Raw genomic sequence first — 115,343 nt, forward strand, 5'->3', positions numbered from 1 at the left:
ATCTGCGAGATGAAGAATCACCCGGTTCGCCAGACGCGACCAGAGACAGGCCCGATAACCCGCTTCCAACGTGCCATTTGCCCAGACTCCGGCGGGAGCGTTCTGAACGGGCTCCATACCAAATGTCTGAAGCTCGTCTTCCAGCAGGTATTCCAGCCCCTTTGGACAGGTTACAAAAAAATTAAGTTCTGGCACGAGAATCTCCTGAAGGCATCGGCAACGCTAAAGTCATGGTATGGCGCATTTTCCATTAAGAGACCGGTGTTTTTATACCTTATGGTGATAAAAACACGAAATATAGACGAAATAATTAGTGTACAAGGCCGTCAAGTCCGAACTACCTTGTAAAAGACGCGTCGTTCCGGTGAGCCAATTGTTCACCGTTAACAGGATCCTGACTGCTCTGGTCGATAGTGACAATAGCGGGTTACCCCGGAAGGGTGATTCCAGTCTCTGGCCACGGCAGGTGTGCACACACATGTTCTGTTAATCTATTAATGAGGAACGGCATGAAAAGACAGAAAAGAGATATGTACGCTCGTGCATTCAAACGGGGCTACCTGGCCGGAGTATCCGGTAAAGCCAAAGACAGTTGCCCGTTGGATCAAGCTGAACACCGCCAGGAATGGCTCAACGGGTGGCGAGAGGGCCGCACAGACCAATGGGATGGCATGACCGGCGTATCCGGTATCCATAAGTTAGCCAACGTGACGGCCTGACTTATCCCCGAATCTTAACTCTGATCTTTTAACACGAACCACTAACATTGGCGCAACAAATCAAGCAACCGAAACGGGTCCTCCCGACCCGTAAAATGCGATAACACGCCACGGGGTGCATTCCCCGCCCGGGCCCGCCTTGCGGGCCCGTTTTTTTTGCCCGCCTTCCTCTAATCGTTACCCAGTGCCCGGATAGCCTCTACCGACTCGCCTATCAGAGCCGGGCCCCGGTAGATAAACCCGGTATACAACTGCACCAGTTTTGCTCCGGCACGAATCTTCTCAGCCGCACTGTTACCGTCGGTGACACCACCCACACCGATAATTGGAAGCCTGTCTCCTAGTTCGGCATACAGCGCTTTAATCACTCGGGTGGACGGTTCGCGCACCGGCAAACCGCTAAGACCGCCGGCCTCGTCGGCGTGGCGGTGGCCAGCAACAGCATCACGGCCAATGGTGGTATTCGTCGCGATCACCCCGTCCAGGCCGCTCTCCATAAGCGCAGAAGCCACGAAGCGGATGCCATCGTCGTCCATATCCGGCGCAATTTTTACGGCAAGCGGCACGTACCGTCCGGTCTGGGCCTGACAACGGGCCTGTTCATCTTTTATCGCGTACATCAGGCCTTTCAGGGAATCACCGAACTGCAGGTCCCGAAGCCCGGGGGTGTTAGGCGAAGAGACGTTAACGGTGATGTAGTCCGCGTGGGGGTATACAGCGGCGATGCCCTTTCGGTAGTCAGATTCGGACTGGTCATTCGGCGTTGCCTTGTTCTTGCCGACATTAATGCCCAGAACCCCTGAATAGCGACGATGACTGACCCGATCCAGAACATGGTCGAGCCCGTAGTTATTAAAGCCCATGCGGTTGATCAGCGCCTGGTGCTCTGTCAGCCGGAACATACGGGGCTTCGGGTTGCCGGGTTGAGCAAGAGGGGTGACTGTGCCTACCTCGATAAATCCAAACCCCAGATCACCGAGGGCATCCAGATGATCAGCGTTCTTGTCGAGACCGGCCGCAAGACCCACAGGGTTTGGAAATTCCAGGCCCATCACCGATACCGGAAGGTCTGCCGGAGTGGACACCAGCCTTCTGAGCAGACCGAGCTTGTGGGCCAGATCCAGACCTGCCAGGGACAGATCATGGGCCGACTCCGGAGGTAAACGGAACAACAGGTTTCGCATTAACGGATACATAGACAATCTCGCTGACTTGAACGGGGCGAGTATACCGAATCTTTTCCACAGCATCCGCATACTCCAGAAGTGTGACGGTTAAATGTCTGTCGCGTTAAGGTGTTGTGATCTTTTCCACGGAATCTGTGGATAACCCTGTTGAAAATTGCCGGGCATCGCTGTCCAACCCTTGATAACCGCGCCAGCCTACAGATTGTCTATTTTTTAACCAGTTATTTAAAGCAATTAAATCAATGGCTTATAAAGCTTTCTCAGAATTTTTAGCCAAAATCTAAACAAACCGTTAGTTTGTAACTGGTTCGCGACCATGTGCATAAATCGCACAGTATTTGTGCGTTGATCCTTTTGGTAACACCCCTGGGAATACCCGCTATACTGATTCCAAAATCCGGTGAGAGTTTTACATGACCGACCCCCTGCCCCCACCCTCGGACCGACAGAAAACGTTCAGTATGGAGCGCACAGAAGCCACAAGAATCACTCTGATCGGAATGGTTCTCGATGCAGTTCTGGGCATTACAAAAGTCATTACCGGATTACTGTTCCATTCCCAGGCGTTAATCGTAGACGGCATCCACTCCTTCACCGATGTTGCCTCTGACCTGGTTGTCGTCGCCGTGATGCGAGTCTCCCGCCAGGAGCCCGATCAGGAGCACCCTTACGGCCACCAGCGCATTGAAACCCTCGGCACCATGGTTCTGGGTAGTTTGCTTATCGCCGTGGGTGCTGCCCTCGCCTGGGACAATACCCTGCGCTTACTGAACCCTGATGTTGCCAGAATTCCAGAATGGCCAATTCTTGTTGCAGCACTAGTCTCAGTGCTCAGTAAAGAATGGATCTATCGATACACGCGCCGGGTGGGGCTGGCGATAAGATCTGACCTGATCGTTGCCAACGCCTGGCATAGCCGGACGGACGCTTTCTCTTCGGTCGTAGTCCTGGTATCCACCGTAGGTGCCATGATGGGCTATCTGTGGCTGGACATACTCGCCGCCATTGCCATCTCGCTACTGATTATCCACATTGGCTGGAAATTTACCTGGGACAGCGTGAAAGAACTGGTTGATACCGGCCTGTCACCGGAAGACACGGAACGACTCCGGAATACTGCGATGGGCATTGAAGGTGTCCGCGATGTGCACGAACTGCGAAGCCGCCGAATGGGCCAGGATATCCTGCTGGATATTCACCTTGTGGTCCGCCCCGAAATCAGCGTTTCCGAAGGCCATCAGATCGGCATGCAGGTGGCCACGGCCATGCGGGCAACCATGGACAACATTCTGGACATTAACTTTCATGTGGATGCCGAAAACGACGATGACCAGTCGCCAACCTCCGAAAAGCTGCCAGACCGCGGCCAGATAAGACAGGCTCTGCAGGAAGTAATGCCCGGGGAACTGCCCCCGAACAGTCGATTACGACTGCACTACCTGAAAAACCGGGTACATATGGAGCTGTTTCTGGAACCTGCCCCCCACCAGGAGCAGCAGGATACCCGGGAACTGGCTCGCCAGATGGAGAGCCACGCCTGGTTCGGCAGCCTGAGGATATGGTACTCGCACCCATAGGCATGCCGGCCCCGGCGCCGTAGAACTCAGCGGCGCCGGTTAGCCTCCATCCGCGACAGAAATTCCTGCATGATCAGGGTGTAAAGTTCACCGCCCAGGAACCCGTCTTCAACGTCCGAATCAATGCTGGGATTGTCGTTAACCTCGATCACCGCCACGCGGTTGCCCGACTGTTTGATGTCCACCCCGTAAAGGCCGTTACCGATCAGCCGCGTGGCGTTCAGAGCCGCCTGTATAACATTCTTGGGTACTTCATAAGTGGGCATGGTTTCAAAACCGCCGCTGTCCACTTCCGCGCCGCCGTGCTGATAGATCTGCCAGTGACCTTCCACCATAAAGTACTTGCAGGCGTATATGGCCCGGCCACCCAATACGCCAATTCGCCAGTCGTAATCGGTGTAGAGGTATTCCTGGGCCAGGACCAGGGCTGACTGTTTGAAAAGCTCTTTCAGCCCTTCTTTCAGCGATTTTTCATCTTCGGCCTTGGTAACGCCACGGGAAAAAGCGCCGTCGGGAATCTTGATCACCGCCGGGAAGCCGATCTCACGAATTACCTGCTCGGCGCTGTCTTTCTGGTCTTTGGACAGAATCAGTGTTTTCGGCGTCGGCACCTTGTTGTTTTTCAGCAAATCCGCCAGGAACACCTTGTTGGTGCAGCGCAGGATCGACACCGGGTCATCAATCACCACCATGCCTTCGGCCTCCGCCTTGCGGGCAAAGCGATAGGTGTGGTGGTCAATGGCGGTAGTCTCGCGGATGAACAGGCCGTCGTATTCCGGCAGGCGCATGTAATCCCGGCGGGAAATCTGCTCTACGTTTATACCAAGCTTGCGCCCGGCTTTCTCGAAGCGGTCCAGCGCCACCTTGTCGCTGGGCGGCATTTCCTCGTCCGGGTTAACCAGCATGGCCAGATCAAAACGATACCTGCGGCGGGCCCTGGGCTTGCGCCAGACCATGCTGCTGAAGCGGTCAAAGGCCGCAGCGAAATGATCCTGTTCTTCCCCTTTCAGGTCGGCCGGACAGCCGGGCTTCATGGATACAATCTGCCAGGTCTTGCGACGGCGGAAGACCACTTCCAGAACCGGGCATGGGAAACGATCAAAAAGCGCTCTCGCCACCGGTTTGAGCTCCGGATTTTCTGCCTGGCCGAAATAAGTTTTGATTTTGACTTCGTGGGTAGCCTGTTTGTCGTCCTTGTCCGGGCTGATTTCCGCGCCAGATGCCTCAAGCCAGCTCAGAACGCTGTCGTCCAGCTCATCCAGTTGCAGCGAAAACAGCCCCTTGCGGCTCAGATCATTCAGCGTCATCACCGACGGCACCACGTTATGGCCCCGGGCTTCCGCCAGTAACGAGCAGTAATAGCCCCGGCTCAGATAGCGGGCGCTCTGGCACAGGTTGATCACTCGGGTGCGGCTGTTCGCTGAGATTGAAGACTGAAGGTACTGATCAAACGTCAGCACATCTTCACTCGGATAATAAGGCGCCCAGTCTTTCTCGCGATCAACCACAATCAGTAAACGGGACATCGGCGACTCTTCTCCCTGAAGACGTTCCATAACATTATAGACACGGCCCGAAGAGGATTCTGGCAGGCCGCTGCAATCTCGCAACAATACGCGGGAAAACCCCGGCCCACAACGAGTTACCGGTGCGTGTTTCTACGCATTCTGGCCCGTCTTGCGGAAATACAGGATTGCCCCATACTACCCCGGCAACTGCTATTCTCACGCAGTGCTTATGGGGTTTGCTATTTCATGGATCAGGTTCAGTTTCGACAGGCCAGCGCGCAGGATCTTGACGCTCTGGTAGCGCTGGAAAATCGCTGTTTTACTGAAGACCGGTTATCCCGCCGGAGCTTCCGGCGTTTCCTGGATATGCCGCGGGACCGCCTGGTTGTGGCCGAGTCGGCTGAAGGCCTGGTGGGTTATTGCCTGGTGCTGATGAGTGCCGCCACCCGCCTGGCCCGAATCTACTCCATCGCCGTGCAGCCGTCCGAGCGAGGCCGCGGTGTGGGTGAGCGTTTAATCAGCGAAGCTGAAAAAGTCGCGGTTGCCGCCGGGCGGATCATCATGCGCCTGGAAGTGCGGGAAGATAATCCCGGGGCCATCAACCTCTATCGCCGCCTGGGTTACCGTCAGTTCGGCACCTACCGCGACTATTATGAAGACCACGCCAACGCCCTGCGGTTTGAACGGCGAATCCTGTTTTATGAACCGTCACGGGACTTTCCGGCAGTGCCCTACTACCCCCAGACCACCGAGTTTTCCTGCGGTCCGGCGGCACTGATCATGGCGATGGCGGCCATGGACGAACACGCCACCATGACCACCATTGAAGAGCTGAGAATCTGGCGGGAAGCCACCACCATTTTCATGCTGGCCGGCCACGGCGGCTGCGGCCCCCACGGCCTGGCCCTTGCCGCCTGGCACCGGGGTTTCCACGCCAGCGCCTACATCAGCAAGGAAGGTGCCCTGTTTAAGGATACCGTTCGCAACGATGATAAAAAGCGGGTGCTGGAACTGGTTCACGAAGGCTTTATCCACGACATGGCCCAGACCGGAATCGAGCTTCACCATGACCCGCTGTCGCTGGAGGGTATGAAATCAGCGCTGGAGGACGGCCGCGTACCAATTATTCTGATCAGCACCTGGCAACTGAACCGCAGCCGCGTGCCCCACTGGGTAACCGTCTGTGCGATTGATGACCAGTTTGTGTATCTGCACGACCCGGAGATCGACACGGATATCGGCGAGACGGTGGCAGACAAACAGTACCTGCCCATTGACCGGCGGGTGTTTGACCGCATGTCCCGGTATGGCCGGAACCAGCCGCTACAGGCGGCGGTGATTGTCGGGCCCAGGCGCGCGGTCTAGCCAATGCGCAGGGCCGCTTCCTTGAGTTCGGCAATTTCGTCCCGCAGCCGGGCGGCTTTCTCGAAATCAAGATCCGAGGCTGCTTTGTACATATCGTCTTCCAGCTTCCCGAGATCCTTAAGAACCTGTTCCGGCGACCGGTCGCCGGTCTTCGTACGATAACGTTCGGCCTCCTCTGCGGCCTTTTCGCCGGGCCGTTCGGCCTTGCGGCGTCCACGCCCGCCGCCACCGGCGCCTTCCATAATATCCGCGATCTTCTTGTTCAGACCCGTGGGTGTAATACCGTGGGCTTCATTGTGTTCAGCCTGTTTGGTCCGGCGACGCTCGGTTTCATCAATGGCGCGTCGCATGGAACCGGTAATGTTGTCGCCATAGAGAATCGCCTTGCCGTTCACGTTACGAGCAGCTCGTCCCATGGTCTGGATCAGCGAGCGGTCTGAACGCAGGAAGCCTTCCTTGTCTGCGTCCAGAATCGCCACCAGGGACACCTCGGGCATGTCCAGGCCTTCCCTCAGCAGGTTGATGCCGATCAGCACATCGAACTCTCCACGGCGCAGATCACGGATAATTTCTACACGCTCTACCGTGTCGATGTCCGAGTGCAGATACCGAACCTTGATGTCGTGCTCCATCATGAAATCGGTGAGATCTTCCGCCATGCGCTTGGTGAGCGTGGTCACCAGCACCCGCTCTTTTACCGCCGTACGCAACCGGATTTCGGACAGCAGGTCGTCCACCTGGGTCGACGCAGGCCGCACTTCGATCACCGGATCCAGCAGACCGGTGGGCCTGACCACCTGCTCCACCACCTGCCCTGCGTACTCAGCTTCGTATTTACCGGGAGTGGCGGAGACGAACACCATCTGGGGCGCAATCCGCTCCCACTCATCAAACCGCATTGGGCGGTTGTCCAGTGCCGAGGGCAGGCGGAAACCGTATTCCACAAGGGTTTCCTTACGGGACCGGTCGCCCTTGTACATGGCCCCGATCTGGGGAATGGTGACGTGGGATTCGTCCACCACCAGCAGCGCATCCGGCGGCAAGTAATCAAACAGCGTGGGCGGCGCTTCGCCGGGCTGACGACCGGACAGGTAGCGGGAATAGTTTTCTATGCCGTTGCAATAGCCAAGCTCCAGCATCATCTCGATGTCGTAGCGGGTGCGCTCTTCCAGGCGCTGAGCTTCGACCAGGCGATTGTTGTCCCGAAGCTGGGTCAGCCGCTCTTCCAGCTCCACCTTGATGTTCTCGACTGCATCCAGCACTTTCTGACGCGGCGTCACGTAGTGGGACTTGGGATAAATGGTCACCCGAGGCACACGGCGCAGGATTTCACCGGTGAGCGGATCGAAGTAGCTGAGATTTTCCACCTCGTCATCGAACAGCTCAATGCGGATAGCCTCTTTTTCAGATTCCGCCGGGAACACATCAATCACGTCACCGCGCACACGATAATTGGCCCGGTGGAACTCTATATCGTTGCGGGTGTACTGCAGCTCGGCCAGGCGCCGCAGGATATCCCTCTGGTCAATCTCGTCGCCCCGGTCCAGATGCAGCATCATTTTCAGGTAGGATTCCGGATCGCCCAGACCGTAAATCGAAGAGACAGTGGCAACGATGATCGCGTCCGGGCGTTCGAGCAGCGCCTTGGTGGCGGACAGGCGCATCTGTTCAATGTGCTCGTTGATAGAGGCGTCTTTCTCGATAAAGGTGTCCGAGGACGGTACGTAAGCTTCGGGCTGGTAGTAGTCGTAGTAAGAGACGAAGTATTCCACCGCATTATCCGGAAAGAATTCCCGGAACTCGCCGTATAGTTGGGCGGCCAACGTCTTGTTGTGGGCCATGATGATGGTCGGACGCTGAATCTGCTGGATAACGTTCGCAATGGTAAAGGTCTTGCCTGACCCGGTAACGCCGAGAAGAGTCTGGTGCGCCAGCCCCGAGTGAATGCCGTCCACCAGCCCTTCAATCGCCTTGGGCTGATCGCCAGCAGGTTCAAAAGGTGAAGCGACGGTAAATTTACCGTCTTTTCTGTGCGCGCCTTTTACTGAAGTCGCCATGGTATTGCGGCATCCTTTGATCTGTCGGTGTGGGGTCTGGCCGGGTGAAAACTGCTGAGAAACTTATCGTCGTAAACCCATCATGGTAACATCTGTCATATTCTTCGCCGCAGCTTTAAGGAGCTCAAAGTTTGGACCTTCAACTATCCAGTCGAGTACAGGCAATCAAGCCCTCCCCAACCCTCGCCGTTACCAACAAGGCTGCAGAACTGCGCGCAGCCGGTCAGGACATCATCGGCCTTGGCGCTGGCGAACCTGATTTCGATACCCCCGACCACATCAAGGAAGCGGCGATTGAGGCCATCAAGGCCGGGCAAACCAAGTACACCGCCGTTGATGGTACGCCGGCACTGAAGAAGGCGATCATCGCCAAGTACAAGCGCGACAACGACCTGGAATACGAGGCCAACCAGATTCTCGTAAGTAGTGGTGGCAAACAGAGCTTTTTCAACCTTGCCCTGGCCACCCTGAACAAGGGCGACGAGGCCATTATTCCCGCACCCTACTGGGTGTCATACCCGGATATGGTGCTGGTGGCAGAGGGCAAGCCGGTGATCATAGAGACCGGTCCTGAAACCCGCTTCAAGATCACCCCGGAACAGCTGGAAAGCGCGATCACTGATCGCACCCGCCTGTTCGTGATCAACAGCCCGTCCAACCCCAGCGGCATGGCCTATACCCTGGAAGAACTCAAGGCCATTGGCGAGGTTCTGAAAAAGCACCCGCAGGTCATGATCGCCACGGATGACATGTACGAGCCCATCCTCTGGACCGGCGCGGCCTTCTGCAACATCCTGAACGCGACACCGGAGCTGTATGACCGGACTTTCGTGCTGAACGGAGTTTCCAAAGCCTACTCCATGACCGGCTGGCGCATCGGCTATGCCGCAGGCCCGGCGAAAATCATTGGCGCCATGAAGAAAATTCAGTCCCAGAGTACGTCTAACCCGTCCTCGATCAGCCAGGCAGCCGCCACCGCCGCCCTGGACGGTCCCCAGGATTGTGTCAAAGAGATGGTCACCGCCTTCAAGGAGCGTCACGATTACCTGGTGAAAGCACTGAATGAACTTCCTGGCGTGGAATGCCTGGTTGGCGACGGTACCTTCTATGTGTTCCCCAGCTTCCAGGGCGCCATCGATGCGGATTCGGCGGTCGGTAATGACGTGGAGTTCGCCGAGAAGCTTCTGAAGGATGCCGGCGTGGCACTGGTGCCAGGTTCCGCATTTGGCTCCCCGGGCCACATGCGGCTGAGCTTTGCAACCAGCATGAAAAACCTGAAAGAAGCGATTTCACGCCTGCAAAAAGCCCTTGGCTAAAATTTGGTGGCAGGGGTTGACGGGGCCGTGGGGTAATCTTAATATACGCGCCTCGTCTGAAGACGACGTTCCCCGATAGCTCAGTTGGTAGAGCAACGGACTGTTAATCCGTTTGTCGCTGGTTCGAGCCCAGCTCGGGGAGCCACTATTCCGAAAAGCCGCTAGTCCACTGGATTGGCGGCTTTTTTTGTTTTGTGTATCTACCTTTAAGCTCCGGCCCCAGCCTGTTAGTCACGGTGTCACGGCGAGGTAGGACCCCCTTCCCAAAAAACGCTCCTTACGGCACATCCATGTGGCGCTTGGGCTCCGCCATCCATGGCTCCGCACATTTTTGGGAAGGGGGTCCTACCCCGCCGGGTTGGTCCATGGAGTTATTGCAGGCGAGATGATTTCGAGGGTATGGGTTGAATACCGTAGAACCGTAGGTCGGATTAGGCGAAGCCGCAATCCGACAAAGCGTTTAACACTCAATGATTGGGCGCAACAGATTCTGTCGGATTACGCTTCGCTAATCCGACCTACACACTACCCTGGAGTACAAGCGATACCCGAGAGGTTCAAACAGGTGTGGTGGGGCCTACCTCACAAAAATGTGCGGAGCCATGGATGGCGGAGCCCAAGCGCACATGGATGTGCTTGTAGCGTTTTTTGTGAGGTAGGCCCCACCACACCAGGGCACCAAAATCACCAGGCTAGGGCCAGACTAAAAGGCCACGCAAAAGTCAGACCGAAACCACCTCACCATGAATAGCCTCCAACGCACCCAACGGGTCAGCAGCCTGCGTAATTGGCCGGCCAATAACCAGGTAGTCAGAACCGGCACGGATCGCATCTGTGGGGGTCATGATGCGTTGCTGGTCGCCTTTGTCGGCGGACAATGGGCGGATACCCGGAGTGATCAGTTTGAAGTCGGCGCCCTGCTCTGCTTTCAGGGTCGGAGCTTCCTGAGCCGAGCAGACGACGCCATCGAGACCGCAGTTGCGGGTCAGGGTTGCCAGGCGGGAGACCTGTGCTTCCGGAGAGCCCTGGATGCCGATGCCGGAAAGGTCCTCTGGGCCCATGCTGGTCAGGACGGTGACAGCAATCAGCAACGGGCGATCCTGTCCGAGAGATTCAAGGCGCTCCCGGCACGCCACCATCATTTTCTCACCGCCGGAAGCGTGCACGTTAACCATCCAGACGCCCAGATCTGCCGCTGCCGCGACGGCCGCGGCGGTGGTATTGGGAATGTCGTGAAATTTCAGGTCCAGAAACACTTCAAAACCGCGGGCATTCAGCGCCCGAACCAGATCGGGGCCGGAGCGGGTGAAGAGTTCCTTGCCGACTTTCAGGCGGCATTTAGTGGGATCAAGCTGATCAACCAGCGCCAGTGCCAATTTATCAGAGGGAAAATCCAGGGCCACGATAATGCGCGGGTTATCAGTCTTCGACACGGGGGTATCCTGCAATCGGTTGCTGTTCAATTAATAAGGCTGGGCGTTATTCGGCTTCCACACCCTGAATCGGGCGCACGGTTTCCCACTGTTTGCAGCTGGGGCACAGCCAGTGCAGCTGCTGACCGGAGAAACCGCAGTTCACGCAGCGATAAACCGGGCGGTTGGCCAGCATCATGTTACCTATCCGGCTGACCAGGCGCTCTTCGTCTGTGGTCATGCCTTTTTCATAACCGGCAAGGGCGACAAGCCGCAACAGGCCTCGCACACTCGGGCGCTGTTCCAGTTCACGGCGCAGCAACTCAATGGCCGCCATCCGGCCCGAACTGCGTTCTACGGCCTCTACCAGTGCCAGCAGCAGACTGGTGCTGGGCCAGGTATCGTAAAGTTTGCCCAGTTTCTTACCCAGCCTGCTTACATCGCCGTGCTCTCTTTCGAGCTTCAACAGGCGATCAACGGCTTCCGGCCCAAAATCAGGGTTCTGGTCAAATACCTTGAGGCTCTGTGTTGCCGCTTCCTTATAGCTGCCCTGCCTGATCAGCAGGCGCATCAGGATGAAAGTCGCCCTTACGCAGGAGCGATCGAAATCCAGCGCTTCTTTTGCAAGTTTCTGGGCCTGCCACCGGTCATCCTGTTTTAGGGCATCTTCTGAAAGCTCACAGGTAATATAGGCGAGCATCTTGAACATGGCCGGATCATGTTCGCCAGTGGTCAGGGTGCGGGCAACCTGAGCCGCTTTGCTCCATTCCTTTTCCTGCTGGTAGAGCTCAATCAACTGGATGGAGGATTTCTTGCCATATTCACGATCCCCCATCAACTGATGCAGCAGCGCCTCAGCGCGATCCAGCAGCCCAGCGTTCAGGTAGTCTACCGCCAGTTCATAGGTCACCTGGTGGGAGTATTTCGGCGGTAGTTCAGGACGTGCAAGCAGGTTCTGGTGAATCAGAATCGCGCGGTCTGTTTCCCCTTTGTGGCGGAAGTGTGCACCGATCGACAGGTGCAGGCCCACCGTGTCCCGGTTCACGGCAAGAGACTGCACAAAGTTCTCTACAGCCTGATCGGAATAGTTGGTGAACAGGAACTGTAACCTGTCTCTGACTGAATCTTCATCCGAGATGGGCACTTTAGAGCGGTCTTTACTGCCACCCATGCGGCCGGCAAACCAACCCGCTGCGACCGCTATAGTGAGCAGCAGCCACTGAAGTACGATATCCATTAAAGCGTCCGGTCGTTCTGGGCTCTTGATTTCTGCAGTGCCTGTTCGGTGCGAGCAAGCTGTTTTTCAAGGTGCCGGCGGGAAACCGATGTGCGTACGGTTGCAAGAAACGTAATCAGCACACCAATCAATGCACCAATCACGAATGCCATGATGATCCACATGGCCACGCCATGAGGCTGGGTCTCAAAGACCAGAAAATTGAGGGAGACCGCCATCTGGTTGTTCAGGGAAAAGACAAGCGCGACCAGGACCAAAAAAAGTACCAGAAGAATAAGAAGGACTTTCTGCAAACCGGCCATAGTCGTGAAGCTCCAATCGGGCCTGAAGGGAGTTCAGGCCCAGGTTAAATACTATCCCTGAAACATCTGTTGTATCAGTAGCCTTTTTTGAGGCTGTCGTTGACCTGTTCCCGCAGCTCCTTGCCCGGCTTGAAATGGGGTACAAACTTGGCAGGAAGCTGAACCGCTTCACCCGTCTTCGGGTTCCGCCCCGTTCTGGCTGCCCTGTGGTGCAAGGAAAAACTGCCAAAGCCGCGAATTTCAATTCTCTGGCCGTCAGCAAGGGACTGGGACATGTGCTCAATGACGGTTTTCACGGCCAATTCCACATCCTTCACTGAAAGCTGCGTCTGCTTCGACGCAATCAGCTCAACCAGTTCAGACTTAGTCATGGGCTATTCTCTCTTCACATTATTGTTGGACAGCCTGTTTTCAGCGCCATGACTACAGTTTAGCCAAACCCAAAAAAAACACAAAAAAAACGGGCTCTTAGAGCCCGTTTTTTTCTAACCAACCGGAAATATTATTCCTTATTGGCATTTTTCTGCTGCATCTGTTCCTTGATCAGGTCACCGATGGTGGTGGCACCTGAACCGGTTTCTGCAGCCTTCGCACGAACGCCTTCAATCGCCTGCTTGTCGTCTTCAACATCTTTCGACTTGACGGACAGGTTGATCACGCGGTTCTTGCGGTCAATACTGATGATCTTCGCTTCAACTTCGTCGCCTTCGTTCAGGGCGTTACGCGCGTCTTCTACACGGTCACGGCTGATTTCGGACGCCTTCAGTACGGCCTCAACTTCGTCATTCAGGGTAATGGTTGCTGCTTTCGCGTCGATTGCAGAAACAGTGCCCTTGACGATGGAGCCCTTGTCGTTCAGCTGAACAAACTCGGCGAACGGATCGCTTTCCAGCTGCTTGATACCCAGGGAGATACGCTCACGCTCGGGATCAACAGACAGGATGACGGTTTCGACTTCATCGCCCTTCTTGTATTCGCGAACGGCTTCTTCGCCAGTTTCGTTCCAGCTGATGTCTGACAGATGAACCAGACCATCAATACCGCCGTCGAGGCCGATGAAGATACCAAAGTCAGTGATCGACTTGATCTTGCCGGAAATGCGGTCGCCCTTGTTGAAACGGCCGGAGAAGTCTTCCCATGGGTTGGATACACACTGCTTGATACCCAGGGAAATACGACGACGCTCTTCGTCGATATCCAGAATCATCACGCCCACTTCGTCGCCAACCTGAACGACTTTGGACGGATGGATGTTCTTGTTGGTCCAGTCCATTTCGGAAACGTGAACCAGGCCTTCAACACCCTCTTCCAGCTCGGCAAAACAGCCGTAGTCTGTCAGGTTGGTTACGCGTGCAGTAACCTTGGTGCCTTCCGGGTAACGACCCTTGATGTCGACCCATGGATCTTCGCCCAGCTGCTTCAGACCCAGTGATACGCGGTTACGCTCACGATCAAACTTCAGAACTTTAACGCTGATCTCGTCGCCCACATTGACAATTTCGCTTGGATGCTTGATGCGCTTCCAGGCCATATCGGTAATGTGCAGCAGGCCGTCAACACCGCCCAGATCTACGAACGCGCCGTAGTCGGTCAGGTTCTTGACGATACCCTTGATTTCCATACCCTCGGTCAGGGTTTCCAGCAGAGCTTCGCGCTCAGCGCTGTTTTCAGCTTCCAGAACGGCGCGGCGGGAAACAACCACGTTGTTACGCTTCTGGTCCAGCTTGATAACCTTGAATTCGAGTTCCTTGTTCTCCAGGTGCGCGGTGTCGCGAACCGGACGAACATCTACCAGAGAGCCGGGCAGGAAGGCACGGATACCAGCCAGGTCGACAGTGAAACCGCCTTTGACCTTGCCATTGATAACACCCTTAACCACTTCCTCTGCTTCGAAGGACTTCTCAAGAACCTTCCAGGCCTCGGCGCGCTTGGCTTTTTCGCGAGACAGACGGGTCTCACCGAAGCCATCTTCAACAGCGTCGAGAGCTACATCGACGGTGTCGCCGATTTTGATTTCCAACTCGCCTTTTTCATTGAGAAACTGGGAGGCGGGGATAACGCCTTCGGACTTCAGTCCGGCGTTAACGGTGACCCAGTCGTTATCAACATCTACAACGGTTCCCTGGACGATGGAACCCGGCTGCATGTCAATTTCTTTTAGGCTTTCTTCAAAAAGATCCGCAAAGCTCTCGCTCATTATATGTCCTATGTGATCAACGCAAGTTTCTCCGCATTACCAGCGATACGGTCTGTGAGTTTTGATCCGGATTCAGCCAGTGGCTGGCCGATAACGCCAAATCCGGAATTTCAACAACAAAAAGGTGTAGTCAGGCCTGGCCTGCTGCGGCCATACACCTGTCCAACACCTCTTCTATGCTTAAACCTGTGGAGTCAATGACTTGCGCATCGTCAGCAGGCTTAAGCGGGGCGGCTGAACGGTTCATATCCCGTTCGTCACGCACCCGTATCTCCTTCAAAAGGGCGTCAATGTTAACATCGACCCCCGCGTCCTTCAACTGGCTATAACGCCGCTGAGCGCGTTCTTCAGCGCTGGCCGTCAGAAATATTTTCACGGGCGCATCCGGGAACACTACCGTGCCCATATCGCGGCCGTCTGCCACCAGGCCCGGCGCAACCCTGAAATCCCGCTGGCGCTGCAAAAGCGCATCACGAACCGACTGAATCACCGCCACTTTCGAAGCGTTATCGCCACAGGATTCCGTGCGGATCTCGCCAGTCACATCGTCCCCACCCAGGAGCACTTTTACCGGCTCGCCGGGGGGTGTCGGCTCAAACGCCACGTCCAGGCTGGCGGCAACCCGGATCAACTCCGCTTCATCGTCGAGCGCTACGCCCTGACGGGTGGCGGCTAGTGCCGTGAGTCGGTAGAGCGCTCCGCTGTCCAAAAGGTGCCAGCCCAGTTTTTTCGCCAGCATCTGGGTAACGGTGCCCTTGCCGGAACCGCCGGGGCCATCAACGGTGATGACCGGAACACCCGACTCTCCCATTACTCCTCTCCTTCTGCGTCGATTCTGATGCCAGTCCTGCGCGCCAGTTCGACAAAATCCGGGAATGAGGTGGCCACATTGGCGCAGTCGTTGACTTCAATAACGTCAGTCGCTCGCAATGAAGCAACTGAGAACGCCATGGCAATACGGTGGTCGCCATGACTGTTCACTACGCCACCCTGCATCTGCTGGCCGCCGTCAATCACGATACCGTCCGGCGTCACCGTGGTTTCGACGCCCACTGCTTTGAGACCGTCTGCCATCACCTGGATGCGGTCGCTTTCTTTGACCCGTAGCTCTTCTGCACCGCGCAACACGGTCCGGCCTCTGGCGCAGACGGCGGCGATGAAAAGCACCGGAAATTCATCAATGGCCAGCGGCACCTGATCTTCCGGGATATCGATTCCGGAAAGCTCCGCCGAACGAACCCGCAGATCAGCCACTGGCTCCCCACCAATCACGCGCTCATCCAGAACTTCAATATTTGCGCCCATCGACCTCAGGATGTTGATAACGCCTATGCGGGTCGGGTTCATTCCCACGTGCCTGATCGTCAGATCAGACTCCGGCGCAATACTCGCGGCTACCAGGAAAAATGCCGCTGACGATATATCCGCCGGAACATCGATGGCAGCAGCGGTCAACTGGCCGCCACCAGCAACGCTGGATGTCGCTGCGTCCCGGTGAACATGATAGCCGAAGCCTTCCAGCATTCTTTCGGTGTGATCACGGGTTGGCGCCGGCTCGGTCACGGACGTCAGACCTTTGGCATACAGCCCCGCCAGCAACAGGCAGGATTTGACCTGGGCACTGGCCACCGGCATGTCGTAATGAATTCCCGTCAGAGTCTGGCCGCCACGAATTTTAAGCGGCGGCCTGCCACCCTCCCCGGTTTCAATCACCGCGCCCATGGCGCGCAGCGGATCCGCAACACGCCCCATTGGTCGCTTGGTCAGGCTGTCGTCGCCGGTCAGCTCGGAATCAAAATTCTGAGCTGCCAGCAAACCTGAAAACAGTCGCATGGCAGTGCCGGAGTTGCCCAGATAAAGCGGGCCGCGTGGTGCCTGAAGCCCATGAATGCCGACGCCGTGAATTTTCACGTAGCCGGCATCCGGCCCCTCAATCGTCACGCCCATATCCCGGAAAGCCTGGAGTGTGGCAAGGCTGTCCTCTCCTTCGAGGAATCCTTTGACCTCAGTCACGCCATTGGCAAGCGCGCCCAGCATAATGGATCGGTGGGATATGGATTTATCACCCGGCACACGGATGTCACCGTTAACACAACCACCGGGCTGAAGCCGGAAAGTTACCTGTTTCTGAGGATTTTTTGTCACGTAGGCCTGCCCTGAAAGCATTTTTGAAAAGTGTTCCCGTGCCGCTTTTGCACGGCTGAAAACCTGAAGTAGAGTTGCACTGTCCTGATCGGCGATGGCGGTTCGCAGCCGGTCAAGGTCATGGCTGAAATGGTCGATGACCCGCAGTACCGCCTCCCGGTTGGACAGAAATATGTCGTGCCACATCACCGGGTCACTGGCGGCGATTCGGGTGAAATCCCGGAAGCCACCGGCGGCGTAGCGGAAAATATCAAGATTCTCGTCTTCCCCCGCCAGCGTATCCACCAGTGAGAAAGCAATCAGATGTGGAAGATGACTGGTAGCGGCCAGCACTTCATCGTGATAGGCCACTGACATGGTCAGCACGGTGGCACCGCAGCCTTCCCAGAGAGATTTAAGGCGAGCAACATCGCTGTTATCGACAGCGTCTGCGGGGGTCAGGATGACTTTATGATTCCTGAACAGCTCCCGGTTGGCGGCCCGAATACCGCTCTTTTCGGAGCCGGCAATGGGGTGACCGGGAATCACGTTGGCGGGCAGGCTACCGAAAACCGCTTTTACATCTTCGACAAAACTGGTTTTCGTACTGCCCACGTCAGTCAGTATGGCGTTTTCACCAAACCAGGGCCGGAGTTCTTCCAGAACGGCCCGGGTTGCCTTGACCGGTACCGCCAGCACAACCAGATCCGCGCCTTGGACCGCGTCCTGAACCGAAGCGGCAACTTCATCAATAATGCCCAGTTGCTTTCCAAGATCGGCCTCTTCCCGGCGTTTATCTGCACCCACCACTGTCTGCGCCAGACCGTTGCTGCGAATCGCAGCGGCGAGAGAGCCGCCAATCAGCCCGAGGCCGATAATGGCAACACGTTTGAATAGGGGCCGGGCGTCAGACATTCAGACTTCTGCCTTATTCGCGGCTTCCGCGGTGGCTGCAAGAATGGCTGTTCCCAGGGCGGCAATAAAACGCTCATTCTCTTCCGGCAGGCCGATGGACACCCGCAGGTGTCGTGGCAGTCCGTAACCGCCAATCGGCCGCACAATCACGCCCTGCTCAAGAAGCGACTGATTGATCTGCGATGCATACTCTCCGACTTCCACACTGATAAAGTTGCCGGAGGAAGGAATATAGGCCAGCTTCATGTCGTCAAAGGCCGCTACCAATTGGGCCATGCCTTTAGCATTCACGTCACAGGAGCGGCGGAGATAATCTTCGTCGCCCAGAACGGCCGTTGCCGCTGCCATTGCGATAGAATCCACATTAAAAGGTTGACGTACCCTGTTAAGAATATTCGCGATTTCCGGCGAACTCACGCTGTACCCGACCCGCAATGCGGCAAGCCCCCAGGCCTTGGAAAAGGTACGGGTAACAATAAGGTTCGGGTAACGCCCCAGTAACGACAGGCCATCTACGTCATCACCGCCCTGCAGGTATTCGCAGTAGGCTTCGTCCAGTACTACCAGCACCCGCTCCGGAATCCGCTCAAGAAATGACTCAATAGCAGCGGCTCCGTGGACGGTTCCGGTGGGATTGTTCGGGTTAGCGACAAACACCAGCTTCGCGCCTTCCGTGACGGCATCTGCCATGGCCTGCAAGTCGTGGCCGTATTCTCTGGCGGGAACCGACACGCCCTTAGCACCAATAGCCTGTGTCACCAGGGGATAGACGGCGAAAGCATACTGGGAATAGACGACCTCATCACCGGGAGCTGCAAAACAGCGGGTAATCACTTCCAGCACATCGTTGGAGCCGTTGCCCAGGGTGATCTGCTCCGGGCGTATACCATAACGATCAGACAGCGCCTGCTTGAGATCAAAACCGTTGCCGTCGGGGTAGCGGCAAAGATCCGCCAGGGCTTTCTCAATGGCAGACAGTGCCTTCGGGCTGGGGCCAAGAGGGTTTTCGTTGCTGGCCAGTTTGACAATGGATGCTGGGTCGAGGCCGAATTCCCGGGCCAGTTCGTCGATGGGTTTGCCTGGCTGGTAAGGCGACAGCGCCTGAACACCCTTTACCGCAAGGCTTTCAAATTCTGTCTGCATTGGTCGACCTCTTTCAGCTTTTACAAAACCCCGATTGGATAGGACCCAAGGCGCTTCAGTTCCACCGCCTCTTCATCAATTTCTGCCAGAACCTGCTTCACCTGCTCGTCTTCGTAGTGCCCTTCAAAATCGATGTAGAACACGTAAGCCCAGGTGCCACTGGGCGAGGGCCGGGTTTCGATACGGGTCAGGCTCAGGCCATGTTTGTGGAAGGGTTCAAGCAGTTGGTAAAGCGCCCCGGGCTTGTTACGCATGGATACCAGGATGGAAGATTTGTCGTGGCCGCTGGCCGGCACTTCTTCCCGCCCGATAATCAGAAAGCGCGTGGTGTTGTCCGGACGATCCTCAATGCTGGATGCAAGCATGTCGAGGCCGTAGAGCTCCGCCGCCATATCGCCTGCGATGGCCGCCGAGCCCGGTTCCTGGGCAGCCCTCCGCGCCGCTTCCGCATTACTGCTGACGGTGATCCGCTCGATGCCGTGGCGATGGGTATCCAGCCACTGCCGACACTGGGCAAAAGACTGCTGGTGCGAGTAGATACGCTCAATTTCCTGGCTCTGGTGCTTCGGCGACACCAGAAGATGGTGATGAATACGTAACTGCACTTCGCCACAGATTTTCAGATGTGAGGACATGAACATATCGAGGGTATGATTGATCATGCCCTCAGTGGAATTTTCGACCGGCACCACACCATAGTGGGCAGCACCGGATTCGACCTCACGGAAAACCGCATCAATGGCGGGCAATGGCACACTGACCACCGAATGGCCAAAATGCTTCAGCGCGGCAGCCTGGGTAAAGGTGCCAAGCGGCCCCAGAAACGCAATATGCATGGGTTTTTCAAGCGCCAGACACGCCGACATGATCTCACGAAACAGCCGGGCCATTTCTTCACCGGACAGGGGCCCCGGGTTGTTGTCCTTGATCTTGCGCAGCACCTGAGCTTCACGTTCAGGGCGATAGAAAAACACATCCTTTCCGTGATTGGCTTCCATCTTGACCCGGGCCACTTCCTGGGCGCACTCAGCTCGCTGACTGATGCGTTCCAGAATTTCCTGATCCAGCCGGTCGATTTTTTCTCTCAACTGGCCCAGACGGGCCTGCTCATCACTCATGATCAGCCACGCTCCCGGGCAAATTCCGCCATATAGTCGATGAGGGCATCGACACCGGCTTCCGGCATGGCGTTATAGAGGCTGGCACGCATACCGCCAACCGACCGATGACCTTTCAGATTCAGCAGACCGCGGGCATTGGCCCCGGCCAGAAAATCATTATTCAGGGAATCCTCTGCCAGGGTGAAAGGCACGTTCATCCAGGAACGGAAGCGTGGCGCAATCGGGTTGGCGTAGAAATCACTGTCATCAATAAAATTATAGAGTTTGCTGGCCTTGCGCTGGTTCAACTGCCCAATGGCCTCAACGCCGCCCTGGGCTTTCAGCCATTTGAACACCAGCCCTGCCAGATACCAGGAATAGGTCGCCGGGGTGTTGTACATGGAGCCGTTATCCGCGATTACCTGATAGTTCATCATGGTAGGCGTCTCCCGGCGGGCATGACCCAACAGGTCTTTGCGGATAATCACCGTCACCAGCCCGGAAGGCCCGATATTTTTCTGCGCGCCGGCGTAGATCAGTCCGAATTTCGAGACATCAACCGGCCGGGACAGCATGGTGGACGACATATCTGCCACCAGTGGAACCGGGCCGCTATCCGGCACGAAATCAAACTCAAGGCCGCCAATGGTTTCATTCGGGGTGTAGTGCAGGTAGGACGCCTCTACTGAACAGTCCCACTGGGACTGGTCCGGCACTGTGGTAAAGCCACCCTCTTCGCTGCTGGCAACCACGTTGACCTTGCCATATCGACTGGCTTCGGCAATGGCTTTTTTGGACCAGATGCCGGTGTTGACGTAGTCCGCCGACCCATCGGCAGCCATCAGGTTCAGGGGAATGGTGGCGAACTGGCTGGACGCGCCGCCCTGCATGAACAACACGGCATAGTCATCCGACACGCCTGCCAGCTCTCGCAGATCCCGCTCGGCGGTTTCTGCAATACTCACAAACTCGTCGCTGCGATGGCTCATTTCCATCACCGACATGCCGCTGCCCTGCCAGTCCAGCATTTCATCCCGCGCCTGCCGGAGCACTTCTTCCGGCAGGGTGGCGGGGCCAGCACAGAAGTTATACGCCCTGGTCATTGTCTTCACCATTTAAATCATCAGCGTCGCCCGCGACGCCTGCTTCACCCTCAACAATGTCCAGGTCGACCTCTTCGGCATCGGTCTCGGCGATACGTTCAACGCCAACCAAGCGCTCGTCTTCCTGGCTCAGTTTGATCAGGCGGACACCCTGGGTGTTCCGGCTCAGAACCGATACCTCGTCGGTGCGGGTACGTACCAATGTGCCCTTGTCCGAGATCAGCATCATTTCGTCGCCTTCGAACAGCTGCAACGCCGTGACCAGGTTGCCGTTACGCTCGGAACACTGCATGGCGATAACGCCCTGGCTGCCGCGACTGTAGGACGGGAATTCGTCGAAGGTGGTGCGCTTGCCGTAGCCGTTTTCACTGGCGGTCAGCAGCACGGCGCCTTCCTGCGGAATGATCAGCGATACCACGTGATGATCGCCCTGCATCTTGATGCCGCGCACACCCCGTGCCGTCCGGCTCATCGGGCGCACCGCTTCCTCATTGAAGCGTACAGCCTTACCGGCGCTGGAGAACAGCATGACTTCCGCATCGCCCTTGGTGATGGCCGCACCGATCAGGGTGTCGCCTTCATCCAGGTTCAGGGCAATCAGGCCGCTGCTGCGCGGGCGCGAGAAGTTCGGCAGCGGGGTTTTCTTGACCACACCGGCTGATGTCGCCATCAGCACAAACTGGTCTTCCGGATAATCACGAACCGGCAGGAAGGTGGTGATACGCTCACCCTCTTCCAACGGCAGGATATTCACCATCGGGCGGCCGCGTGAGGCGCGGCTGGCACGGGGAATCTCGAACACACGCAGCCAGTAGACCTTGCCACGGTTGGAGAAACACAGAATGGTGTCGTGGGAGTTGGCGACCAGCAACTTCTCGACAAAATCCTCATCTTTCATGGACGTTGCCGCCTTACCGCGACCACCACGGCGCTGGGCCTGATAATCTTCTACAGCCTGGGTCTTGGCGTAGCCACCGTGGGAGATGGTGACCACCAGGTCTTCTTCATCAATCAGGTCGGCAATCGTCAGGTCACGCTTGGAACTGGTGATTTCAGTGCGGCGTTCGTCGCCGAATTCAGTCACAACGGCTTCCAGCTCTTCGCGAATCACCTGCATCAGACGGTCCGGGTTGCCGAGGATATCCAGAAGATCGGCGATCTTTTCCAGAATTTCCTTGTATTCGTTCTGCAGCTTCTCGGTTTCAAGACCGGTCAGGCGGTGCAGACGCAGGTCCAGAATAGCCTGAGCCTGTTCCGGCGACAGATGGTAAAGACCGTTACGCAGACCAAAGATTTCCGGCAGATCGTCCGGGCGGCAGGCGTCTTCGCCGGCACGTTCCAGCATCGCCATGACATCACCCGGCTCCCAGCCCTGGGCCATCAATTTTTCTTTGGCTTCGGCCGCGGCCGGTGAGGATTTGATCAGGGCAATGATTTCGTCGATGTTGGCCAGGGCAACCGTCAGACCTTCCAGAATGTGGCCACGCTCGCGGGCTTTACGCAGTTCGTAAATGGTGCGGCGGGTAACCACTTCCCGACGGTGCCGGACAAAGGCATCCAGCATTTCTTTAAGATTCAGAATCTTGGGCTCGCCGTTGATCAGGGCGACCATGTTGATGCCGAATACGTTCTGCAGCTGAGTCTGGGCAAACAGGTTGTTAATCACAACGTCCGGGTTCTCACCGCGACGCAGCTCGATCACTACCCGGATACCTTCCTTGTTGGACTCGTCCCGCAGTTCGGAAATGCCTTCAAGGCGCTTCTCCTTGACCAGCTCGGCAATCTTCTCGATCAGGCGGGCCTTGTTGAGCTGATACGGCAGCTCGGTAATGATGATGGCGTCGCGATTGGTCTTGTCGTCGTGCTCAATCTCGTGGCGGGCACGAATGTAAATGCGCCCTCGCCCGGTGCGGTATGCCTCAACAATACCGGCACGGCCGTTGATGATGCCCTCGGTCGGGAAATCCGGGCCCGGGATGTGCTCCATCAGGTCGTCGATGGTCATGTCCGGGTTATCAATCAGCGCCAGGCAGCCGTTGACGATTTCAGTCAGGTTATGGGGCGGGATGTTGGTGGCCATGCCCACCGCAATGCCTGAGGAACCGTTAACCAGCAGATTGGGAATCCGCGTTGGCAGCACATCGGGAATCTGCTCAGTGCCGTCGTAGTTGGGTACGTAATCAACGGTTTCCTTGTCCAGATCCGCCAGCAGCGAGTGGGCAATCTTCTCCATGCGGATTTCGGTGTAACGCATGGCGGCGGCATTATCGCCGTCGATGGAACCAAAGTTGCCCTGACCGTCAACCAGTGGGTATCTCAGGGAGAACGGCTGGGCCATGCGAACGATGGTGTCGTAAACCGCAGAGTCACCGTGGGGGTGATATTTACCGATAACGTCACCCACCACACGGGCGGACTTCTTGTAGGCCTTGTTCCAGTCATTATTGAGTTCGGACATGGCAAACAGTACGCGGCGGTGAACCGGTTTGAGGCCGTCCCGTACATCCGGAAGTGCCCGGCCGACGATGACGCTCATGGCGTAATCGAGGTAGGACTGCTTCAGCTCATCTTCAATATTTACCGGCAGGATCTCTTTGGCTAACTCACCCATCGAGAAAGGTTCCTTTGCATTTGCTGGAAGTCGTTTCAGGGCCGTTCAGCAGGCCCCATAGTTATTCTTTAACAAACCGCCAATACTACCACATTCAATCCCTTAGCGGGCCATGTGGGCAGCCTGGTCAGTCAAAAGTCAGTCGAAAACGACTGTCTTGTTTTCATAGGTGATCACACGGTCTTCAATGTGAGCCCTCAGCCCGCGGGACAGCACGCTTTTCTCCACATCCTTACCCAGACGAACCATATCCTCGATGGAATCGCTGTGACTGATTCGGATCACGTCCTGCTCGATAATGGGGCCCTCGTCCAGGTCCTGGGTCACGTAGTGACAGGTAGCACCGATCAGTTTCACGCCACGGCTATAGGCCTGATGATAGGGTCGGGCGCCGGCGAAGGACGGCAGGAAGCTGTGATGAATATTGATAATCTTGCCGGAGTATTTGTCGCAGACGCTGGCGGGCAGAATTTGCATGTACCGGGCCAGAACCACCACGTCTGTCTCATAATGTTCGATCAACTGGTCAATCTCGCCGAAGGCTTCTTCGCGGTTGTCTTTGCTCACCGGCAGGTAGTGGTAAGGAATGTCGTGCCACTCCACCATACGGCGAAGGTCTTCATGGTTGGAGATCACGGCCACGATTTCGGCATTGATCTCCCCGCTGTGCCAGCGATGGAGCAGGTCCGCCACGCAATGGGATTCCTTGCTGCACATGAGCACGACTTTTTTGGGCTTTGCTGAATCTGCAACGTGCCAGTCCATGCTGAATTCCCGGGCGATCGGCTCAAACGCTGCGCGAAACTGGTCCAGACCAAACGGAATCGAACTGGCCTTGATCTCGTGCCGCATGAAAAACTGACCGCTATGGGTGTCAGCGTGATGACTCGCCTCAGTAATCCAGCCATTATAGGTCGACAGAAAATTACTGACCTTGGCCACGATTCCAACCCGGTCCGGGCATGAAATCACAAGACGATAGGTGTGCTCCATGGAAAGCCTTTCCTTACTCTGTATCTTGGGGAGCGGGCACCTGAACAGGCACCCTTAAAATCGACCGGCTATCATAGCCTATCTGAGCACCAGAAACGAGGCAGAATGAGGCACAACCACATGGACAGACGCCACCCAAGGGTCACACCGAGAAAAGCGCTGACAGGCCGCTCAAAGGCGGCGAAATTCATTGCCGGCACCGTTCTGCTAATCAGTTCTGCGCTTGCGGGGGCGCAGGCGATCCTCGAGGGCGAACGCTTCCACCCGGTCACCAGCAATCAGGGCATGGTGGTGACCAGTCACACCCTGGCCACGGAAGTCGCCCTTGAAGTTCTAAAAGACGGCGGCAATGCCATTGATGCCGCTGTAACTGCCGGATTCGCCCTGGCCGTGACCCAGCCCCGTTCCGGCAATATCGGCGGCGGTGGCTTTATGCTATACGCACCCGGGGACGGCGGCGAAGTGGAAGCCATTGATTACCGGGAAAAAGCCCCGGCTGCTGCCACCGAAACCATGTTCCAGGATGACAGTGGCGAAGTGGTGCAGAATCGCAGCCGGTTCACTCACAAGGCAGCCGGCGTACCGGGTACTGTGGCCGGGCTGGCGATGGCGCTGGAGCGACACGGCACCCTGACGCTTGAACAGGCCCTTGGCCCTGCCATCAAACTGGCCCGTGACGGCTTTGTCGTACCTTCCCGTTTCACCGAAGGGTTGGAGCAGGCCCGTGACCGCCTGACCCGATGGCCTGCCACTCTGGACACCTTCTATAAAGAGGACGGCTCCGCCTGGCAGCCCGGCGAACGCTTTGTTCAGCCGGACCTGGCCAACACCCTGGAACGCATCGCCAATCGGGGTATCCGGGATTTTTACGAGGGTGAAACAGCGGAACTGATCGTTGCCGAGATGCAGCGCAATGACGGACTGATCACCCTGGACGACCTGCGCAACTATCAACCGGCGGTCCGTGAGCCCATCCATGGCACCTATCGTGACCACGACATCTACTCCATGTCGCCGCCCTCCTCCGGCGGCACTCACATTGTCCAGATCCTGAATATTCTTGAAGGCTATGATATGGCGGCGATGGGACACAACTCCGCCGCCGCGATTCATCATATGGCGGAAGCCATGAAGCTGGCTTACGCCGACCGGGCAAATTTCCTGGGTGATACGGATTTTGTGGACGTACCGCTGACAGGCCTGACCAGTAAAGATTACGCAGAAGAGCTACGCGGTGGCATCAATTCAAGACGCGCGCGGCCATCTGCAAAAATTCAGGAAGGCACCCCCGGGGCTTATGAGAGCCCGGAAACCACCCACTTTTCCATTGTGGACCGCTGGGGCAATGCGGTTTCCAATACCTACACCATCAATTTCAGTTACGGCTCCGGCATCACCGTTGCTGGCGCCGGCTTTCTGCTGAACAACGAGATGGACGATTTTTCCGCCAAACCCGGCGAGCCCAATGCCTACGGACTGATCGGCGGCGAAGCCAATAAAATTGCCCCGGAAAAACGCATGCTCAGCTCCATGTCCCCCACCATTGTTCGCCGCAACGGGCAGAACTATCTGGTGACGGGCAGCCCCGGCGGCTCACGGATCATCACCACAACCTTGCAGGTACTGATGAATGTGATTGACCATGGTATGAACATTCAGTCAGCCGTCAGCGTGCCCAGAATTCATCACCAGTGGCTACCGGATGAGATCCGGATTGAACAGGGCATCAGCCCGGACACGGTCCAGAAACTCGAGTCCATGGGCCATAAGGTAATTCCGGGGAGCGCCATGGGGGCCATCCAGAGCATACTGATCAACGACGAAGGCACTCGCCATGGCGGCGCAGACCCCAGGCGCAGCACGTCATCCGCGATGGGTTATTAGTAAACGGGTTATTGATGTTTGGAGGGAGGCACCATGTATCTTTCAGTACAGCTCAGCTGCTATCCACTGGCCGATGATTACAAGCCACCGATTCTTGCGCTGATCGAACGCCTGGAAAAAAGCGGCCTGGAGGTCTACCCCGGCCGCATGAGTACGGAAATGTTCGGCGAATACGATGAAGTCATGAAGGTGCTTTCAGACACCATGAAGTGGTCTTTCGAGACCTACGGCAAAGCGGTGTTCGTGGCCAAGATCATGGAAGGCGATCGTCGGCCACGATAACCGGCTCGGGCCGCTTTTTACTCCGGCGTTATTTTCAGAAGGCGACCATTGTCGCTGTCAGTTAACAGATAAATGGCACCATCCGGGCCGGTGCGAACGTCCCGGATGCGCTCGCCGATTTCCTCGAACAGAACGCCCTGTTCCGTTGCCTGACCGTTCTCGAGGCTGACACGGTGAACCTTCTGCGTCACCAATCCGCCCACCAGCAAGTCGCCTTGCCATTGGGGGAACAGGTCGCCGTTGTACACCGCCATGCCGGAAGGCGCGATGGACGGCGTCCAGTGCAGCAGCGGTGGCTCAATGCCTTCACGCTCGGTAAAAGGCGTGACGCGCGCGCCGGTATAATCCAGCCCGTGGGTAGTAATCGGCCAGCCATAATTGCCACCCGGTTTAATGGCGTTGATTTCGTCGCCACCCCTGGGGCCATGTTCGTGGGCAATCAGCAGTTCCCGCTCGCTGTCGTATACCAGTCCCTGCACATTGCGGTGACCGTAGCTGTAGATCTCGCCCTGGTACTGGTCGCTGCCGGCATAGGGATTGTCTTCCGGCACACTGCCATCCGGATTAAGCCGAACGATACTTCCGATATGGTTTTCCCGCCGTTGGGCCTGTTCCCGGTAATCAAAACCGTCCCCGAGAGTCATGATCAGAGTGCTATCTGGAAGCCACGCCAGGCGGCCGCCGTAATGGGCATTCCCCTCTTTGGCAGGCTCAACCCGGAAAATCTCAGTAACGTTTTCCAGGCCCCGGCCATTATCGCCTAGCTCTCCCCTGGCCAGACAGGCGTGATTAGCCTGGCTGGTGCCGCAGGCGTAGCTCAGATAGACCATTCGGCTCTGCTCGAAATCGCGAGCGGGCAGAACGTCGAACAAGCCGGCCTGGGCAGAGGCAAACACCTCCGGCAAACCCTCCAGCGGGTCCGGCTGCAGTTCACCGTCGGCATTCAGCATCCGCAATCTGCCCGGCCGTTCGGTCACCAGCATTCGACCTTCCGGGAGAAAGGCCAGCGACCAGGGATGCTCCAGACCGTCGGCCAGGGTTTCTATCTGATAGCCGGAATGCTCATCCGCCAAGGCCTCTGGCTGCGGCAAAGCCAGGCCGCCCGCTAGCAGAAGTGCCATGGCAGGCATTGCTGAAAGCCCGCCGCCACGGCGAACCAGTCCGGTCACCAACGCCGCAAACAGCCAGCCAGCGACTGCCGCTGCTATCAGCATAGTGACTAGCCCTCCCGCTTCCCGCGTCGCGGCGATCAGCGTGGGCATGGGCGCCAGTGTGTTCACCAGCTCCAGGGTCACCCAAAGCCCCACGGCAGCAGCAAGCGGATACAGCACTAGTCGGCTGACCAGACCCGTTCGCCTGACCACAAATGCAGCAACGGCCTGGGAAAACAGAAAGCTGGCCCCAAACAGAATGGCGTAAATCGGCGCAAAGTTGGCCAGGTCCTTCATGCTAGTTTCCAGCCGGGTGCCCAGCCCAATGTCCACCCCCAAAGCTTCAAGTGCCTGAAGGTTAAACTGGGTCTGCACCAGGCTGCCGAGTACCGAGCCCGCCACAAGCGCAACGATGAAAGCCAGACTCACCTTCCACCAGGTCACAGGTGCTGCCATGGTTTCCTCACGAGTGTCCGAGTTCGGCGGCCAGTTTGTCCTGGGTTCTGTCTTCAAAATCGCTGGCGTTATGGCGCTCATGCAACTGCTTTTCCGGGGCGCCCCAGGTGCGATTTACCATCAATCCACGTTTCACCGCTTCCCGCTCGCCAATCTCATCCGCCCAACGCATCACGTTCTTGTAGGTATGAGCCTCGAGGAATTCGGCGGCGTCGTACACATGGCCCTTAACCAGGGCGCCATACCAGGGCCAGATCGCCATATCGGCAATGGTGTATTCGTCCCCTGCGATGTAGCGGTTATCTGCTAACTGGCGATTCAGCACGTCCAACTGACGCTTTACTTCCATGGTGTAACGGTTGATGGGGTATTCGTATTTCTCCGGCGCGTAGGCGTAGAAGTGCCCGAAGCCACCGCCCAGGAAAGGCGCGCTGCCCATCTGCCAGAACAGCCAGTTCAGGGTTTCGGTTCTGCCGGCAATGTCCTTGGGCAGGAATTCACCAAATTTCTCCGCCAGATACAACATCATGGAGCCGGACTCGAAAATTCTCAGGGACGGCTTGACGCTCTGGTCCACCATGGCCGGAATCTTGGAGTTGGGGTTGACCTCCACAAAGCCGCTGCCGAACTGGTCACCGTCCGGAATCTTGATCAGCCAGGCGTCGTATTCCGCTTCAGTAATGCCTTTTTCCAGCAGCTCTTCCAGAAGAATGGTCACCTTCACACCATTGGGCGTGGCCAGGGAATAAAGCTGGAACGGATGCTCTCCGACGGGAAGCTCTCTTTCATGGGTAGGTCCGGCAATTGGCCGGTTGATCTTGGCAAACTGTCCGCCGCTTTCGGACTCCCATTTCCAGACCTTTGGTGGCGTGTAGGTGCTGTCGCTCATAATGCTATCTCCGGTTCCGGCATGCGCAGACGCATGGGTAAGTTAAGGTTCATTCCTAGTCTACGATGGATTCTGGCGATTAGTGTTCCTCAGAGGTGCTCTTATAAGCAAAATGCCCCGAGTCTTTCCCGGGGCATTTTGTACTCAGAAAATTATTTGCAATTGCACTCTATGCGTTAAAAGCCTCATCCGTTCGCGCCGCCATGATGAAATCATTTTTGTGAAGCCCATGAATTTCGTGACTCCACCAGTGCACAGTGACCTTCCCGTACTCCAGGACAATGACCGGATGATGGTCCACTTCTTCCGCCAGGTCTCCTACCCTGTTGGTGAATGCTTGGGCTTGGGCAAAATTTTTGAGTTTGAACGTTCGTTTTAGCTGTTCCTCACCGTCGACTTCGACAATCTCCCAGTCAGGAACATTCGCGCCCAGCGACTGCTTTTCCTCTTTCGTCGCTTGCGGTGCACCGGGGCTGCAAGCCTCGCACTTTTGCTTCGACAGGTCGCTCATTTCATTCTCCTTTTCAGTGCATGCGAGTTACACCACAAATGTGGACGCTAGCAGCTTCTTTATCAACCGTCGCCTGAAGCTCCTGATTGTTAGGAATCCTGAGTTTTCAAGGCTATGTGACCGGCAAAGACTACAATTTCGGCCTGATGAACGGCGATATCAGCGTAACCTTGAATGTGCCATGGGAGCAAAACGAAAGAGTCAAACCCTATGATAGAGCTTTAGCAAAAACAAAAACGGCTCCAAAAGGAGCCGTTTTAGAAATCTCATCAAGATCAGGCTTTTCGTTTAGCCATCCCAATCAAGCAAACCAGGCCAAGCCCAAGCAGTGCCAGGCTACCTGGCTCGGGAACAGTTACTGGAGTTCCTCTGCCAAATAGTTTGATGTTAGACAAACCGCCGCCGGTACCAGAATTCACCTGATAACTCCAGGTTCCGCTGGTTGCATTGGATGCCAGCTCCCAAGCCCAGGCATCGGGTGCGCCACCGCCCTGACCGACATGCATGGAAACAACTGCTTCGCTATAGGTATCCCAAAAGCTGTCTGCAATTGCCCATTCACCGTTGACCGGCGAGCTACCAAATGATCCTGAAATTACATCGATGGTGAAAAAACTGTCAGAACCTGCACCAGTTAACTCGCCTGCGTATGTCCACGAGTCGCCGGGGAACAACCCGTCGATATCACCTTCGTTGTTGAAATTTGTACCATCTTCATAAATGCAGGTGGTCGCGTCAGAAAACGTTGCGGTGCGGTCAGGCGCACCACAGGTATCCCCGGTGACTGTTATAGGAGCAGCCAGAGCGTTTGCGGAAAGAGTCGCCAAAAACATACTTACCACGAGAGAACCGATCGCTTTCATTTTCCTTTTCCTTTTCTTCCGAATGCAGTGTCGTCAATGAGATTTGACAACTAGCTTACATGCAGCATTTTTTGAGCCAGTTTCCAGCATTCCTTGCGTGGCAGGAAGTTAATAAGTTCCAAGGATGACTTTCGGTGCTGACGTGTAAATGAATCCGACACCTATCAGCCCAGAGGTATCGAGCCACGTTGATAATATCCGACAACTGTACCGCTAATGAGATTGCCCTGAGGCAACCGCCTTAGAAGGCCTGCAGAATCAGGCTGTCCCGCATGCACCTTAGGTGTCTTTTGACAGGCCAGGTCTTGGCACCAACATAATCGCTGCAATCCAGGATGGACTCTTTATACAGTGTTATATACAGTACTGTTAAGGTGTGCCAACAGCCAAGAAAACATAGCCATATTTAAACAATATTTCAGGAATTCTCCCATGAGCAACATTCTGAACACCCTGATGCAGAGCGACCGCATCTGGCAGGGCCGCAGGCACAGGCAGAGCACTCAGCCGGCAGAACCAACCGGCTACCAGGTGCTGGACAACCAGCTTGGCGGTATTGGCTGGCCCCGGGGAGCGCTGAGCGAATGCCTGCTGGATGCCAGCGGTATCGGTGAGCTGCATCTGCTGCTACCACTGATAAAAAAACTGACGGGCAACGGCAGAACCGTATTCTGGTTGAATCCGCCTCACACACCCTATGCCCCGGCACTGGCACGGGAAGGCGTTGATCTTGACCAGATTGTGGTGATTCACACCCGTGACCAGGGCGATTTCCTGTGGACACTGGAAAACTGCCTGCGTTCACCGGTCACCGGCCTGGTCATGGCCTGGCCGGGCAAGCTGATGTCCCGGGATATAAGGCGCCTGCAGCTAGCCGCAGAAGCAGGCAGCAACGTCTGCGTGCTGTTCCGCGAACGCCGGTTTGCCGACCAGAACTCCCCGGCCGCACTGCGTCTGGACCTGGAACCGGACCAACATCAGAACCTGAACATCAACATCATTAAAAGACGTGGCAGCTGGCCCGGCCAGCACTGCTCGCTGACCATGAAGCACCGGGCGGACCTATCTTTCTGCGAATCACCCCGCGTGGTTCAGGGGCCCTGGCCGGATTCGAGGCGCTGATCTCAATATGCTCTGGCTGTATCTGCACTTCCCTCACCTGTTGCTGGATCACCTTCGCCGCTCCAATGGCTCTCATGAAAGCCAAGATGCCCTGGTAATCGTGGAAGGTGTCGGCCATAAAGTCATTCAGGCATGCCCCACCGCAAAGGAACAGGGTGTACGGACGGGCATGCGCCTGAAAACCGCCCTGAGCCTGAGCCCGCAACTGCACATTGTCCGGGCAGACGAGCAACAGGAAACCCGGATTCTGGAAGATCAGGCCCGCTGGCTTTACCGTTATGCGGCTTATATCGTCCCAATGCCGCCTAACGGCATACTGGCCGAAATTGGTAGCCTGCAGAAACTGTATGGCGGCCTGCCGGCAGCCTGGCAGACCGTTGAGCAGGGTCTGAATGAACGGCAGCTCAACGCCTGGGTTGCTATCGGGCATACCCCCCTGGCGGCACAGCTGATCGCAAGAACCGGCCAGGGCGAATGCACCGCCGATACCGGGCACATCATGCGCGCACTGGGTCGGCTTTCACCCCAGGAAGCAGGCTTCGAAGAAAAAACCTGTATTCGACTTCGGCGTCTGGGCCTGGACACACTGGGAGAAGTTTTCAGCCTGCCCCCCGCAGACCTGGCAAAACGGCTATCCCCGGAAGTGCTGGCCCGGATCCAGAAAATCCAGGGCACGCGACCCGACCCGCAAACACCCTGGCAGCCACCCCATCGGTTTCATCAGCAGACGGATTTTGTACAGGACATCGAACACTCCCAGGGGCTGCTGTTCCCGCTCCAGCGCATGCTTCAGGAACTGGAAGACGACCTGTGCTGGCGGCAGCAGGATACCGACAGCCTGTTGCTGATCCTGCAGCACCGGCACCAGGAGCCCACCCGCCTGCGCATTCGCACATCCGGCCCCGAACATCGGGCAGAGGCTTTTCTGAAACTGGCCCAGATACGGTTTGAACAGCACCCCCTGCGGGCACCGGTTACCGCAGCCATTCTATCGGTAAAGCGCTTTATCGGGCGGGAAGCACCGGATGAACAGGATCTGCTGGGAGACACCCAGGATCTCAACGAAGCCTGGCATACCCTGATCAGCCGCCTGCAGGCTAGGCTCGGCAGCGATTCACTGACCCAGCTATCGCCCCAGGCAGATCATCGACCGGAGCGGGCATGGTCCGCTTCCGAGGTAATCCGGACCAGCCGGCGGGCATCGTCTGATGAACTGGCCCGGCTGCCCCGTCGCCCACTCTGGCTTTTGAAAGGTCCGCAACCACTGACACAGGCCCCGGCTAGCTGGTTCTCGGGCCCGGAACGAATCAGCGGCGGCTGGTGGGACGGTGAACGGGTACACCGGGATTACTACATCGCCCAACTGCACACCGGCCAACTAGCCTGGGTATTTCACGATGCCCGCAGTGGCTGGTTTGTTCACGGATGGTTTGGCTGATGGCTGATGTATCAGAAAGCGGCGCCGCTTATGCTGAGCTTTTCTGCTTCAGCAACTTCACTTTTCTGACCGGCGCCTCCCACCCCCACGAACTGTCAGAACAGGCACTGGCATTGGGCTATCAGGCACTGGCAATTACCGATGCCTGCTCGGTGGCGGGTATTCCCAGGGCCTGGGCTGCCGTTAAAGACCAGCCCATCAAACTGATTACCGGAAGCTGGTTCAGTCTGGAAAACGCACCGCCCGGGGCGGCTATACCCTGCTTTATCCTGCTGGCAAAAACCCGGAAAGGCTATGGCCAGCTTTGCCAGCTGATCACCACCGCCCGCCGCCGGGCCGATAAAGGCCAGTACCGGCTGTTTGCAGCCGATGTGGAAACCCAAAACCTGGGTGACTGCCTGTGCCTGTGGTTGCCCCCCTCACCCAATGAGGCCGATGCCGACCAGGCCCTGGCCTGTGGCCAGTGGCTTCACCGCCTGTTTGACCCGGGGTTCTGGATTGCTGCCTCCCGCTGCTTGGAATCCGGCGAGAAACAGCAACTGGATCGGGTGCGCTGGCTGGCCGACCACCTGCGCTGCCCCATTACCGCTGTGGGTGAAGTACATATGCACAGCCGGGAACGACAGCCACTTCAGGATGTACTGACTGCCCTCAGGAGCCACACCACCCTTGAAAACGCGGGCCACTGCCTGTTCCAGAACGGCGAACGTTACCTGCGCCCACTGCCGGTGCTGGACAGACTTTTTCCCGATGCCTGGCTGAAAGAAACCCTCACCATCGCTAACCAGTGCACCTTTGAACCCGGCAGCCTGCGCTACGAATACCCCCCGGACCTGGTACCGGATGGCGAAACCCCGGCCGCTTATCTGAAACGCCTGACCCGCGAGGGTGAACAACGGCGCTATCCGCAAGGTACCCCCCTGAAAGTTCAGGGGCTGATCCGTAAAGAACTGGCCCTGATTTCAGAAATGGCCTACGAGCACTATTTCCTGACCATCCAGGATATCGTCGCCTTTGCCCGCAGCCAGGACATTCTCTGCCAGGGCCGGGGTTCCGCCGCCAATTCTGCGGTCTGCTACTGCCTTGGTATTACCGAGGTCAATCCCGCCAGGGTTGAGCTGCTGTTCGAGCGCTTCATCTCCAAAGACCGCAACGAGCCACCGGATATCGACGTGGATTTCGAGCACCAGAGGCGCGAAGAAGTCATCCAGTACATTTACCGACGTTACGGTCGAGAACGGGCAGCACTGGCGGCAACGGTGATCCGCTACCGGCCCAAAAGCGCCATTCGTGATGTGGGCAAGGCGCTGGGATTCGACCCGGCGCTGGTGGAACAGCTACTGGACGGCATTGACTGGCGGGATAAAGCCACTGACTGGCGCCAGCAGATTCTTGACAAACACCTGACCCGGAACCCGAAAACCGCCGACCAGTTTTTCATTCTGGTGAACACCCTGCTCGGATTTCCCCGGCACCTGTCCCAGCATGTGGGCGGCTTCGTTATCAGCGCCGGGCCTTTGGCTGACCTGGTGCCGGTGGAAAACGCCGCCATGGCGGATCGCACCGTGATTCAGTGGGATAAAGAGGACCTGGAAAGCCTGGGCCTGATGAAAGTGGACGTACTGGCTCTGGGCATGCTGTCCGCCATTCGCCGGGCACTGGAACTGGTCAGCGAACAGAAAGGCGAGACCTTCACCATCCAGGACGTGCCCCAGGAAGACAGAGCCACCTACCAGATGCTCCAGCAGGGCGACAGCATTGGCGTATTCCAGGTGGAATCAAGGGCCCAGATCAACATGCTGCCGCGGCTGAAGCCCTCCACTTATTACGACCTGGTAGTAGAAGTAGCCATAGTCCGCCCCGGCCCCATCCAGGGCGACATGGTGCATCCCTACCTGCGCCGCAAGCACGGACTGGAACCGGTAGACTACCCCAACGATGCCATCCGAGCCGTTCTGGAACGCACACTTGGCGTGCCTATCTTCCAGGAACAGGTGATCAAACTGGCCATGGTCGCTGCCGGTTTTTCCGCCGGCGAAGCCGACAAACTTCGCCGCGCGATGGCAGCCTGGAAGTCCCACGGCGACCTTACACCTTTCCGGGAAAAACTGATGACCGGCATGCTCGAACGGGGCCACGACGAAGATTTTGCGGAACGCCTCTATCAGCAGATTTGCGGCTTCGGCGGCTACGGCTTCCCGGAATCCCACGCTGCCAGCTTCGCCCTGCTGGTGTACGTCTCCGCCTGGATCAAATGTCACTACCCGGCTGCGTTTTACTGCGCCCTACTGAACAGCCAGCCAATGGGGTTCTACTCCCCTGCCCAGCTGGTACAGGACGCCCGCCGCCATGGCGTGGTGGTACTTCCACCTGACGTGAACCACAGCCAGCCCAACCACACCCTTGAAGGGCCGGAACTGAACCTGCGGCTAGGCCTGCGGCAGATTCAAGGCCTCTCCGGGGAAGGCGCAAAACGGCTATGCCAGAACCGCCCTGCTGACGGCTATCGCAGCACGGATGAGGTTCGACGACTTGCCGGCCTGAACCAGCGCGACATGGAACTGCTGGCAGGCGCCAATGCCATGCCGGATTTCACCGCCAACCGCCACCAGGCCTACTGGCAACTGCTTGACCATGAACAGCCAAGCGCTCTGTTTGCCGCCGACGCAGCACCGGCTTACGCCGCGAACATCTGCCATCAGCTTCCCGAACCCACCGAAGGCCAGAACATCCTGGCCGACTACGCCAGCCAGGGACTCACATTGCAGCGACACCCCCTTGCCCTGCTCCGCGAACAGGGCCACCTCCGTTTCTGTTACACGTCAGAACAGCTTAAAGACATCAGGCCAGGCGTTCCGGTTCAGGTTGCCGGCCTGGTCACCGGCCGCCAGCGACCGGGCACCGCTTCGGGCGTCACCTTTGTGACTCTGGAGGATGAAACCGGCAATGTAAACGTGGTGGTGTGGCTGGCTACGGCCCGTAAGCAACGTAAGCCATTGCTGACTGCGCGTTTGCTGCATGTGAAAGGTGTGCTGGAAAGACAGGGGGATATTGTTCATGTAATGGCGGGGAAGCTTGTGGATCTTAGCCATCTGATTAACAGCTTGCCGGTTCATGCCAGGAATTTTCACTAGACACAAAAAACCCTGCACAGAGGCAGGGTTTTCGACACTCCGAAGTAATGATCAGCCCAAAAGCTTGATCATCACACCGGCAGCTACCGCAGAGCCGATAACGCCGGCCACGTTCGGGCCCATCGCGTGCATCAGCAGGAAGTTCTGCGGGTTGGCTTCCAGGCCAACCTTGTTGGATACCCGCGCTGCCATCGGCACCGCAGACACCCCGGCAGAACCAATCAACGGGTTGATGGGCTCCTTAGTGAACTTGTTCATCAGCTTCGCCATCAGAACACCACAGGCGGTACCAACACCAAAGGCGACAATGCCCAGTCCCAGGATACCGAGGGTCTGGCCATCAAGGAACTTGTCTGCCACAAGTTTGGAACCGACCGACAGACCAAGGAAAATGGTCACGATGTTGATCAGTGCGTTCTGGGCCGTATCGCTAAGGCGCTCAACCACGCCACATTCGCGCATCAGGTTGCCGAAGCAGAACATACCCAGCAGAGGCGCCGCGTCCGGCAGGAACAGCACCACGGCAATCAACACGACCAGTGGAAAAACAATCTTTTCCTTCTTGCTCACCGGACGCAGCTGTTCCATCTTGATCGCGCGTTCCTTCTTGCTGGTCAACGCTTTCATGATCGGTGGCTGAATCATCGGAACCAAGGCCATATATGCGTAGGCAGATACCGCAATTGCGCCGATCAGATGCGGTGCCAGAACACTGGACACATAGATCGACGTAGGGCCGTCTGCACCACCAATGATACCGATAGCCGCCGCTTCCAGAATGGTGAATTCCAGAATGCCCAGCCAGTCCAGCAACGCCGCACCGATGACGGTGCCGAAGATGCCAAACTGGGCCGCCGCACCCAGCAACAACGTCTTCGGATTAGCCAGCAGCGGGCCAAAGTCTGTCATTGCGCCCACACCCATGAAGATCAGCAGCGGCCCGATGGTGCTGCCGATAACCACGGTATAGAAGTTGTACAACATGCCGTTACCGTAGCCGTTGTCTTGGGCAATCGAGTTAGCGGCGCTGACGGCAGAATAGCCTGCATCATTGTAGGCCATCTTGAATGCTTCCTTGACTTCCGGCGTTACCGCCTGGCCTGCCTGATAGGCAACATCAAGAGCGCCCGCCAAGGCCGCAAGGACCTGGGGTTTGGCAAAATGGATAGCATTTTCAGCCGCCGACAGGGCAAGCCCGGCCTCCGGAATATTAGCCAGAATACCGCCGAAACCGATGGGTACCAGAAGCAAAGGCTCAAACCCCTTGCGGATCGCAAGGAACAGTAGAAGAAGGCCGACGGCGATCATCACCACCTGGCCGAGCTCGATATTGAACAGGCCACTACCTGTCCAGAGTGTCATTAATTTTTCCATGGAATGCTGGCCCTTATCCGATTGTCAGCATTTCATCACCAACGGACACGGCATCACCGACCTTGATGAAGACTTCGCCGATGGTACCGGCCTTGGGTGCACGAACTTCGGTTTCCATCTTCATGGCTTCGAGGATGATCATTACATCGCCCTCTTCAACCGCGTCGCCGGGGCTGACCAGTACCTTGAAGATGTTGCCACCCAGGGGTGCCGGAACGGGTTCACCTTCTCCCGCAGCCGGTGCTGGCGCGGCAGAAGAGCCTCCAGCCTGACCACCGGCACTGGAACCGTCGCCGCCCTGAATCTGGGTGATTTCACCGCCTTCACTGACCGCAACCACGTATTCCTTGCCGTTGACTTCCACGGTGTAGGTTTCCGGGCCGCCGGCTTTCGCTGGCGCGGAGGCCGCAGCTGCGCTTTCAGCCGTCGGAACGGGCTCGAAGGCATCCGGGTTGCCGCGATTTTCCAGGAATTTCAGACCAATCTGCGGGAACAGAGCATAGGTCAGAACATCGTCGATCTCGTTTTCGGCGAGTTTGATATCCTTTTCTTTTGCGATCTGCTTCAGTTCGTCAGTCAGCTTGTCCATTTCCGGCTCAATCAGATCCGCCGGGCGACAGGTAATGACTTCTTTGCCATCCAGAACCCGCTCCTGCAATTCCTTGTTCATGGGAGCCGGCGCAGCGCCGTACTCGCCTTTCAGAATGGCAGAGGTCTCTTTGGAGATGGACTTGTAGCGCTCACCGGTCAGCACATTAAGTACCGCCTGGGTACCAACGATCTGTGACGTTGGCGTGACCAGCGGGATGAAGCCCAGGTCTTCGCGTACTTTGGGGATCTCATCCAGTACCTGGTCAAACTTGTCACCAGCATTCTGTTCTTTCAGCTGGTTTTCCATGTTGGTCAGCATGCCGCCCGGAACCTGAGCGATCAGGATGCGGGAATCGGTTCCCCGCAGGCTGCCTTCAAAACGGGCATACTTCTTGCGCACTTCACGGAAATAACTGGCAATTTCTTCAAGCAGGTTCAGGTCGAGACCGGTATCGCGGTCTGTGCCTTCAAGAATCGCAACCACGGCTTCAGTGGGCGAATGGCCGTAGGTCATACTCATTGAGGAAATGGCCGTATCGACGTTGTCGATGCCGGCTTCAGCGGCCTTGATGGCCGTCGCGGTGGACATACCGGTGGTCGCATGGCACTGCATGTGAATTGGTATATCCAGCTCTTTCTTCAGACGACTGACCAGATCGAACGCCACGTAGGGCTTCAGAATACCCGCCATATCCTTGATAGCGATGGAATCAGCGCCCATTTCGGCCACTTCTTTGGCCATATCCACCCACATCTCAATGGTGTGAACCGGGCTGGTGGTATAGGCGATGGTGCCCTGCGCATGCTTGCCGGTTTTCTTCACGGCCTTGATGGCGGTCGCCAGGTTTCTCGGATCATTCATGGCGTCGAAGATACGGAATACATCAACACCACTTTCAGCGGCACGATCACAGAAACGCTCTACCACGTCGTCGCCGTAGTGGCGATAGCCCAGAAGGTTCTGCCCGCGCAACAGCATCTGCTGCTGGGTATTGGGCATGGCCTTCTTCAGTTCGCGAATCCGCTCCCAGGGATCTTCGCCGAGATAGCGAATGCAGGCATCAAATGTGGCACCGCCCCAGGATTCGAGAGACCAGAAGCCAACCTTGTCGAGCTTCTCGGCAATGGGCAGCATGTCATCAAGGCGCATACGGGTCGCCAGCAGGGACTGGTGAGCGTCACGCAGGATAACATCCGTAATCCCTAACGGTTTCTTTGTGTCAGTCATCGTGTCAGCCTTCTGTTTAAAGGTTCTAATCTGTCACCGGGTCACTTCTTGTGGCGCGACCGGTATTGTGCAATGGCTTTTTTAATGGCTTCGGCGGTGTCAGGATCTACCGACGGAGATGCCGAAGATTTTGCACGTGGAGTTCTGGTCGGAGTAGCCGGTTCTTCAGGACTGAACCGGAGGACCAGTTTTGACATGAGCAGGGTTGCGAACACCAGAATAATCAGGAACACGAACACAAACCCCATGCCTGCGACCATCAGATCGACCGCTTGTGACATCAGTTGCTCATTCATACCGAAAAGCTACCTGTTTTGAGTGTTGATTTCCCCGAACCCCGGACTGGCAAAGGCCTGATCCTTTAGGAGAAGCCCGCCCCGAGCAGTTCGAGAGGCAAAATCCCGCGTAATTTACCGTTTTCCGTTGCAGTGAGCAAGCTGATGACATCTTTCAATAAGGGTTTTCCGAGCAGGGATATCCGGATTCATGCATACCGGACACGCATTTTACGCCCCTTGATCCGCCCGGTTTCCAGGCGTTTGAGCGCCGTCGCTGCAGACGCTTTTTCTACCGCAACGAAGCACTGGAAATCGAACAGGTCAATTTTTCCGACGGCACTGCCGGGAAGGCCGGCCTCGCCGGTCAGCGCCCCCAACACATCCCCCGGCCGCACCTTGTCTTTGCGGCCACCGGCGATACATAAGGTCTTCATCGCGGGGGATGTCGGCCTGATTGGCGTGGCCAGTAAATCGGAGGTCTCGCGCCAGTTCACAGGGCTGTTTCGCTGGGCTTCCAGACGGTTGATCTTGTGGGACTGCGCCGGAGTGCAGAAGGTTACTGCAAGGCCCTGCTCCCCTGCCCGTCCGGTTCGACCGATACGGTGAGTGTGCACCTCGCTGTCACGGGCCGGCTCGACATTCACCACCAGTGGCAAAGACTTGATATCCAGACCGCGAGCGGCGACATCGGTTGCGACCAGTACTGAACAGCTTTTATTACCGAATCTGACGAGCACGCTGTCGCGATCCCGCTGCTCCAGATCACCGTGAAGGGCCAGCGCGAAAAATCCAGAGTCGTTCAGGGCAGCGGCTATCTCATCGCATTGCTGCTTGGTATTGCAGAACGCAATGCAGGAATCCGGCTGATGCCGGGACAGGAGCGAACACAGGGCATCAACCTGTTGGCCCGGCGCCAGCTCGTAGAACTCTTCGGTAATATCTGACAGCACGGCTGCCTGTTCGATTCGTACGTCTGCGGGCGCCGTCTGATAACGCTCACTGAGCCCCCGGATCGCTTTCGGCCAGGTTGCCGAAAACATCAGCGTCTGCCGCTTTCCCGGTGTTTCGGCGATGATACTTTCAACGGCCTCTTCAAAGCCCATATCCAGCATTCGGTCCGCTTCATCCAGCACCAGCATCTTAAGGCGGCCAAGACGCAGGGTGCCTTTGCGCAGATGATCCTGAATCCTGCCGGGCGTTCCGACCACAATGTGAGCGCCATGGCTTAACGAGCCGATCTGTGGACCAATGGAAACGCCGCCACAGAGTGCAATAATTTTTACGTTGTCTTTGGCTCTTGCCAGTTCACGGAGTGATTTGGCGACCTGATCCGCGAGTTCCCGGGTCGGACACAGCACCAGCCCCTGAACCGAGAAGCTGGAGGCATCCAGACGCTCAACCATTGGAATACCAAAAGCAGCGGTTTTACCGCTACCGGTCTGTGCCTGAGCAATGACGTCTCCGCCCGCCAGCGCAGGAGGTAAAGCCGCTTCCTGAACCGGCGTAGGGTGATCAAAGCCCAGCTTTTCAAGATTGGCACGCATAGGTGCAGAGAGATCAAGCTGGCTGAACGACGGCATAAACAGAATTCCCGGTGTGATAGACAAAGAGCACTTCAAGGCAGATAGCTTCGACGTGGCGATATGGGTGCGTATAATTGCTTCATTCTACCAGAATTCGACCATTACACGGAGCTGTTATGCCATCCCTCCAGGATCAACTCTTGAAAGCCGGACTCGCCGATGAAAAGAAGGCCAAGGCGGTAAAAAATGAGAAACGAAAGCAGCGTAAGCAGCAGCCCAAGGGTACTGTGGAAGTCAGCGAATCCGAGCTTCGCGCGCGCCAGGCCCGGGAGGAAAAGGCCGAGAAAGACCGGCAGCTGAACCTGGCACGCCAGAAAGAAGCGGACAGAAAGGCTATCCAGGCACAGATCCGCCAATTGATTAATGCCAATCGCCTTGACCGGGCGGGTGGAGAGACGGCTTACCAGTTTGTGCATGACCGGAAGATCAAGAAGCTCTTTGTGACCGACACCATGGCTGATCAGTTGGCGCGGGGGCGGCTGGCCATTGTGCTGCTGAATGATTCTTATGAGGTTGTGGCTGAGGGTGTAGCGCGGAAGATTATGGAGAGGGATGAGTCAGCAGTCATTGCTCTTCATGAGCGCAAAGCAGACGATCAGGGGGATGATGATCCCTATGCGGGTTATGAAATTCCTGATGATTTGATGTGGTAAAACGGGGAGAAAAGGAGGATTTATCTTGAAAAATGGCGCGGCTGGGAGGATTCGAACCTCCGACCGCCTGGTTCGTAGCCAGGTACTCTATCCAGCTGAGCTACAGCCGCGCATCACACTGTCTGATCTATGACATAAGTCCGAAGACTTGCACTAAATGGCGCGGCTGGGAGGATTCGAACCTCCGACCGCCTGGTTCGTAGCCAGGTACTCTATCCAGCTGAGCTACAGCCGCGCGTCAACACTCTCAGATCAATTAATTCCCGGCGCCACATTCAATAATGGCGGAGAGGGAGGGATTCGAACCCTCGATACGCGCAATGCGTATGGCTCCTTAGCAGGGAGCTGGTTTCAGCCACTCACCCACCTCTCCTTGAGAACGGGGCGTATACTACCATAATTTTTCTGTTTTCATAGGGTTGACACAAGTTTTATCAGCTATTGCCGGGTTCCGGTTCCTCGGAGCCTTTCTCGCTCTGAATGCGCTGATAAATCTCTTCCCGGTGAACGGCCACTTCTTTCGGTGCATTCACACCAATGCGAACCTGGTTCCCCTTCACCCCAAGAACGGTCACGGTAATGTCGTCACCGACCATCAGGGTTTCGCCAACACGGCGAGTCAAAATCAACATGCTCTATACTCCCTTTGCGCAGACTTGCCTGCTTTGGCAAATGTATACTTTATATTTATATGGTGGGATCACTTGTCTATCAAAATCCGTATAAGAACCTAGGAATCGAGGCCTGGCAGGATTCTACAAATAATTCCCTTCTGTTATACCCGCGTCACTAACCGGTCAACCGGCTGCGATCAGGCTTCCTCCACCCCGGGCTTGTCCAGCTCAAAGGCACTGTGCAACGCCCGGACGGCAAGCTCAAGGTATTTCTCGTCAATTACGACTGAAATCTTAATCTCTGAGGTCGAGATCATCAGGATGTTGATCCCTTCATCTGACAGCGCGGCAAACATTTTGGTTGCCACCCCGGCGTGGGATCGCATGCCAACGCCAACAATGCTGACTTTGGCAATCTTGCTGTCGCCACTGACCTGACGGGCACCAAGCTCGTCAGCCACATTCTGGAGTATCGTCTGCGCTCGCTTGAAATCGTTCCGATGTACCGTAAAGGTGAAGTCCGTACGGTTATCGGCCCCCACGTTCTGAACAATCATGTCCACTTCTATGTTGGCATCACTAATCGGCTTCAGAATACGCAGCGCACTGCCAGGCGTGTCAGGTACACCGGCGATGGTGACCTTTGCTTCATCACGGTTAAAGGCAATGCCGGAGACAACCGGTTGTTCCATGACGTTTTCATCCTCAAGAGTAATCAGCGTGCCCTCGCCTTCTGCAAAGCTGGAGAGCACCCTTAAAGGCACATTGTATTTACCGGCAAATTCCACCGCACGGATCTGGAGCACCTTGGAACCAAGGCTGGCCATTTCGATCATTTCTTCGAAGGTAATCCGGTCCAGACGGCGGGCGCTGTCTACCACCCGCGGGTCCGTGGTGTAGACGCCATCAACGTCAGTATAGATCTGACATTCATCGGCTTTCAGCGCAGCTGCCAAAGCAACGGCGGTGGTATCAGAGCCACCGCGACCAAGGGTTGTGATACTGCCGCTTTCATCAATCCCCTGAAAGCCTGCAACCACCACCACGCGGCCGGCATTCAGATCCTCCCGCATGCGCTGCTCGTCAATCTGTTTGATGCGGGCCTTGGTGTGGCTACTGTCCGTCAGAATACGGACCTGGGAACCCGTGTAGGAGCGGGCTGCGCAGCCAATCTTCTGCAACGCCATGGACAACAGCGCAATAGTGACCTGCTCGCCGGTTGAGACCAGTACGTCCATTTCACGGGGCGTGGGCTCTTCCATAATCTCGTTGGCCAGCCCGATCAGGCGGTTGGTTTCGCCGCTCATGGCTGAAACCACCACCACCACTTCATGCCCTTCGCTGCGAAAGCGCGCTACCTTTTCGGCAACCGCCTGAATGCGCTCGGTGGTTCCCACCGAGGTACCACCGAATTTCTGAACCAAAAGCGCCATTATCTTTGCGATACCTTTATCAGCATCCGGGCTCACTACCCGGTGTATAAATCACAGGAATGATCTGCGAACTGAACAGGCCGGCGAGTATAAACCCAGACCCGACGTCAAAACAGACAGTTAACCCAGATTATTTTTTACCCACTCAGGAATGCCAGCCAGTGCGCCAGCCAGCTTTGACGGATCATTGCCGCCACCCTGAGCCATATCCGGTCGGCCGCCACCTTTGCCATCGACCTGACCAGAAAGATGCTTCATCAGGTCACCGGCCTTGATCCTGCCGGTCGCTGACTTGGTCACACCGGCAACCAGGGTTACTTTGCCATCCTCAACACTGGCCAGTACAACCACGCCCTCGCCCAACTTGTTCTTAAGCTGGTCAGCGGTTTCCATCAACGCCTTGCGATCCGCGCCTTCCATTTCTGCGGCGACCACTTTCAGGCCACCAACATCCACGGCCGACCCGGCAAGATCGGAACCTGCAGAGCTGGCCAGCTTCGCCTTAAGGGCATCAATCTCTTTTTCCAGCTGACGGTTGCGATCCAGGGTCTGCTGGACTTTTTCGATCAGGGATTCGCGGCTGCCCTTGACCAGTTTCGCTGCCTGGCGAAGGGTCTGCTCGGTTTCATCTACCCACTCAAGAGCGCCAAAGCCGGTGACCGCTTCGATTCGACGAACACCTGAGGAAATACCACTTTCAGAGGTAATCCGGAACAGGCCGATATCTCCGGTACGGCTGACATGGGTACCCCCACACAGCTCAACCGAATAGGCGTCAGTGCCCATGCTCAACACCCGCACCACATCGCCGTACTTTTCGCCGAACAGGGCCATGGCGCCTTTTTCCTGGGCCTTTTCCATGTCCGTAATTTCGGTCTGGACCGGCGTGTTCTCCAGAATCTGTTCATTGACCTGGCGCTCGATCTCCCGGAGTTCCTCGGGAGTCACGGGCTCGAAATGGGAAAAGTCGAACCGCAGCTTATCCGGGTCTACCAGGGAACCTTTCTGGCTGACGTGCTCGCCCAGTACTCTCCTCAGGGCGGCATGCAACAGATGGGTCGCGGAATGGTTTTTCTTCGTCCGCTCACGACGGGCATGATCAATGCGTGCATCCACTTCCAGCCCCGGGAAGAGTTCACCTTCGATCAGCGTTCCGATATGCAGGTGGTTTTCACCCTCTTTGCGGGTATCCGTTACCTTGAAGCGGCCACCGCTCCAGGTTAGCAGCCCGGTATCGCCTACCTGCCCGCCGGATTCCGCGTAAAAAGGTGTACGCTCCAGCACCACCACCGCCTCATCACCGGCTTCGGCTGCTTTTTCCGTGCCGTTAACCACAACCGTGCGAATTTTCTCATGGCCGTCGATGTGTTCGTAACCGGTAAACTCGGTTTTACCCTCGAACTTCATGCCAGCCGCGTTGTAGTCAATACCAAACTTGCTGGCGCCACGGGCCATTTCACGCTGGCGCTCCATGGCTTTTTCGTAGCCTTCATAATCCAGCGTCAGGCCGCGCTCACGGGCGATGTCGTTAGTGAGGTCAACCGGAAATCCGTAGGTGTCATAGAGGGTAAAAATGGTCTCGCCCGGGATCTCCGTGCCTTTGAGCTGGGCAAGGTCCTGTTCCAGCAGGCGCAGACCGTTATCCAGTGTTTTGGCAAACTGCTCTTCTTCCTGCAGCAGGATTTTTTCAATCTGCTTCTGGCTGCTGACCAGCTGTGGATAGGCGTCACCCATCAGTTCCACAAGCGCATTGGTCAGACGATAGAAAAAGGGCTTGGTGGCCCCCAGTTTGTTACCGTGACGGGCCGCGCGGCGAATAATCCGGCGCAGGACGAAACCGCGACCTTCATTGGATGGCATCACCCCATCGGCAATCAGGAAAGCGCAGGAGCGGATGTGATCCGCGACCACGCGCAGGGAGGCTTCGGTGGTCGGTACGCCGCCAAGAATGTCGGAGGCGGCCTTCAGCAGAGCCTGCATCAGATCGATTTCATAGTTGCTGTGAACGCCCTGTAGCACCGCAGTGATGCGCTCAAGGCCCATACCGGTATCTACAGAAGGCTTGGGCAGCGGCAGCATCTCGCCGTCAGCCTGACGGTTGTACTGCATGAAGACCACGTTCCAGATCTCGATGTAGCGGTCGCCGTCTTCTTCCGGGCTTCCCGGCGGGCCACCGGCCACATCGGGGCCGTGGTCATAGAAAATTTCGGTGCAGGGTCCACAGGGGCCGGTGTCGCCCATCTGCCAGAAATTATCGGATGCATAGGGCGCACCCTTATTGTCGCCAATCCGGATGATGCGCTCCGCCGGCACTCCAATTTCCTGGTTCCAGATATCGAAGGCTTCGTCATCAGAGGCGTAAACCGTCACCCAGAGTTTTTCTTCCGGCAGCCCCAGATTTTCCTTGCCGGTCAGGAAGGTCCACGCAAAATTGATCGCCTCGCGCTTGAAGTAATCGCCAAAGCTGAAGTTGCCAAGCATTTCGAAAAAGGTATGGTGCCGGGCCGTGTAGCCCACATTCTCGAGATCGTTGTGCTTACCGCCGGCGCGAACACATTTCTGCGAAGTCGTTGCGCGGGTATAGTCGCGATCTTCCCGGCCCAGAAAAACGTCCTTGAACTGGTTCATGCCGGCATTCGTAAACAACAACGTAGGGTCGTCTGCGGGCACCAATGAACTGCTCGGCACAATGGCATGGCCCTGCTTTTTAAAGAAATCCAGAAACGCCTGTCGCAACTCTGCGGTTTTCATAGCCCTTTGATACCTTTGTATATTACATGCGCTCGCAAATCCGCTACTCTAGCACACGCCGAGATCAGGAAAAACGTGAAACATCCCAGGAGACTCCATGCCCAGACGCTTTCATTCCGATGACGAACTGCTGGCACCCGCAACCTTTATAAAGCGGTTGATGGCGGTGGTTTATGACGGTCTGATCAGCGTTGCGGTTTTGCTGGTCACCACCTGGGCCTACACGATCGTCGCCGGTTATCTGATTGGCTGGGATAGGTACGAACAGATGGCCGAGGAGGGCTCGATTGGCGCCGACCCCGCTCTGACTTTCGTGCTGTTTCTGGTGCTCTATCTGTTCTTCGGTTATTTCTGGACCAGAACCGGCCAGACCCTGGGCATGCAGGCCTGGCGCATACGTGTCCAGAACCTGAACGGACTATCGGTTTCGTGGACCCAGGCATTGCGGCGGTACGTCGCTGCAGCCGCTATTCTTTTCGTTGCCTTGCTGGGCGCCTATTACCTGAATGCCGCTACCCTGTTTGTAACCATTCCTGCCATCGTGGCCCTGTTCTACCCCATTAACGGCCTGTCGCTAACGGATCGCGCTTCTGCCAGCATGGTCGCGGTAGTACCGAAAGCGTAATTCGAGCGCCGGCAAAACAAAGGGCTTAACCGGCCCGCCTCATCAGCGCAACGCCAACCACAGCATTGACTGCAATGGGCAACAGAATGGCAATAATCGGGTTAAACCCGAAAACCACGCTCATGGGCCCAAGCAAGTCCTGCATGTATTTGAACAGCAGCCCCACAATCAGCCCCGTGAACACTCTGAAGCCCATGGTTACCGACCGCAGCGGGCCGAAGATAAACGATATGGCCACCATCACCATCACCGCCGTTCCGAGCGGCATCAAAACCTTTTTCCAGAACGCCAGCCAGTAATTGGCCGCATTCAGCCCCTGTTCGCCAAGGTATCGGGAATAGGTAAACAGGCCGCTGATTGAAAGATCCTCCGGATCAACAATCAGTACACTGAGCACCTCCGGCGACAGGCCCGAGTCCCAGCGCAGCGACCGATGTTTCTCCTGGGAGGTTTCGCTGTCGCTGAGCTTTGTGGTGGTCACATCCTCAAGCCGCCAATGATCACCAAGATAGATTGCCCGCCTGGCAAAACTGGCCGAAATCAGCCAACGGTCGGCATCAAACTCGAACAGCGATACACCGTAGAGAACCCCGTTTGGCTGCACCGCATTCAAATGCATGAAGGTGTCCCCTTCCCGGTGCCAGATACCCGACGCCGAAGCGACATTTTCCCCGGCTCCCTGGGCCACCGCCTTCTGGCTCTGGGCCATGCGCTCGGCGGGCGGCGCAACGTATTCCCCGATAACAATACCCAGCAGCACCACGATCAAGGCCGGCTTCATGGCGGACCAGACAATACGTTTGAGAGAAACGCCAGCGGCGCGGATCACCGTCAATTCTGAAGAACTGGCCATGGATCCCAGACCCACCAGGCAGCCCATAAAGGCGCCCAGGGGGAGATAATCATAGATCCGTCGAGGCAGGGTCAGCAGAACGTACATCAGCGCTTCCAGGGTCTGATAACCGTTCTCTGTGTCTTCAAGTTCGGCAATGAAGGCAAAGATCAGGTCCAGCGACAGTACCACCACCATAACCAGGAACATGGCGCCGCCGACGGTGCTCATGACGTAGCGATCGATCTTATGCATGGCCACTGCCCTCCCGGATCAGCCGGCGCCTGTATAGCCAGGCGGGGCCAAACTGAAGCCAGGCGCCTAGCGCCAGGAACAGGGCATGCACCCACAGCAGCCCGATCCACTCCGGCACCTTGCCGTCCTCCAATGCGTCCCGGGCAACGATCAGCAGGCCAAGGTAGGTAATGTAAACCAGCATCGCGGGCAGCAGGTGGAAAAACCGCCCCTGCCTCGGGTTCACCCGGCTTAGACGCACCGCCAGCAGGGTCACAATGGGAACAATCAACGGCAGGGTGAATCGCCAGTGCAGCATGGCGCGGTGCTCCGGGTCATCGGAAGCCATCAGCGCCCGGGTGCTGAGCCCTTCTTCCAGCTCCTTGCTTCCAGCATCGCCGCTGCGAATTTTCAGACCATAGGCCTCGAAGCCGATCACATCGTAATTCAGGTCACCCGGCGAGCCCTCGAAACGGGCGCCGTCTTCCAGCACCAGAAACCGGCTTCCGGTTTCCTCATCAATCAGTTGGGAACCTTCCCGGGCAGTGATTATGGACACGCCCTCTCCCTCATTGCCGTATTCCGCAATAAACACCCCTTCCAGCCGGCGTTTGTCGTCGCTGAGCGCCTCGGTGTAGGTCACCCTGCCACCGGAGGACAGAGACTGGAATCGGCCGGGAGCGAGCATTTCAAATTCTGTGGCCTGGCGCTGCTCGTTGAAGATCTGTTCCACCTGCTTCATGCCCCAGGGCGACACATACAGACTCATGCCCCCTACCGCCAGCATGACCGGCAGGCTGGCCAGCAGGGTTTTTCCCAGCAGCTGTTTCTCGCTGACGCCACAGGCGAACAGCACCGTCATTTCGCTTTCAAGGTACATGCGGCCGTAGGCCAGAAGGATGCCGATAAAAAATCCGAGGGGGAGGATCAGCTCGAGAAAACCGGGGAAGCGATAGGCCATGATCTGGAACAGCACATCCCCGGCCAGTTCACCAGCGGCTGCTTCCGCCAGATACTTGATGAATCGCCCGCTCATGAAAACCAGCAGCAAAATGCCGGATACTGCCAGCATGCTGATAATCACCTGTCTGGCTAGGTAGCGGAAGACGATGCTCAATGCGGTCTCTCAGTAGCAGATACGACCGGAGTCGCTGGATTTCACGGTTCGCCGTATTCTATGTAACCTTGATGCTGAATGACAGTGCGGGTCGTTAACAAGCTGTCACCGCTTGATAATTCGAGTTCAAGACCCAATGCTATAAGCATTCGTCCAAATTCAAACTGATCAAGCTGATTAACCCGGAGAAGCCATGAATTTCACGCTGAGTAACAAGCCTGTTTCCGAAATCAAAGCTGACTGCCTCGTGGTTGCGCTGCCCGAGAAAGGCACCTGGCCCGCGTCCACCACCCAGGTAGATGAAGAGCTGGGCGGGTTGATTACTGCACTGCATAAAAGCGGCGACGCCACCGGCAAAAATGCCACCACAACGTTTGTGCCCCTGACCGGCCAGCCCTGGGGTCGGCTGCTGGTTGTCGGCACAGGGCCGGACAAGGACCGCACTGCTGCCAACTACCGCAAAGTCCTTCTCGCAGTTGCCGGGCAGGTTAAAGATGGCCCATCCAAGCACGTGGTTCTTGCAGTGGCAGACACGCCCGTTACCGGCACAGAGGCATCCTCTTCAGAAGCCGCGAAACTGAACCTCATCGGCCGCATTCTGGAAGACCAGAGCTACCGCTTCAGCGGCTTCAAGAGCGAAAAACTGCCAACACGCAAGCTCAGCAAGGTCACCGTTGTCAGCTCCGGCACCGGCAGGGCATTGAAAGACGCTTTCAATCTAGGGCTTGCCACCGGCCGCGGCATGAACCTGACCAAAGACCTGGGCAACACACCACCCAACGTCTGCCACCCTACATGGTTGGCCGAGCAGGCTGAAAAGCTGTCCAAGGATCACGACGTCATAAAAACCGAAGTCCTGGATGAGAAACAGATGAAGAAACTGGGCATGCACAGCCTGCTGTCCGTATCCGCCGGCAGCGCACAGCCTGCCAAACTGATCGTCATGGAATACCGTGGCGGCAAGTCCGACGAAAAACCCTATGTACTGGTGGGCAAAGGCATCACCTTCGACACCGGCGGCATCAGCCTGAAGCCCGGTGAAGCAATGGATGAAATGAAGTACGACATGGGCGGCGCCGCCGCAGTATTCGGTGCCATGCAGACCATTGCCGAAACCAAACCGAAAATGAACGTGGTAGCGGTAATCGCGGCCGCTGAAAACATGCCTAGCGGCACCGCCACACGCCCGGGCGACATCGTCACCTCCATGTCCGGCCAGACCATCGAAATCCTGAACACTGACGCCGAAGGCCGCCTGGTACTGTGCGATGCCCTGACCTACGTGAAGAAGTATGACCCGGAAGTGGTAGTGGACATGGCTACGTTGACCGGCGCCTGCATTATTGCCCTGGGCAGCCACGCCACCGGCCTGTTCAGCAACAACGACGCCCTGGCCAATGACCTGCTCGCCGCTGGCGAGCGTGCCGGCGACCGCGCCTGGCGCCTGCCAATCTGGGACGAATACCAGAGCCAGCTGGACAGCAATTTCGCGGATATGCAGAACATCGGTGGCCGCCCCGCCGGATCCATCACCGCCGCCTGCTTCCTGTCCCGGTTCACCAAGGACTACCGCTGGGCCCATCTGGACATCGCCGGCACCGCTTGGAATTCCGGCAAGGCCAAAGGTTCCACCGGCCGCCCGGTTCCCCTGCTGGTCGATTACCTGATGTCCAATGTCGGAAAATAATCCCGACGCAAAGGATGATCGGAACCAGTCCTACTGGTTCCACATCCTGTCCCAGAGCTCACCTGCCGCCCGTAACCTCCATGCCGCAAAGCTGGTCGACAAGGCCTGGCAGCAGGGAGACCGGGTGGGCATCGTCTGCGACACCATGCAACACGCCCAGGAACTGGACGACCTGCTGTGGAACTTCAGTCCTGATGCGTTTATTCCCCACAGCATTGTTCCCGATTCCTCAACCACCTGCACCGATCCCGTGGGTGTTCTGCTATGCCCGCCGGTTGCTGAGGACTGGGATACGGTAATCATTCTGTCAGAGACGCTTCCGGCGGATGCGGACCGGTTCAAACGACTGGCGCTGGTGGCTCATAATGATGAGACAGTGCTTGGGCAGGCGCGGTCGCATTTCAAGCAGTTAAGGGCGCTTGGGATTGAGGCACGGGTGCATGATCAGAGGAAGCGCGGGTAGGTTCGCCGGACTGTAGAGGAGCATGTATAATCGTGCGTCTCAAATTTCCCCTGCGAAACAACCAAACGGCACCAGAAGACACCCATGGAAAAAACCTACCAGCCAGAAAACATTGAGCGCCAGTGGTACGAAAACTGGGAATCCAAAGGCTATTTCCGGCCCTCAGGCCAAGGCCAGTCCTACAGCATTGCGATTCCACCGCCCAACGTCACCGGTAGCCTGCACATGGGCCACGCGTTCCAGCACACCATCATGGACACGCTCACCCGCTTCAAACGCATGCAGGGCCGTAACACCCTCTGGCAGGTAGGCACAGACCACGCTGGCATCGCCACCCAGATGGTTGTGGAACGGAAACTGGCGGCCGAAGAAGACAAAACCCGCCACGATCTGGGCCGTGAGGACTTCATCAAGCGCATCTGGGACTGGAAAGCCGAATCCGGCGGCACCATCACCCGCCAGATTCGCCGCCTGGGTAACTCGGTAGACTGGGACCACGAACGCTTCACTATGGACGATGGCTTCTACAAGGCCGTTCAGGAAGTGTTTGTTCAACTGTATAACGAAGGCCTGGTGTATCGGGGCAAGCGCCTGGTCAACTGGGACCCGAAACTGCACACCGCCATTTCCGATCTGGAAGTGGAGAACAAGGAAGAAAAGGGCTTTTTCTGGCATCTGCGCTACCCGCTAGCTGACGGCGAAACCACCAAAGACGGCAGGGACCACCTGATCGTTGCCACCACCCGCCCGGAAACCATGCTGGGCGATACCGCCGTCGCCGTGCACCCGGATGACGAACGCTACCAACACCTGGTGGGCAAATTCGTGGACCTGCCCCTGGTCGGTCGCCGCATCCCCATTGTCGCCGACACCCACGCCGACCCCGAGAAAGGCAGCGGCTGCGTCAAGATCACCCCCGCCCACGATTTCAACGACTATGCCGTGGGCAAGCGCAACAACCTGGTGATGATCAACGTCATGACCCAGGACGCCTGCATCCGCTCGGAGGCGGAAGTGGTCAACCCGGACGGCAGCGAGAACAACGAGGTCGATGGCAGCCTCCCCCAGGCCTACGCAGGCTTGACCCGGGAAGACGCCAGAAAACAGATTGTGGCAGACATGGAAAGCCTGGGCCTGGTTCAGGAAGTGGAAGACCACGTACTCAGCGTGCCGCGGGGCGACCGCTCCGGGCTAATTATCGAACCCATGCTGACCGATCAATGGTTCGCCGATGCCAAAACCCTGGCCAAGCCAGCCATCGAGGCAGTCGAAGACGGTCGCATCCAGTTCGTGCCCAAGCAGTACGAGAACATGTACTTCTCCTGGATGCGGGACATCCAGGACTGGTGCATTTCCCGGCAGCTCTGGTGGGGCCACCGGATTCCTGCCTGGTACGACGCTGACGGCAACATCTACGTTGGCCGCAGTGAAGAGGAGGTCCGCCAGAAACACAACCTGAGCCCGGATCTCGCCCTGGAACAGGATGAAGACGTTCTGGACACCTGGTTCAGCTCCGCCCTCTGGACCTTCGGCACCCTGGGCTGGCCGGAAATCACCGAGCGGCTGAAAACCTTCCACCCTACCGATGTACTGGTCACCGGGTTTGACATCATCTTCTTCTGGGTTGCCCGGATGATCATGATGACCATGCATTTCATGAAAAACGAGGATGGGACTCCGCAAGTGCCCTTCCACACCGTGTATGTCACCGGCCTGATCCGCGACGAGCACGGCGACAAGATGTCCAAATCCAAGGGCAACGTGATTGACCCGCTGGACATGATTGACGGTATCGGCCTGGACCCGCTGCTGGAAAAGCGCACCGGCAACCTGATGCAGCCCAAGCTGGCTGAGAAAATCGCCAAGCGCACCCGCAAGGAATTCCCGGAAGGCATCACCGCCCACGGCACCGATGCCCTGCGCTTCACCCTGGCGTCCATGGCCACCACCGGTCGGGACATTAACTGGGACATGAAGCGCCTTGAAGGCTATCGCAACTTCTGCAACAAGCTCTGGAACGCGGCTCGCTACGTGCTGATGAATACCGAAGGCGAAGACTGCGGCGTTAACGATGAGCCGGTGACGCTTTCGCTGGCAGACCGCTGGATCATCAGCGAACTGCAGCGCTGTGAGCAGGACGTGATCCGCCATCTGGACCAGTACCGCTTCGACCTGGCCTCCTACGCGCTCTACGAGTTCATCTGGAACGAATACTGCGACTGGTACCTGGAACTGTCCAAGCCGGTGCTCAGCGATGACAGCGCCAGCGCCGAGGCCAAGCGCGGTGCCCGCCGCACTCTGGTTCGCGTGCTGGAAGCGGTGCTGCGCCTGGCGCACCCGATCATGCCGTTTATCACCGAAGAAATCTGGCAGCGCATTGCGCCAATGGCAGGCAAACAGGGCGACAGCATCATGCTGCAGCCCTATCCCCAGCCAGACAGCGGCAAGCAGGATGCGGACGTCACTGCCGACATCGAATGGCTGAAAGGGGTGATTCTGGCGGTGCGTAACACCCGCGGCGAAATGAACATTTCCCCGGCCAAACAGATTCCCGTTCTGCTACGTGGCAAGAAAGCGGAAGACAAGCGCCGCATGGAAGACAACCGCCAGTTCCTGATGTCCCTGGCCAAGCTGGAGACCCTGGACTGGTTCGAGTCAGGCGAAGCACCCATGTCGGCCACGCAACTGGTGGGCGAGATGGAAGTGATGGTGCCCATGGCCGGCCTGATCGACAAGGACGCGGAACTGAAGCGCCTGGACAAGGAACTGGAGCGGTTGCAGAAAGAAGCCGGCCGACTGGAGGGCAAGCTGGGCAACGAGAAGTTTACCGCCAAGGCGCCCGCCGACGTTGTCGAGAAAGAGAAGCAGAAGCTCACCGAAGTGCTCAGCAGCAAAGCGCGCCTGACCGAGCAGCGTTCTGCCATCGAGGCCATGTAAGCTGTGAGCCAGATCGCCATCCTCGGCGCTGGCTCACTGGGGCAACTCTGGGCTGGCTATCTGCCAGCCGGAAGCGCGGTTTTTCTCAGCCGGGCTTCTTTCTCGCCGCGCGGATCAGACGAGCCCTCAACCTTTCAATATCAGCTAAAACGCCCCGACGGCTATGAAATCGGCCGTCGCATTCCGGTGCTAGCGGTATCAGCCATTTGCCCATCCCTGCTGCTGGTGACCACAAAAGCCGGCGATACCCTTAATGCGCTCAGAAAGGTGCTACCGGAGATCCCGGAAGACGTGCCCGTGGTTCTGTTCCAGAACGGAATGGGCTGTCAGCAAACTATCGCCGATCTGTGGCCCGACCGCCCCATCCTTGCCGCTGCCACCACCGAGGGCGCTAACCGCCCGGAAACCGGCATTACGATCCACGCCGGCCGGGGAGAAACCTGGATCGGCGGCCTGACCACCAGGGCCCGGGATTGTGTTAATCCAGTCGTCCAACGGCTCTCGGACAGCGGGCTGATCATTCATGCTGAAACCGACATACGGCAACGGCTGTGGGACAAACTGGTGGTAAATGCAGGCATCAACGCCTTTACCGCCATACTCGACTGCCCCAATGGCGAAATTCTGAACCACCCCTTTTTTCTGGAGCACATCGACCCGCTCAGCGAAGAAATTGGCAGAGTCATGGCCACCGAAGCCAGCCACCCCCTTTCAGCCGCCGATATTAAAGCGCGGATTCAGGCAGTCGCCACCAGCACCGCGAAGAACACCTCCTCCATGCGCGGGGATCGCCAGCGGGGTCGAAAAACAGAAATCGATGTCATTAACGGCTATATTGCAGAACGCGGCCAGGCCAAAGGTATTGCGACGCCGGTGAACCAATTGCTTGTCCGGCAGGTAAAAGAGTTAACCGAATAGAACCCAACACTCCAGGAGCCAAACCATGGGCAACCGCCTTTCCAAGATCTACACACGCACGGGTGACGACGGGTCTACCGGCCTGGCGGACGGCAACCGGATCGCCAAGAATGCCCAGCGGGTTGAAGCCATGGGCACTGCGGACGAGCTGAACTGCCATATCGGCTTATTGATCGAGACCCTGGATGCAGACGACGCACTGATCGAAACCCTGCGCCGGATCCAGCATCACCTGTTCGATCTGGGAGGCGAATTTGCGATTCCGGGTAGCAAGGTGATCGGCGATGACCATATCCAATGGCTGGAAACAACGCTGGACAGCCATAACGAGCCGCTGCCGCCGTTGAAGAACTTTGTGCTGCCCGGTGGCTCCCCAGCTGCGGCGCAGTGTCACATGGCCAGGGCCGTCTGCCGCCGGGCAGAGCGGGTTGTCGTTGCCCTTAGCCATGAGGATTCCATCAACACCGAATCGCGGCATTACCTGAACAGGCTGTCTGACCTTCTGTTCGTGATTGCCAGAAGCCTGGCAAGACGCAACGGCGGCGAAGAGATCCTCTGGGAACAGAAAAAGTCCGGGCTTTAGCGACTCAGACTTTAAAGGCCTCCACCAACCGTTGCAGCGAGGCCGTGAGTTCAGACATCCGCCGTGATGAAGAGAGTGTTTCGTTTGCGTTGTCGGCCGTGGCCTGACCCAGAACGCTGATCTGCTCGACGTTCGTATTAACGTTCTTGGCCACCGCCGATTGTTCCTCTGCTGCCTGGGCGATCTGGTGGCTCATGTCGACGATCAGCGAGATGCCCTTGGCAATTCGGTCCAGGGCTTCGGTGACTTCCGTGGATTTCCTGACCGTGGTTTCGGTAACGTCATGACTGTTGGTCATCGCCGTAACGGCATCCTTGACGCCACTTTGCAGGCGGGAAATCATGCCCTCGATTTCTTCTGTTGACTTGTGAGTCCGCTGCGACAGCGACCGGACCTCATCAGCCACTACGGCAAAGCCCCTGCCCTGTTCACCGGCCCTGGCTGCCTCAATTGCAGCGTTCAGTGCCAGCAGGTTGGTCTGCTCGGCAATGGCCTTGATCTCTACAAGAACCTGGCTGATGTTATCGCTGTCTTTATTGACCCGGTTAATCACATCCACCGCACCGGCAATTTCCCGTGCCAGCGCGTTAATGGTGCCAACCGTATCCGCCACAACCTTCCGGCCTTTTTCCGTATCCTGTTCGGCACTGCCTGCACTTTCCGCAACCCGATGAGCGCTCTCAGTAACTTCGTTCACGGCCTCAACCATCTGGTTCATGGCTTCGTTTATCTGGCCTGACTCTTCCATCTGCCTCGCCACAGCCTGGCTGTTTGCGGTTGCCGTATCGTTTACGCGGATTGCCTGCTGATCCACATCAGATGTGGTGCGGCCAACCGAGCGGATCAGTTCTGCCATTTTGTCGGTCATATCGTTGAACTCTGTGGTCAGCGCACCCAGCTCATCACGGTTCTCGAGATCAATGTGGGTCGTCATATCACCTTCCGCCACAGACCTTGCAGCCCGGCTGAAGCTGCTGATCGCATTGCGCACAGACATGAAGAAACCAACGTAGAGATAGACCACAACCAGCAACACCAGCACCAGCGCGGCGATAATCAGAAATCGCTGGTTTTCCTCCGCAGCCAGCCGGGACGTCAGGTTTTCGCGGATTACGTCAAAAATGGCCTCCGACGCCGCGTCAAAATGTGACAGCTCGTTTTCAATCTGGCCATTGAAATCCGGCCAGGACATTTCAAGTCGCATCGGCGTAATCACATTCACGTCAAGCTGATCACGAACCCGCAAAAGGCTGCCATCAAGCTGCTCAAACGCCTCTCTGGCCAAAACCTGAAGCGCCGGTGACGAGGCCAGGGTGACATCCATCGAGGGCCCCAGAAGAGAGGCCCGGTTGGTCAACTGGTCGTAGATTTCATTCAGCCCATCGCTCAGGTTGTAACCTACCTGACCTTCGAGCAGCGCATAGCCGCCGAAGGCTCTGGCCCGCCCCAGAATGCTGCGAGCATCCGGAAACGCTTCCCTGACCAGCCCGAGCATCAGAAGATTCTCACGGGAGGCATCCTGGCCGAGGCCAGAAATTTCGATGGTGGCAGATAGCAGCGCCCGTACTTTCTGGACAAACTCCTGATAATACTTGAACTGGGGATCGATATTGCTCTGATAGGCGTCTTCAGACACCAGTTTCTGCCAGTCAGCGGCCAGTTGATCAACCTGAGCCGCCCAGTTGCTGGCAGTATCGAACTGCACATCGGCGCTATCGATTTCTTTGAGAAGGGCATTGATGCGATTGGCGCTCTCATCCGACCGGGCCAGCAGTGTATTGTCGTCCTTGATCTTGCCAGGGGCACGGAGGTCGCGGTAGGCCATGGATTCGTGCAGCAGATCGTTGACTGTTTGGAGCTGCTCAAGCCCTTCCACTCCACGAGTCATGGTATCCACAGAGCGGTTCAGTTCACTGATAACAAGCCAGGCCAGCAGCACAATCGGCAACAGAAACAGCACGCTGATCAGGCTGAACTTGTAAAACATGGGCAGGCGATTCATCAGCGACACGGCGGGCTTGATCAACAGCTTCACATTAACCCCCACAGATTTTTAATTCTTAGTATTAAATATGTCGGCTAAAGTACTACAAAGTTGAGATTTTTTTGGCGAAAAAATGTAATTTTTGTTTTACATCAAACACGCTAGACCCGTGTTTGACCGCTTTTCGTCTATCCGGTTCACACCACACCTGCAATAACCAGCAGCGCAAAGCCACAGATCCACACCAGCATGCTACGGTTCAGCAGCCCCCGGATCGCAGCCAGGCTTCTTTCACCAAAATCCGGCCATTCGTCCGGGTGCAGCTTTGAAAAGCGTTCGGGCTCAAGCTCATAGCCCGTCAACGAGCTGTTGGCGGCTGCGATCAGCGTTTTCCTGTTCTCACCGGCAATCGTCAGCACTGCGGACCTCCCCTCACTTAGCCATCCCGCCAGATCCCCGGCAATGCCAAAGGTAAGACCCAGAAGTCGTGCTGGCAGGAAGCTTACGATACCGGCCAGACGACCAAACCGGGGACGGGCCGCCGCGTGTGGCCAGTGGTCACGCAGACCAATCAGACCGCCTGCGGCAAAAGCACCAGCTGGTCCACCAATCACATACCAGAAAGCAATCACGAAATAATGCTCAAAAACCCGCGCGATCAGGGTGTCTGAAAGCGCCCGGTGCATGTGTTCAGGTGACCCCGCGGCGCCCCTCTCCACTGGCGGCAACAGGTCGTGAATCTGCCGCCACGCCCCCTGCATGTCACCCCTGCGCCAGGCGTTGCCGTAATCATCAAGCACACGGCCCAGGCCAGGCGTACCCATCAGACCAAGCAATAACAGAAAAGCCAGGGGGTGAACGGCAAGCGACCAGCCTGCGCTGCGCAACCAGTACTCAGCTGCGAACAGAAGCAGCACCGGGACCGCCACCATCAGCAAACCTTTGCTGAGACTGGCCTCCTTGCCCGGAACAACGCTGTGCGAATAACCAAAAGCTTTACGCCAGAATACCTCCCCGGAAAACAGATTGGCTCCGTCAAGCTTCCGGCGCAGCACATACGCCAACAGAAAAACAACGAATTCCATCAGGTTACTCCTCGGTTGCCCAGCGCCCCAGCAAGAAGAACACGAAAATGCGACCAGTCGAACGCCTGGCCCGGGTCGGTTTTACGGCCCGGTGCAATATCACTGTGGCCGGTTATCCGTGCTGGAGTTATGTCAGGCCAGGCGGCCATGATCAGCACTGACAATTGGGCCAGCTGACGATACTGGACATCGGTATAAGGCGTGTCGTCCGTGCCCTCCAGCTCTATGCCAATGGAAAAATCGTTGCATTCAGTCTGGCCCTGAAAGCTCGATCGCCCCGCATGCCAGGCGCGATGCCGCAGATCCACAAACTGAAGCAGTGACCCGTCCCGCCGAACCAGGAGGTGTGACGACACTTTAAGATCGGCGATGGTCTGAAAATAGGGGTGGGCGCCCGGATCAAGCTGATTACAGAAGAACTGTTCAATGGCGTCACCGCTGAACTGCCCCGGCGGAAGGCTGATGTTATGCACGACCAGCAGCGAGGGAACCTGGCCGTCTGGCCGCTGGTTATAGTTGGGGGATGCACACCAGCGCGCGGCCTCGATTCGGCCGCTGGCCCGCAAGCGTTGGGCCTGTTCATGGAGTGCGTGCTGATCTGATGGTACCGGGTTCTGGTCTGACAAGGGCTTTCCGTCAATCGGGAGCTGGGACATAGCTCCTGATTGAAGCACAAAGTCGCTGATCAGGGAAAGGCAGGGGCAGCCTCAGTCTTTGCGGCTGCTTCGCAGATTATCAATGATTGACTCAAGCGCACGGTCGAAGATCAGGCCATCATCAAGCATGGCAATCTCATTAAGCTCGAGAGCTCTGGCCAGTTCCTCGCGCTGATATTCGGCAACCTTGGCGCCACTGCGGTTCACGAAAATATACTTGCCAGTGGCTTTGATGAAGGCCGCCAGTTTGCAACGCACCTTGTTGTCATCCCGCGTCATCTCGATCCAGGAACCGACGCGCAGGCTATCAGCGCGTTGCAGCCATTCCACGGCAACCGCATCGACAGTTGGCGTAGCCTGGGCTGTATCCTTTGCCTGCACGGGCTCTTGTGCGGCGGCATGTTCTGCCTCACCACTGGTAATATCCGGGCTGTCTGAAGCCCGGTTTTCCGCTTCAGGGCTCTGAGGCTCCAGGCTCACCGTATCGGGAGCCGCCGGCGGCTCGACCGGCGCCTTTGCGCTGGGCTTTGCGGCAGTGACCAGGCGCTGGAACACATCTACATGGGCCAGCTCAAGGTCCCTGATAGCGGCATCCGTTGCAAACGGATCCCAGGAAATTTCTTGCAATGCAGATCTCAGGCTGTCAACGATACCTGGGATTGCTTTAAGCAGCTCGCTTCGGGTGTCGTCTGTTACCGGCCTGGGGTCCACGCTCCAGACCAGATTTTCGGTCAGCCGCCTGGCCTGATGCCACTGATCACTGTCTTCGCCTGCCCGCAGAACCACCCACTGGAGATATTTGCTGAGCGCTTCGTCCAGCAGCCGGACAACCGATTGCGGCAGTTCGCGGCCGTCCTGCACTTCGTCAACTAATGAGCGGGCTGCTTCGGACGCCCGCTCCTGCCGTGCGCGCCCTTCTTCGGCGTCTTTCAGGCGCTGCTCGACCAGCTCCCTGCGACGGCGATCCAGGTCCATGAAGTGGCCAAAATCGTTCAGCAGTTCGGTAAACAGGTCGACATTATCGTTGTACTCGTTAAGCACGCGCTCGACGACCGATTCAATCCGGTCCCGCAGCGGGTCTCTCTGCCCGGGCTTTTTCTCTGTCCACCCCATGGCGGCCAGTGCCAGCTCGTTCAATAATTTACGGACCGGATGGCCACCCCGGTTAAAGAAGTTCTTGTCACTGAGTGCCACTTTGAGAACCGGAATCTGTAGCCGGCTGATGATGGCTTTCATGGTGGAATGAAGCTGACGATCTTCCAGAATGAAATCAAACAGCATGGACACCAGGTTAATGACATCGCTATCAACCTGGCCGGCTGTCACACGTTCGCCACGTTCATTCACAAACAGTGGCTGGAGCTGGCTCGAGAGCGACACTATGTCGTCGGTACCCCACCCTGTTGCCTCGGCCTGAATGTTGTTCAGACGAGCCATAAGAGTGTCTGTATCAAGCACACCGGTGCCTGCCGGATTGCCGGAAGCGGAACCACCTTGTTGCCCCCCGTGCAAAAGCGCGGTGAGCTCTGAGAAGGTCGCCTGTACCTCGGTTCCGGAGTGACTTGCGGATGAACCGGGCGTACCCTGCCCGGAACGGTCACTGGCCGGTGCCTGGGCAGCCTGCTCCTGCCCCGAACCAGTCCCACCGCCTGATGCGGCCGGGGCAGAACTTTTCGGCGCTTTGCCTGGTGCCGGCGGGCGCTTCATGTCAGGCAGCACGCCTTCGGCAATCAGGGTTTTGTTCGCGTTCTTGTAGAAATCGCCGAGAATGCCACCCAGCAGGCGGTCAAAAAGCTTCAGCACCACCAGCTTGGCACGAATGTCGATATCCAGGTCAGCGCAGGCCTCGGCGAGCCCGCCGCAGATGACTTCCGGACTCAGCGGCATCTGGCTGTTGTCCAGCCTCATTGATGGCAGCAGGTGAGCCACCCGCACGTTAAGCAGGTGGATGGCCTCACTGTTCTGGGAGCGAAGCTTGTTGATCAGGTTATCGATGGCGACCTGCTGCTCAAGCTGGGAATGATCCAGCAGGCTCAAAGATTCTTCATCAACATCGTCCAGCGTGCCGGAACGACCTTTGGGACTAAACTTGCCGATTTCATTGAAGGCACTGCTGACATACTGAAGCACTGACACCGTCATGCTTTTGCGACGAAGCCGAAGCTCGCGCATGGCGTCAAAGTAGGCGGTCTGATCCTGATTGGTGCCGGCCTTGTCGGCGAGTTCGAACAGCGCGTCATCCGCCTGATCAAAAAACTCCGACATGACCGCCTTGAGCGACTGACCTGATACGTCACGCAATCGCACCAGCGCCGCCGGCAGGCTGAACCTTTGGGGGATGCCGTGATTTTTCAGGTTGACGACTTTGCGGTCCTGCGCCATTCGGCTGCTCCAGACGTGAACGATACAATCTCTTACGACGATCTTATGCTCTTGGTACGTCAGCTTGTGTCAGAAATTGTCACCTTTTGTGTTTAAGTGATGCGCGTCACATTTTAGCATCTCGCACTGCGCCCATTTGGAGAAACGAACCGGACCCGATAGAATCCGGTTGCGTTATTTCAAACCCCACAGACCACTACCTTGAAGCCCCGGGCAACTCAATGAACTACGACGATCTGCTTGAAGAATCCCGCGTCGAAGCGGTTACCCGCAGCCTCAGGGAAGATATCGGCGATGGCGACATCACGGCGCGCCTGATTCCCGCTAACCGGATGGCCAGCGGCAGGGTTATTACCCGCGAAACGGCAGTGATCGCCGGGCGCGCCTGGGTCGAAGAGGTGTTCCTGCAGGTTGACCCGACCGTAGAGCTCGACTGGCATGTAAACGACGGCGATGCAGCGTCCGCGGGGCAGACCCTGTTTACCCTGTCGGGTAATGCCCGAAGCCTTCTGACCGCTGAACGGTCTGCGCTGAACTGGCTGCAGGCACTGTCTGGCACTGCCACTATCTGCGCTAGCTATGCCGCCCGGGTTGCCCACACCGGGGTGCGCCTGCTGGATACCCGCAAAACCGTTCCCGGCCTGCGCCTGGCCCAGAAATACGCAGTGACCTGCGGCGGCTGCCACAACCACCGAATCGGTCTTTACGATGCGTTTCTGATCAAGGAAAACCACATTGCCGCCTGTGGCTCGATTGCAAATGCCGTGCGCGAAGCCCGGCGTATTGCACCCGGCAAGCCTGTAGAAGTGGAAACTGAAAATCATGATGAGCTGGAGCAGGCCCTTGCCGCCGGCGCTGACATCATCATGCTGGACGAGTTTTCTCTGGAGGGTATGCGTGAGGCAGTCAGGCTGACCGCCTCGGCAGCAAAGCTGGAGGCATCCGGCGGCATCAATGAAAAGACGCTGGTGCCCATTGCGGAAACCGGCGTTGACTATATTTCCATCGGTGCGCTGACCAAGGACATCCGGGCTATCGATCTGTCGATGCGGCTGGATGCCTGAAGCCGGTCAACTCTTTCCTGACAGCAAACGATCCATCTCTGCCAGTTCCCTGATCAGGCGCTGCCCCGATTCTTCCCTGGCACGGAAATGCTCCTCAGCCATGGGTGCCATACCCGACACCGCTGGCAACGGGCGCTCCGCCTCGATCAGAACCTTCATACGACTGATGAACACGAACTGAAGCCACTGGGTAAACTCCAACTGATCAATACCGAATGGCTGGCTGCTCTGCAGGGCTTCAGCCGGCGGCGGCTTTTTCTCCCAGACGCCCAACTGGCGCAGCTCAATCTCGATCTGGATCAGGCTGTCAGCGACCCGGGAGATGTGGTCGGATGAACCGGCCATTCGACGTTCCTCCTGCTATCAGTCCGCCAGCGGTTCCAGTTCCACAGTTTCACCATGCAACACGGCGAACAGGTCTTCGTACTGGCGGGTCAATGGATGTTTCGGGGCCATGTGAATCAGCGGCTTGCGGGCCTGGTGGGATTCCTTCATTTTGACTGAGCTGGACAACCTGACTGGCAGAACTGGCAGCCCTTCATCCATTAGTTCACGTACCAGCTGTTTCGGCAGGCTGGCCCGCGGTTGAAACTGGTTGGCAACAATGCCCTCGACCACCAGATCCTCGTTGTGATCTTCCTGCAACTCCTGAATTTCGTGCAGAATGCTGTAAAGCGCCTGACGCGAAAAGTCATCACAGTCAAAGGGAATCAGGCAGCGCTGCGCGGCAATGAGCGCAGATCGAGTGTAGAAATTAAGCGCCGGGGCCGTGTCGATGTAGATGGCATCAAAGGATTCGCTGAGCTTTTTAAGCGCTTCCCGAAGCTTGTAGATTTTGTGTTTGGCCTCCAGCTTGCGCTCGAGAAAATCCAGCTCCGGGCTTGAGGGCATCACAAACAGGTTGTCAAAAGGCGTGGCGTGCACAAACTCGTCCGGCCGGCGGTTGAATACGGTAAAAGCCACCGTCTGCTCAAGGTAGTCCGCTACCGTATCTTTCAGGTCGGCCGAAGATTTCCCTAGCAGATACTGGGTGGAATTGCCCTGTGGATCCAGATCCACCACCAGGGTCCGCTTGCCTCGGGCCGCGCTGATCGCCGCCAGGTTGCAGGTGATACTGGATTTACCGACACCACCTTTCTGATTGAATACCACGCGCCTCATTGTTTTTCTCCCAGTGAATCCTGTTTGTTATCTGCGGTTTCCGCTACCCGTTCTCTACCAGCCCATCACCGACTTCACAAAGGGAATGGTCAGCTTTCTCTGCGCCTTGAGGGAATTGTCATCCAGTCTGTCCAACACCGCCAGCAATTCCGCCAGGCTTCGCGGCGCACGCCGGAGAATAAACCCGGCAACTTCTTCAACCAGGACCAGGCCCCGTTGCTCGGCCCGGGCCATCAGAATACGCAGGCGGTCATCGTCCCTGTTCATACCCAGTTGAACCAGCAAACCATGGCGCAACCGGGACAGAAGATCGGGAAGCTCAAACGGCAGCTCTGCGGGCATATCCGAAAGGGTGATTACCAGTTGCCCGCCCTGGTCAACAACCCGATTATACAGATGAAAAACCGCCTCTTCCCACTCTGGAAGACCGGCGATGCAGTCCAGATCATCCAGGCAGACCTGTTCATTCAACTCCAGCCCGTCCAGTGCCTGGGGACCGAAAGGCAAGAATTCCTCGACACTGACACAGACGGCCGAGCGCTGGCTCTGTTCCGCCAGGTGGCACACGGCCTGAAGCAGATGGCTTTTGCCGGTGTCACGGTCACCACAGACAATGACCGCTGGCGTGGCGCTTCCGGGCATAGTGGCATCACGCAGCCGGCTTGCGGCCGCAGCGTTGCGCTCACCGTGGAAGTTGTCAAACCGGGCGTCGTCTCTCAGTTTCACACCCAGCGCCAGTTGCCCCCTGTTCACGTCCGCACGGCCCTCCAGGCCCTCATGCCCCACACCCACAAATAATGCGCCCCACTCGCCAGCGTAGACACCGCAACCAGCCAGATACCCACATCAATAACCCACAACTGCATTGGCAGGCCGGCAAGTAGCACAATGATCGCCAGCGCAACCAACACCTGGACCAGCGTGTTGCACTTACCGGCCAGGCTTGGCTGCATGTCAAACCGCCCAATCCCGTAGTGGTAGGCCAGGCCTCCGCCGACAATTATAAGGTCTCGCCCCAGTACCAGCCAGAATAGCCAATGGGGCAGAACTCCAGTCAGGGTGAGCATCAGATAGGCTGAAATCAACAGGGCCTTATCGGCCAGCGGGTCCGCAATGGCCCCCACACGGGTGCGCCAGTCAAATTCCCGGGCAAGAAAACCATCGAAAGCATCCGTGACCGCCGCAATGAAGAAAATCACTAGGGCAGCACGGTATTCCATCGACCAGAGGGCTATGGCAAACGGCACCACAAGCAGGATCCGAAGGAACGTCAGTGCGTTCGGAATCCAGCGCCAGCTCTGTGCCATACCGTCTCTCCCTGAGGTGCTACTTCACCCGCTATTCGGCATCTTCATCCTGAACAACAGGCACCGGCTGCCAGCGGTAATGAAGCACCTGATACAGGGATTCAAAAGCCTGCTCAGCCTCGTCCTGGCCGGCTAGCAGATTATCGTAGGCAAACATCTGGCCAGAAGATGTGTCTGTTCCCGGCGCAATCAGAAATGCTGGAGGTGCCGCGTTTTCCGCTGGCTCAGCCTGCGGACCACTAGCGGTGGTGCTCGCGTCACCGGCTTCGGTTTCTGCGGGAAGACTGGATACTTCAGCGTCGGAAAGTGGAACGAGGCGTGAATCCAGAGCGATATACCGTTTCAATTGTTCGATTTCGCCCGAGAATGTAACCCGGATGGTTACCCGGCCATTGCTGGTTGCCGTGGCGCCGGCGCTCTGAACCGGGGACAGGTTTTTCAAAACCCGATTGGCCTGGCCATAGCCTTCAAGGCCCTCAATGCCGTGAACAACGATGTCCACCTGCGGCGACTCCCCCACATCGCTGCCCGCAACCGCATAACGCTCGGCAAAGGCATCGGCCCAGCGACCAACCACGGCATCCGCGAGGGCCTGTGGGCTGGCAGCGGTCACTGATTGCTCAGGCCCCTCCAGCGACATACCATCAAACACCCAGCCAGCGCGCCATTCACCGCCTGAGCGGCTGACCCGAACCAGTGACATCAGATCGTGGTTAAGATTTTCAGAGGCGGCACGAACGTTTGATGTGAACTGCCCCCAGATATCGGACATCAGCTCCCTTCGGCCAGCAAACTCCTCAGGTGGCAGAGTAATGGGAAGGCCCCGATCCTCGGCCGCTCGGGTAAAGGCTTCAAGCCAGGGTGAAGCGCTCCCTGAATCGCTGCTCTTGTGCAGAAGCGTACGGGAGCCTCCGGACTCAACGGCAATCCAGGCCAGAGTCAACGGGCGGTTGGCGCCCCAGACCGGCGCATTGACCGAGGCCAGCGCATTGTTGACCCCCACCGCACCAAAGGCCATCCGCAGCCGGTTGCCGTTTTCCTCGGACCGCAAATACTGATAGGACTGTAGCAGGGATTCGGCGTCGTCCAGCAGTGCCTGCACACCCTCCAGATCAAGCACATCGCTGGAGCCGGATACGCGGACAAACACACGGCCCAGGCCATCGGCGTAGCCTTGCGCCAGATCATCCGGCTGCGAGCTTGCTACCGGCACTTCCACGGAATAGAGACCGGGCACGGTAACGGCCGATACCGGCCATGCATACAACGACATCACCAACAGAAGGGCGGCCGTACGAGCTATTTTATGCGCTATTCCCATCGGGGTAATTCCTGAGCCTTGCATGAATCGTCCTGGAAACGGTTTGAATGCTGCCTAGGATACACCATGGCCTTTGTTGAAAGTAGCAATCGGGGATTGCGGAAATTCAACAAACAATTGCATTTGGAGCCCCATCCCGCACCTGTTAAAATCCGCCGCCTGTTTGTTAATCCAATCCCACAGCCCAACTGGTTAGACAGCCCATGAGCGAAGACAAGCCCTCCCTCACCTACCGCGACGCTGGTGTCGACATAGACGCCGGTAACGAACTCGTCAGCCGCATCAAGGAAACCGCCGCCAGAACCCGCAGGCCGGAAGTCCTCGGCGGCCTGGGTGGCTTCGGTGCCATGGTAGCCATACCGCCGGGCTACCGTGAACCGGTCATGGTGTCGGGCACGGATGGGGTCGGAACCAAACTTCGCCTGGCCATGCAGCTTCAGAAGCACGACACCATCGGCATTGACCTGGTTGCCATGTGCGTCAACGACCTGGTTGTGGGAGGCGCCGAACCGCTATTCTTCCTGGATTATTACGCCACCGGCAAACTGAACGTTGATGTTGCCGCTCAGGTTGTTGAGGGCATCGGCCAGGGCTGTGAGCTTGCAGGCTGTGCGCTGGTGGGCGGTGAAACCGCGGAAATGCCGGGGATGTACGAAGGCGACGACTATGATCTGGCGGGTTTCTGCGTGGGCATTGCCGAGCGCAGTGAAATTATTGACGGCAGCCGCGTTCAGCCGGGCGACGCACTGCTGGCCATTGGCTCCTCCGGCCCCCATTCGAACGGCTATTCGCTGATCCGTAAAATCCTGGAAGTCAGCAAAGCGGATCTGGATCAGAAGATCGACGGAAAGTCTCTGTCGGAGGCTTTGATGGCGCCAACCCGTATTTACGTGAAAAATCTGCTGCAACTGGCGAAAGAGGTAGATGTCCGCGCCCTGTCACACATTACCGGTGGCGGCTTGCCCGAGAACATTCCTCGGGTACTGCCAGACGGCACCATCGCCGCGATTGACACGTCCAGCTGGCAACTGCCCTCGGTGTTTGAATGGCTGAAAAATGCCGGCGGCGTGGCCATTGAGGAGATGTATCGTACCTTTAACTGCGGCATTGGCATGGTTGTCTGTGTTCCCGCCAACCAGAAAGACCTAGCCCTGGATACCCTTCAGGGGCTGGGAGAAACCGCCTGGCAGGTCGGCCTTGTCGAGGCCGCTGACAACACCGGAACGCCAGCATCTGTGCGCTATGCACCGGGGCTTCTGGCCGTATGAAGGCAGATCCGGTAGACGCACCGCGCATTCTGATTCTGGCCTCTGGCGCCGGCACCAACGTGCAGGCGCTGATTGACGCCAGCAAGGAAAGGGATTTCCCCGGCAAAATCGTGGCCGTTGGCTGCAACCGCCCCAACGCCTTTGCCCTGGAGCGCGCCGCCCAGGCCAACATTGAGCATTTTACGGTAGACCACACCCGCTTTGGCTCACGGGAAGAGTTCGACGGTATGCTGATGGCTGAAATTCGCCGTCGCAATCCCGACCTGATCCTGCTGGCAGGTTTCATGCGCATTCTGACCACCGATTTCGTGCGGGCGCTGAGGGGCACACTGCTTAACGTACATCCGTCACTGCTGCCGAAATACACCGGCCTGAATACTCACCAGCGCGCGCTGGACGCCGGGGATGCGGAGCACGGTACGTCGATTCACTTTGTGACTGAAGAACTGGACGGCGGCCCCGTTATCGCACAGGCACAGGTAAACGTATCAAAAGACGATACGGCCGAGACCCTGGCGGAGAAAGTCCAGGCGAAGGAACATCTGCTCTATCCGATCGTTATGCGCTGGTTTTGCGAAGGACGCATTCAGCTTGGTACGGACTACGTGATGTTCGACGGCCAGCCACTGAATCAACCCCTGGTTCTCCCTGACGAGCCGGAAACATCGGGTGCCTGATTAAACATATCGTCATCGTTCGGGTGTGCCGCACACGGTATGCTGCTCGTATAGAAAGCGGTATTTAAAGTATCTGCGACTTCGGGATGGACACTTACGATGACAAAACACCCGCTTACCGTATCGGCCAGAGGGCTTCTGCTGGCAGCAATGGTCGGCATTTCCCCGGCCTATGGCGCCGAGTCCGAGCCGACATCCGGATCTGAACCTGCCAGGGCCGATACGACTCCGCTGCTACCCCTGGAAGTGAGCTACAACGCGTCCATGGAAAAGGGCGTAACGCTGAACGGCGACGCCCGCAGGCGACTGAGGGAAAAGGGCGACGGTACCTGGGAATACCGCACCGATGTGGATTCATTTATTGCGGATATTGATGAATCCCTGATATTCCGCTGGGAAAACGGTCGGGTAGTCCCACTTCGCTACCGCTATAGCCTGTCCGGCTTCCTCATCAAGGATCGCAAACAGGTCATCGATTTCGACTGGGAAAAGCGGGTTGCCACTGGGCACCATCGCGGCGACAAATTCTCGCTACCGCTGGAGGACGGCGCCCTGGACCCCATGGGTTATCAGCTCCAGCTGCGTAAAGATATCAAGGAAGGTAAGCGTGAAATGACCTACCGGGTCATCGACAAGGGCGACTATGACACCGACCGGTTTGCGGTAATTGACGAGGAAACCCTGAATCGCAGGGGTGAGCAGGTCGCCACTCTGAAAGCCGAAAAAGTGCGGGACAGCGACAGCAAACGCAAAACCCTTATGTGGTTTGCTACCGACCAGGACTACCTGCTGGTTAGGCTGCTGCAGGTAGAGCCGGACGGCAGCGAATACGAAATCACCATCGACGAAGCCCAGTTCAACGACTGAGCGACTTTACCTCGTCCGCGATGATTCGCAGACCCTCGGCCACCCGGTCATCGTCCTGGGAATAGGTAACCCGCAGGCATTCATGACGGTGCTTCCAGCCGTCTTCCGGCAGACCCGGAAAGAAGTAGTGCCCTGAGACTACCAGCACTCCCCTCGCCTTCAACCGCTGGTAAAGCTCCAGACTGGTGATCGGAAGGTCCGGGAACCAGATCCACAGGAACATGGCGCCTTCCGGTTTATGGACGTACCAGCGGCAGGCGTCTTCGCCCATGGCTTCCCGGAATACATTAACGGCTTTCTCCATCTTCGCCCGGTAGAACGGGCAGACCACTTCCCGGCTCAGGGAAAGGATTTCACCAGACTTAACCAGCGGCTCGGCCAGCATGGCGCCAAAGCTGCCCGTGGCCAGGTTCATGATCGCGTTGATACTTGAAAGCGCCTTGATGACCGGTTCCGAGGCAATCACGATCCCCGTTCTGGCGGCAGGCAGGCCCAGCTTGGACAGACTCAGGCAAAGGATAATCTGATCGTTCCAGTGGGGCGTGGCGTCCACGAACATCAGGCTGGGGAAAGGCGTGCCGTAGGCGCCATCGACGATCAGCGGAATATCGTGCTGCCGGGCCAGGGCTTCCAGCCGGTTCAGCTCTTCATCCGTGATCACATTGCCAGTGGGGTTGGTGGGCCGGGACACGCAGATAGCGCCGGTCTCCCCGGTCACTTCCACGGCATCAAAATCCACGCGGTATTTGAATTCATGGGCGTCGGTAAACGAGATATCCGGCTGGACCGCCCGGAACAGGTCGGGCTCGATACCAGCGTCGGCATAACCGATGTATTCCGGCGCCAGCGGCAGCAGAATGTGCTTGCGATGGCCGTCGCCATAGCTGCCGCCAAACATGTTGAACAGCATGAAGAACGCCGCCTGGCTGCCGTTGGTTAGGGCAATGTTTTCCGGCTTCAGTCCCCAGTCGTATTCCCGGTTCAGCAGGTCTACCAGTGAGGCAATAAACTGCTTCTCCCCCTGGGGCGGATCGTAGATTCCCACCAGTCTGCGGGTATCGCCGTCACTGCGACTCATGTCGCCAAGTATCTTCTGCACCCGCTGCTGGATTTCCGGAATGTGGCCGGGATTGCCCCCGCCCATCATGATCATGTCATCGCCGGAGGCCAGGGCGTTGCCAAGGTCGTCCATCAGTGAGGTGATGCCGGAATCGGCGGTAAACTTCTGGCCGAAAGAGGAGAATTTCATATCAGTCGCTCAGAGATATACCGAGATTGCTGACGCCGTCGTTGGCCGCATCGGTTCGAATTCTTTCTACAAACTGTGCCGTTGGTGTGCGCTGGCGCTTGAAGGACAGCACCAGTTCCCGTTGGAAGACCTTATCTTCTTTCATCAGGGGGTGCACTTCCAGAAGCCGTACCAGTTCGTCTTCGTCCAGGTCCTCGCCTTCGGACAGCTCGATAAAATTCATCACCGTGGCGGTGGCCATCTGGGAGGCATCGGTTGCCCGGTGTTTTGTCGGGTTCAGTCGGTTCAGCAGAGCCTGCTCCAGTAGCTGGCAAAAATCGAAGGCGGGGTAGACGCCATAGGCATCGTAAGCATTCACATCCGGGGACAGGCTTTCCAGTTTGGCCAACAACTGGGGAATGGCTGCCTCGGTAGTGTCTTTCTGCAGCATCTCCCAACCCAGGTCCAGCAACTGGCGCATCTTGGCGCCGGTTTTCAGGCCCACGGCGTCTGCGAACAGGGCGTAGTTGGGAAATGAACGCTCAGCCAACGCCATCAGGAAGGTGAACTCGCGCCACCCCTGCAGTTGGGATACGGCTTTCAGAAACTGATTGGCGTTCACGTCAGCGTGCCTTTGCTCATGTGCATGGCCTTAAGTGCGGGGAAGCGTCACGCCTGTCTGGCCGAAATACTTGCCGCCGCGGTCTTTGTAACTGGTTCCGCAGATTTCATCAGACTCGAAGAACAGCATCTGGGCCACGCCTTCGTTGGCGTAGATCTTGGCCGGCAGGTTGGTGGTGTTGGAAAACTCCAGGGTAACCTGCCCTTCCCATTCCGGCTCCAGCGGGGTGACGTTGACGATGATGCCGCAGCGGGCATAGGTGGACTTGCCCAGGCAGATGGTCAGTACGCTGCGGGGTATGCGGAAGTACTCCACGGTGCGAGCCAGCGCGAAGGAATTCGGCGGGATGATGCAGACGTCGCCGGTGTAGTTCACAAAGCTGTTTTCGTCGAAGTTTTTGGGGTCGACGGTGGCGCTGTGGACGTTGGTGAAAATCTTGAATTCGTTGCTGCAGCGAACGTCGTAGCCGTAGCTCGATGTGCCGTAACTGATGACCCGGCCTTTTTCGTTTTCGCGGACCTGGTCAAACTCGAAGGGTTCGATCATTCCCTGTTCCTGGGACATCCGGCGGATCCAGTGGTCGGATTTGATGCTCATGGGTGGTGTCTCGTTTCGGTCTGGAAAAGTGGGCGTAGTTTACCTGCTCGGTGGGATGGTGTCGAAGCTTTGCCGGCCTTCTATTTGACCTTTAACTCGGGGGCTGCGGCTACAGACAGGCCCCGTTCAAAACACGCCGTACATACGTCCCTGTAGGCTTGAGAAAAACATCCATGTTTTTCACAGTTTTGAACGGGGCCTGTCTGCAGCCGCGATCAGGCTTTTGCCGGCGCTCTCACCTTGAAGTGTTTAATCGCAGTGATTGGCGCTCGTTAGCCCTAGTGTTCTGTGACAGACATGCTTGAGATAGAGCCGGTCAGGTTTCTCTCACGGGTGGACAGCTCCGCACTCACCCGCCTCGCAATGTCCTTGTAGCGCCTGGAAACCTCTGAATCGGGTTCTGCCACCACTGACGGGTTGCCGCCATCTGTTTGCTCGCGAATGGTCATATGCAATGGCAATTGGCCAAGCAAGGTCGTGTCGTATTCTTCGGCGATGCGCGCGCCGCCTTCCTGGCCGAACAGGTGTTCTTCGTGGCCGCAGTTGCTGCAGATATGCACGCTCATGTTTTCGACTACACCCAGCACCGGGATTTCGACCTTGCGGAACATCTCGATGCCTTTTTTGCCGTCCAGCAGGGCGATGTCCTGGGGCGTGGTGACGATGACGGCGCCGGTGACCGGGACTTTCTGGGCGATAGTGAGCTGGATGTCGCCGGTGCCCGGAGGCATATCCAGGATCAGGTAGTCCAGTTCGTTCCACAGGGTCTGTTGCAGCAGTTGCATCACCGCGCCGCTGACCATGGGGCCGCGCCAGACCATGGGGGTTTTGTCGGTGACCACGAAGGCCATGGAGTTGGCCTGCAGGCCGTGGGCTTCCATGGGCACGAAGTATTTCTGTTCCCGGGTTTCCGGGCGTTTGCCCTGGGGTACGCCCAGCATCATGCCGATGCTGGGGCCATAGATGTCGGCGTCCAGAATGCCTACGCGGGCGCCCTCTGCTTGCAAAGCCAGGGCGAGGTTGACGGCGGTGGTGGATTTGCCCACGCCGCCTTTGCCGGAAGCCACGGCGATGATGTTCTTCACGCCAGGTACGGAGGCGATGTCTTTCTGGCCTTTGTGGGAATGGATGCGCTGGCTGACCTTCACATCCAAGCTTTCCACGCCGTCAATACCATCAATGGCGTTGCTGACGAGCTCTCTGACCGCCCCGGCAATGCCTTTTGAGGCGTAAGGTATTTCGATGGATACGGTGACTTTACCGGCTTCATCGGCGCTGAGGGATTTCACCGCACCCAGTTCGTATAAATCCTTGTTCAGGTAGGGATCCCGGTACTGTTTTACGGCCAGTTCTAGAGCCTGCTGGGAAATCTGGGTCATTGGAATCTCCGGAATAGGATGTTCCGGCACTCAAATGTGGCCGGAACCGGGTGTTTCGGATGAAAAATATCTGCTCGGAAGGTATCATCTGTGCCCGTTTCTGGCCATATGCCCCCAATCCTTACGAATGAAGGTTCGGACGATAACATGACGCAACACAGCTCCCGGCAACAGCGCGATATTCTGGTCACTAGCGCCCTTCCCTACGCCAATGGCCCCATTCACCTGGGCCATCTGCTGGAATATATCCAGACGGATATCTGGGTGCGCTATCAGAACATGCGGGGCCAGAACTGTTATTACGTTTGCGCAGACGACGCTCACGGCACCGCCATCATGTTGCGTGCTGAGCGGGAAGGTATATCTTCCGAAAGTCTCATTGCCCGCATTCGGGATGAGCATCAGGAAGATTTCGGTGGTTTCCATATCCGTTTTGACAACTATTACACCACTCATTCCGAGGAAAACCGCCAGTTCTCTGAGTACATCTACCGCCAGTTGCAGGAAAACGACCACATTGCGACCCGCAAGATTACCCAGGCCTACGACCCGGAAAAAGAGATGTTCCTGGCGGACCGTTTCATCAAGGGCACCTGCCCCAAGTGCAAGACCGAAGACCAGTACGGAGATAACTGCGAGGCCTGTGGCGCCACCTACACGCCGGCGGAGCTGATCAATCCCCGCTCTGCAGTGTCAGGCGCCACACCGATTGAGAAAGAATCTGAGCACTACTTCTTCCGCCTGCCGGAGTTTGCGGATTTCCTGGGTAAATGGACCCGCAGCGGCACCCTTCAGCCCCAGGTTGCCAACAAGCTGGCGGAATGGCTGGATGCCGGTCTTCAGGAATGGGATATCAGCCGCGACGCGCCCTATTTCGGTTTCGAAATTCCGGACGCGCCTGGTAAATACTTCTATGTCTGGTTGGACGCACCTATCGGTTACCTGGCCAGTTTCAAGAACCTGTGTGATCGGGAAGGCATCGATTTCGAACATTTCTGGAAAGCGGATTCCACCGCCGAGGTGTATCACTTCATCGGCAAGGACATCATCAATTTCCACGCCCTGTTCTGGCCGTCCATGCTGCACAGTGCCGGGTTCCGCACGCCAACGGCAGTTCTGGCCCATGGATTTGTGACCGTCAACGGCAAGAAGATGTCCAAATCCCGGGGCACTTTCATCATGGCCCGGACTTATCTGGACCACCTGAACCCGGAATATCTGCGCTATTACTTCGCCTCCAAGCTGACTGGCGGCGTTGACGATATGGACCTGAACCTTGAAGACTTTGCCGCGCGGGTGAATTCCGATCTGGTGGGTAAGGTGGTCAATATTGCCAGCCGCAGCGCCGGGTTCATTACCAAGCGCTTTGATGGCCAGCTTGGCACCGTCACCGAGCAGGACAAGCTGAGAGAATTTATCGACGCCGGTGAGGAAATCGCCGACTTCTACGAGACCCGGGAATTCGGCCGCGCCATGCGCCGGATCATGGAACTGGCAGACATCGCCAATCAGTACGTAAACGATGAGCAGCCCTGGGTGATTGCCAAGCAGGAAGGCCAGGACGCCAACCTGCAGGCCATCTGTACCAATGCCCTCAACATGTTCCACCTGCTGATGACCTATCTTGCGCCGGTGCTGCCGGAAACGGCCAAGGCTTCCGAGGCCTTCCTGAACGCTCCGCTGGACTGGAATAACCGGTCGGAGCGCCTGGAAAACCACGGTATCAACAAGTTCAAGCCGCTGATGAACCGGGTTGATATGGCCCAGATCGAGAAGATGCTGGATGCCTCGAAAGAGGAACTCCCGGCTGCCACCGGCGCCAAGCCGGCGAATTCAGCAGCCAAGGAGGAAAAGGCCAAAGCCCCCGAGCCGCTGGCTGAGGAAATCGATTTCGACACTTTCGCGAAAGTGGATCTTCGGGTCGCTAAAATTGTCAAAGCGGAGCGGGTTGACGGTGCGGACAAGCTTCTGCAACTGACTCTGGATATTGGCCTGGGAGAGCGTAATGTGTTCGCAGGGATAAAATCCGCCTATGAGCCGGAAGAACTGACGGGTCGGTTGACCGTCATGGTGGCCAACCTGAAGCCCCGCAAGATGAAATTCGGCATGTCTGAAGGCATGGTGCTGGCAGCAGGGCCAGGGGGCAAGGACATCCATATCCTGTCACCGGATTCCGGTGCCACCCCCGGCATGCGGATTATGTAGGCCGGACTGATGACGGAGCGGTGGGATGAGTGAGTATCTGCTGATTCTGGTCAGCACCATACTGGTGAACAACTTTGTGCTGGTTCAGTTCCTTGGGCTCTGTCCTTTCATGGGCGTGTCCGGGAAACTCGAAACCGCCATGGGCATGTCACTGGCCACCACTTTTGTGCTGACCCTCGCTTCGGTTTGCAGTTACCTGGCCTATACCTACCTGCTGGAACCGCTGGACCTGGCGTTCCTGAAGACCATTACCTTCATACTGGTGATCGCGGTAGTGGTGCAATTCACCGAAATGGTCGTGCGCAAGACCAGCCCCCTGCTGTATCGCGTGCTGGGCATTTTCCTGCCGCTGATTACCACTAACTGCGCGGTGCTGGGCGTCGCCCTGCTGAACCTCAACAAGAACAACAACTTTGTTGAGTCGGTGCTGTACGGGTTTGGCGCTGCGGCCGGTTTCTCGCTAGTACTGGTTCTGTTTGCTGCCATGCGCGAGCGTATTGCAGTTGCCGATGTGCCGGTTGCTTTCCAGGGCGCTGCCATAGGCATGGTGACTGCCGGTTTGATGTCACTGGCGTTTCTGGGCTTTACCGGCCTGGTCAGTGTCTGACGGAGCATTCTGACTATGTGGACAGGCATACTGATCGCTGTTGTTGTGCTGCTGGCGCTGGCCGTGGTGTTTGGCGGTTTGCTGGGGTTTGCCTCCGAGCGTTTCAAGGTTGAAGGGAACCCCCTGGTCGAGCAGATTGACTCCCTGCTGCCCCAGACCCAGTGCGGCCAGTGCGGTTTCCCCGGCTGCCGCCCCTACGCCGAGTCCATCGCCAACGGGGACGCTATCAACAAGTGCCCCCCCGGTGGCGAGACCACCATCAAGGCCCTGGCCGACCTGCTCGACGTTGAACCACAGCCCCTGGACGCCGAACATGGCGTTGAACAGGCCAAGCGGGTGGCAGTGATTCGTGAAGACGAATGCATCGGCTGCACCAAGTGCATTCAGGCCTGCCCGGTAGACGCCATTCTGGGCGCCGCCAAACAGATGCACACCGTGATTGAAAGCGAGTGCACCGGCTGCGACCTGTGCGTCGACCCCTGCCCCGTCGACTGCATTGACATGGTTACCATCGAACCAGACATCCGCTCCTGGACCTGGACACCGCCAAAATCCGGCATCATTGCCACGGATCGAACGGAAGCGAGCGCCTGATGACGCAACTCTGGGATTTCAGCGGCGGTATACACCCGGCGGAAAACAAGCATCTGTCGACCACTCGGCCGATTGAACAGGCGTCGCTGCCGGAACGGTTGATCCTGCCGCTGCAGCAGCACATTGGCGCGCCGGCAGAAGCCTGCGTAGCGGTCGGCGAGCGGGTACTGAAAGGCCAGACCATTGCCAGGGTTCCCGGGTCTGTGGGCGTTCCGGTTCACGCGCCCACCTCGGGCACTGTCGAAGCTGTGTCCATGCACCCGGTTCCCCACCCCTCGGGCATGAGCGACTGGTGCATTGTTCTGACGCCGGATGGCCTGGACGAGTGGGCGGAGCGTGATCCGATTGCCGATTACCATTCCATGGATCGTGACGCGGTGCTTGAGCGAATCCGCGAATATGGCATCGCCGGTCTTGGCGGCGCCGGCTTTCCCACCAATATCAAACTGCGGCCCCCGAAAGACCGGAAGGTCAGCACGCTGATATTGAACGGCGCCGAGTGCGAGCCCTATATCACCGCCGACGATATGGCCATGCGCGAACGAGCCGATGAGATTGTATCCGGCCTGCGGATCATGGCCTGGATCCTGCGGCCGGAACGCTGCGTAATTGCGGTGGAAGACAACAAGCCCGAAGCCATCGAAGCCCTGAAAAAGGCCACGGAAAACACCCAGACCGAGGTGGTGGTTATTCCCACCAAGTATCCGTCCGGGGGCGAAAAACAACTGATCCAGATTCTGACCGGCATGGAGGTGCCCAGTGGCGGCATTCCTGCAGACATAGGCGTGATGTGCCAGAACACCGGCACCGCCATTGCGGTCTCTCGCGCCATCCATCGGGACGAGCCGCTGATTTCCCGGGTCACCACCATTACCGGCCGAGCCGTGTCCAATCCCGGCACCTTTGAGGTGTTGCTGGGTACCCCAGTAGAACACTTGTTGAAACAGGCCGGGCTTGATGAACAACAGCTTCACCGACTGATTCTGGGCGGCCCCATGATGGGTTACACCCTGGAAACGCCGGGCGTACCGGTGGTGAAAACCACTAACTGTGTGATTGCCGCCACCGCCGAAGAACTGCCGGCCCCGCCGCCAGAACAGCCCTGCATCCGTTGCGGCATGTGCGCCGAAGCCTGTCCCATGGAATTGCTGCCCCAGCAGCTGTTCTGGCACTCCAAAGCCGGTGAATTCGAAAAGGCCGAGCACCTGAATCTGTTCGACTGCATCGAGTGTGGTGCCTGCTCCTATGTTTGCCCAAGCTCCATTCCGCTGGTGCAGTATTACCGTGCGGCCAAAGGCGAGATCCGCATTCAGCAGGCCGAACACCTGAAAGCCGATCGCGCCCGGGAGCGCTTTGAAGCTCGCCAGGCCAGACTGGAACGGGAGCAGCAGGAGAAAGAACAGCGCAAGAAAGACCGGGCGAAAGCCGCTGCCGAAGCCCAGGCGAAAAAGCAGGCCGAAGCGGAGAGAGCAGAAGCCGAGGGCCAGCCCGCCGACGACCGCGCCGCAAAATCCACGCTGGTGGAAGAAGCGCTGGCGCGGAAAAAAGCCAAAGCTGAGAAGGCAGCGGCATCAGAAGCCCCCACGCCAACGGCTCCGGAAGCACCTGATCTCGAGGCGCTGGAAAAACAGCTAAGCCAGGCCACCGCAAAACTGAACACTATGCAAAGCATGCTGGAAGACGCCAAAGCGGAAAATGCCGACAACGTCGAAAAACTCGAGCGTGCCGTGGCCAAGAATCACGATCGCGTCAAACGCGCCGAACAGGCTCTAGCCGAGGCCCGGAACTGATGGCACTTGCTCAACAATCATCACCCCATGCCCGCCGTGCCCGGTCTACATCCAACGTTATGCTCTGGGTTATGCTGGCATCCCTACCCGGGCTCCTGGCCCAGGTTGTGTTTTTTGGCTGGGGTAACCTGATCAACGTGATCTGGTGCATGGCCCTGGCGGTTGGCGCTGAAGCAGCCATGTTGAGGTTGCGAAAACGGCCAATCAAATTCTTCCTGCGAGACAATACCGCTGCCGTGACCGGCCTGCTGCTGGGTCTGTCCCTGCCGCCGCTGGTGCCTTTCTGGGTATCGGCGATTGCGGTTCTGGCTGCGATTGTTCTTGCCAAGCAGCTATACGGTGGTCTGGGGTCCAACCCATTCAACCCGGCCATGGTGGGCTATGCCCTGGTACTGATTTCTTTCCCCGTGGCCATGACCACCAACTGGGCAGAGCCCGGACTGCTCTGGGAAAACGCACCCGGCCTGTGGGACACCCTGAATATCATTGCGTCCGGCCAGCAGTCGGCAGTGGATGCCTTCACCATGGCGACGCCCCTGGACCATTACAAACACAACATCAGTTCCCGGACCGCCACCGAGGTGCTCCAGCACCCCACCTTCGGTGACGGCGTAGCGAAGGGCTGGGAGTGGGTCAACGCAGGCTTTCTGGCGGGCGGGCTGTTACTGCTGTGGATGCGCCTGATCACCTGGCATATTCCGGTCAGCTTTCTGGCCGGGCTGGCGATCATGAGCCTGGCATTTGGCAGCAACGCCGACCTTTATGCACCTCTGTCCATGCATCTTCTGGCCGGCGGCACTATGCTGGGCGCGTTTTTCATTGCCACCGACCCGGTATCCGCGGCCACCAGCCATCAGGGTAAGCTGATCTATGGCGCCGGCATCGGTGTGCTGATCTACCTGATTCGTACCTGGGGCGACTACCCGGACGCGGTCGCGTTCGCGGTGCTGCTGATGAACTTTGCGGTGCCCTTTATTGATTACTACACGCCCCCGCGCACTTATGGCCACCATAAGCCCCGGCGTGGTTTGCCCGGCAAGAATCAGGGATAACCTATGGCGACTCTTGCACACTCCATTCGACGGAATGCCATCGGGCTTGGCCTGTTTGCCATCATTACCGGAGGCACCATTGCGTTGACCCAGGCGCTGACTCAGGATCGCATTGAACAGCAGATAGCGCGGGCGGAAGCGGAGGCCCTGTTTGACATTATTCCCGAGGACCGACACGACAACCAGTTATTGAGGGATACGGTTACCCTGCCCGCCACCACAGCCCTGAATGATGGCGAACCCCTGACCGCCTGGGTTGCGCGCCGGGGTGATCGACCCTTCGGGCTGATTGTTCCGGTAACGGCACCCGGGGGCTATTCCGGCGATATCCGCCTGCTGATTGGTCTCAATATGAAAGGCACGGTGCTGGGTGTGCGGGTGACCAGCCACCGGGAAACCCCCGGGCTGGGGGACAAGATTGAAACCAAGAAATCCGACTGGATCTACACCTTTGAGGGCCAGTCGCTGGACAACCCCGAGCCTGAAAACTGGGCGGTTAAAAAAGATGGCGGCGCATTTGACCAGTTTACCGGCGCCACCATTACCCCGCGAGCAGTGGTGGACACAGTACGGGATACACTGATTTATTTTCGCGAGAACCGGAAGCAGATCCGGGACACACTAAGACAACCCGCCTCACCTGAAGATGAGCCAGTCACGCCGGGATCACTGGCGGGCGGCGATTCGGCACAGGAGCATTCGTAACATGGCGACTAAATCCAACTCCGAGATCATTCGAGACGGACTCTGGACCAACAACCCGGCGCTGGTTCAGGTGCTCGGGCTTTGCCCACTGCTGGCGGTCACAAGCACCGTCGTTAACGCCATTGGCCTGGGCCTTGCCACGCTACTGGTGTTGATGGGCTCGAATCTGGCGGTATCGCTGATCCGCAATTTCGTCAGTGAATCGGTACGCCTGCCCGCCTTTGTGATGATCATTGCCTCTTTCGTGACCTGTGCCGAACTGCTGATGCAGGCGTTCACCTATGAGCTTTACCAGATTCTGGGGATATTCATTCCGCTGATCGTAACCAACTGCGCCATTCTGGGCCGGGCAGACGCTTTTGCCTCCAAGAATCCGCCGCTGCCCGCGCTGCTGGACGGTTTCATGATGGGCCTGGGATTCCTGTTCGTGCTGATCGCCCTGGGCGGCATCCGTGAACTGGTCGGCCAGGGCACCCTGTTTGTCGATATGGACCTGCTGCTTGGCCCGATGGCCAGTGGGTGGGCTATCCGCCCGCTTGAGAGCTATCCGGATGTGCTGTTCATGGTCTTGCCACCGGGCGCCTTTATTGGCCTGGGCCTACTCATTGCCCTGAAGAATGGCATCGACAACCAGATCAAGGCGCGCCGTGCCGCGGTTCAGCCAGTTGAAGCCGGAAGCAAGCGGGTGCGCGTAACGGGTAACGTGTCATGAACAAGGAAAAGCGAACCGCGATTTTTTCCAGACTGAGAGACGCCAACCCCTCACCCACCACCGAGCTGAACTACTCAAACCCGTTTGAGCTTTTGATTGCCGTTATTCTTTCTGCTCAGGCAACAGACGTCGGCGTGAATAAGGCCACCGCGAAGCTGTATCCGGTAGCCAACACGCCGGAAGCCATTCACGCCCTGGGCGTGGACGGTCTGAAGGAATACATAAAAACCATCGGCCTGTTCAATAGCAAAGCGGAGAACGTGATCAAAACCTGTAAGGCACTGATCGATAAACACAATAGCCAGGTTCCGGACAATCGCGAAGATCTGGAAGCCTTACCTGGCGTGGGTAGAAAAACCGCAAACGTGGTTTTGAATACCGCATTTGGACAGCCCGCCATGGCCGTGGACACCCACATATTCCGGGTGTCCAACCGGACCGGAATCGCACCGGGCAAAAACGTTCTGGAAGTGGAAAAGCGGCTGATGAGGCTGGTGCCGAAAGAATTTCTTCTGGATGCGCATCACTGGCTGATTCTTCACGGCCGCTACACCTGCACCGCGCGTAAGCCCAAGTGTGGCGCCTGTGAAATCGAGGACCTTTGCGAGTTCAAACAGAAGCGGGATTATCTGGCTTGAAGGTTTGACGGACTTGGACTGGCCCGCGCAGGCCAGTCCAACACTTGTTTCCCCAGAGTCGAATCTTAGCGCTGACCCAGCATTTTTTCTTTCAGGTCTTCCTGGGCAGGCTGGTCAGAGAGCCAGATACCGAACAGGGCCTTCTTGAATTCGAGGCCTTCAATGGTAGAGCGTGCCTCACCGTTTTTCTGGACACGGACGCCCTCACCCGGCAGATAGACCAGGTCAAACACATCACCCTCTACGATTTCCTCTGAAAACACATCGAGGAACGCATCGACTTCGTCCTGGATCGCTGCGAGATCGCCACCGGTGGAGTTCTCGAAGCCTTCCATGGTTGCGTCTTTCATCTTGTCACTGGTGATCATGCCGGAGATGATATGCAGGGTAATGGCCTGGGGTTCGTCGGCGTTGATGATGGCCTGGCCATCACTGATGGTGCTGGGTACGTACAAGCCGCCAACATAGAGATCCATAAACCACTTGGACCGGGTACCTGCGCCGTTCAGCTTGAGCTCGGTGCCCATGGCCGTATAGGTTTCAGGAACATCAACACCGTCCACTTCCAGCGCTGAAGCCGGAGCAGAGAGCACGGTGGTCAAAAGTAATGATGCAAATCCTGCTGATAGAGTCTTTTTCATCGTCTTTTCCTTTTCGATCGTTATTATAAAGTCCTGTTTTTCGTCGTTCCCCGAAGCTCGACACCTTTGTGACAGCCTAATACCTACAACCTCAATCCCGCCTCGGCGGGCAAAGTGTAACAGGATGTAAACTACATCTTTCGCGGGCTGGTTCTCATTTGTGCAGGCCAAAAAAAACCGGCCCCCGAAAGGGCCGGTTTTCGCTTTTCTATTTTCTGTCCGGTTATTGCAAGCTCTACTTGAACAGCATGGTGCCCGAAAGACCTTCTTTCTCGAGAATCTCACGGAGGCGGCGCAGGGCTTCAACCTGAATCTGCCGAACCCGTTCGCGGGTCAAACCGATTTCCTGCCCCACTTCTTCAAGTGTGCTGATCGGATAACCACGGAGGCCGAAGCGGCGCGACAGGACTTCCTGCTGTTTATCGCTCAGTTGATCAATCCACTTCTCGACACAGGAGCACATGTTATTGTCCTGCAACTGATCCGCAGGGTCTGCGGCGCCCTCATCAGCTACCGTATCCAGCAGGGATTTTTCGCCGCCGCTGCCGATGGGCGTATCCATGGAGGCGACGCGCTCGTTGAGGCCAAGCATCCGCTTTACGTCTGCAACCGGCTTGTCCACCATCTGCGCGATTTCTTCGGCGGAGGGCTCGTGATCCAGTTTCTGGGTCAGCTCGCGGGCCGCCCGCAGGTAAAGGTTCAGTTCCTTCACGACATGAATCGGTAAACGAATGGTGCGGGTCTGATTCATGATCGCCCGTTCGATGGTCTGGCGGATCCACCAGGTAGCATAGGTAGAGAAGCGGAACCCGCGTTCCGGGTCGAACTTCTCTACCGCCCGAATAAGCCCGAGGTTGCCTTCCTCAATAAGGTCCAACAGGGTCAGCCCGCGATTCACATAACGTCGCGCAATCTTGACCACCAGGCGAAGGTTGCTCTCGATCATCCGCTTGCGGCCCGACTCTTCACCCTTGCGGGCGAGTCTTGCGAAGTAGACTTCCTCTTCGGGGGTCAACAGGGGGGAAAATCCGATTTCGTTGAGGTAAAGCTGAGTGGCGTCCAGCTGTTTCTGGCTGGTGAAATAACGGCCCTGGGCCGGAATATCTTCTTCACTGCTCGCAACCTCTGTGTCGGCTGCCTCGTCTTTGTCGAGTTTATCTTCCGCTAGCAGTTGATCGTCTGACTCCTCTACATCTGACACACGATCAATGATGAGTTCTTCCTGCTCTGATGACATAGCGCTTGCCCCGCCTTTCAAGGATCCTGGATTTGCTCACAGTTCTTATTGTTATGAGCACCTTTTCTTGTCTGTTTTCTCTTTCAGGACATTGTTTCTGGCTGCTTGCGACTCCCGGCCGCCGTTTTTATTATGTGCCAGTCAGTTCGTTTCTTGTTATGTCTTCTGTCTGCATCACGCCTGGTGACTTTTTCTGCTCAGTTACCGCTCAGTCACCGGGGTGGCAGATACGGCACCGGGTTCACCGGGTTGCCATTTTTCCGGATTTCAAAGTGCAATTTCGGCCGGTCTGTTCCGCTGCTTCCGAGTTCAGCAATCTTCTGTCCGGCCTTTACATTATCCCCTTCTCTGACCACGACCTTGCGATTGTGGGCATAGGCACTGAGGTAGTGCTCGTTGTGATTCACTATGACCAGGTTTCCGTAGCCAAGTAAACCATCTCCTGCGTAAACGACATTACCGCTTGCAGCTGCCCTGACAGAATCACCCGGATTTCCAGCAATATCAATACCTTTATTGACTTTTCCGGATGTAGAATATCTAGCAATTACGGTGCCAACGTGGGGCCAGCGCCATTCGATACTGGCTACGGTCTGGCTCTGTTCAGCCGGAGGGGCAGACGGATTGGGTGGCTTTGACACCTTCGGCGCCGGTGGGTCGGGAGGCGAAGAAGTCCGGGTTGGGCTCGGTGGTTTTGGAGATCCCGAAGCCGCAGTAACACTGCCTCGCTGGTCCAGCCGTAATACCTGGCCGGCCTTTAAATTGTAGGGAGGGTCTATGCCGTTGGCATCGCCAAGTTCACGATAGTCACGACCATAGCGCCAGGCAATGCTGTAAAGGGTTTCACCGGACTTGACCACATGACGGCCCCAGTAGACTGGGGGGTTATAACGGTCATCCTGATGTATCGCAGGCGTATTACAGCCGACCAGGCCAAAAGCCATGATCGTCAGCATTAGAACACTCTGAAAACGCCGGGAAGCCCTGCTTCCAATTTTTGAACGAGCCCGTTCGTCGCCACTTACCGAGAGCCAGGATGCCCGGAAAAGAGACGCTGAAAACACCCACTCAGACACTCTGTACGCCAATCTCAATAGAATAAAAACGAGCCTGTTAATCGATTTTTGTATAAAAAATGCGGTCAGTTATCAGGTTTTCTCAGTAACTCGCTAATTTATTGCACATTTCCGGTGCCAAACCAAGTTACTGTGCACCGTTATATGTTACCGCCCGAAACAGTCATCAGGGCCAGAAAAGTAACACTCGTCTCATGGATGCTGAGAACGGGCGCGCAAATGTCACTTTTTCCTGCCGACCCACTCAATGGCAAGCACCATAACCAGCCCCAGTAGGGCGAACAGACCGGCCAGAATTAACTGAGGGTCCTGCCCGGCCTGTTCAGCATAGCTTAAGGGACTGATGCTTGCCTCGTTGAGCGGAACCTCTTCGCCAGAGCTATTGGTTCGCCAGGTCAGGGTTTCTTTCCACGGCCATACTTTATCCAGGGCTCCCACCATGAAGCCGATCAACAGCGCCAGCACCAGATCGTGGAAGCGGGAAAAAGCCCAGGTAATCAACCGGGCCACGGATAGAAGCCCGATCAGACAGCCCACTGCAAACACCGCAAGAATGGCCAGGTCAGGTGCACGGATGGCATCCAGAACCGGCGCGTACATACCCAGGATCACCAGAATGAAGGACCCGGAAATACCCGGCAGAATCATGGCGCAGATAGCCACGGCGCCAGCGCCGAAGAACATCGGCAGAGACGGTTCCAGGGGCGTGCCCGACAGCCCCCCGACCCACCAGGCGAAGACAACGCCGAGTACAAAAGGCACCAGCAACACCGCACGGGGCGAACGAACCTGGCGGCTGACATGCCACACCGAGGCCACGATCAGACCAAAGAAAAAGCTCCATATCAGGATCGGATAAGCCTCCAGCGCGTAGCTGATGACAGCCGCCAGGGCGGCAATACTGACCAGAATGCCTGACAGTAGACACAGCAGGAATGTGCCGTCGCAAGCCTGCCAGAACTGGCGGAAACGACCTTTTAAAAGGTTCTGCCACGCGGCCTCAGGCAGGCCACTGATCGCCTGAAGAAGCCGGAAATAGATACCGGTGATGAAGGCGATGGTTCCGCCGGAGACACCGGGCACTATGTCAGCGGCACCCATGGCCATGCCACGGAGAAACACCGACCATAGACTGTGATCACGATTGGGAGTCAGTGGGCTCAACGCACAACCCCACCCAACAGGGGCACGAAGCGGACCGGCTCAACTTCATTGATTTCAAACCTGGCGCCCTTGCGGACAATTTCTGTCAGCATTTGAGTATGCTCGCCTATCGGCGCCACCAGTACACCACCGTCCGCCAGTTGTGATTTCAGCTCTTCCGGCACTTCACGGGGCGCGGCGGTAACAATAATACCGTCGAATGGACCCTTGTCCGGCCATCCCATGCCGCCGTCGGCGTGTTTGAGAAGCACATTCCGTGCGCCCAGGGTTCGCAGCCGGTCACGGGCACGATCCTGTAGGGGTTTGATGCGCTCGACGCTGAACACATGGTCAACCAGATTGGCCAGAATGGCGGTCTGGTAACCGGAACCAGTGCCCAGTTCCAGTACCCTTGAGGGTTTATGGCGCATCAGAACTTCGGTCATCCGGGCCACAATGTAAGGCTGGGACAGAGTCTGGCCGTAACCGATCGGCAACGCCGTGTCTTCATAGGAACGGTGCGCCAGTGCCTCATCCAGAAATATATGCCTGGGCACATTGGCCATCGCTTCCAGCACCTGCTCATCTTCAATACCGGATTCGCGCAGCCGTTGAATCAGCCGCATCCGGGTACGGCGGGACGTCATCCCGATGCCGTCAAGCTCTGCGACCATCAAAGGCTTCCCTCATCCTGGACCCCGTGATTCAGCCTCTCGACCCAGTCCTGCAGGGACGGCAGTGCTTCATGGCGAGTCATGTCCACATGCACCGGGGTGATACTCACAAAATGATCACGCACGGCCTGAAAATCTGTGCCCTCACCGGCATCACTGCCTTTACCGGCAGCGCCGATCCAGTACCGTGCCTTGCCTCGCGGGCAGGTCATGGGGACAGCGCCCTCGGCCCGGCCACGGTGGCCAAGACGGGTCACGCGGAATCCGGCCAGCTCGTCCCACGACACGTCCGGCACGTTCACGTTAAGGATGCAACGGGGCCCAAGGGTCATGGGCGCAGTGCCTTCCAGCAGGACACGGATAACCCGGGCCGCGGTTTCGTAGTGGAAGTGGCCTTCGTTTACCAACGAAACGGCAATCGCGGGTAAACCCAGATGACGGCCTTCCGTTGCCGCTGCCACGGTGCCGGAATAGATAATATCGTCGCCGAGGTTGGCGTGGGTGTTGATGCCGGAAACCACACGGTCGAAAGGCTGATCAAACAATCCGTTTACCGCCAGGTGAACACAATCCGTGGGCGTGCCGTCAACGGACTGGAAACCACCGGCATGATCTTCAACCGTCAACGGCCGGTTCAGCGTGAGCGCGTTACTGGCGCCACTGTGGTCCCGGTCCGGTGCCACAACATGCAATTCGCCCAGGCCCTCGAGCCCGTCGTACAGGGCTTTCAGGCCCGGCGAATGCACACCGTCATCATTGGATAACAGAATTCGCACGATTGTCTCCACTTACTGCCAAATCAAATAGGTCGCCGAGCAATGTTGTTGCGTACTGCCCCGGTGCCAGCCCGAATGCCAGCGACAGCCTGTCTGCAGCCAGCCATCGCCATTGCAGATCTTCCGGCATCAGGGTCAGTTGACGGCGCTCCGGCTTCATCCGTGTGATCGCAAACACCGCTGCAACCTGCGGATGCTCGGACACCACCGCCCTTTCCAGCTCGCCCTGCACGGAGACAGCCTCGGTACCGCCATCACCCCACAGCGGGCCGGTGATGAATGCGTCCGCCAGACCCGGCAAACCGGGTTCACCATCCAGCAGCGTCTGCCAGTTTCCGACCTCTACGCGATGGGCCAGCACTTCATTGAATAACCACGAACGTGCCGCCGAAAAGTACAATACGTTTTTAGACTCGTTACCGCCAGAGGAAGACCGGCCTCGACCCCGCTTTTTACCTTTATGGCCGCGGCCGGAAATCATGGTGGCCGGGTCCATCGCAATGGCCTGGTCCAAATTACCGCCCTCGTGGCCAAATCGCTGGGGACCGAAGTAGTTAGGGCAGCCATATTCGCGCAGTTGCGCCAGCGCAAGGTTGATGGTCTTCTGCTGGCCGCTTACGTTGGTGAGGACTATTTCAAAGCCATTGCCCTGATGGTCAGAGCGACGCAGTTTTTTCGGAGCCCGGCAGCTTTCGAGTACCGGCCAGGTTTCGGCTACCCGCGCGATCAGTTCGCTGTCTTCACCTTCCAGCCCCGGACGATAGACGCTGAACCATTGCCGAGTGACCGCATGGCGGTCTTTCAGTCCACAGAAGCCGACATCAAAAGGCCGACACCCGGCCAGCACCGCCAGCTGTCTGGCCACATACTCGGTGTTATCGCCGGTTTTCTCGATGCGAAACAGCAGATGCTCGCCGCCATTGAAGCCGGAAACGTCCAGCTTCTCATCCACCATAAAATCTGCAGGGCTGGCTTTGAGAACTGCCGTTGCAGCCCTGGTGCCCGATGACGTTGGCCAGTCCAGACGCCAGCGTTCCGGTTCGTCGTTATTCTGCTCTGAGTCGGTCACAGGCTTTGCGGCTCAAGCAGACAGACCGCCTGGCAGGCTATGCCCTCGCCACGACCGGTAAAGCCCAGACGTTCACTGGTTGTGGCTTTCACGCTCACGCGGTTTGCAGGAAGGTTAAGATCTTCGGCGATGTTCAGACGCATGGTCTGGATATGAGGGGCCATTTTCGGCGCCTGGGCAATAATCGTGGTGTCCACGTTGGCCACTCTGAAACCCTCCTCGGCAACCCGCTCCATCACCCGACGCAGCAGGTCACGACTGTCCGCCCCGGCCCACTCCTCGCTGGTGTCGGGGAAAAAGTGACCGATGTCGCCCAGAGCCACGGCGCCCAGCAGCGCATCCGCCAGTGCGTGAAGCAGCACATCGCCATCGGAATGGGCCTTGATTCCCTTTTCAAACGGAATGGATACACCACCGAGGATGACATGGTCGCCCTCACAGAACGCATGGACATCAAAGCCCTGCCCGATTCGCATAATGGGTTCCTTATATCGATTGAAACGTGAAACGCAGTGGATTCAGAAGCGGCTGAGCACGAAATCCGCCAGCGCCAGATCGGCCGGTACCGTTATCTTAATGTTATCGGGACGGCCTTCGACAATACAGGGGAAATAACCGGCCTGTTCTACGGCTGAGGCTTCATCCGTCACAGGAAGCCCGGCAGCCAAAGCCGACTTCAGGGCGCACCTGAGGATGCCAAACCGGAACATCTGCGGCGTAAGCGCGCGCCAGAGCTGGCTGCGGTCGACAGTCTCGAGAACATCCTGCCCGCCAGCAGCGGTTTTTTTCAGGGTATCGGTCACTGGCGCCGCCAACAGACCGCCTACCTGATGATCTTTGAGTTCAGTGAGCAGCCGGTTCAGATCATCCGGGTGCAGGCAGGGCCTGGCGGCGTCGTGTACCAGCACCCAATCATCGGGGCCCGCCTGTCCGTCCAATGCATCAAGCGCGGCGAGTACCGAATCAGCTCGCTCCTGACCACCGGTGACGCTGGTAACCCGGTCGTTCTGGCTGGCTCTGGTGTCGCACCACCAGGGATCATCCACGCTGATGGCAACGATACAACCCGCCAGAGCGGTGTTATCAGACGCAAAGCAATCAGACATGCTTTCAATAGCAAGATCAAGAATCAGACTTCCCCGCAGCGATAGATACTGCTTGGGACGGGCAGAGTTCATTCGTTTGCCGGCACCTGCGGCGGGGATAATAAGCCAGAGTCTGGGGGTAGTCATGGGCATGGTCGACGTCAGAAAGGCAGAGCGGCTTATTGTTCAACCACCAGGAAAAAAGTTTCGTCCTCGCGGATCAGGCCAAGGTTCATCCGCGCCCGCTCTTCCAGCGCGCCCTGCTGGCCACGAAGATTCTGGACTTCGGCGAACAGACGCTCGTTGCGGATCTCCAGCTCTTCGTTTTCCGCACGCTGCCCGGCAATGGCTTCCTCCAGACCCCAGACCTGCGCAAAGCTGCCCTCCCCGACCCACAGGCGAACCTGCAGCAGGATGATCAGCAAAACCATGATGGACCAGACCAACTTCATTGCAATTCCGATTACCGTATAGACGACGAATGTTGAGTATAGACCTTACAGTAGTTTTGCAACAAGTTCTGCTAAGCACTTGTACAAAAAGGCCATCACACTTCGAGCAATTGAAGCGTGATGGCCTTTCCGGTTTCATCAGGTCTGGTCTCTGGTGTTAACCCTGACCCTTGATCTCACTCAGGCCCCGGTAAGGAGCGTCCGCTCCCAGCGCCTCTTCGATGCGAAGCAGCTGGTTATACTTGGCCACACGGTCAGAACGGCACAGGGACCCGGTCTTGATCTGCCCGGCACAGGTGGCAACCGCCAGATCGGCGATGGTGGTGTCTTCAGTCTCGCCGGACCGGTGGGAAATCACCGCCGTGTAGCCTGCGTTCTGGGCCATCTTGATGGCATCCAGGGTCTCGCTCAGGCTGCCGATCTGGTTGAACTTGATCAGAATCGAGTTTCCAACGCCCTTTTCAATACCTTCCTTCAAGATGCGCGTGTTGGTCACGAACAGATCGTCGCCCACCAATTGCACCTTGCTGCCCAGCTTATCGGTCAGCACCTTCCAGCCGTCCCAGTCACTCTCGTCCATGCCGTCTTCAATAGACACAATCGGATAGCGCTCGCACAGACCGGCCAGATAATCGGCAAAACCGGCAGAATCAAAAGACTTGCCCTCGCCAGACAACTGGTACTGACCATCCTTGTAGAACTCGGAAGACGCACAGTCCAGAGCCAGGGTGACATCGGTACCGAGCTTGTAACCGGCCTTCTCGACCGCTTCCTGAATCACCGCCAGGGCACCCTCGTTGGACGGAAGATCCGGCGCAAAACCGCCCTCATCGCCCACGGCAGTGTTCAGACCCTTGCTGTTCAGAACCTTCTTCAGCGCGTGGAAAATTTCCGCACCAATGCGCAGCGCTTCGGCGAACGTCTTGGCCGCCACCGGCTGAATCATGAACTCCTGGATATCCACATTATTATCCGCGTGTTCACCACCGTTCAGGATATTCATCATCGGCACCGGCATGCTGTACTTGCCGGAAGTGCCATTGATGTCGGCAATGTGCGCATAAAGCGGTTTCTTCAACGAAATCGCAGCGGCTTTCGCAGCGGCCAGAGAAACAGCCAGAATGGCGTTCGCACCCAAATTCGCCTTGTTGTCCGTACCGTCCAGGTCCAGCATCACCTTGTCCAGAGCGCGCTGGTCCGCTGCATCTTTACCAATCAGCGAATCGCGAATCTTGCCATTTACGGCTTCAACGGCCTTCAAAACGCCCTTACCCAGATAGCGACTGGCGTCCTTGTCCCGAAGCTCAAGAGCTTCGCGAGAGCCGGTAGAAGCGCCAGAAGGAGCGCAGGCACTGCCAATCGTGCCGTCTTCAAGAATTACGTCCGCTTCAACCGTAGGATTCCCTCGGGAATCCAGAACCTCTCGGCCCTTAATGTTGGCAATCTTGGTCATTAGTCCAAATCTCCATAATTTCAAAATATTCAGAAGGTTATGCTTATAATTTGATCAAGAGCAGGTGGGGTACGGCTTTACGAAACTGTGCGGAGCCATGGATGGCGGAGCCCAAGCGACACAGGGATGTGCCGCAAGGAGCGTGTTTCGTAAAGCCGTACCCCGCCTGCTCGCTCCCCCCAAAGCAAAAAAATAAAACTTCCTTTATCAGGCAGTATCAATAGGCCTAAAACTCTTAACCAGGTCATCGACAGCCTTGACCCGCTCCAAAAACGGTTCCAACTGGCTCAATCGAAGCGCACAGGGCCCATCGCACTTGGCATTATCAGGATCAGGGTGTGCTTCCAGGAACAATCCCGCCAACCCCTGGGACATACCCGCCAGCGCCAGATCCGTCACCTGGGCACGACGACCGCCGGCTGAATCCGCACGGCCACCCGGCATCTGCAAGGAATGAGTGACGTCAAACATCACCGGAACGTCCATCTGCTTCATGATGCCGAAGCCAAGCATGTCTACAACCAGGTTGTTATAGCCAAAGCTGGTGCCACGCTCACACAGAATGATCTTATCGTTACCCGCCTCACCACACTTGGTGATGATGTGCTTCATTTCCTGGGGCGCCAGAAACTGGGCCTTCTTGATATTGATTACCGCGCCGGTTTCCGCCATGGCGACTACCAGATCGGTCTGCCTGCTCAGAAAGGCCGGCAACTGAATGATGTCGCAGACTTCTGCAGCGGGCGCTGCCTGCTCAGGCGTATGAACATCGGAAATTATCGGAACGCCGTACTTGCTCTTGATGTCCGCCAGAATCTGCAGGCCTTTCTCAAGGCCGGGCCCGCGGAAGGAATGCACTGAGGACCGATTGGCCTTGTCGAAAGAGGCCTTGAATACGTAGGGAATACCCAGCCTTGAACAGACGTCCACATAGGCTTCGGCCACTTCAAACGCCAGGTCCCGGGACTCCAGCACGTTCATGCCACCAAACAGCACAAACGGCTTGTCGTTAGCGACCTGGATACCGGAAACGTCGACCATGCTCCGCGCCATAATCAGGATTCCCTTTCAGAGGTCTGGTCAGAGGTCTGGTCAGAGGTCTGGTCAGAGGTCTGGTCAGAGGTCTGGGCTTTGCGTACCAGCGCGGCTTCAATAAAGCCTTTGAACAACGGATGGCCGTCCCGTGGAGTGGAGGTAAATTCCGGGTGGAACTGACAGGCCACGAACCAGGGATGATCCGGCACTTCCACCACTTCCACCAGCTTGCCGTCCGTTGAGCGACCCGAAATCCGAAGACCTGCACCTTCAAGCTGTGGCAGGAAATGATTGTTCACTTCATAGCGGTGGCGGTGACGTTCACGAATGGTTTTCTTACCGTAGCAACCGGCAATGGTCGAACCCTCTTCCACCACACAATCCTGGGCGCCAAGGCGCATGGTGCCGCCAAGATCGGATTCATCCGTACGCTCTTCCTTTTCGCCGCTGGCATCAAGCCATTCGGTGATCAGGCCGACAACCGGCTCCGGCGCATGTTCACGGAATTCCGTGCTGTGGGCACCCTTAAGGCCGGCTACGTTACGGGCGTATTCAATCACCGCCACTTGCATGCCCAGGCAGATACCCAGGTAAGGCACCTTGTTCTCACGGGCGTACTGAACCGTCCGGATCTTGCCTTCCACGCCGCGCTCACCAAAGCCGCCAGGAACCAGAATCGCATCAGCATTTTCCAGCGCACCGGTGCCGTCCCGCTCAATGTCTTCGGAATCTATGTAGTTAATGCGCACCTTGGTGCGGGTCTTGATACCCGCATGAAGCAGGGATTCCACCAGGGATTTGTAAGCGTCCAGCAACTCCATGTATTTGCCGACCATGGCAACGGTCACTTCACCATCCGGATTCAGCAGTGACTCAACCACCGCGTCCCATTCACTCAGGTCTGCCGGATTGGCGTCCAGTGCGAAGCGCTCGATAACCAGTTGATCCAGGCCGAATTCGTGCAACATCCGCGGAATGGCGTAGATGGACTTGGCGTCCTGCAGCGGAATAACCGCACGCTCTTCCACGTTGGTGAACAGTGCAATCTTGCGGCGTGAACTGGCGTCGACTTCGTGTTCGGAACGGCACAGCAGAATGTCCGGCTGCAGACCGATGGACCGCATCTCTTTCACGGAATGCTGGGTCGGTTTGGTCTTGATTTCGCCGGCGGTGGCGATGTAGGGAACCAGGGTCAGGTGCATGAACAGGGCGCGCTGGGCGCCGACCTCTACCCTTAGCTGGCGGCAGGCCTCCAGGAACGGCAGGGATTCGATGTCACCCACGGTGCCGCCAATCTCGATCATGGCAACGTCTGCACCGGCTGCGCCCTCAACTACCCGACGCTTGATCTCGTCGGTAATGTGGGGGATGACCTGAACGGTGCCGCCCAGGTAATCGCCACGGCGTTCCTTGCGGATCACTTCTTCGTAGACACGGCCGGTGGTGAAGTTGTTGCGGCGGGTCATGGGGGTGCGGATAAACCGCTCGTAGTGCCCCAGGTCCAGGTCCGTTTCCGCGCCATCTTCGGTGACAAATACCTCACCGTGCTGGAAGGGGCTCATGGTGCCGGGGTCCACGTTGATGTACGGGTCCAGCTTGAGAATAGTGACCTTCAGGCCGCGTGCCTCTAGGATCGCTGCCAGAGAGGCAGATGCGATACCTTTCCCCAAGGAGGACACGACACCGCCGGTGACGAAAATATAACGCGTCATGCAGATTCCGTGAATTGTCTGGTTCGGTGAAGGAGGGAGATTGTCATCTCAAGATGGGACATCAGATTACCAGAACTCCCCCACCTACTCAATCAGAATCCCGCTCCAAAATCAGGCGCCAGCCGCTGGACGGCGCCTCCCCACAGTACTGCTCTGAAACCCACAGATGGCCTGCCGCCACCAGCGTTTCATCGCCCCCCAGGCTGTCTGATACCAGCGGCAGCCTGCCCCGCTCCCACGCTGGCACGGACTGTTCCTGAAGCCATTTTTTCAGCGGCCTGGAAGGGCCACCAGGTCGAACCCTGATTCGCTCCCCGCCCTGTCTGGCATGAACCACCAGTTTCGGTGTGTAGCGGGGCTCCGGCGCGGCTGGCTCCAGGGACAAATGCCACCCGCCCCAGTTAACAGGTTTACCCGGTTCTAGTGGCCTGGGTTGATCTGCCATCGCCGGTCGGTCAATAACAAAGTAGAGAGCATTCTGGTGACGACGAAGCCGATAGCCGGTACCCGAATATTCCGGTTGCCGGTCGTCACGGGAATCCATGAATCCGGATAGAAGCGCCTGCCAATCCCCCGTTTCGGGGGGTAAAAAACCCTGCTGACTGACCCACCAGCGAATCAGGTTCTTCTGCTCGGCCAGAGTCAGGTTTTTCAGCGCAGAAATGTCCAGACCGTCATCGTCAGTCCGACACTGGTCGAAATGAATGCGGGCAAGGCTTGCAGCCAGTTCGTCGCCTTCCCGACAGGCTTTCGCGGTGGCGGCCACCCGTCGATTCAGAAAAGGCCAGCGTTCCCGCAAAGCCGGGATGATGGCCTGGCGCAGAAAATTGCGGTCGAACCGCCGGTCAAGGTTGCTGGGGTCTTCAAGCCACTGAATACTCAGCTCTTTCGCCCATGCCTCAAGTTCACGACGACTGAAATCAAGAAAAGGGCGATACACAGCGGCCTTTCCCATGGGACGCGAAACAGGCATTCCGGCCAGACCGGCAACACCGGACCCACGAAGCAAGCGGAACAGAACCGTTTCTACCTGGTCATCCCCATGGTGCGCCATCAGCAGCAGATCGCCTTTGCCCAGGTGTGATTCGAACGCCTCATAGCGGGCGGCCCGCGCCGCTTCTTCCAGCCCGCCGGTCCTGGCACGTTCATCGGCGGCGGAAACCGGCACGGTTACCCGAACAACATGGCAGTGAATAGCCAGAGACTGGCAAAGTTGCTGACAGAAACGTTCTGTCTCGGGGGCATTTGGCTGGAGTTGGTGATTAACGTGGATGGCGTTGAGCCGACCTCTGTGACCGAAAAGCCGGGACGCGGTGTGGAGCAAGAGCACCGAATCCAGGCCACCGCTTAGGGCAACGTAAAGGCCCGAGCAGCTCGGCATTTTGCCGAGAGAGGTCAGCAGAGCTTCGGGCCAAGTGCCTTCGGGGCCGGTGCTACCGGCCCGTGTCATAGCGGGTCAGGCGCTCATACCGGCGGGCTACCAGATCATCCACCGACATGGCGCTGAGCTCTTCAATACCCTGGGCCAGCACTTCTTTCAGCGACTCTGCCACTTTATCCGGCGCCCGATGAGCACCACCAAGCGGTTCGGGAATGACATTGTCAGCTACGCCGAGTTCTTTCAGTCGTTCCGCCGTCACACCCATGGCCTCCGCAGCCTGAGCGGCATGCTCTGCGCTTTTCCAGAGGATGGATGCACAACCCTCAGGCGAAATAACCGCATAGGTCGAATACTGCAGCATGTTCAGTTGATCACAGACACCGATGGCCAGCGCGCCACCGGAACCGCCCTCGCCTACGACGGTGGAGATGATCGGTGTTTTCAGACGGGACATCACCGCCAGATTGAACGCAATGGCTTCACTCTGGCCCCGCTCCTCGGCACCGATACCGGGGTAAGCGCCGGGCGTATCGATAAAGGTCAGGATCGGCATGTTGAAACGCTCAGCCATTTCCATCAGCCGCAGGGCTTTCCGGTATCCTTCGGGCCGCGGCATGCCGAAGTTGCGTCTTACCTTGTCCCGCACTTCCCGGCCTTTCTGGTGCCCGATAACCATGATTGGCTTGCCGTTCAGCCTGGCTGTTCCGCCCACGATTGCCTGGTCGTCTGCGTAACGGCGGTCGCCGTGCAGTTCATCGAAATCATCGAACATCATTTCAATGTAGTCATGGGTGTAGGGCCGCCGGGGGTGACGTGCAAGCCGCGCCACATCCCAGGATTTCAGATCCGAGAAAATGCTTTCCGTGAGGCTGACGCTCTTCTTTTTCAGCCGGGCGATTTCATCGGTGATGTTGATGTCGGTGTCATTGCCCACCATGCGAAGCTCTTCAATCTTGGCTTCAAGGTCGGCAATAGGCTGTTCGAAATCAAGATAGTTAGGGTTCATGATGATCCATCATTATGATTACGGGGCGGACATTTGGGGCCGCCAAAAATTGAATTATATCAATAAAGATAGCAGCGACAGGCCGATCTCTAAAGCGGACCTTCGTATGAGTGCGTTGTACAGGCTCGTTATCAATCATAGACCAGTTCCACCGACTGGTCGCCCACCAGATACTTCAACTCCAGCAACAGGTCGTCATCGGGCTGGACTCGCCAGGATTCACCAAGCTCGATTCGGGTGCTTGCGTCGCCGGTGCTGTATTCGATCCAGACCGGACTGCCCTCGCAACGGAAGGGCCGCAGTGTGGAATCCAGTTTGTCGAGCAGGCCGTTCTGTAACTGGTCGGCGTGAATGGCGAGTTTCAGTCCGCGGCTGAACTGCTGCCTGGCGGTACCAACGTCCATGACCGAACTGACTCGCATCTTCATCTGGCCGGAATAATCGTCGTGGCTGACCTGGCCTTCCACCACAATGACCTGGTCCGACTGCAGCAGTTCACGGTGCTCGAAAAATGCCTCGGAGAATAGCGTGGCTTCTATTCGTGCGCTGCGGTCATCAAGGGTGATAAACGCCATGGTGGAGCCGGTGCGGGTTTTCATGGAACGCTGGGCCACCACAAGCCCGGCAACCCGTTGGGGCTGCCGCGACGGCTTGAGCTCGGAAATCGGCGATCTGACAAACCGGCGTACTTCCTTTTCATATTCGTCAAACGGATGCCCGGTGAGATACAGGCCGAGGGTATCCTTCTCACCCTTAAGGCGCTGTTTTTCCGGCCACTCCCGCACGCCGGCAACATCCGCGTAAGGATCTTCACCTTCGCCGCCGGCAAAAATATCGCCGAACATATCCGTCATGCCAACGGATTCATTACGGGATTGCTGCCCGGCCTGCTGTATGGCCTTGTCGATGCTAGCCATCAGGTGTGCCCGGCCCGCGCCCAGCTTGTCCATGGCGCCGCAGCGGATCAGCGCTTCAAGCGCACGTTTGTTCACTTTTTTCAGGTCGACACGGCGGCAGAAATCAAACAGGTCCTGATAGGGCTCCCCGTTAGCGCGGCCTTCCACGATGCTCTGGATCGGGCCCTCGCCAAGGCCCTTGATGGCTCCCAGGCCATAAACGATCTGGCCTTCATCATTAACGGTAAACGTGTATTCAGAACGGCTGACGTCCGGCACCAACAGATCCAGCCCCATGCTGCGGCACTCTTCAACCAGGGTCACGACCTTATCGGTGTTCTGCATATCCGCAGTCAGTACTGCGGCCATAAATTCCGCCGGGTAATGGGCTTTCAGCCAGAGCGTCTGGTAGGACACCAGTGCATAGGCGGCCGAGTGCGATTTGTTGAAACCGTAGCCGGCAAACTTTTCCACCAGGTCGAAGATGTTTTCCGCCAGGGTTTTATCGATACCGTTGTCAGCACAACCGTCCAGGAAGAACTGCTTCTGTTTGGCCATTTCCTCGGGCTTTTTCTTACCCATGGCCCGGCGCAGCATGTCGGCGTTGCCCAGGGTGTAACCGGCCATCACCTGGGCGATCTGCATGACCTGCTCCTGGTAGAGGATAACCCCGTAGGTGGGCTCCAGAACCGGCTTCAGGCCATCGTACTGATAATCAGGATGCGGGAAAGACACCGGCTGGCGCCCGTGCTTCCGGTCGATAAAGTCATCCACCATGCCGGACTGCAAAGGGCCGGGGCGGAACAGGGCCACCAGGGCGATCATGTCTTCCAGGGAATCCGGCTGCAGGCGGCGGATCAGATCCTTCATGCCGCGGGATTCCAGCTGGAAAACCGCCGTGGTTTCCGCTTTTTTCAGCATGGTGAACGAAGGCACGTCGTCCAGCGGAATTTCGTTGATATCCAGCTCGGGCTCGCCGCGCTTTTCCCGGCGCGGATTAATCATCTTCAGAGCCCAGTCGATGATGGTCAGGGTCCGCAGGCCCAGGAAGTCGAACTTCACCAGGCCCGCATCTTCCACATCGCCTTTGTCGAACTGGGTCACCAGGCTGCCGCCTTCGTCATCGCAATACAGCGGCGAGAAATCGGTAATCTTGGTGGGCGCAATCACCACACCACCGGCGTGCTTACCGGCGTTCCGGCAGACACCTTCAAGTTTCAGGGCCATTTCCCAGATTTCCTGGGCTTCCTCATCGTTTTCCAGGAATTCGCCAAGCTGCGGTTCCTGCTCGATGGCTTTGACCAGCGTCATGCCCGGCTCGAAGGGAATCATCTTGGACAGCTTGTCCGCCAGCCCGTAGGACTTGCCCTGAACCCGGGCCACGTCCCGCACCACCGCTTTCGCGGCCATGGTGCCGAAGGTAATGATTTGGGACACCGCCTCACGGCCATATTTCTCTGCGACGTAGGCAATCACCCGGTCGCGGCCTTCCATACAGAAGTCCACGTCAAAGTCGGGCATGGACACCCGCTCCGGGTTCAGGAAGCGCTCGAACAGCAGATCGTATTCCAACGGGTCCAGATCCGTAATCAACTGGGCATAGGCCACCAGGGAGCCGGCACCGGAACCACGCCCGGGCCCTACGGGTACGCCGTTATTCTTGGCCCATTTGATGAAGTCCATCACGATCAGGAAATAGCCGGGGAATCCCATCTGGATGATGATATCCAGTTCGAAATTCAGACGGGTGTAGTAGGCCTCACGTTTCTGATCGTATTCCGGGTCGTCCTTGCTCAGGGTTTTCGCCAGCCGCTCTTCCAGGCCGTCTTCCGAGACCTTGCGGAAATACTCATCCATGGTCATCCCTGCCGGGACCGGATACTCAGGCAGAAAGTATTCCCCCATTCGGACCTGAACGGAACAGCGGCGAGCGATTTCAACGGTATTCTGCACCGCTTCCGGGAGGTCCGAAAACAGCTCTATCATTTCCTCGGCGCTGCGCAGGTACTGCTGATCGCTGAAACGGCGATCCCGGCGTGGGTCGTCCAAGGTCCGGCTCTCGCCGATGCAGACCCGGGCTTCGTGGGCTTCGAAGTCGTCTGCGTGCAGGAAGTGAACGTCATTGGTAGCCACCACCGGGCAGGACAGCTCCCCGGCCAGCTCGACGCTGGCGTGAAGACAGTCTTCGTCACCGGGGCGCCCGGTGCGTTGAAGCTCCAGATAGAACGAGCCCGGATACAGATTCATCCAGTACTCGGCCCGAGCTTTCGCCAGATCGATCTTGCCAGATAGCAGCGCCTTGCCCACATCGCCCATCTTGCCGCCAGACAGCGCAATCAGCCCTTCCCGACCGTCTTCCAGCCATTGTCGCTGGATAATGGGAATACCAAAACGCTGTCCCTCGGTATAACCCCGGGACACAATTTCGGTCAGGTTGAGGTAACCGTCCTTGTTGCGGGCCAGCAGAGTCAGGCGGAAGGGGTTTTCGGGCTCGTCCGGATTATCCACCCAGAGGTCTGCACCAATGATCGGTTTTACGCCAGCGCCCATGGCCGCCTTGTAAAAACGCACCAGCGAACACATGTTGGACTGCTCGGTCAGCCCCACGGCCGGCATGCCAAGCTCAGCCGCGCGTTCAATCAGCGGTTTGACCCGGACCAGGCCATCCACCATGGAATATTCAGAATGAACGCGTAGATGAACAAAAGTGTCTGACATGGGTCTGGGATCTTCCTGGGTGTAGTGCTGGTTCCGGGTTATTCGTTAACCGGATTACTCATTGATCAGCGCAGTAATATCTTCTTTGGTCTGAGGGCCAAAGCGGGTTTCTTTCAGGTTGCCATCGGGATCCACCACAAATGTGGCGGGCAAACCGACCGGTGTCTGCCAACCCAGCGCCGGGCCCGGGTCTTCTCCCAGCATGCCATATTCGATGCCCATTCTCCGGCCCAGATCCAATAATGACTGACCTTTAACATCGTCAAAATTAACACCCAGCACCACTACAGAGCCAGACCGGTCCAGGTCATTCAGCTCCGGAATTTCCTCCAGGCAGGGCTTGCACCATTCTGCCCAGTAGTTCACCAGAACCCAATGACCACGCAGACTTTCCCATTCCAGCTCGGTACCGTCCGCCTGCTCAAATGCCTGTTTTTGGCAGCCCGCCAGCAAAAGTAGAACCAGCAGCCCCGCAAGGCCGTAACATCTGGTGAAATGGTGCTGCAAAGAGGATCCTCCTGTTAGACTACCGCGCCTGCGGGTTCTCTTTGCCCGGTTCGCTTCATCTGCGTCGGGCGTGGGGCCGGAACCATGACAGAACCCACGGACATTTTCCACATTCCAGGTCGTATCAGGGGCATCTATGGCAACCGACTCACCTTACATTCTGGTTCTGTATTATAGCCGCACTGGCCAGACCGCTGAAATGGCCTCACAGATTGCACGTGGCATTGCCAAAGTAAGCGGAATGGAAGCCCGCCTCCGCACGGTTCCCCCAGTATCACCAGACACTGAGGCGTCTATGCCGGCAGTGCCCGATGACGGCGCGCCCTACGCCAGCAAGTCAGATCTGCAAGATTGCGCCGGCCTTGCCCTTGGCAGTCCGACCCGGTTCGGCAACATGGCAGCACCCTTGAAGCATTTCCTTGATGGCACTGGCGACCTCTGGCTCAATGGCGCCCTGACTGGCAAGCCCGCCGGCGCTTTTACGTCTACAGGCAGCCTTCACGGCGGGCAGGAAAGCACATTGCTGACCATGATGTTGCCACTGTTACATCACGGCATGATTCTGTGCGGCGTACCCTATTCTGAAAAAGCCCTGAACGAAACAACCAGCGGTGGCACACCCTATGGCCCTTCCCACTGGGCGGGCACGGGTCAGCAGAAAACGCTGAGTGATTCTGAAAAGGCCATCTGCCAGACCTTCGGGCAGCGGCTCGCCAATCTGGCTGCCAGATTGCGATGACATTCACCAGACCGACAACGGTAACCGAGAATGCTCCATAACCCGAAAGCGAAAATTACGGCCAGACTGATTATTGCACTCTACGTGATGACTCTCGCAGCACTGGCCATCACTACCTTTTATCCGGTACAGGTCGAAGACGTTTCTGTTGCCCTCATCCTCAGCGTTAAGCTGATTCCCCTGCTGTTGTTTGCAGTGCCGGTCTTTCGGGCGCACAACCGCGGCATTATCTGGATGAGTTTCGTGGTGATTTTCTATTTTACCCAGTACGTGGTCTCAGCCTGGCTCAGCGAAGGCGCCGCCGTGCCGGTCGCCATTGCCATACTGACCTTCCTGCTGTTCACTGTATCGATGTTTCACCTGAAGCTGAACCGTATTTCCGCTGAAGACGCCACCTGAAAGGAACGGATTGATGGCTGATCAGACCTTTCCACCGGCGCCGCATCGGAGCACCCTGACTCTGAGGGACTTATGCACGGCGCTGGTCGCTAGCAAAGAGATCACCCAGGAAGACGGTGACAGAGTAATGTCAGCGAACATTGGTGCTGGCAGTGACACCGGTCACCCTGCCAGCCGAAAACATCCGCTGGAGCTGATTGCCAAGGCCGGGCTGCAAAGCCTTCAGAGCGGGCGCACCCTGGACCTGGACACACTCAGCCAGTGGCTTGCGAAGTGGGCCGACCAGACCTACTACCACATCGACCCCCTCAAGATTGACACCCCCGCTATCGCCCAGGTGATGTCCTATGCCTTTGCCCAGCGCCACGGCATTCTGGCGGTGGAGATTGGTCGGGACGAGGTATTGATTGCCAGCGCAGAACCTTTCAAGAGCGACTGGGAAGCCAACCTCAGACAGGCGGTACAGAAAGACATCAGGCGCGTGGTTGCCAATCCGGAGGACATTCGCCGGTATACCGTCGAGTTCTATCAACTGGCGAACTCGGTCAGCAAGGCCAGCGGCAACCGTGGCGGCGCCGCTGCCGGCTCCCAGAACTTTGAACAGCTGCTGGACCTGGGCGCCAACCAGAACCCGGATGCCAATGACCAGCACGTGGTCAAGATTGTGGACTGGCTATTGCAGTATGCTTTTGATCAGCGGGCCTCTGACATCCACATAGAGCCCCGGCGCACCGTGACCCAGGTGCGCTTCCGGATCGACGGTGTACTGCATAATGTGTATGAATTCCCGGAACAGGTAGGCGTTGCCGTAACCAGTCGCCTGAAAATCCTGGGCCGGCTGAACGTCGCGGAAAAACGCCGCCCCCAGGATGGCCGTATCAAGACCCGAAAACCGGATAACAGTGAAGTGGAGCTGCGACTGGCCACCATGCCCACAGCCTTTGGCGAAAAGATGGTGATGCGGATCTTCGATCCGGAAGTGCTGCTGAAATCTTTCGCCCAGCTGGGTTTTTCCGCCGAAGACCGGGAGAAATGGCAGGCCATTACCGGTCGCCCTCACGGCATCGTTCTGGTGACCGGCCCGACCGGCTCCGGCAAAACCACCACGCTTTATTCCACGTTGAAACAACTGGCGACCCAGGAAGTGAACCTGTGCACCATCGAAGACCCGATCGAGATGGTGGAGCCCGCATTCAACCAGATGCAGGTGCAGGCCAACATTGATCTGACCTTTGCCTCTGGCGTGCGCGCGCTGATGCGCCAGGACCCGGACATCATCATGATTGGCGAAATCCGTGACCTGGAAACCGCCGAGATGGCGGTTCAGGCAGCCCTGACCGGCCACCTGGTGTTGTCCACCCTGCACACAAACGATGCCCCCAGCGCGATCACCCGCCTGATGGAGCTGGGCATCCCGCCGTACCTGATCCGGGCGACGGTGTTGGGCGTGATGGCCCAGCGCCTGGCCCGGACCCTGTGCCCCCATTGCAAGGCACCGGGTGAAGTAGACCCCCAGGCCTGGCAGGCGCTGACCCGGCCCTGGAAGGCTACCCTGCCAAAACAGATTTACCATCCGGTGGGCTGCCTCGAATGCCGGAACACCGGCTATTTCGGCCGCGAGGGTGTCTACGAGATCATGACACTCAGCGACGGACTGATCAGCAAAATCAACGATCAGTGCGAGCTGGAACAGATTCGGATGGTTGCCTACAAGGAAGGCATGAAGTCACTGCGACTGAGCGGCGCCCAGAAAGTCGCCGCCGGCGAAACGACCGTGGAAGAAATACTGCGGGTTACGCCAGAAAGCCAGCGTTAGCCCTGAGGTAGTCTGAAAAGGCTCACGCCTGGGGCCTGAGCCCGCACTGCTCCAACAACGTCTGCCAAAGGCGGGTGTGCTCGGTCATCGCCCCATCAAGCCTGCCCCAGAGCGAATGACTGCCGTTGTCTGCGAGATGATATTGGTACCATTGCTCGAACTCGGAGGGCATGACGTCATCCTGCATGGCCGCCAGCCGCTCAAGCGGCTCGATCAGCTGGCGTTTGGCCTGGCGAACATCGCTCATGTAAGGCTGAATTTTCTCGATATAAACGCTGAAAAACATATTCTGGACGATATCCGACTGATTGTTGGGTTTGCCGTCCAGACACAGTGGCCGTCCATCAATTCTCTGCTCCAGCAAAGCCGATGAATCTTCCAGGCGCGCAACCAGCAGGCGGGCGCTGTTGATCAACTGCCCCGCACGATATTCCGCCTGCCATCGCTGCTGAACCGGGCCAACAAAATCTAGCGACGGACTGAGGTCACCATTCAACAATTGTTCTGCCGTTTCATTAAGTTGGCTGGCATCACGGGCAAGGTCAGACACCGGATTGCCATCTGGCGCTACCGGATAATCCCCTTTTGCCAGGGTAAAAAGGGTTTCCATTTCTTCCACGCCCCAGGTCGCATTCCACAGCACAACCGGCAGGGTTTCCTTTTTGCTGGCAATGGCTTCTTCCAGGGATTCCTTGACACCTTCACGGGAAATATCCGGCAGGCACTCTGCGCCCGCCTCGATAAAGCGAAGCTCGTAACGCAGGCGATTCAGGGGCTGCATGACCTTGCCCATCACCGAGTTCTTCTCGCCAATAACGTACTGAAGCTCGCAGCCGTACAGGGATAGAAAGTCCAGCATGCCCATATCAAGTTCCGGCATCGGCAATTGTCGGTCACGACGACGGGGCAGATTCGAGGCAGGTGGGAGCTCAGAAAGCTCCGGCTCCAGTTCAAGCACCCGTGCAACGCGCTCGACATACTCATCCATCATCGGCTCGGCACTGGAGAAAGGGTTGCATCCGGTCAGCAACAACCCAACGAGCAGCAACGGCAGCAAACGGGCGGCCATGCCCGGCTCAACGCGCCCGAAGCAATGCATCAACTTCGGCAAAATCCGCAGCCACCGGACGGCTGGAATCCGGTTTCTTGCCCTCCCGAACCAGCCATACGGTTTTCATGCCAACGGACTCAGCGGCTTCAAGCTCTGCTTCCACATCGGACAGAAACAACACGGTTTCAGCTTCAACGCCCAGCTCACCCAGAATGGTTCGATAGGCTTCCGGCTGTTTTTTACCACCGACACGGGTATCGAAGTAGCCGGAAAAGAAGGGCGTCAGATCACCTGCGTCACTGAAACCAAAGATCAGCTTCTGGGCCTTCACCGAACCTGAAGAATAGACAAACAGGCGCAAACCGCGATCATGCCAGCGCTGAAGATAGTCGGCGGCGTCGGCGTATACATGACCGTGAAAGGCACCTTCCTGGTAACCCTGCTGCCAGAGCATGCCCTGCAGGGCCTTCAACGAGGTTTCCTTGCGATCTTCCTGAATCCACTTCAGTAACACCTCGATCAGGGCATCAATATCGCTGCGGTCAGTACCTGACACTTCTGCTACTGCGTCCAGCTGTGCGGAAATCTCCGGGGTGCTCTGATGCCCCTCACGGACAAACTCTGCCATGTGCTCGGCGGCATAGGGAAACAGCACCTCGTGGACAAAAGAGATGGAACTTGTAGTGCCTTCAATGTCCGTCAATATGATTCGAATCATGCGGTGGCCTGCGCCAGGGATTCGTAGCGTGGCAGTCTGCTGGCGATATCCTCGCCGGTGAAATCAGCTACCCAGCCTTCCTGATTCGTGAACAGGCGGATACAGGTAAACTCAGGTTCAGGCCCCATATCAAACCAGTGGCGGGTTCCGTGGGGTACACTGATCAGGTCATTCTTCTGACACATCACGGCATATACCTGGTCCCCGAGATGCAGATAAAACAGCCCCTGGCCACGAACGAAGAAACGGATTTCATCCTCGCTATGAACATGCTCGTCAATAAACTTATTACGGAAGGCGTCTTTCTGGGGGTTGTCCGGGTTGAGGCTGATCACGTCCTGGGTCCTGAACCCACACTGCGCTTTTAACGCCTCGATTTCATCCGCATAAGCCTCCAGAATCGTCTCCTGGGATGCATCAGCGGGCAGGTCCTTGGTGGGCCAGCGCTCGAAACGGATACCGCGATCTGCCAGAAGATTGGCAATTTTTCCTGCATCTTCAGTCACTACACGGGGTGTTTCCGGTTCAGTCTGATCAAAAATGCTCAAGGTTGTCATGGTCGAACCCTCATGGTTTCCAGTTCACATTCAAAAAGGAATTCAAACGCCTCAACGTGACGCAGGCAATCCTCCATGGTTCTGCCCCAGGTATACAGGCCATGGCCCCGAATCAGGTAACCCGGCTGGTCCGGGTTGTCACGAAACCAGGCGGCGGTTCTTTGCGCCAACGAATCGATATTCTGAGTATTGTCGAATACCGGCACCGTCAGTGCAGTCTCATGCGAATCGATGCCCGTGAACGCCTTCTGCAGTTCATACCCTTCCAGAACCAGAGGCTGGTCAGCAGCACAGAGCCTGCTCAGCACCGTGGCTTTCACCGAGTGGGTATGAAGCACTGCGCCAACGTCAGGAAATACCTGATACAACACCGTATGAAGCCGGGTTTCCGCTGACGACCGCGCCCGGCTCTGCACCGGGCGCCCCTGCAGATCCACCACCATGACATCGCCGGCAGCCAACTGGCCCTTGTGCCTTCCAGACACGGTGATGGCAATATGGTCGTCATCAATTCGCGCCGAATAATTGCTGCTGGTGGCCGGCGACCAGCCCCTTTCATAGAGAAACTGGCCCGCCTCAATAATAGAGCGGGCAGCGCCCGCATAACGAATCACATCAAACACGCATTCTTCCTCGGCGTTACTCCCCGGTTTTTATTTGATCACCGGCTCGTCGTTCTGGTCATTCCAGATCTTCCGCTCACCGGTGTCGATTTTTCCACCGGAGTCCCAGACTTCACGGTCCTGGGTGGCCTCTTCCACTTTGCCATTGTCATTCCAGATCACGCGGTCTTTACAGCCCGCCAGCGCGATGATGGCAAACACTACCAGGATAAATTGTTTCATGGGTTTCTCCAGAGTCTGCTGTGGTGTGTGAGTCATGTCAGACGTGAGCTGAACGGGAACAGGTCTACCCGGATTTAACGCCTGCCATGTATTTCGCGATTCCGCTGTTTGTCGAGATCACCCTTGCGCACCATCACGTAGGCCGCTCCAGTACCACCATGATGCTTCTGGGCAGAATGAAATGCCAGTACGTCGTCCAGTTCTGGCAGCCACTTCGCCAGGTAGCTTTTCAACTGGGCAATACCATCCGGGTTACGCTCGCCCTTGCCATGCAGAACAATGACCGTTCGAAGGCCATAGCGTACGCAGTCTTTCACAAACCCGAACACTTCCCGCCGCGCCTGCTCTACGGTCATGCGATGAAGGTCAAGCCGCGCTTCTATGGGGTATTGGCCAAGCCTCAGCTTTTTAAATACACCATGCTGAACGCCGGGTCGCTGCCAACTGAGAACGTCATGGGCCGTCAGTGGCTCAACGATATCAGCCGTCAGCGGGTTACGGTCCACCAGTGGCTGGTCCACAGCTGCCCGCTGGCGCTCCAGGTGACCTGGGGTCAGCTCCTTAGGTGCTTTGACGTCGGCTTTGTTGGGCTTGCGGATGCGGCGAACGTCCTGCATCTCCTCAAGGAAACTCAGCCTTTCATCTCTGGTCGTCATCTTGCTATCGTTTCATCAAGAAAGTGTTCGAACTTTATCATCGGGGTCATCCATCATAAAGCAACCTTTGAAGGCTTTGGTCTACACTCTTCCTTAATACCGACCAACATGGACAGCAACCATGACTGCTGCACCGTCTAACAGCTCCAACACATCATCCAGCGCCTCTCACGAGAGCCACAGGCCCCAGAATACACGGGCCATCATGGCGTTTCTGCGGGAGCATGCCCCCTTCTCGCACATGGATGACAGCCACCTGGCGCATTTTGCCGAGAACGCGTCACTTCGATTCTATGGCGATGGCGACGTGGTGCTTTCGCCGGACGAAGGGCCGGTTACCCGATTTTACGTGGTGAAACAGGGGCGGATTGTCGGCGAGCGCCCCAGCGACAAGGACGGCGGCACCGAAACCACCTTTGAAATCAGTACTGGTGAATGTTTTCCACTGGCCGCGTTGATCGGCGAGCGCCCTACCCACACCCTGCACAGGGCGGCCGGAGACACTTTTTGCCTGAGCATTGAAAACAACGCCTTCATTACCCTGTTATCCCAGAGCGAATCTTTCAGGGATTTCTGCATCCGAGGGGTGAGCAGCCTGCTTGAGCAGGTGAACCAGAACATCCAGTCCAGTGCGATGGTGTCGATTGGCAGCGGCAGTTCCCTCGATACGCCACTGGAGCGCTACGCCATTCGCAACCCGATTGTGTGCTCACCGGACCTGCCGGTCAGAAAGGCGGTCGGGCGCATGCATGAAAACAGCGTGGGAAGCATTGTGATTACCGACGACACCCGGGTGCCGAAAGGCATTTTCACTCTGCGAGACCTCCGTACCCTGGTGGCCGACGAGCGTGCGCCACTGAACACGCCCATTGGCCAGGTGATGACTCCGGACCCCTGCTGTCTCACGGCCCAGGCCGATGCGTTCGAGGCCGCCCTGTTGATGGCTGAACATCATTTCTCCCACGTCTGCGTGGTAGACGACGAGGGCCGCCTCATTGGTATGGTGTCGGAGCGGGACCTGTTCTCCCTTCAACGGGTTGATCTGGTCAACCTCGCCCGCACCATTGGAACAGCCAGCCATCTGCGCACCCTTGTCAGCCTGCGGGCCGAGGTTTCCCGGCTGGTGGATGCCATGCTGGCCCACGGCGCGGATTCCGGCCAGGTGGTCAAGATCATCACCACGCTGAATGACGTGACCGTACGCCGGGTGCTTGAACTGAACCTGATGAAACACGACCCCGGCATTCCATTTACCTGGCTGACCTTTGGCAGCGAGGGTCGAATGGAACAGACACTGCTGACGGATCAGGACAACGGCATTCTGTTTGTAACGCCGGAAGGCATGACCGAAGACCAGGTGAGGCAGAAACTGCTGCCATTTGCCGAAACCATTAACAAGGAACTGGCGGAATGCGGCTTTACCCTTTGCAAGGGCAATATCATGGCGAGCAACCCCAAACTGTGCCTGAGCGCTGATGAATGGGATGAGTGGTTCCTGAGATTTATCGACGCCTCTACGCCGCAGAACCTGGTGTATTCTTCGATTTTCCTGGACATGCGCGCCGTGTTTGGCGATCGGGAGCCGCTGGCGAAGCTCCTGGACAAGGTGCTGGCCCGAATCCGCAAGAATGATCTGTTCCAGAAAATGCTGGCCGGCAATGCCATTACCCGCAAGCCGCCGCTGACCATGTTCCGCAACTTCCGATATGCACCGGACGGGGACCGTAAATCCCTCGACCTGAAGCGCCAGGGGCTGGCACCGTTCGTGGAAGCCGTGCGGGTTTTCGCTCTGGCAAACGGCGTACCTGAGGCCAACACTCTGGAACGAATGGATCAGCTGGCAAACAAAGGCGTGTTCGATCCGAAAGACGCCAATGCCTGGAAGGAGGCCTACAGCCTGATCCAGGCAATTCGCATGCGGTCTCACCAGGAGTTGCTCAACCGCAACGAACCGCTTTCAAACTACATCAACCCGGACGACCTGAACCCGCTGGACAGGCGAATTCTTCGCGAGTCCTTCCGCCAGGCCCAGCGCCTTCAGCAGAAGCTGGAGCTAACCTACCAGCTCTGAAACACCCGGAGTTCTCCCTATGCTGGATCAGTTCAGACAATGGCTCGAGCGACTCAGGGCCGCCCAGGGCCGGAGCCCTCGCGCCGAACATTTACCAGCGCCCGTAGTGCCGGCCAACCAGCTGCTGGCGGAATCCCGCCTGATCGTGCTCGATCTTGAAACCACCGGGCTGAATCAGTCTAAAGATGAGGTCATCGCCATTGGCGCGGTCGCGATCAGAAACAATGCCATTGATCTTGGAGATCAGTTTGATCTGGTGCTGCGGCGCCCGGAGCTGGACATCAGCGAAACCGTACTGATTCATGGCATCGGCCCTGAGGCACTGACCCAGGGCCACGAAACCGAGGATGCGCTTCTGTACCTGCTTGAGTGGATGAACGGTGACCCTGTGCTTGCCTATCATTCCGCTTTTGATCAGGGATTTCTGGAAAAAGCACTGCGTAAAACCCTGGGGTACACCCGCAGCCATACCTGGCTTGATGTGGCCGACATATTGCCCGCTTTTTTTCCTGATGCCCGGCCGGCTGGCCGCGGCCTTGACGATTGGGCCGATCATTTCGGGCTTGAAGTCAGTGCCCGCCACCAGGCGGCGGCAGACGCACTTGTAACCGCAGAACTGACTCTTGTGGCAATCAACCAGGCTCTCAAAAAAGGCCCCGTTACGCTCAAAGAGTTCTGCGACCGCCTGAAGTACTTCCGACGTCTGAAAAACATGCATAAGCACTGAGACTTTGCGCCAAGTTCCCGAGAATTAGACCTTTTGCCAATATCTATCCAGCCGTTGACAGGTAAAGTCGAACAGGACATCCGGTCAGAAAAGGGCCGAATAAGAATAAGCAATAAGAATGTTCCCGTACTATTAAGAAACGATCCACTATAAAAACAATTCAGGAGTGATCCTATGTCAGGTCATGACTACGATTCTGTGAGTTACTGGAAGGCGAATCTTCGCCTGATATTCGGGAGCCTGATCGTCTGGGCTCTGGTGTCCTATGGCTTCGCCATTCTGCTACGCCCGATGCTGGCAGGCATTCCCATCGGGGGAACCGATCTCGGCTTCTGGTTCGCCCAGCAGGGTTCCATCCTTACCTTTATCGGTCTGATTTTTCATTACGCCTGGCGGATGAACAGGCTCGATGAAAAATTCGGCGTGAAGGAGGACTAAGGACAATGGATCAATTTATAATCAACCTGTTATTTGTAGGCGGCTCCTTTGCCCTTTACATCGGTATCGCCATTTGGGCGAAAGCCGGAAGCACCAGTGATTTCTACGTTGCCAGCGGCGGCGTCCACCCGATCACCAACGGTGCGGCTATCGGTGCAGACTGGATGTCAGCTGCATCCTTCATCTCCATGGCGGGCCTGATTGCCGCCGGTGGTTATGCCAACTCAACCTTCCTGATGGGCTGGACCGGTGGTTACGTACTGCTGGCGATGCTGCTGGCACCTTACCTGCGTAAGTTCGGCAAGTTTACGGTTCCGGAATTTATCGGCGACCGTTTCTACAGCAAGAATGCGCGGTTCGTGGCTGTAGCCTGTCTGATTGTGGCGTCGGTCACCTACGTTATCGGCCAGATGGCCGGTGCCGGTGTTGCCTTCTCCCGCTTCCTGGAAGTGGATTCCACTACCGGCCTGATGATCGCAGCGGTCGTGGTTTTCATCTACGCGGTTATGGGCGGCATGAAAGGTATCACCTACACCCAGGTGGCCCAGTACTGCGTACTGATCATTGCCTACACCATTCCAGCGGTCTTTATTTCCCTGCAGCTCACTGGCAACCCTCTGCCACCACTCGGCCTTTTCTCTACCCACGTAGAATCTGGCGTACCGCTGCTTGAAAAGCTTGACCAGGTCATTACCGATCTGGGCTTCCGTGACTACACGGCTGACGTGGACAACAAACTGAACATGGTTCTGTTTACCCTGTCACTGATGATCGGTACCGCGGGTCTTCCGCACGTTATCATCCGCTTCTTTACGGTTCCCAAGGTTGCCGATGCACGCTGGTCCGCTGGCTGGGCGCTGGTATTCATCGCCCTGCTTTACCTGACTGCGCCTGCTGTTGCTTCCATGGCTCGACTGAACCTGATGACCACCATCTATCCGGAAGGTGTCGACGGCCAGGCCATCCAGTATGACGAGCGTCCGCAGTGGATCCAGGAATGGGAAGTGACCGGCCTGATCCAGTTCAATGATAAGAACAGCGACGGCCGCATCCAGTTCTACAACGAGGGCAATGCAGACTTCGCTGAAGAAGCGGCAAGCCGCGGCTGGGAAGGTAACGAATTCACCTACAACAACGACATTCTGGTACTGGCGAACCCCGAGATTGCCAATCTGCCAGGCTGGGTTGTTGGCCTGATTGCAGCGGGTGGTCTTGCAGCAGCACTGTCGACGGCGGCAGGTCTGCTGTTGGCGATATCGTCTGCGGTGAGTCACGACCTGATCAAAGGTGCGTTCAAGCCCGACATATCGGAGAAAGGTGAATTGCTGGCTGCCCGTATTTCAATGGCTGCAGCGATCGTGGTAGCAACCTATCTGGGGGCCAACCCGCCAGGGTTCGCGGCTCAGGTGGTGGCGCTGGCGTTCGGTATTGCCGCAGCTTCGCTGTTCCCGGCCCTGATGATGGGTATTTTCTCCAAGCGAGTGAACAATAAAGGTGCCATCGCCGGTATGCTGGCAGGCCTGGGCTCTACCCTGGTTTACATCTTTATCTTCCTCGGCTGGTTCTTTATCCCGGGAACCAACAACCTTGCCAATACTCCGGACAACTGGCTGCTGGGCATTTCCCCGCTGTCATTCGGTGCGGTTGGTGCGATGATCAACTTTGCGGTAGCCTTTGCGGTCTCTAACGCGACCGAAGAGCCGCCCGTTGAGATTCAGGAACTGGTCGAGAGCGTTCGCTACCCACGCGGTGCAGGCGGCGCTACAGGCCACTAAGCAACACTTCAGCCACCGGCAGATGAGAATCTGACAGGCTGAACCTGAACGGGCTTCCTCATTGGGGAAGCCCGTTTTCTTTTCAAGGAAACAAACCTATGTTCTGGACTTTTGTGGCGACAGTATTCTGCGGACTTGGCGCTGCGGGCATCGCCCTGGGCATCCGTGCCGTTACCCGCAAGAAGGCGCCAAAATGGATTATTCCCGCATTCGCCGGCGCCGGCATGCTGGGCTACCTGATTTACATGGAATACACCTGGTTCGAACTGAAGCAGACGCAGCTTCCGGACGAAGCCATTGTTGTCAGCACCGAAGAGTACGGCGCCCCCTGGCGGCCGTGGGCCTATGTCGTCTCACAGGTCACCGCTTTCACGGTTCTCGACACCAAAAGCATCATGGTGGACAACCCGGATAAGAATATTGTCCGCTTCAGCCTTTACCGCTTCGAACAATCCTATACCGACGCGGTGACCCAGAAGATGTATCTGCTAAACTGTGACACGCGGGAGCTGGTTCCCCTGAAGGGCGAAAAGAGCCTGGACACCAGGGCCCTCAGAACCTTGCCTGAAGACGACCAATTGCTGAAGCTTGCCTGCGACCAGTAAAACCGGTCAGCCAGGCTGACGTCTGTTCATCGCAATCCGGGAAAGCCTGTTTATGCTCAGTGGCTGGCTGTTAGTTCTCATTTCGATCACTTACATCTCGCTGCTGTTTGCCATCGCCTGGGCTGGCGATCGCCATCCCGGGCTCTACCGCCGACGCTGGGCACGCACCCACGTTTACGCCCTGTCTCTGGCGGTCTACTTTACTTCCTGGACCTTCTACGGCGCTGTCGGCCGCGCCACCCAGGAGGGGCTCGGCTTTCTACCGATCTACCTGGGCCCTCTGCTGGTATTCGTGTTTGGCGCACCGCTTCTACGGCGGATCATTTTTATCAGCAAGCGGAACAACAGCACCTCCATTGCTGATTTCATCGCCTCACGGTATGGCAAATCCCAGTCCCTGGCCGCGATGGTGGCCATCTTCGCGCTTATCGGCAGCGTGCCCTACATTGCACTGCAGCTTAAAGCCATTTCCATGGGTTTCACGGTCCTGTCGGACGCCGGTACTGAGTACAGCCAGGTAAGCACGGCCGCCTGGAACGACTCGGCCTGGTACATCACCCTTGCGTTGGCCAGCTTTACCGTACTGTTCGGGACCCGGCATCTGGAGTCCACTGAACATCACAGAGGCATGATTCAGGCGGTCGCTTTTGAATCGCTTGTGAAAATTATCGCCTTTGTCGCCGTCGGCATGTTCGTGATCTATGGTCTTTACGGCGGGTTCGGCGACCTCTGGGGGAATGTACGGGACGCCGGGCTGATTGGCACTCTGACCACAGACCATATCGAAGCGCCGGCGTTCATAACCCAGACTCTGGTTGCTATGCTGGCTATCTTCTGCCTGCCCCGACAGTTTCATGTGATGGTGGTGGAAAATACCGACCACCGGGATTTTGAAACGGCACGTTGGGCAATGCCGATCTACCTGGTCATCGCCAGTGCCTTTGTTCTGCCCATTGCCGCTGCAGGGCTGCTGTCGCCGCAGGCATCTGCCGCCGACCCCGACATTCTGATTTTGAACCTTCCCATTCTCGCCGGTGAACAATGGCTAGCCATTCTTGCGTTTCTGGGTGGCGGCTCAGCCGCTGCAGCCATGGTTATTGTGTGCTCGGTCGCCATTGCCACCATGGTGAGCAACGAAATAGTGATGCCTGCCCTGCTTAAGTTCTTCCGACCGCGCATGAACAAACGGACGGACCTGAGCTCACTGTTGTTGTCGATCCGGCGAGTGGCAATTTTTGTCGTTCTACTGACCGCCTACGGCTTCTACCGTATGGCCGGGGAGGATTACAGCCTGACTGCATTCGGACTGCTATCCTTCGCCGCAGCCGCACAGTTCGGGCCTGCACTTGTTGGCGGCATTCTCTGGCGAACCGGTAATTATCAGGGCGCCATCTGGGGGCTGGGGCTCGGCTTTCTGCTATGGGGGTATACCCTGCTGTTGCCAGCGCTGGCGTCAACTGGCTGGCTCAACGACACCCTGGTTACCCAGGGGATCGGTGGCATTGGCTGGACCCGTCCCACCGCGCTGATGGGGCTGGACCTTGACACTACCAGCCACGGCATCATCTGGAGCCTGGGCGTCAACACAGTGACCTACATCCTGCTTTCGCTGTTTACCCGGCAGCGAGTGCGGGAAAAAATCCAGATTGCCTCTTTCTTCCAGGATCCTCACCCTAAAGCTGAAACG

101 protein-coding genes, 4 tRNA genes and 1 pseudogene (2 of these 106 running past the window's edge) are annotated in these 115,343 nt (G+C 57.3%); 38 read left to right on the top strand and 68 right to left on the bottom strand.

All coding sequences use genetic code 11. From position 1 onward, the window contains the following. On the bottom strand, positions 1-195 hold the start of the coding sequence (gene rlmKL, locus E5Q11_RS05065) for a bifunctional 23S rRNA (guanine(2069)-N(7))-methyltransferase RlmK/23S rRNA (guanine(2445)-N(2))-methyltransferase RlmL (RefSeq protein WP_135802275.1). The gene continues 1,989 nt to the left of window position 1, outside the view; only the first 195 of its 2,184 coding nucleotides appear in the window; its start codon is at positions 193-195; its stop codon lies off the left edge, out of view. Between the two features lie 314 nt (positions 196-509). On the opposite strand from rlmKL, the gene rmf reads away from it, so the two are divergent. After that, positions 510-719: a ribosome modulation factor gene (gene rmf, locus E5Q11_RS05070; protein ID WP_135802276.1), complete on the top strand. Its 210-nt coding sequence runs from the start codon at positions 510-512 to the stop codon at positions 717-719. A gap of 170 nt (positions 720-889) precedes the next feature. On the opposite strand, the gene E5Q11_RS05075 is transcribed toward rmf, so the two are convergent. Beyond that, a complete protein-coding gene (locus E5Q11_RS05075; protein WP_135802442.1) occupies positions 890-1,915 on the bottom strand; it encodes a quinone-dependent dihydroorotate dehydrogenase in 1,026 nt (341 codons plus the stop codon). A 404-nt stretch (positions 1,916-2,319) separates the two neighbouring features. Here E5Q11_RS05075 and E5Q11_RS05080 point away from each other — a divergent pair, with 404 nt between their 5' ends. After that, the gene (locus E5Q11_RS05080; protein WP_135802277.1) at positions 2,320-3,483 is read left to right on the top strand and encodes a cation diffusion facilitator family transporter; all 1,164 of its coding nucleotides are present in this window, start codon (positions 2,320-2,322) and stop codon (positions 3,481-3,483) included. Between the two features lie 26 nt (positions 3,484-3,509). Here the strand turns inward: E5Q11_RS05080 and E5Q11_RS05085 are convergent, their stop codons facing one another. Next, positions 3,510-5,009 carry a RimK family protein gene (locus E5Q11_RS05085; protein WP_135802278.1) on the bottom strand — a complete coding sequence of 500 codons (1,500 nt, stop codon included), beginning with the start codon at positions 5,007-5,009 and terminating at the stop codon, positions 3,510-3,512. 228 nt (positions 5,010-5,237) lie between these two features. Here E5Q11_RS05085 and E5Q11_RS05090 point away from each other — a divergent pair, with 228 nt between their 5' ends. Then, entirely contained in the window at positions 5,238-6,356 is a 1,119-nt protein-coding gene (locus tag E5Q11_RS05090) for a GNAT family N-acetyltransferase/peptidase C39 family protein (protein ID WP_135802279.1), read from the top strand. Here E5Q11_RS05090 and uvrB read toward each other — a convergent pair. Continuing rightward, positions 6,353-8,413: an excinuclease ABC subunit UvrB gene (uvrB, locus tag E5Q11_RS05095; RefSeq protein ID WP_135802280.1), complete on the bottom strand. Its 2,061-nt coding sequence runs from the start codon at positions 8,411-8,413 to the stop codon at positions 6,353-6,355. The two genes, E5Q11_RS05090 and uvrB, sit on opposite strands and share 4 nt — an antisense overlap. Positions 8,414-8,544: 131 nt before the next feature. Here uvrB and E5Q11_RS05100 point away from each other — a divergent pair, with 131 nt between their 5' ends. Together E5Q11_RS05100 and E5Q11_RS05105 are read left to right on the top strand one after the other, a co-directional pair. Beyond that, positions 8,545-9,729 (top strand): pyridoxal phosphate-dependent aminotransferase, encoded by a 1,185-nt coding sequence (locus tag E5Q11_RS05100; protein WP_135802281.1) that lies wholly within the window; start codon positions 8,545-8,547, stop codon positions 9,727-9,729. Positions 9,730-9,798: 69 nt separating this feature from the next. Continuing rightward, positions 9,799-9,874: transfer RNA gene (locus tag E5Q11_RS05105), tRNA-Asn, on the top strand. Between the two features lie 577 nt (positions 9,875-10,451). Here the strand turns inward: E5Q11_RS05105 and pyrF are convergent. The 12 genes from pyrF to purU form a co-directional block, all read right to left on the bottom strand. Further along, positions 10,452-11,162 (bottom strand): orotidine-5'-phosphate decarboxylase, encoded by a 711-nt coding sequence (gene pyrF, locus E5Q11_RS05110; RefSeq protein ID WP_135802282.1) that lies wholly within the window; start codon positions 11,160-11,162, stop codon positions 10,452-10,454. A gap of 46 nt (positions 11,163-11,208) precedes the next feature. After that, positions 11,209-12,378: a lipopolysaccharide assembly protein LapB gene (gene lapB, locus E5Q11_RS05115; protein ID WP_135802283.1), complete on the bottom strand. Its 1,170-nt coding sequence runs from the start codon at positions 12,376-12,378 to the stop codon at positions 11,209-11,211. Continuing rightward, positions 12,378-12,680 carry a LapA family protein gene (locus E5Q11_RS05120; protein WP_135802284.1) on the bottom strand — a complete coding sequence of 101 codons (303 nt, stop codon included), beginning with the start codon at positions 12,678-12,680 and terminating at the stop codon, positions 12,378-12,380. The genes lapB and E5Q11_RS05120 overlap by 1 nt, the downstream gene beginning before the upstream one ends. Positions 12,681-12,754: 74 nt before the next feature. Next, positions 12,755-13,051, bottom strand: coding sequence for an integration host factor subunit beta (locus tag E5Q11_RS05125; protein ID WP_135802285.1), 297 nt, complete (start codon positions 13,049-13,051; stop codon positions 12,755-12,757). Between the two features lie 131 nt (positions 13,052-13,182). Then, positions 13,183-14,877, bottom strand: coding sequence for a 30S ribosomal protein S1 (rpsA, locus tag E5Q11_RS05130; protein ID WP_135802286.1), 1,695 nt, complete (start codon positions 14,875-14,877; stop codon positions 13,183-13,185). Positions 14,878-15,007: 130 nt separating this feature from the next. Next, entirely contained in the window at positions 15,008-15,688 is a 681-nt protein-coding gene (gene cmk / locus E5Q11_RS05135; protein ID WP_135802287.1) for a (d)CMP kinase, read from the bottom strand. Beyond that, a complete protein-coding gene (locus tag E5Q11_RS05140; RefSeq protein ID WP_135802288.1) occupies positions 15,688-17,916 on the bottom strand; it encodes a bifunctional prephenate dehydrogenase/3-phosphoshikimate 1-carboxyvinyltransferase in 2,229 nt (742 codons plus the stop codon). Before E5Q11_RS05140 ends, cmk begins: the two co-directional genes overlap by 1 nt. Then, positions 17,917-19,059: a histidinol-phosphate transaminase gene (gene hisC, locus E5Q11_RS05145; RefSeq protein ID WP_135802289.1), complete on the bottom strand. Its 1,143-nt coding sequence runs from the start codon at positions 19,057-19,059 to the stop codon at positions 17,917-17,919. 20 nt (positions 19,060-19,079) lie between these two features. Then, positions 19,080-20,177, bottom strand: a complete 1,098-nt coding sequence (pheA, locus tag E5Q11_RS05150; RefSeq protein ID WP_135802290.1) for a prephenate dehydratase — start codon at positions 20,175-20,177, stop codon at positions 19,080-19,082. 2 nt (positions 20,178-20,179) lie between these two features. After that, positions 20,180-21,262: a 3-phosphoserine/phosphohydroxythreonine transaminase gene (gene serC, locus E5Q11_RS05155; protein ID WP_135802291.1), complete on the bottom strand. Its 1,083-nt coding sequence runs from the start codon at positions 21,260-21,262 to the stop codon at positions 20,180-20,182. Beyond that, entirely contained in the window at positions 21,246-23,873 is a 2,628-nt protein-coding gene (gyrA, locus tag E5Q11_RS05160; RefSeq protein WP_135802292.1) for a DNA gyrase subunit A, read from the bottom strand. Before gyrA ends, serC begins: the two co-directional genes overlap by 17 nt. A gap of 138 nt (positions 23,874-24,011) precedes the next feature. Continuing rightward, positions 24,012-24,866 (bottom strand): formyltetrahydrofolate deformylase, encoded by an 855-nt coding sequence (gene purU / locus E5Q11_RS05165; RefSeq protein ID WP_135802293.1) that lies wholly within the window; start codon positions 24,864-24,866, stop codon positions 24,012-24,014. Positions 24,867-24,986: 120 nt separating this feature from the next. Between purU and ggt the strand changes: the two genes are divergently transcribed. Beyond that, positions 24,987-26,750, top strand: coding sequence for a gamma-glutamyltransferase (gene ggt, locus E5Q11_RS05170; protein ID WP_135802294.1), 1,764 nt, complete (start codon positions 24,987-24,989; stop codon positions 26,748-26,750). Positions 26,751-26,783: 33 nt separating this feature from the next. Then, positions 26,784-27,032: a thiamine-binding protein gene (locus tag E5Q11_RS05175; RefSeq protein WP_135802295.1), complete on the top strand. Its 249-nt coding sequence runs from the start codon at positions 26,784-26,786 to the stop codon at positions 27,030-27,032. A 17-nt stretch (positions 27,033-27,049) separates the two neighbouring features. Here the strand turns inward: E5Q11_RS05175 and E5Q11_RS05180 are convergent, their stop codons facing one another. The 4 genes from E5Q11_RS05180 to E5Q11_RS05195 all read right to left on the bottom strand — a co-directional run bounded on the left by E5Q11_RS05180 (position 27,050) and on the right by E5Q11_RS05195 (position 30,902). Continuing rightward, a complete protein-coding gene (locus E5Q11_RS05180; protein ID WP_135802296.1) occupies positions 27,050-28,639 on the bottom strand; it encodes a PQQ-dependent sugar dehydrogenase in 1,590 nt (529 codons plus the stop codon). 7 nt (positions 28,640-28,646) lie between these two features. After that, positions 28,647-29,528 (bottom strand): glutathione-dependent disulfide-bond oxidoreductase, encoded by an 882-nt coding sequence (yghU, locus tag E5Q11_RS05185; RefSeq protein WP_135802297.1) that lies wholly within the window; start codon positions 29,526-29,528, stop codon positions 28,647-28,649. 169 nt (positions 29,529-29,697) lie between these two features. Beyond that, a complete protein-coding gene (locus tag E5Q11_RS05190) occupies positions 29,698-30,039 on the bottom strand; it encodes a 4a-hydroxytetrahydrobiopterin dehydratase (protein ID WP_135802298.1) in 342 nt (113 codons plus the stop codon). A 275-nt stretch (positions 30,040-30,314) separates the two neighbouring features. After that, on the bottom strand, positions 30,315-30,902 hold the full coding sequence (locus E5Q11_RS05195) for a PEP-CTERM sorting domain-containing protein (protein ID WP_135802299.1): 588 nt from the start codon (positions 30,900-30,902) through the stop codon (positions 30,315-30,317). Positions 30,903-31,334: 432 nt separating this feature from the next. Between E5Q11_RS05195 and imuA the strand changes: the two genes are divergently transcribed. Genes imuA through E5Q11_RS05210 form a run of 3 tightly spaced genes read left to right on the top strand, consistent with a single transcriptional unit; the run spans position 31,335 to position 36,596 of the window. Then, on the top strand, positions 31,335-32,024 hold the full coding sequence (gene imuA, locus E5Q11_RS05200; RefSeq protein WP_135802300.1) for a translesion DNA synthesis-associated protein ImuA: 690 nt from the start codon (positions 31,335-31,337) through the stop codon (positions 32,022-32,024). Between the two features lie 7 nt (positions 32,025-32,031). Further along, the gene (locus E5Q11_RS05205) at positions 32,032-33,462 is read left to right on the top strand and encodes a Y-family DNA polymerase (protein WP_135802301.1); all 1,431 of its coding nucleotides are present in this window, start codon (positions 32,032-32,034) and stop codon (positions 33,460-33,462) included. Beyond that, a complete protein-coding gene (locus E5Q11_RS05210) occupies positions 33,462-36,596 on the top strand; it encodes an error-prone DNA polymerase (protein WP_135802302.1) in 3,135 nt (1,044 codons plus the stop codon). The genes E5Q11_RS05205 and E5Q11_RS05210 overlap by 1 nt, the downstream gene beginning before the upstream one ends. 51 nt (positions 36,597-36,647) lie before the next feature. Here E5Q11_RS05210 and E5Q11_RS05215 read toward each other — a convergent pair whose 3' ends face one another. The 4 genes from E5Q11_RS05215 to dbpA all read right to left on the bottom strand — a co-directional run bounded on the left by E5Q11_RS05215 (position 36,648) and on the right by dbpA (position 41,647). Continuing rightward, positions 36,648-37,970 carry a sodium ion-translocating decarboxylase subunit beta gene (locus E5Q11_RS05215; RefSeq protein WP_228260622.1) on the bottom strand — a complete coding sequence of 441 codons (1,323 nt, stop codon included), beginning with the start codon at positions 37,968-37,970 and terminating at the stop codon, positions 36,648-36,650. Positions 37,971-37,983: 13 nt separating this feature from the next. Continuing rightward, positions 37,984-39,789 carry a sodium-extruding oxaloacetate decarboxylase subunit alpha gene (oadA, locus tag E5Q11_RS05220; RefSeq protein WP_135802304.1) on the bottom strand — a complete coding sequence of 602 codons (1,806 nt, stop codon included), beginning with the start codon at positions 39,787-39,789 and terminating at the stop codon, positions 37,984-37,986. 41 nt (positions 39,790-39,830) lie between these two features. Next, entirely contained in the window at positions 39,831-40,085 is a 255-nt protein-coding gene (locus E5Q11_RS05225; RefSeq protein WP_135802305.1) for an OadG family protein, read from the bottom strand. A gap of 188 nt (positions 40,086-40,273) precedes the next feature. Then, on the bottom strand, positions 40,274-41,647 hold the full coding sequence (dbpA, locus tag E5Q11_RS05230; RefSeq protein ID WP_135802306.1) for an ATP-dependent RNA helicase DbpA: 1,374 nt from the start codon (positions 41,645-41,647) through the stop codon (positions 40,274-40,276). Positions 41,648-41,766: 119 nt separating this feature from the next. Here dbpA and E5Q11_RS05235 point away from each other — a divergent pair, with 119 nt between their 5' ends. Then, entirely contained in the window at positions 41,767-42,303 is a 537-nt protein-coding gene (locus E5Q11_RS05235; protein ID WP_135802307.1) for a DUF2058 domain-containing protein, read from the top strand. A gap of 33 nt (positions 42,304-42,336) precedes the next feature. Here the strand turns inward: E5Q11_RS05235 and E5Q11_RS05240 are convergent. The 6 genes from E5Q11_RS05240 to alaS form a co-directional block, all read right to left on the bottom strand. Continuing rightward, positions 42,337-42,413: transfer RNA gene (locus tag E5Q11_RS05240), tRNA-Arg, on the bottom strand. Positions 42,414-42,461: 48 nt separating this feature from the next. After that, a tRNA-Arg gene (locus E5Q11_RS05245) sits at positions 42,462-42,538 on the bottom strand. Between the two features lie 47 nt (positions 42,539-42,585). After that, positions 42,586-42,676: transfer RNA gene (locus E5Q11_RS05250), tRNA-Ser, on the bottom strand. A gap of 61 nt (positions 42,677-42,737) precedes the next feature. After that, positions 42,738-42,935, bottom strand: coding sequence for a carbon storage regulator CsrA (gene csrA, locus E5Q11_RS05255; protein WP_008172808.1), 198 nt, complete (start codon positions 42,933-42,935; stop codon positions 42,738-42,740). A gap of 179 nt (positions 42,936-43,114) precedes the next feature. Beyond that, positions 43,115-44,350: an aspartate kinase gene (locus tag E5Q11_RS05260; RefSeq protein WP_135802308.1), complete on the bottom strand. Its 1,236-nt coding sequence runs from the start codon at positions 44,348-44,350 to the stop codon at positions 43,115-43,117. Positions 44,351-44,470: 120 nt separating this feature from the next. Then, a complete protein-coding gene (alaS, locus tag E5Q11_RS05265) occupies positions 44,471-47,101 on the bottom strand; it encodes an alanine--tRNA ligase (RefSeq protein ID WP_135802309.1) in 2,631 nt (876 codons plus the stop codon). 97 nt (positions 47,102-47,198) lie between these two features. Here alaS and E5Q11_RS05270 point away from each other — a divergent pair, with 97 nt between their 5' ends. Continuing rightward, the gene (locus E5Q11_RS05270; RefSeq protein ID WP_135802310.1) at positions 47,199-47,726 is read left to right on the top strand and encodes an RDD family protein; all 528 of its coding nucleotides are present in this window, start codon (positions 47,199-47,201) and stop codon (positions 47,724-47,726) included. A 25-nt stretch (positions 47,727-47,751) separates the two neighbouring features. Here the strand turns inward: E5Q11_RS05270 and lptG are convergent, their stop codons facing one another. After that, the gene (lptG, locus tag E5Q11_RS05275; protein WP_135802311.1) at positions 47,752-48,813 is read right to left on the bottom strand and encodes an LPS export ABC transporter permease LptG; all 1,062 of its coding nucleotides are present in this window, start codon (positions 48,811-48,813) and stop codon (positions 47,752-47,754) included. Beyond that, entirely contained in the window at positions 48,806-49,909 is a 1,104-nt protein-coding gene (gene lptF, locus E5Q11_RS05280) for an LPS export ABC transporter permease LptF (RefSeq protein ID WP_135802312.1), read from the bottom strand. Before lptF ends, lptG begins: the two co-directional genes overlap by 8 nt. Positions 49,910-50,102: 193 nt before the next feature. Between lptF and E5Q11_RS05285 the strand changes: the two genes are divergently transcribed. The 5 genes from E5Q11_RS05285 (at position 50,103) to E5Q11_RS05305 (ending at position 56,497) form a co-directional block, all read left to right on the top strand. Next, positions 50,103-51,596, top strand: coding sequence for a leucyl aminopeptidase (locus E5Q11_RS05285; protein ID WP_135802313.1), 1,494 nt, complete (start codon positions 50,103-50,105; stop codon positions 51,594-51,596). Beyond that, a complete protein-coding gene (locus E5Q11_RS05290) occupies positions 51,583-52,059 on the top strand; it encodes a DNA polymerase III subunit chi (RefSeq protein ID WP_135802314.1) in 477 nt (158 codons plus the stop codon). The genes E5Q11_RS05285 and E5Q11_RS05290 overlap by 14 nt, the downstream gene beginning before the upstream one ends. Before the next feature lie 84 nt (positions 52,060-52,143). Further along, a complete protein-coding gene (locus tag E5Q11_RS05295; protein ID WP_135802315.1) occupies positions 52,144-54,996 on the top strand; it encodes a valine--tRNA ligase in 2,853 nt (950 codons plus the stop codon). 3 nt (positions 54,997-54,999) lie between these two features. Beyond that, a complete protein-coding gene (locus tag E5Q11_RS05300; protein WP_191964445.1) occupies positions 55,000-55,914 on the top strand; it encodes a ketopantoate reductase family protein in 915 nt (304 codons plus the stop codon). Positions 55,915-55,939: 25 nt separating this feature from the next. Beyond that, entirely contained in the window at positions 55,940-56,497 is a 558-nt protein-coding gene (locus E5Q11_RS05305; protein ID WP_135802316.1) for a cob(I)yrinic acid a,c-diamide adenosyltransferase, read from the top strand. A gap of 4 nt (positions 56,498-56,501) precedes the next feature. Here E5Q11_RS05305 and E5Q11_RS05310 read toward each other — a convergent pair whose 3' ends face one another. From E5Q11_RS05310 to E5Q11_RS05325, 4 genes are all read right to left on the bottom strand, one after another. Further along, positions 56,502-58,532, bottom strand: a complete 2,031-nt coding sequence (locus tag E5Q11_RS05310; protein ID WP_135802317.1) for a methyl-accepting chemotaxis protein — start codon at positions 58,530-58,532, stop codon at positions 56,502-56,504. A 146-nt stretch (positions 58,533-58,678) separates the two neighbouring features. Next, complete coding sequence (ampE, locus tag E5Q11_RS05315; protein ID WP_135802318.1) at positions 58,679-59,566, bottom strand: regulatory signaling modulator protein AmpE; 888 nt, start codon at positions 59,564-59,566, stop codon at positions 58,679-58,681. Next, positions 59,566-60,222: a 1,6-anhydro-N-acetylmuramyl-L-alanine amidase AmpD gene (gene ampD / locus E5Q11_RS05320; RefSeq protein ID WP_135802319.1), complete on the bottom strand. Its 657-nt coding sequence runs from the start codon at positions 60,220-60,222 to the stop codon at positions 59,566-59,568. Before ampD ends, ampE begins: the two co-directional genes overlap by 1 nt. Positions 60,223-60,273: 51 nt before the next feature. Next, positions 60,274-62,604, bottom strand: coding sequence for a DUF1631 domain-containing protein (locus E5Q11_RS05325; protein ID WP_135802320.1), 2,331 nt, complete (start codon positions 62,602-62,604; stop codon positions 60,274-60,276). Between the two features lie 221 nt (positions 62,605-62,825). Between E5Q11_RS05325 and nadC the strand changes: the two genes are divergently transcribed. Continuing rightward, positions 62,826-63,668: a carboxylating nicotinate-nucleotide diphosphorylase gene (gene nadC / locus E5Q11_RS05330; protein WP_135802321.1), complete on the top strand. Its 843-nt coding sequence runs from the start codon at positions 62,826-62,828 to the stop codon at positions 63,666-63,668. Positions 63,669-63,674: 6 nt separating this feature from the next. Here nadC and E5Q11_RS05335 read toward each other — a convergent pair whose 3' ends face one another. The 5 genes from E5Q11_RS05335 to E5Q11_RS05355 are packed head-to-tail and all read right to left on the bottom strand — an operon-like array spanning position 63,675 to position 67,457. Beyond that, a complete protein-coding gene (locus tag E5Q11_RS05335) occupies positions 63,675-64,013 on the bottom strand; it encodes a YqcC family protein (RefSeq protein WP_135802322.1) in 339 nt (112 codons plus the stop codon). Between the two features lie 18 nt (positions 64,014-64,031). After that, entirely contained in the window at positions 64,032-64,829 is a 798-nt protein-coding gene (locus E5Q11_RS05340; protein ID WP_135802323.1) for a ParA family protein, read from the bottom strand. A 54-nt stretch (positions 64,830-64,883) separates the two neighbouring features. Further along, the gene (hda, locus tag E5Q11_RS05345; RefSeq protein ID WP_168215611.1) at positions 64,884-65,582 is read right to left on the bottom strand and encodes a DnaA regulatory inactivator Hda; all 699 of its coding nucleotides are present in this window, start codon (positions 65,580-65,582) and stop codon (positions 64,884-64,886) included. Next, positions 65,579-66,136 (bottom strand): CDP-alcohol phosphatidyltransferase family protein, encoded by a 558-nt coding sequence (locus E5Q11_RS05350; RefSeq protein WP_135802324.1) that lies wholly within the window; start codon positions 66,134-66,136, stop codon positions 65,579-65,581. Before E5Q11_RS05350 ends, hda begins: the two co-directional genes overlap by 4 nt. A 31-nt stretch (positions 66,137-66,167) precedes the next feature. After that, positions 66,168-67,457: a DUF2066 domain-containing protein gene (locus E5Q11_RS05355; protein ID WP_135802325.1), complete on the bottom strand. Its 1,290-nt coding sequence runs from the start codon at positions 67,455-67,457 to the stop codon at positions 66,168-66,170. Positions 67,458-67,660: 203 nt separating this feature from the next. On the opposite strand from E5Q11_RS05355, the gene purM reads away from it, so the two are divergent. The 3 genes from purM to E5Q11_RS05370 all read left to right on the top strand — a co-directional run bounded on the left by purM (position 67,661) and on the right by E5Q11_RS05370 (position 70,269). Next, the gene (purM, locus tag E5Q11_RS05360) at positions 67,661-68,725 is read left to right on the top strand and encodes a phosphoribosylformylglycinamidine cyclo-ligase (RefSeq protein WP_135802326.1); all 1,065 of its coding nucleotides are present in this window, start codon (positions 67,661-67,663) and stop codon (positions 68,723-68,725) included. Continuing rightward, positions 68,722-69,402, top strand: coding sequence for a phosphoribosylglycinamide formyltransferase (purN, locus tag E5Q11_RS05365; protein ID WP_135802327.1), 681 nt, complete (start codon positions 68,722-68,724; stop codon positions 69,400-69,402). Before purM ends, purN begins: the two co-directional genes overlap by 4 nt. 99 nt (positions 69,403-69,501) lie before the next feature. Next, positions 69,502-70,269 carry a DUF3108 domain-containing protein gene (locus E5Q11_RS05370; protein ID WP_225314939.1) on the top strand — a complete coding sequence of 256 codons (768 nt, stop codon included), beginning with the start codon at positions 69,502-69,504 and terminating at the stop codon, positions 70,267-70,269. On the opposite strand, the gene E5Q11_RS05375 is transcribed toward E5Q11_RS05370, so the two are convergent. From E5Q11_RS05375 to apbC, 4 genes are all read right to left on the bottom strand, one after another. Beyond that, positions 70,259-71,518 carry a valine--pyruvate transaminase gene (locus E5Q11_RS05375; protein WP_135802328.1) on the bottom strand — a complete coding sequence of 420 codons (1,260 nt, stop codon included), beginning with the start codon at positions 71,516-71,518 and terminating at the stop codon, positions 70,259-70,261. The two genes, E5Q11_RS05370 and E5Q11_RS05375, sit on opposite strands and share 11 nt — an antisense overlap. 1 nt (position 71,519) lies before the next feature. Then, positions 71,520-72,119, bottom strand: a complete 600-nt coding sequence (locus E5Q11_RS05380) for a YjaG family protein (RefSeq protein WP_135802329.1) — start codon at positions 72,117-72,119, stop codon at positions 71,520-71,522. 30 nt (positions 72,120-72,149) lie between these two features. Beyond that, the gene (gene dcd / locus E5Q11_RS05385) at positions 72,150-72,716 is read right to left on the bottom strand and encodes a dCTP deaminase (RefSeq protein WP_135802330.1); all 567 of its coding nucleotides are present in this window, start codon (positions 72,714-72,716) and stop codon (positions 72,150-72,152) included. A gap of 278 nt (positions 72,717-72,994) precedes the next feature. Beyond that, positions 72,995-74,095: an iron-sulfur cluster carrier protein ApbC gene (gene apbC, locus E5Q11_RS05390; protein ID WP_135802331.1), complete on the bottom strand. Its 1,101-nt coding sequence runs from the start codon at positions 74,093-74,095 to the stop codon at positions 72,995-72,997. 147 nt (positions 74,096-74,242) lie between these two features. Between apbC and metG the strand changes: the two genes are divergently transcribed. From metG to nth, 8 genes are read left to right on the top strand one after another with little or no spacing between them, the layout of a single operon-like run. Beyond that, complete coding sequence (gene metG, locus E5Q11_RS05395; RefSeq protein WP_135802332.1) at positions 74,243-76,300, top strand: methionine--tRNA ligase; 2,058 nt, start codon at positions 74,243-74,245, stop codon at positions 76,298-76,300. 25 nt (positions 76,301-76,325) lie between these two features. Beyond that, the gene (gene rsxA / locus E5Q11_RS05400; RefSeq protein WP_135802333.1) at positions 76,326-76,907 is read left to right on the top strand and encodes an electron transport complex subunit RsxA; all 582 of its coding nucleotides are present in this window, start codon (positions 76,326-76,328) and stop codon (positions 76,905-76,907) included. 15 nt (positions 76,908-76,922) lie between these two features. After that, on the top strand, positions 76,923-77,501 hold the full coding sequence (rsxB, locus tag E5Q11_RS05405) for an electron transport complex subunit RsxB (protein WP_135802334.1): 579 nt from the start codon (positions 76,923-76,925) through the stop codon (positions 77,499-77,501). After that, positions 77,501-79,291, top strand: a complete 1,791-nt coding sequence (rsxC, locus tag E5Q11_RS05410; RefSeq protein WP_135802335.1) for an electron transport complex subunit RsxC — start codon at positions 77,501-77,503, stop codon at positions 79,289-79,291. The genes rsxB and rsxC overlap by 1 nt, the downstream gene beginning before the upstream one ends. Next, entirely contained in the window at positions 79,291-80,343 is a 1,053-nt protein-coding gene (gene rsxD / locus E5Q11_RS05415; protein WP_135802336.1) for an electron transport complex subunit RsxD, read from the top strand. Before rsxC ends, rsxD begins: the two co-directional genes overlap by 1 nt. A gap of 3 nt (positions 80,344-80,346) precedes the next feature. Further along, the gene (gene rsxG, locus E5Q11_RS05420) at positions 80,347-81,048 is read left to right on the top strand and encodes an electron transport complex subunit RsxG (protein WP_135802337.1); all 702 of its coding nucleotides are present in this window, start codon (positions 80,347-80,349) and stop codon (positions 81,046-81,048) included. Position 81,049: 1 nt separating this feature from the next. Next, on the top strand, positions 81,050-81,760 hold the full coding sequence (locus tag E5Q11_RS05425; protein WP_135802338.1) for an electron transport complex subunit E: 711 nt from the start codon (positions 81,050-81,052) through the stop codon (positions 81,758-81,760). Beyond that, positions 81,757-82,398: an endonuclease III gene (gene nth / locus E5Q11_RS05430; protein WP_135802339.1), complete on the top strand. Its 642-nt coding sequence runs from the start codon at positions 81,757-81,759 to the stop codon at positions 82,396-82,398. The genes E5Q11_RS05425 and nth overlap by 4 nt, the downstream gene beginning before the upstream one ends. Positions 82,399-82,463: 65 nt before the next feature. Here nth and E5Q11_RS05435 read toward each other — a convergent pair whose 3' ends face one another. The 17 genes and pseudogenes from E5Q11_RS05435 to E5Q11_RS05515 all read right to left on the bottom strand — a co-directional run bounded on the left by E5Q11_RS05435 (position 82,464) and on the right by E5Q11_RS05515 (position 101,259). Next, entirely contained in the window at positions 82,464-83,039 is a 576-nt protein-coding gene (locus tag E5Q11_RS05435) for a chalcone isomerase family protein (RefSeq protein WP_135802340.1), read from the bottom strand. Between the two features lie 235 nt (positions 83,040-83,274). After that, the gene (gene rpoS, locus E5Q11_RS05440) at positions 83,275-84,276 is read right to left on the bottom strand and encodes an RNA polymerase sigma factor RpoS (RefSeq protein ID WP_135802341.1); all 1,002 of its coding nucleotides are present in this window, start codon (positions 84,274-84,276) and stop codon (positions 83,275-83,277) included. Positions 84,277-84,488: 212 nt separating this feature from the next. Next, positions 84,489-85,232, bottom strand: coding sequence for a peptidoglycan DD-metalloendopeptidase family protein (locus tag E5Q11_RS05445; RefSeq protein WP_135802342.1), 744 nt, complete (start codon positions 85,230-85,232; stop codon positions 84,489-84,491). Positions 85,233-85,574: 342 nt separating this feature from the next. Further along, entirely contained in the window at positions 85,575-86,459 is an 885-nt protein-coding gene (locus E5Q11_RS05450; protein ID WP_228260628.1) for a DUF368 domain-containing protein, read from the bottom strand. Positions 86,460-86,512: 53 nt separating this feature from the next. Continuing rightward, entirely contained in the window at positions 86,513-87,169 is a 657-nt protein-coding gene (locus tag E5Q11_RS05455; RefSeq protein WP_135802343.1) for a protein-L-isoaspartate(D-aspartate) O-methyltransferase, read from the bottom strand. Beyond that, positions 87,169-87,945 carry a 5'/3'-nucleotidase SurE gene (gene surE / locus E5Q11_RS05460; protein ID WP_135802344.1) on the bottom strand — a complete coding sequence of 259 codons (777 nt, stop codon included), beginning with the start codon at positions 87,943-87,945 and terminating at the stop codon, positions 87,169-87,171. The genes E5Q11_RS05455 and surE overlap by 1 nt, the downstream gene beginning before the upstream one ends. Next, complete coding sequence (truD, locus tag E5Q11_RS05465; RefSeq protein WP_135802345.1) at positions 87,923-89,014, bottom strand: tRNA pseudouridine(13) synthase TruD; 1,092 nt, start codon at positions 89,012-89,014, stop codon at positions 87,923-87,925. Before truD ends, surE begins: the two co-directional genes overlap by 23 nt. Continuing rightward, positions 89,011-89,490: a 2-C-methyl-D-erythritol 2,4-cyclodiphosphate synthase gene (ispF, locus tag E5Q11_RS05470; RefSeq protein ID WP_135802346.1), complete on the bottom strand. Its 480-nt coding sequence runs from the start codon at positions 89,488-89,490 to the stop codon at positions 89,011-89,013. The genes truD and ispF overlap by 4 nt, the downstream gene beginning before the upstream one ends. A gap of 42 nt (positions 89,491-89,532) precedes the next feature. Further along, positions 89,533-90,246, bottom strand: a complete 714-nt coding sequence (gene ispD, locus E5Q11_RS05475; protein ID WP_135802347.1) for a 2-C-methyl-D-erythritol 4-phosphate cytidylyltransferase — start codon at positions 90,244-90,246, stop codon at positions 89,533-89,535. A gap of 32 nt (positions 90,247-90,278) precedes the next feature. Further along, the gene (locus tag E5Q11_RS05480) at positions 90,279-90,551 is read right to left on the bottom strand and encodes a septum formation initiator family protein (protein WP_135802348.1); all 273 of its coding nucleotides are present in this window, start codon (positions 90,549-90,551) and stop codon (positions 90,279-90,281) included. A 157-nt stretch (positions 90,552-90,708) separates the two neighbouring features. Then, a complete protein-coding gene (gene eno / locus E5Q11_RS05485) occupies positions 90,709-92,004 on the bottom strand; it encodes a phosphopyruvate hydratase (protein WP_135802349.1) in 1,296 nt (431 codons plus the stop codon). Between the two features lie 207 nt (positions 92,005-92,211). Then, a complete protein-coding gene (kdsA, locus tag E5Q11_RS05490; protein WP_135802350.1) occupies positions 92,212-93,057 on the bottom strand; it encodes a 3-deoxy-8-phosphooctulonate synthase in 846 nt (281 codons plus the stop codon). A gap of 77 nt (positions 93,058-93,134) precedes the next feature. Then, a pseudogene (locus tag E5Q11_RS05495) lies at positions 93,135-94,751 on the bottom strand (CTP synthase); the annotation flags it as partial. Positions 94,752-94,839: 88 nt separating this feature from the next. Next, the gene (tilS, locus tag E5Q11_RS05500; RefSeq protein ID WP_135802351.1) at positions 94,840-96,201 is read right to left on the bottom strand and encodes a tRNA lysidine(34) synthetase TilS; all 1,362 of its coding nucleotides are present in this window, start codon (positions 96,199-96,201) and stop codon (positions 94,840-94,842) included. After that, positions 96,185-97,138, bottom strand: a complete 954-nt coding sequence (gene accA / locus E5Q11_RS05505; RefSeq protein WP_135802352.1) for an acetyl-CoA carboxylase carboxyl transferase subunit alpha — start codon at positions 97,136-97,138, stop codon at positions 96,185-96,187. The genes tilS and accA overlap by 17 nt, the downstream gene beginning before the upstream one ends. A 131-nt stretch (positions 97,139-97,269) precedes the next feature. Then, positions 97,270-100,752 (bottom strand): DNA polymerase III subunit alpha, encoded by a 3,483-nt coding sequence (dnaE, locus tag E5Q11_RS05510; protein WP_135802353.1) that lies wholly within the window; start codon positions 100,750-100,752, stop codon positions 97,270-97,272. 54 nt (positions 100,753-100,806) lie between these two features. Continuing rightward, the gene (locus tag E5Q11_RS05515; RefSeq protein WP_225314937.1) at positions 100,807-101,259 is read right to left on the bottom strand and encodes a TlpA family protein disulfide reductase; all 453 of its coding nucleotides are present in this window, start codon (positions 101,257-101,259) and stop codon (positions 100,807-100,809) included. A 136-nt stretch (positions 101,260-101,395) separates the two neighbouring features. Between E5Q11_RS05515 and wrbA the strand changes: the two genes are divergently transcribed. Genes wrbA through E5Q11_RS05530 form a run of 3 tightly spaced genes read left to right on the top strand, consistent with a single transcriptional unit; the run spans position 101,396 to position 104,213 of the window. After that, complete coding sequence (gene wrbA, locus E5Q11_RS05520) at positions 101,396-101,998, top strand: NAD(P)H:quinone oxidoreductase (protein WP_135802354.1); 603 nt, start codon at positions 101,396-101,398, stop codon at positions 101,996-101,998. Between the two features lie 30 nt (positions 101,999-102,028). Then, entirely contained in the window at positions 102,029-102,397 is a 369-nt protein-coding gene (locus tag E5Q11_RS05525; RefSeq protein WP_135802355.1) for a DUF2069 domain-containing protein, read from the top strand. A 13-nt stretch (positions 102,398-102,410) separates the two neighbouring features. Next, on the top strand, positions 102,411-104,213 hold the full coding sequence (locus tag E5Q11_RS05530) for a GspE/PulE family protein (protein ID WP_135802356.1): 1,803 nt from the start codon (positions 102,411-102,413) through the stop codon (positions 104,211-104,213). Positions 104,214-104,235: 22 nt separating this feature from the next. Here the strand turns inward: E5Q11_RS05530 and E5Q11_RS05535 are convergent, their stop codons facing one another. The 6 genes from E5Q11_RS05535 to smrA form a co-directional block, all read right to left on the bottom strand. Next, a complete protein-coding gene (locus tag E5Q11_RS05535; RefSeq protein WP_135802448.1) occupies positions 104,236-105,282 on the bottom strand; it encodes a DUF3080 domain-containing protein in 1,047 nt (348 codons plus the stop codon). Positions 105,283-105,289: 7 nt separating this feature from the next. Continuing rightward, positions 105,290-105,982, bottom strand: a complete 693-nt coding sequence (gene mtnC / locus E5Q11_RS05540; RefSeq protein WP_135802357.1) for an acireductone synthase — start codon at positions 105,980-105,982, stop codon at positions 105,290-105,292. Then, positions 105,979-106,539: a 1,2-dihydroxy-3-keto-5-methylthiopentene dioxygenase gene (locus tag E5Q11_RS05545; RefSeq protein ID WP_135802358.1), complete on the bottom strand. Its 561-nt coding sequence runs from the start codon at positions 106,537-106,539 to the stop codon at positions 105,979-105,981. Before E5Q11_RS05545 ends, mtnC begins: the two co-directional genes overlap by 4 nt. Continuing rightward, positions 106,536-107,162 (bottom strand): methylthioribulose 1-phosphate dehydratase, encoded by a 627-nt coding sequence (locus E5Q11_RS05550; RefSeq protein WP_135802359.1) that lies wholly within the window; start codon positions 107,160-107,162, stop codon positions 106,536-106,538. The genes E5Q11_RS05545 and E5Q11_RS05550 overlap by 4 nt, the downstream gene beginning before the upstream one ends. A 30-nt stretch (positions 107,163-107,192) precedes the next feature. Further along, positions 107,193-107,384, bottom strand: a complete 192-nt coding sequence (locus E5Q11_RS05555; protein ID WP_135802360.1) for a hypothetical protein — start codon at positions 107,382-107,384, stop codon at positions 107,193-107,195. Between the two features lie 74 nt (positions 107,385-107,458). Beyond that, positions 107,459-108,040, bottom strand: coding sequence for a DNA endonuclease SmrA (gene smrA / locus E5Q11_RS05560; protein ID WP_135802361.1), 582 nt, complete (start codon positions 108,038-108,040; stop codon positions 107,459-107,461). Positions 108,041-108,245: 205 nt separating this feature from the next. Between smrA and E5Q11_RS05565 the strand changes: the two genes are divergently transcribed. The 6 genes from E5Q11_RS05565 to E5Q11_RS05590 form a co-directional block, all read left to right on the top strand. Beyond that, the gene (locus E5Q11_RS05565; protein WP_404802768.1) at positions 108,246-110,111 is read left to right on the top strand and encodes a putative nucleotidyltransferase substrate binding domain-containing protein; all 1,866 of its coding nucleotides are present in this window, start codon (positions 108,246-108,248) and stop codon (positions 110,109-110,111) included. A 19-nt stretch (positions 110,112-110,130) separates the two neighbouring features. Further along, positions 110,131-110,838 carry a 3'-5' exonuclease gene (locus E5Q11_RS05570; protein WP_135802363.1) on the top strand — a complete coding sequence of 236 codons (708 nt, stop codon included), beginning with the start codon at positions 110,131-110,133 and terminating at the stop codon, positions 110,836-110,838. A gap of 174 nt (positions 110,839-111,012) precedes the next feature. Further along, on the top strand, positions 111,013-111,276 hold the full coding sequence (locus E5Q11_RS05575; protein ID WP_135802364.1) for a DUF4212 domain-containing protein: 264 nt from the start codon (positions 111,013-111,015) through the stop codon (positions 111,274-111,276). A gap of 5 nt (positions 111,277-111,281) precedes the next feature. Beyond that, the gene (locus tag E5Q11_RS05580) at positions 111,282-113,051 is read left to right on the top strand and encodes a sodium:solute symporter family protein (RefSeq protein ID WP_135802365.1); all 1,770 of its coding nucleotides are present in this window, start codon (positions 111,282-111,284) and stop codon (positions 113,049-113,051) included. 98 nt (positions 113,052-113,149) lie between these two features. Further along, positions 113,150-113,656, top strand: coding sequence for a hypothetical protein (locus E5Q11_RS05585; protein ID WP_135802366.1), 507 nt, complete (start codon positions 113,150-113,152; stop codon positions 113,654-113,656). A 52-nt stretch (positions 113,657-113,708) separates the two neighbouring features. Beyond that, positions 113,709-115,343, top strand: the start of a protein-coding gene (locus E5Q11_RS05590) for a hybrid sensor histidine kinase/response regulator (RefSeq protein ID WP_135802367.1). It continues 1,884 nt past the right edge of the window; the window shows 1,635 of its 3,519 coding nt (coding positions 1-1,635); its start codon is at positions 113,709-113,711; the stop codon falls past the right edge of the window.

It is taken from the genome of Marinobacter confluentis, assembly GCF_004785685.1.
Taxonomy (GTDB): Bacteria; Pseudomonadota; Gammaproteobacteria; order Pseudomonadales; family Oleiphilaceae; genus Marinobacter; species Marinobacter confluentis.

Coding starts and splice junctions, on each gene's coding strand:
- rmf (WP_135802276.1), top strand. CDS start 510: ATGAAAAGACAGAAAAGAGATATGTACGCTCGTGCATTCAAACGGGGC.
- E5Q11_RS05075 (WP_135802442.1), bottom strand. CDS start 1,915: ATGTATCCGTTAATGCGAAACCTGTTGTTCCGTTTACCTCCGGAGTCG.
- E5Q11_RS05080 (WP_135802277.1), top strand. CDS start 2,320: ATGACCGACCCCCTGCCCCCACCCTCGGACCGACAGAAAACGTTCAGT.
- E5Q11_RS05085 (WP_135802278.1), bottom strand. CDS start 5,009: ATGTCCCGTTTACTGATTGTGGTTGATCGCGAGAAAGACTGGGCGCCT.
- E5Q11_RS05090 (WP_135802279.1), top strand. CDS start 5,238: ATGGATCAGGTTCAGTTTCGACAGGCCAGCGCGCAGGATCTTGACGCT.
- uvrB (WP_135802280.1), bottom strand. CDS start 8,413: ATGGCGACTTCAGTAAAAGGCGCGCACAGAAAAGACGGTAAATTTACC.
- lapB (WP_135802283.1), bottom strand. CDS start 12,378: ATGGATATCGTACTTCAGTGGCTGCTGCTCACTATAGCGGTCGCAGCG.
- E5Q11_RS05120 (WP_135802284.1), bottom strand. CDS start 12,680: ATGGCCGGTTTGCAGAAAGTCCTTCTTATTCTTCTGGTACTTTTTTTG.
- E5Q11_RS05125 (WP_135802285.1), bottom strand. CDS start 13,051: ATGACTAAGTCTGAACTGGTTGAGCTGATTGCGTCGAAGCAGACGCAG.
- rpsA (WP_135802286.1), bottom strand. CDS start 14,877: ATGAGCGAGAGCTTTGCGGATCTTTTTGAAGAAAGCCTAAAAGAAATT.
- cmk (WP_135802287.1), bottom strand. CDS start 15,688: ATGGGAGAGTCGGGTGTTCCGGTCATCACCGTTGATGGCCCCGGCGGT.
- E5Q11_RS05140 (WP_135802288.1), bottom strand. CDS start 17,916: ATGTCTGACGCCCGGCCCCTATTCAAACGTGTTGCCATTATCGGCCTC.
- hisC (WP_135802289.1), bottom strand. CDS start 19,059: ATGCAGACAGAATTTGAAAGCCTTGCGGTAAAGGGTGTTCAGGCGCTG.
- pheA (WP_135802290.1), bottom strand. CDS start 20,177: ATGAGTGATGAGCAGGCCCGTCTGGGCCAGTTGAGAGAAAAAATCGAC.
- serC (WP_135802291.1), bottom strand. CDS start 21,262: ATGACCAGGGCGTATAACTTCTGTGCTGGCCCCGCCACCCTGCCGGAA.
- gyrA (WP_135802292.1), bottom strand. CDS start 23,873: ATGGGTGAGTTAGCCAAAGAGATCCTGCCGGTAAATATTGAAGATGAG.
- purU (WP_135802293.1), bottom strand. CDS start 24,866: ATGGAGCACACCTATCGTCTTGTGATTTCATGCCCGGACCGGGTTGGA.
- ggt (WP_135802294.1), top strand. CDS start 24,987: ATGGACAGACGCCACCCAAGGGTCACACCGAGAAAAGCGCTGACAGGC.
- E5Q11_RS05175 (WP_135802295.1), top strand. CDS start 26,784: ATGTATCTTTCAGTACAGCTCAGCTGCTATCCACTGGCCGATGATTAC.
- E5Q11_RS05180 (WP_135802296.1), bottom strand. CDS start 28,639: ATGGCAGCACCTGTGACCTGGTGGAAGGTGAGTCTGGCTTTCATCGTT.
- yghU (WP_135802297.1), bottom strand. CDS start 29,528: ATGAGCGACAGCACCTACACGCCACCAAAGGTCTGGAAATGGGAGTCC.
- E5Q11_RS05190 (WP_135802298.1), bottom strand. CDS start 30,039: ATGAGCGACCTGTCGAAGCAAAAGTGCGAGGCTTGCAGCCCCGGTGCA.
- E5Q11_RS05195 (WP_135802299.1), bottom strand. CDS start 30,902: ATGAAAGCGATCGGTTCTCTCGTGGTAAGTATGTTTTTGGCGACTCTT.
- imuA (WP_135802300.1), top strand. CDS start 31,335: ATGAGCAACATTCTGAACACCCTGATGCAGAGCGACCGCATCTGGCAG.
- E5Q11_RS05205 (WP_135802301.1), top strand. CDS start 32,032: ATGCTCTGGCTGTATCTGCACTTCCCTCACCTGTTGCTGGATCACCTT.
- E5Q11_RS05210 (WP_135802302.1), top strand. CDS start 33,462: ATGGCTGATGTATCAGAAAGCGGCGCCGCTTATGCTGAGCTTTTCTGC.
- E5Q11_RS05215 (WP_228260622.1), bottom strand. CDS start 37,970: ATGGAAAAATTAATGACACTCTGGACAGGTAGTGGCCTGTTCAATATC.
- oadA (WP_135802304.1), bottom strand. CDS start 39,789: ATGACTGACACAAAGAAACCGTTAGGGATTACGGATGTTATCCTGCGT.
- E5Q11_RS05225 (WP_135802305.1), bottom strand. CDS start 40,085: ATGAATGAGCAACTGATGTCACAAGCGGTCGATCTGATGGTCGCAGGC.
- dbpA (WP_135802306.1), bottom strand. CDS start 41,647: ATGCCGTCGTTCAGCCAGCTTGATCTCTCTGCACCTATGCGTGCCAAT.
- E5Q11_RS05235 (WP_135802307.1), top strand. CDS start 41,767: ATGCCATCCCTCCAGGATCAACTCTTGAAAGCCGGACTCGCCGATGAA.
- csrA (WP_008172808.1), bottom strand. CDS start 42,935: ATGTTGATTTTGACTCGCCGTGTTGGCGAAACCCTGATGGTCGGTGAC.
- E5Q11_RS05260 (WP_135802308.1), bottom strand. CDS start 44,350: ATGGCGCTTTTGGTTCAGAAATTCGGTGGTACCTCGGTGGGAACCACC.
- alaS (WP_135802309.1), bottom strand. CDS start 47,101: ATGAAAACCGCAGAGTTGCGACAGGCGTTTCTGGATTTCTTTAAAAAG.
- E5Q11_RS05270 (WP_135802310.1), top strand. CDS start 47,199: ATGCCCAGACGCTTTCATTCCGATGACGAACTGCTGGCACCCGCAACC.
- lptG (WP_135802311.1), bottom strand. CDS start 48,813: ATGCATAAGATCGATCGCTACGTCATGAGCACCGTCGGCGGCGCCATG.
- E5Q11_RS05285 (WP_135802313.1), top strand. CDS start 50,103: ATGAATTTCACGCTGAGTAACAAGCCTGTTTCCGAAATCAAAGCTGAC.
- E5Q11_RS05290 (WP_135802314.1), top strand. CDS start 51,583: ATGTCGGAAAATAATCCCGACGCAAAGGATGATCGGAACCAGTCCTAC.
- E5Q11_RS05295 (WP_135802315.1), top strand. CDS start 52,144: ATGGAAAAAACCTACCAGCCAGAAAACATTGAGCGCCAGTGGTACGAA.
- E5Q11_RS05305 (WP_135802316.1), top strand. CDS start 55,940: ATGGGCAACCGCCTTTCCAAGATCTACACACGCACGGGTGACGACGGG.
- ampE (WP_135802318.1), bottom strand. CDS start 59,566: ATGGAATTCGTTGTTTTTCTGTTGGCGTATGTGCTGCGCCGGAAGCTT.
- ampD (WP_135802319.1), bottom strand. CDS start 60,222: ATGTCCCAGCTCCCGATTGACGGAAAGCCCTTGTCAGACCAGAACCCG.
- E5Q11_RS05325 (WP_135802320.1), bottom strand. CDS start 62,604: ATGGCGCAGGACCGCAAAGTCGTCAACCTGAAAAATCACGGCATCCCC.
- nadC (WP_135802321.1), top strand. CDS start 62,826: ATGAACTACGACGATCTGCTTGAAGAATCCCGCGTCGAAGCGGTTACC.
- E5Q11_RS05335 (WP_135802322.1), bottom strand. CDS start 64,013: ATGGCCGGTTCATCCGACCACATCTCCCGGGTCGCTGACAGCCTGATC.
- E5Q11_RS05340 (WP_135802323.1), bottom strand. CDS start 64,829: ATGAGGCGCGTGGTATTCAATCAGAAAGGTGGTGTCGGTAAATCCAGT.
- E5Q11_RS05350 (WP_135802324.1), bottom strand. CDS start 66,136: ATGGCACAGAGCTGGCGCTGGATTCCGAACGCACTGACGTTCCTTCGG.
- E5Q11_RS05355 (WP_135802325.1), bottom strand. CDS start 67,457: ATGGGAATAGCGCATAAAATAGCTCGTACGGCCGCCCTTCTGTTGGTG.
- purM (WP_135802326.1), top strand. CDS start 67,661: ATGAGCGAAGACAAGCCCTCCCTCACCTACCGCGACGCTGGTGTCGAC.
- purN (WP_135802327.1), top strand. CDS start 68,722: ATGAAGGCAGATCCGGTAGACGCACCGCGCATTCTGATTCTGGCCTCT.
- E5Q11_RS05370 (WP_225314939.1), top strand. CDS start 69,502: ATGACAAAACACCCGCTTACCGTATCGGCCAGAGGGCTTCTGCTGGCA.
- E5Q11_RS05375 (WP_135802328.1), bottom strand. CDS start 71,518: ATGAAATTCTCCTCTTTCGGCCAGAAGTTTACCGCCGATTCCGGCATC.
- dcd (WP_135802330.1), bottom strand. CDS start 72,716: ATGAGCATCAAATCCGACCACTGGATCCGCCGGATGTCCCAGGAACAG.
- apbC (WP_135802331.1), bottom strand. CDS start 74,095: ATGACCCAGATTTCCCAGCAGGCTCTAGAACTGGCCGTAAAACAGTAC.
- metG (WP_135802332.1), top strand. CDS start 74,243: ATGACGCAACACAGCTCCCGGCAACAGCGCGATATTCTGGTCACTAGC.
- rsxA (WP_135802333.1), top strand. CDS start 76,326: ATGAGTGAGTATCTGCTGATTCTGGTCAGCACCATACTGGTGAACAAC.
- rsxB (WP_135802334.1), top strand. CDS start 76,923: ATGTGGACAGGCATACTGATCGCTGTTGTTGTGCTGCTGGCGCTGGCC.
- rsxC (WP_135802335.1), top strand. CDS start 77,501: ATGACGCAACTCTGGGATTTCAGCGGCGGTATACACCCGGCGGAAAAC.
- rsxD (WP_135802336.1), top strand. CDS start 79,291: ATGGCACTTGCTCAACAATCATCACCCCATGCCCGCCGTGCCCGGTCT.
- rsxG (WP_135802337.1), top strand. CDS start 80,347: ATGGCGACTCTTGCACACTCCATTCGACGGAATGCCATCGGGCTTGGC.
- E5Q11_RS05425 (WP_135802338.1), top strand. CDS start 81,050: ATGGCGACTAAATCCAACTCCGAGATCATTCGAGACGGACTCTGGACC.
- nth (WP_135802339.1), top strand. CDS start 81,757: ATGAACAAGGAAAAGCGAACCGCGATTTTTTCCAGACTGAGAGACGCC.
- E5Q11_RS05435 (WP_135802340.1), bottom strand. CDS start 83,039: ATGAAAAAGACTCTATCAGCAGGATTTGCATCATTACTTTTGACCACC.
- rpoS (WP_135802341.1), bottom strand. CDS start 84,276: ATGTCATCAGAGCAGGAAGAACTCATCATTGATCGTGTGTCAGATGTA.
- E5Q11_RS05445 (WP_135802342.1), bottom strand. CDS start 85,232: ATGCTGACGATCATGGCTTTTGGCCTGGTCGGCTGTAATACGCCTGCG.
- E5Q11_RS05450 (WP_228260628.1), bottom strand. CDS start 86,459: ATGGCCATGGGTGCCGCTGACATAGTGCCCGGTGTCTCCGGCGGAACC.
- E5Q11_RS05455 (WP_135802343.1), bottom strand. CDS start 87,169: ATGGTCGCAGAGCTTGACGGCATCGGGATGACGTCCCGCCGTACCCGG.
- ispF (WP_135802346.1), bottom strand. CDS start 89,490: ATGCGAATCGGGCAGGGCTTTGATGTCCATGCGTTCTGTGAGGGCGAC.
- ispD (WP_135802347.1), bottom strand. CDS start 90,246: ATGACTACCCCCAGACTCTGGCTTATTATCCCCGCCGCAGGTGCCGGC.
- E5Q11_RS05480 (WP_135802348.1), bottom strand. CDS start 90,551: ATGAAGTTGGTCTGGTCCATCATGGTTTTGCTGATCATCCTGCTGCAG.
- eno (WP_135802349.1), bottom strand. CDS start 92,004: ATGACCAAGATTGCCAACATTAAGGGCCGAGAGGTTCTGGATTCCCGA.
- kdsA (WP_135802350.1), bottom strand. CDS start 93,057: ATGGCGCGGAGCATGGTCGACGTTTCCGGTATCCAGGTCGCTAACGAC.
- tilS (WP_135802351.1), bottom strand. CDS start 96,201: ATGACACGGGCCGGTAGCACCGGCCCCGAAGGCACTTGGCCCGAAGCT.
- accA (WP_135802352.1), bottom strand. CDS start 97,138: ATGAACCCTAACTATCTTGATTTCGAACAGCCTATTGCCGACCTTGAA.
- dnaE (WP_135802353.1), bottom strand. CDS start 100,752: ATGTCAGACACTTTTGTTCATCTACGCGTTCATTCTGAATATTCCATG.
- wrbA (WP_135802354.1), top strand. CDS start 101,396: ATGGCAACCGACTCACCTTACATTCTGGTTCTGTATTATAGCCGCACT.
- E5Q11_RS05525 (WP_135802355.1), top strand. CDS start 102,029: ATGCTCCATAACCCGAAAGCGAAAATTACGGCCAGACTGATTATTGCA.
- E5Q11_RS05530 (WP_135802356.1), top strand. CDS start 102,411: ATGGCTGATCAGACCTTTCCACCGGCGCCGCATCGGAGCACCCTGACT.
- E5Q11_RS05535 (WP_135802448.1), bottom strand. CDS start 105,282: ATGGCCGCCCGTTTGCTGCCGTTGCTGCTCGTTGGGTTGTTGCTGACC.
- mtnC (WP_135802357.1), bottom strand. CDS start 105,982: ATGATTCGAATCATATTGACGGACATTGAAGGCACTACAAGTTCCATC.
- E5Q11_RS05545 (WP_135802358.1), bottom strand. CDS start 106,539: ATGACAACCTTGAGCATTTTTGATCAGACTGAACCGGAAACACCCCGT.
- E5Q11_RS05555 (WP_135802360.1), bottom strand. CDS start 107,384: ATGAAACAATTTATCCTGGTAGTGTTTGCCATCATCGCGCTGGCGGGC.
- smrA (WP_135802361.1), bottom strand. CDS start 108,040: ATGACGACCAGAGATGAAAGGCTGAGTTTCCTTGAGGAGATGCAGGAC.
- E5Q11_RS05565 (WP_404802768.1), top strand. CDS start 108,246: ATGGCGTTTCTGCGGGAGCATGCCCCCTTCTCGCACATGGATGACAGC.
- E5Q11_RS05570 (WP_135802363.1), top strand. CDS start 110,131: ATGCTGGATCAGTTCAGACAATGGCTCGAGCGACTCAGGGCCGCCCAG.
- E5Q11_RS05575 (WP_135802364.1), top strand. CDS start 111,013: ATGTCAGGTCATGACTACGATTCTGTGAGTTACTGGAAGGCGAATCTT.
- E5Q11_RS05580 (WP_135802365.1), top strand. CDS start 111,282: ATGGATCAATTTATAATCAACCTGTTATTTGTAGGCGGCTCCTTTGCC.
- E5Q11_RS05585 (WP_135802366.1), top strand. CDS start 113,150: ATGTTCTGGACTTTTGTGGCGACAGTATTCTGCGGACTTGGCGCTGCG.